Genomic DNA, 113,457 nt, shown 5'->3' on the forward strand with positions numbered 1-113,457 from the left:
GCCGGATCACTACCCGCTGACTACTGTAGATGCATTGCTGAATAAGTAAGCTCTCTGCATAAAAAAACCCGGCCTTGGCCGGGTTTTTTTGTGTCTGATATTTCTGTCTGTAGAGCGACTTAGAATATATCTTCAGCTTGAGCGCTACCGGTTGTGTTTTTCTGGTTTGGGTTGTGCGCTATTTCTTTTGGCGCAGAGTTCTCAGGGAATATCTCAAACAATGCGTCTTCCTGCCCGGGATAAGCGAGTAGGCCTGTTTTAGGGTCAATTCTGATGCTGACCATGCCGTCGGGCTGTGGATAAGATTGGTCAGGGCTCTCGCTCAGGGCTGTCTGCATAAATTCTATCCATATTGGCAGTGCGGCCGTTCCGCCAAATTCGCTGCGCCCCAGAGTCGATGGTTGATCAAACCCAACCCAGGCAGTGGCGACTACGTCACTGTTAAAGCCTGAGAACCATGCGTCTTTCTGATCGTTGGTCGTGCCTGTTTTGCCGGCGAGATCTGACCGTTTTAAAGCAAGTGCTCTACGCCCCGTGCCGCGGGTGATAACGTCCTGCATGATATTGTAGATCATGTAGGCTGTTTGCGGTTCCATCGTGCGTGTGGCGATCGGTAAATTTGTGATCCGCTGCCCTTCAAGTAACGCTGGTTTAGGCGCGGGCTCCTGATCGGCAATTGTGGAAGCTGACTCAGGTTCAGTGCCAGGTATTGATTTAGTTTGCATTAGACCGAATTCACTGGCTGGTTCTGTAATGTCCACAACATAGGTGCATTCGGGACAGACAGTGGTTGGCTTTGCCCGATAGAGAGGGTTGCCATCGGAATCTTCGATATGGCTGATAAAATACGGGCTGACTTTAAATCCCTGATTTGCTAGTCCGGCATATCCTGTTACCAGCTCCAGTGGTGTTATGTCGGCGGTTCCAAGCGATAGTGATAGATTGTTTGGCAAGTAGTCTTTGTCGAAGCCAAACCGGGTTAAGAACTCAGTCGCGGTGTCTATCCCGATAGAGCGGAGAATGCGTATGGAAACAAGGTTTCTGGATTTATAAAGCGCTTCTCTGAGTCGCGTAGGGCCGTAAAATTTCTTGCTGTAGTTTTCAGGCCTCCAGTTGGATTCCAGGTTGCTGTCATGAAAAACGACCGGTGCGTCGTTGATTATAGTTGCGGGAGTATATCCTTGCTCTAGTGCTGATGCGTAGATAAAAGGCTTGAGATTTGAGCCGGGTTGGCGTCTCGCCTGAGTGGCTCGGTTAAATTTGTTATGGGTGAAATTAAATCCGCCTACGAGTGCTTTTAAAGCGCCGTCTTTTGGCGATAGAGCAGCGAAAGCGCCTTGTGCCCGGGGGATTTGGGATAAGCGCCAGTTGTTTTCCCCGATAAGGCGAGCTCTTATTAGATCACCTGGAGCAAGAATGTCGTTCGCTTGTTTGGGTTTCTTTCCTAGTCTATTGGGGCCTTTGTGTTCCCGGGCCCACGCCATGTTTTCCCATGTCAGCGTCGCTGTGCCATAGCCCTTAATAAAAAGGGTGGCTTGTTGTTTTTCAGTTTTAGTGACGATTGCAGGGATTAGTGAGCCGTATGTACGCTGTTTATTCAGGAAGGCAGTAAGGTCTGCTTCGGTAAATGAAGTTGTGGCTGTGGGTGTTTCAGGGCCGTAATATCCGTGCCTTTCAGTATATGCAAGAAGTCCATTTTCTACAGCTCTGTTTGCAGCTGCCTGCATGTTGCTATTTAGAGTGGTATATACGCGAAGGCCGTCAGAATATAATGTCTCGCCAAAGTGTTGATATAGCTCATTGCGAATCATTTCAGCAACATAGGGGGCATATAGCTCAATTTGGGTACCATGGTACTCTGCAGTCACGGATTCACTTTTTGCAGCGGTATAGTCTTCATCGTTAATGAAGCTGAGGCTGTGCATCCGTTTAAGTATCCAGTTTCGGCGTTCGAGGGCTCGGCTTGGATTGGTAATTGGGTTGTATGCAGATGGAGCTTTAGGCAATCCTGCTATCATGGCCTGCTGGGCCAGGCTTAGCTGATCTATGTTTTTGCCGTAATAGATGTTGGCAGCAGCTTGAATTCCATAGGAGCGGTGTCCGAGGTAAATCTTGTTTATGTAAAGCTCAAAAATTTCCTCTTTGGAAAGCTCTTGTTCAATTCTAAGGGATAGTAGTATCTCATTGAATTTACGGACAAAAGAGCGTTCTCTGGTGAGGAAATAGTTTTTAGCGACCTGCATTGTTATGGTGCTGCCACCGCTTTGGATTTTTCCGGAGCTGACGAGTTGATATACCGCCCGAAACAGGCCTTTGATGTCTATGCCGATGTGTTCAAAAAAGTTACGGTCTTCGGCAGCTAATAACGCGTTTATATAGTTTTGAGGGATCTGGTCAAAATTGATAGGGGTACGGCGTTTTTCACCAAATTCGGAGATCAGTTTGTTGTCTTCTGAATAGATACGAAGTGGTGTCTGAAGTTGAATTTCTCGCAGAGTATCGACATCGGGAAGCTTGGGTGCGTAATAAAAATACGCAGAAGCAAGAGCCACGCCACCAATAAAACAGCCCAGTATGGTGAGTTTGAGGCAAAGCTTAAGTAACGATGTCAGTATTTTCATGTTAAGTTATTTAAAGTTAAGTTGTTTATGGCCGAGATATTATATCTGTAAGAAAGTGTTAGCCACTAGTGAAACAGTGGTTTAATTTTTGATAAAACCGGGTTAGAGTCATTAATGCTTGGTATATGCGGAATATTTTAAGGACAAATCATTGTGCTCAGCTTTCTTAGCAAACAGGAAAAAGGATGGGTCGGCATAGATATCGGCTCTTCTTCAATCAAAATGGTGGCGCTGTCTAAGCGAGGTGGAACGCTTCGTCTGGACTCATACGCTATCGTACCCTTGCCAGCTTCGGCTGTGATAGAGAATAGTATTCAGGATATTGGACAGGTATCAGAAGCTATCGATAAAGGTGTGAAGCTCTGCGGTGGTGGTCTTACTACCTGCGTTGCTGCTGTTCCCTCCTCTGCGGTTATTGCTAAGAATGTTCAGTTGAGTAATGCTTTTTCTGAGTTTGAACTCGAAGAGCAGGTCAAGCTTGAGGCTGATCGTTTTATTCCCTATCCACTTAATGAAATAGCATTGGATTTTGAAGTATTGGGCCCCGTAGAGGGATCCCCGGAGCTTAATGAGATTCTATTGGTGGCCTGCCGTCGTGATGATGTTGAGATGCGCGAAGATGCTATTAACAGTAGCGGCGTGAAGTGTGAAGTAGTTGACGTTGATCGCTTTGCTACTGAGCGTGTGGCGTCGCTGTTGGATAATGCAGATGAGGTAGGTGACCAGTTGATAGGCCTGGTTGATATAGGGGCTTCGACTTTAACCTTAAATGTCTTTAAGAACGGTAAGATTGTCTATGACCGCGAGCAGGCGTTCGGGGGGAATGATCTTAGTAACGTTATTCATCAGCAGTCAGGATTAGAAGCTGGCGAAGTTGAACATCTGCTCCGTAGTGGCGAGCTTTCCGAGGACCTGAAGCAGTCGGTCGTTCTTCCGTTTCGTAGTACTGTTTCTCAGCAGGTGTCCCGAGCATTACAGTTTTTCTACTCTTCGGGCCCCCATAACGAATTAAGTAAGTTATATATATTGGGTGGGACGGCAGCCATTGAAGGTTTGGCCGAACAGATGCAGGCAGAGGTTGGGGTCGTGGTTGAGACAGCCAATCCATTTGCAGGTATGGCGGTGGATCCGAAAATAAATGCAAGTCGGCTTGATCAGGATGCACCTACTCTGGTTAAGGCCTGTGGCCTTGCACTACGCAGTTTTGAAGGGTAGCGACTATGGCAAAGATAAATTTAAGGGCCTGGCGCGAAGAGCTGGCTGCGGAAAGACAGAAACAGTTTGTTGTAAATATAGTCGCAGCGATTTTCCTGGCAGCAGCGGTGGTCTTTCTAATTGGTTTCTATATTGACATGCAAGCCGATAGACAAAAAGATCGTAATGATTTCCTGAAAAGTGAAATAGCTCAGCTGGATTTTCAGCTTAAAGAGATTAAAGAATTAAAAAATCAGCGTGCTCGCTTACTGGATCGTCTGAATGCAATTCAGGATCTGCAGGGAACTCGTCCTCTTATAGTCAGAAGTTTTGATGAGATGGTTAGGGTGCTGCCGGATGGCGTTTATTACTCCTCATTGTCCAGAAACGGCAGTACTATTACTTTGCAAGGACGTGCCGAGAAGAGTGATGATGTTTCAAATCTGATGCGACAAATTTATGCCAGTATCTGGTTTGGTGAGCCAAACCTCTCAACTGTTGCTAATGATGCTGGTATGAAAAAATTCAACCTGTCTGTGCCGGTGCTGAAGCCCTCACTGGAAGAGGTGAACTGATATGGCGATGGATGCGTTAAAAAATAGTTTTAAGGGTTTTGATGCAGATAATCTGGATCTGAGTACTTCGGGCAATTGGCCGGTGGGTGTTAAAGTGATCACCTATCTGCTAGTTTTTTCTCTTGTTGTTGGCGCTGGTGTTTATTTCTACATTACCGACAAAGAGAAAGTTCTTAATCGGGTAGTCAGTCAGGAAACAGGGCTTAAGCAGCAAGTTAGTATCAAAACCATTCAGGTTGCCAGCCTTGAACAGCTTCGTAAGCAGATGAAAGATGTTGAAGGACGATTTGCAGAGCTGCTGAAGCAATTGCCGACCGAAAAAGAAGTTCCAGGTTTGCTCGAAGATATTACTGAGATAGGTCGTTCTAGTGGCTTGAATATTCAGTCAATATCATTAGGTGGTGAGAAAAAGAATGAAATATTTATTGAGCTGCCGATAAACATCAAGGTGAGTGGTACTTATCACCAGATGGGGCAGTTTGTAAGTGGGGTTGCTGCGATTCCTCGTATAGTGACTCTACATAACTACAGCATAAGCCCAGTTGGGGCTCAGCTTGATATGACAATTAGTGCGAAGACTTATCGCTATGATGATACAAAGTAAGCTCTTGCGTTTTCTCATCCTTGTTCCTTTTCTTCTGGGTGGCTGTGTCTGGATCGAAGATGTCAGTGACCTTCGCAGCTTTGTTGCTCAGGAAAAACAGAAGAAAACGATTCGAGTCGAACCGTTGCCGGAATTTGAGTCCTATCATAGCTTCGTCTATGAAGGGGCGAGTATGCGTAGCCCCTTTAAACCCTTAGTTTCTATAATAAACTTTGAGAATGATGAAGAGGCCAGTGTTACAGGTAATAGTGGATTAACACCTGATGTCGATCGCGAAAAAGCATATTTGGAAACTTTCTCACTGGACAATCTGGCGATGGTTGGCAGCATTAATATGAACGGTGATGACTCTCGCTGGGCTCTGATTAAAGATAAAAAGGGAGAGGTCCATCGGGTTTCTGTCGGTGATTATATGGGGCTGGATTATGGCAAAGTAATTGCTGTTAACAGTGATAATGTTGAGCTTTTAGAAATTGTTACAAACGGCCGGGGTGGTTGGATGAAACGCCCTCGTAGTGTGGTGATGGACTGATGACGATGATGGTGATTACTGTGAATAAAAATATTCAGTCGGGTAAGCTGGGATGCTCCGCACTCGCTAAAATGGCGGGAATGGTCATCGGCTTTTGGATGTTAGCTTTCAGTGCGTTCGCTGCTGATGCGAAGCTAATGTCATCTTCTTTCGTTGCGCTTCCCGATAATAAACTTGAAGTGCGATTTGATTTTGATGTTCCGCCTTCTGTGCCAAAGTCATATATGACTAACTCTCCTGCCCGACTAGTGTTGGATATGTGGGGTGTTGAGAATGCTCAGGATAACCGCTTACTGGATGTTGGTAGTGGTAATGTTGACAATGTTAATTTTGCTCAGGTGGCCGGCCGTCTTCGCGTCGTTGTTAATCTGTTCGAGGCCTCTGCATATGAGATCAGAGCCGATGGCAATAGCCTTTTTCTGGTCGTCGGTGATCGTGGAGAAGTAAAACGGAATAGTACTGCTGTAGCTCCTGTTGCTGCTGAATCAAAAGCTAAGCCGGTGATGTCAGATAAAACCCGGGTGAGCGGTGTTGATTTTGAGCGTACTGCTGAAGGCGGTGGTCGTGTCGTTATCTCCTTGTCAGATGATCGTGCTGGTGTAGATGTGATAGAAGAAGGCAATAACGTTGTTGTCAATCTTCTGGGTGTGGACCTGTCAGCCAGTATGCAGAATCGTATTGATGTGAAAGATTTTGCTACACCGGTAATGTTTATCGATTCCATGGCTAGTGGTGAGAACGCATCAATCTTGATTAAGCCTTCTGCTGAACCTTATGACTATATGGTCTATCAGACCAATAATCAGTTGGTTGTTGATCTGAAACCAACTACTCAAGCCGAGCTGGATCGTATCGAAGAAGAACGTTTTCCTTATCAGGGAGAGCGGATCGATCTTGATTTTCAGAATATTGAAGTACGTGCAGTACTTCAAATCCTTGCTGAAGTTGCTGAGATGAATCTGGTAGTAAGTGAGGCTGTAGGGGGGAATATAACCCTTAGATTAAAGAATGTTCCCTGGGATCAGGCACTTGATCTGGTTATGGCGACCAATCAACTGGATAAGCGCGAGATGGGTAATGTTCTTCTCATCGGTACGGCAGCAGAGATCGCTGAGCGTGAGCGTGTGGAGCTGGAAAGTAGTAAGCAGGTAGAAGAGCTAGCTCCATTGAGAACTGAGTTTATCCAGGTCGATTTCAGAAAAGCCTCAGATATGCTCTCGCGCCTTAATGAGGCTAAGTTGATCTCAGAGCGTGGCTTTATACTGGCAGATGATGAAACCAATGTGTTGATGGTGCGTGAAACTGCTAAGCGGATGGGTGATATTCGCTCTACATTACGTCGCTTTGATACAGAAGTAGCCCAGGTTCTGATCGAAGCTCGTCTGGTTACTGCCAATACCGATGTGTCTAAAGACTTAGGTATTAAGTGGGGGTTGGGTTACGGAGATACTGACTCAGCTGGCAATGCTATTTCTATTGGGAGTTCAATAGGGGGCGTTTCGTCACCAGGTAGTGTGCCTAGTGGTTTGATGATAGATTTGGGTGCTGCTGTTACTTCACCGGCTTCTATCGCTGTAGGATTAGCTTCAAGTAGCGCCTTATTGCAGCTTGAGCTGTCAGCGCTGGAAACAGATGGTCGGGTTGAAGTAATATCGCAGCCTAAAATTGTAACAACTAATGGTAAATCTGCGCTGATTCAATCAGGACAGGAGATACCGTACCAAACTGTTGAGGATGGCGAAGTTAGTGTACAGTTTAAAGATGTTGTGCTTTCTCTTGAAGTTACACCACGGATAAACCCGGGTGATCGAATCGCTATGGATCTGGTTATTAAAAAGGACTCAGTGGGAGATCTACTTCCCAATGGAGAAATCAGTATCATCAACAACGAACTGGAAACTTCAGTGGTTGTGGCTGATGGGCAAACTATAGTTCTGGGTGGCGTGTTTGAGAATGAAACCCGAAATGTAGTGAATAAAACTCCATTGCTTGGCGATTTGCCGGTATTGGGTCATTTGTTCCGCAATTCGTCAGAAAAAAATAGTAAGTCTGAGCTACTGATTTTTATTACACCTAAGTTGATCAGAGAGTCTCTGTCATCTCAGTAAGGTTGTTGTATTGAATATATTTCTTATTGGCCCTATGGGAGCTGGCAAAAGCACCATAGGGCGTCTTCTTTCCCAAGAGCTGAAACTCGATTTTGTTGATTCAGATAAAGTAATTGAAGAGCGGGCAGGGGCCGATATTCCCTGGATCTTTGATGTTGAAGGTGAAGAGGGTTTTCGTAACAGAGAGGCTAACATTATCGATATTCTCAGTGCTGAGGATAATCAGGTGTTAGCCACCGGCGGAGGCGCTGTTCTTCGGAGTGATAATCGCTCTAATCTTCAGGGACGGGGTACGGTTGTTTATTTGCAAGCGTCTGTGGCCCAGCAGCTTGAACGAACCTCTCGTGATAAGAATAGACCTTTATTGCAAACACCTGATCCAAGTGTTGTTTTACATGCGCTTATGGAGCAGCGACACCCTCTTTATATTCAGGTTGCTGATGTTGTTGTAGATACTGAGCGTCGCAACCCTAAAGCAGTGGTCAATGATATAATTGCCGAGCTTCGCGCGCAGCAGATTGTTAAATAGAGATAAGCCCCACCATGCAAACACTGAATGTTGAACTCGGTGATCGTTCATACCCTATTTTTGTCGGAGCAGACCTGTTCCGAACTGAGCACTTAAAGCCCTATATCAAAGGTAACCAGATTCTGGTCGTGAGTAATGAAACTGTTGCTCCGCTTTATCTGGATCAGTTGAAAGCGGTCTTGCCAGCGGTTCAGATCGATGAGGTTATTCTTCCCGACGGTGAACAGTTCAAAACCCTTGAGCAGCTTAATTCAGTATATGATCACCTGCTAAAAAAGCGTCATAACCGGACAACCACGCTCATTGCATTGGGTGGCGGTGTTGTCGGTGATATGACGGGTTTTGCTGCTGCTTGCTATCAGCGTGGTGTTAACTTTATTCAGATTCCCACGACATTGCTTTCACAGGTTGATTCTTCTGTTGGAGGAAAGACCGGTGTGAATCATCCGCTAGGAAAGAATATGATCGGTGCTTTCCATCAGCCCCAGGTTGTACTTGCCAGTGTTGATGTATTGCGTACGCTCCCTGATCGTGAGCTTTCGGCGGGTTTAGCGGAAGTGATTAAGTATGGCTTGGTCTATGATTCAGTCTTCCTTGATTGGCTTGAAGACAACATGTCAGGGTTAGTGGGGCGTGACTCAGTTTTGCTTAGTCGGGCTATCTATCGCTCCTGTGAGCTTAAAGCTGAAGTGGTTGCGCAGGATGAGAAAGAATCAGGTGTTCGGGCGCTGTTGAATTTAGGGCATACTTTTGGTCATGCCATAGAGTCCTGTCAGGGATACGGAAATTGGTTGCATGGCGAGGCGGTAGCCGTAGGCACTGTGATGGCTGCAGACCTTTCTCAGCGTCTTGGTTGGATAAGCAGTGAGGACTACGCGAGAGTAGTGCGTATATTTAAATTGGCGAACTTGCCGGTTGCTGCGCCTGAGGGAATGACTGCTGACGAATTTATGGGTCTAATGGCTGTAGATAAAAAAGTTATTGATGGGCAGCTTCGTCTGATTTTATTGCGCTCTCTGGGAAATGCGGTGGTTACTGACCAGTTTGATCCAAAGGCGTTGCAGCAAACCTTAAACCATTTTACATCTTAAGGGCGTGATCAGATGGCTGAGATGAAAGGAAAAGATGCGCTAGCGGATGCGTTTGCGAGTGCAGAACAGCGTAAGAACTTCTTTTTTGAGCCTGCATCACGTCTACAATTACTCGAAAAACTCGAGCATCTGAGTCGTTTCAGTGATTTTTTATTATTAGTCTCCGGTCCTTCTGGGTCAGGTAAAACTGTTTTGTTACAACAGCTTAAAGCTGTTGAGTCTGATCGTACCTTAAGGCTTTGTACTATAGATGCTGCAGAGAACAGTGGTTTAAATGCTTTGCTGGTCTCATTAAGTCAACAGCTTAGCCCTGAGATCGATACCGATGCTGATAATCAGCAGATGCTCAATGCGATCTATGAGTTTTCTCAGGTTATGGCGGTTGAACATATTCAGTGGTCAATTATCGTCGACAATGCTGATCAGTTTGAAAAGCCAGCGCTCCAATTGTTATTGCAGATGCTCAGCGATGCTCAGGGGTTACCGCTGAAACCTCATTTACTGATGGCTGCTGGTGAGGGTTTTGAGGCTAAGCTACAAGTCTTTGATGAGTACTCGGTTCTTGAGGCTCAGGTACATAATCATGAATTAGAAGCTTTTACGTTACCTGAAGCAAAAAAATACTTATTACAGCGTTATAGCGCCTCGGCATCACTGTCCGATAAACAGTTACAGGCAGTATATGATGCATCGAAAGGCTATCCAGGTGGTTTGAATCAACAGGCTGAGCTGTTATTTCGCTCTGGCTCTGTCAGTAAGGTTCGTCAACCTGCAGCGATGACGAGAACATACTTTGTAAGTATTGCAGCGGTTTTGCTGCTGGTTCTATTTGGATCCCTATGGCAGTACTGGCCTGAAAATGAAAGCGAGAGTAATCGAACTCAGGTAGCGATTGAGTTACCTGTTGAAAAAGAAGCTGTTGCTGCTGAAGTATCTGAGCCAGTTAAGGACGTTAAGTTAAATCAGCCAGCCGCTTATACTCCGACTATAATCGTTGAAAAAGAAAACTCTTCTGTACCGGTCGTTAGCGAACCTGAACCTGTTAAAGAAACTCAGATTCGTTCTGAAATAGCAGTGCTAGAGACGGTTAAGCCTGAAGTTGAGCGACAGGAAGTAGCTGTTGTTCAGCCGGTAGCGCAGGCATCTGTATTGCCTAAACAAGTGCCAAAGCAATTGCCCGAGACAGTTATCCAGTTAGCTCAGGATCCGGTTGTTAGCAAACCTGTTATAGCTGTTAAGCCTATCGAGTTGCCAAAACCTGCTCCGAAGAGAGAGGTTAAAGAAGTCGTAGTTACAGCAGATGTCTCTTTGACTGACTCAGAAGAGATGTTATTGAGTTGGCCTGCAACCGGTTATACTCTGCAGATGTTGGGCGCCGGTGTGAAAAGTAGCGCGGAGAAGTTTGTTCGTGCTCAGGCAGAGCCGCAGAAGTTTTACCTGTTTCAGACCCGTTATAAAAATAAACCCTGGTTTGTGGTAGTCTATGGTCAGTATAAGGATCGTGCTATGGCGCAGGCTGCTAGTAAATCTTTACCCGTTGCTTTGGCTAAACTAAAGCCTTGGGCAAGGACGATTCAGGGGATTCAAACGGATTTATCGACTAGAAAATAGTTTTTTTCGGTATTGTTTTTGCTAACAAAATTTTCCTCTGTTCGCTTATAATTTGTCCTTCCTGGCCTCGCTGTGTAAAATACCTGTCCCTTTTTCCCTATAAACACAACTGTGTCTGGAAAATGACGGCTTTAATATATTGATAATTAAGAACTTTTTGGTGGGATTCGTTTATGAGCAAAGGTCTGTATCGCCCTGGTGAGTTCAAAGATAACTGTGGTTTTGGTTTGATGGCCCATATGCAAGGGGAGCCAAGTCACGATTTGCTGTTGAAGGCGATTGAAGCACTTGCATGTATGACTCACCGTGGTGGAATCGCGGCAGATGGTAAGACCGGAGATGGCTGCGGATTGTTGATGCAGATGCCGGATACCTTTCTGCGCGCGGCCGCGAAGAGCGAACTGGGTGTTGAATTGGGAGAGAACTATGCCGTAGGTATGGTCTTCCTGTCTAAAGAACCTGCGCAGGCTGATGCGGCGCGTGAAACTTTAAATAAAGAGCTGGCTGCTCAGGGATTGACGGTAGCTGGTTGGCGTATTGTGCCGACAGATGAAAGCTGTCTCGGCCCGATCGCTAAGGATACTCTGCCAAAGATTGAGCAGGTATTTGTTACAACAGATAAAACTGATCGTGAACTGGCTATCAGTGTCTATACCGCTCGTCGTAAGACTGAAATCGCCCTGGCTGCGGATGAAGATTTCTATATCTGTAGTCTGTCAGACAAGGTTATCTCCTATAAAGGCCTGACGATGCCGGTCGATCTACCGGTATTTTATAAAGATCTGAGTGATGAACGTCTGGAAACAGCGATCTGTACTTATCACCAGCGTTTCTCAACTAACACTGCGCCGCGCTGGCCTTTGGCTCAGCCTTTCCGTCTGCTGGCACACAATGGTGAGATAAATACCATCGACGGTAACCGTAACTGGTCCCGTGCCCGCTCCAGCAAGTTTGCAACTGAACTGCTACCGAACGTTGATGAGCTTCAGCCTATCGTTAACACTACCGGTTCAGACTCATCCAGTATGGATAATATGCTGGAGTTTTTGCTCACCGGCGGCATGAACCTCTATCGTGCAGCGCGTATGATCGTACCGCCTGCATGGCAGAATGTTGACACCATGGACGCTGAACTGCGTGCCTTCTATGACTATAACTCCATGCATATGGAGCCATGGGACGGCCCGGCTGGAATGGTAATGACGGATGGTCGTTATGCTGTTTGTATGCTGGACCGTAACGGTCTGCGTCCGTCCCGTTGGGTGATGACCAAAGATGGCTTCATCTGTACGGCGTCAGAAATCGGTGTATTTGCCTACAAGCCAGAAGATATTGTTTCTCAGGGTCGTGTTGGTCCGGGTCAGATCCTCTCTATTGATACTCAGACCGGTGAAGTATTACATACCGCTGATGTCGATGATCGGTTGAAGAAAGCGCAGCCATATAAAAAATGGATGCGTGAGAATGCGCTGCCGCTTGAGCAGACCATGAATCTGACTGAAGAGTCTCAGTCTTTCTGTGAGATGACCCCGGAAGCGGTTAAAACTCACATGAAGATGTTCCAGGTCACCTTCGAAGAACGTGATCAGGTGCTCCGCCCACTGGGCGAGACGGCGATGGAAGCTGTTGGTTCTATGGGTGACGACAAGCCGATGGCGGTATTGTCTTCAAAAGAGCGTTCTGTCTATGATTACTTCCGTCAGCAATTTGCTCAGGTAACCAATCCACCGATCGATCCGCTACGTGAAGCGATCGTTATGTCGCTGGAAACTTGTATTGGCGCTGAACGTAACGTTTTTGAAGAGTCTCCAGAGCATGCGCGCCGCGTAATTCTGACGACTCCGGTATTGTCTGCCAGTAAATTCCTGCGCTTAAAGAATAATACGGTAGACGGCTTTGGTGTCGCTCAGATAGAGCTGAACTATGATCCTGCCGTGATGGATCTGAAGGCTGCTATCGAGTCAGTTACCGATCAGGCAGTACAGCTGGTACGCGATGGTAAGGTTATCCTTATCTTGTCTGACTTTGCGATTGAAAAGGGTAAGTTGCCGATCCATGCCTCGATGGCAACGGGTGCCGTGCATCACCGTTTGATTAATGAAGGCCTACGTGCTGATGCGAATATTGTGGTTGAGTCTGGCACCGTCCGTGACCCACATCATTTCGCTGTGTTGTTTGGTTTTGGTGCGACGGCTGTCTATCCATATCTGGCCTACAGGGTTCTAACAGATCTCTGCGCTACTAATGAACTGCAAATGAACTGGCTTGATAGCCATGAGAACTATCGTAAAGGTATTAACAAAGGACTGATGAAAATCCTGTCTAAGATGGGTATCTCTACCGTTGCTTCATATCGGGGCGCGCAGTTGTTTGAAGCGGTAGGTATTAGTTCTGAAGTTGTTGATCTTTGTTATACCGGTGTAGCCAGTCGAATCGAGGGCGCTGATTTCAGCGACTTCCAGATAGATCAACAGGCGCTGTCTGAAGAAGCCTGGGTTGCCCGTAAGAAGATTAAACAAGGTGGTCTGCTGAAGTATGTACATGGTGGTGAATACCACGCTTACAACCCAGATGTGATCCGTACTATTCACTCTGCTGTTCGCAGTGGTGATTCTGCTGACTATCAAGAATATGCCGATCTAGTGAACAAGCGCGGTGTCGCTACTATCCGTGATTTGCTGGGGCTGAAAAAAGACGCTAAGTCGATTCTGCTAAGTGACGTTGAGCCGGTTGAAAATATATTCAAACGCTTTGACTCTGCTGCGATGTCACTGGGTGCTCTATCTCCGGAAGCCCATGAGTGTCTGGCGATGGCGATGAACGAGCTGGGTGGCCGTTCTAACTCCGGTGAAGGCGGCGAAGATCCTGCTCGTCATGGCACGAACAAGCGTTCCAAGATTAAGCAGGTTGCGTCGGGTCGTTTTGGTGTGACGCCTGAATATCTGATCAATGCAGATGTTATGCAGATCAAGGTAGCTCAGGGTGCTAAGCCGGGCGAGGGTGGTCAGTTACCGGGCGGTAAGGTTAATAGCCTGATCGCACGTCTGCGTTACTCAGTACCGGGTGTGACACTGATTTCACCTCCACCGCACCACGATATTTATTCAATTGAAGATCTGGCTCAGCTGATCTTTGATCTGAAGCAAGTAAACCCTGAAGGGCTGGTTTCGGTGAAACTGGTTTCCCGTCCGGGCGTTGGTACTATCGCCTGTGGTGTTGCTAAAGCCTATGCGGATCTGATTACGATCTCAGGCTATGACGGCGGTACCGCAGCGAGTCCGTTGACCTCGGTACATTATGCCGGCTCTCCATGGGAGCTTGGTCTTGCGGATGCACACCAGTCCTTGCGGGGTAATCATCTGCGCGGGAAGATACGTTTGCAGACGGATGGTGGCCTTAAAACAGGTCTGGATGTTGTGAAAGCGGCGATCCTGGGTGCTGAAAGCTTTGGTTTCGGAACTATGCCGATGGTTGCCGTAGGTTGTAAGTACCTGCGTATCTGTCACCTGAATAACTGTGCTACGGGTGTGGCAACTCAGAACGATGAGCTGCGGGATAAGCATTACCGCGGTACCGTTGAAATGGTTAAGAACTACTTCCGCTTTGTCGCAGAGGAGACTCGTCAGTGGATGGCGACTGTGGGTGTTCGTACTCTGGAAGAGTTAGTAGGTCGTGTTGATCTGCTGGAACTGCTGGATGGCACCACGGCTAAGCATGCCAAGATTGATCTGTCTCCGCTTATCTCTGATGCAGATATCCCTGCGGAATATCCTCAGACCTGTCAGGTAGAGCAGAATGACCCTTACGACCTGGCGCAGCTGAATAGCAAGATGCTGGAGCTCGCGCAGCAGGCGATTAACGATAAATCTGGCGCTGAATTTGAGTTGGCTATTACTAACTGTGATCGTTCAGTTGGTGCCCGGACATCGGGTGCTATTGCGAAAGTTCATGGCAATTTAGGCATGAGCGATAAGCCTATTCGCTTTAACTTTACCGGACATGCCGGTCAGAGTTTTGGTGTATGGAATGCCGGTGGTCAGGAGCTGTACCTGGAAGGTGACGCGAATGATTACGTTGGTAAAGGCATGACCGGCGGTAAGATCGTTATCAATCAGCCGGATACGGTGACTTTTGCCAGTAATGAAACTGCGATTATTGGTAACACCTGCCTTTACGGTGCGACCGGTGGCAAACTCTTTGCTGCAGGATCTGCAGGCGAACGTTTCGGTGTACGTAACTCCGGTTGCTATGCCGTAATCGAAGGTGCGGGTGACCACTGCTGTGAGTATATGACAGGGGGTATGGTTACTGTACTGGGCGAAACAGGACATAACTTCGGTGCAGGTATGACCGGTGGTTTTGCCTATGTTCTGGATATGGATAACACCTTTGTTGATAAGTACAACCATGAGCTGGTGGATATCCACCGTGTGGCGCCCCAGCATATGGAAGAGTACAAGAACCACCTGCGTACCGTGATTATCGGCTTTGTTACAGAGACCGGTAGTGCATGGGGCCAGCAGATGGTTGATAACTTCGATGATTATATTGGTCGTTTCTGGCTTGTTAAGCCTAAGGCGGCTAGTTTGGGGGCGCTGCTGGCTGATATGCGCTCGCGTCCAGAATAATGGGTTCATCGAACAGATGTAATGATTTAGCTGTGTCTGCCTGCGGGCAGGCACTATTAGACGGGGTGGGAAATGTCTGAACGTCTGAAGAATGATTTTCAGTTTCTGGAAGTAGAGCGTCAGGGGCCTGGTAAGATTGAAGCCGATATCCGTAAAAAAGAGTTTGCGGAGATTTATGAGCCTTTTAAGACTGAGGAAGCCTCTGATCAGGCGCACCGCTGCCTCGAATGTGGTAATCCATATTGCGAGTGGAAATGTCCGGTACACAATTACATTCCGAACTGGCTGAAGCTGGTATCTGAGGGTAACATCATTGAAGCTGCTGAGCTTAGTCATCAGACTAACTCGCTGCCAGAGGTCTGTGGCCGTGTGTGCCCTCAAGATCGCCTGTGTGAAGGTGCTTGTACTCTGAATGATGAGTTTGGTGCTGTAACTATTGGTTCTGTTGAGAAGCATATTACTGATACCGCTTTTGCTATGGGCTGGCGTCCGGATATGAGCAAAGTGCCTGTTACCGATAAGAAAGTTGCAGTGATTGGTGCAGGGCCTGCGGGTCTTGCTGCTGCGGATATTCTGGTCCGTAACGGCGTGAAGCCTGTTGTATTTGATCGTCATCCTGAGATCGGTGGTCTGCTAACTTTCGGTATTCCAGAGTTTAAGTTGGATAAGGATGTCATGGTTAATCGCCGTGAAATCTTTACTGATATGGGCGTTGAGTTCCGCTTGAATACCGAGATAGGTAAAGATATTCAGATGCAGGAACTGATCGATCAGTATGATGCGGTCTTCCTGGGTATGGGTACTTATACCTATATGAAAGGTGGTTTCCCGGGTGAAGACCTGGACGGCGTCTATGATGCTTTGCCGTTCCTGATCTCCAACGTTAACCGCTGCCTGGGCTTTGAAAAAGACGCTGCGGACTATATCGGTGTGGAAGGTAAAAATGTTGTTGTTCTGGGGGGTGGTGACACCGCGATGGACTGTAACCGTACCTCTATTCGTCAGGGGGCTAAGAATGTTTTCTGTGCTTACCGTCGTGATGAAGCCAATATGCCTGGTTCTAAACGTGAAGTAGAGAACGCTCGTGAAGAGGGTGTGCAATTCATGTTTAATCGTCAGCCGGTAGAGGTTGTCGGTGAAGCGGGTAAGGTTACCGGAATTAAGGTCGTAACGACTCAGATGGGTGAGCCTGATGAGAATGGTCGTCGTCGTCCTGAGGTAGTTGAAGGCAGTGAGGAAGTGCTGCCAGCAGATGCTGTTTTGGTTGCCTTTGGTTTCCGTCCAAGCCCAGCGCCCTGGTTTGCTGATTTCGGTATCGAACTTGAGCAGGATGGCAGGATTAAAACCTCAGAAAGCGAGCAGTACGCGTTCCAGACCAGCAATGAAAAAGTCTTTGCTGGTGGTGATATGGTGCGTGGCTCTGATCTGGTGGTTACCGCTATCGATGAAGGCCGAAAGGCTGCAGAAGGCATTCTGGATTACCTGAAAGTGTAAAGCAGCAGATGTTACGAAAAGGTCGCTTTGTGCGGCCTTTTTTTGTGTTCGAAAGTCTGAGGTGAGTTCCTACGTTAGTTGTTCGCCCCAGCCGTCAAAAACCTGTAAAATGCCAGCAGTTTTGAATCTGAGTTGAGAAAAGTAATGGCTGAACTGAAGAATGATCGTTTCCTGCGTGCGCTGATGCGTGAGCCTGTTGATGTAACACCGGTATGGATGATGCGTCAGGCAGGCCGCTATCTGCCAGAGTATCGTGCTACCCGTGCTCAGGCCGGTGACTTCCTGAGCCTGTGTAAGAATAGGGATCTTGCTTGTGAAGTAACTATCCAGCCTTTAGAGCGTTACGATCTGGATGCGGCTATCCTTTTCTCAGATATCCTGACAATCCCTGATGCTATGGGACTTGGGCTGTATTTTGAAGTAGGTGAAGGCCCGAAGTTTAAGAAGGTTATCCGTACTGAAGCTGATGTGGATGCTCTGCCGGTACCAAAATCTGCCAGTGACCTGGATTATGTGATGAACGCGGTGAAGACTATCCGCTCGGAACTGAATGGTCGGGTACCTTTGATTGGTTTCTCTGGTAGCCCATGGACTTTGGCTACCTATATGGTTGAGGGCGGTTCCAGTAAAGATTTTCGTCATATCAAAAAGATGATGTATGCGACTCCTGAAGTGCTGCATCAGCTCTTAGCAAAGCTGGCGGAATCGGTAACCGACTATCTGAACGAACAGATTCGCAGTGGTGCTCAGGCGGTTCAAATTTTTGATACTTGGGGCGGCGCATTGAGCGGTCCGATGTATCAGGAGTTTTCGCTGAAATATATGCAACAGATCGCCAATGGCCTGATTCGCGAGAACGAAGGCCGTAAAGTGCCGCTGATTATGTTCACCAAGAATGGTGGTCAGTGGCTGGAAGCGATGGCAGAGTCTGGCGCTGATGCGATAGGACTGGACTGGACGACTAATATTGATGATGCCCGTGCCCGTATAGGTGATAAAGTTGCCTTGCAGGGGAATATGGATCCGTCAGTATTGTACGGCACGCCTGAGCGTATCCGTGCTGAAGTTGCGGATATTCTTGCACGTTATGGTAGTGGTCCTGGGCATGTGTTTAATCTGGGTCACGGTATACACCAGTTTGTTGATCCGGCTCAACCGAAAATTTTTGTTGATGCGGTGCATGAACTAAGTGCTCAGTACCACGTCTAACGTATTGAATTTTAATGGGAGGGCTTATGGCCCTCTTTTGTTATCTAACGGAATTGATGGCTCCTGAGATGAAGCGACTGACAGAACTATTGGAAAGTAACCGTCAATGGGCGGCAAAAATCAATCAGGAAGATCCGGAATTTTTTGAAACCCTGGCGCAGCAGCAGGCACCTGAATATCTCTGGATCGGTTGTTCTGATAGCCGGGTTCCGGCTAATGAGATTGTAAATATGATGCCCGGTGAGCTGTTCGTGCATCGTAATGTATCTAATCTGGTTGTGCATACTGATATGAACTGTTTATCGGTTATTCAGTACGCAGTTGAGGTGCTTAAAGTTAAGCACATCATGGTTGTTGGGCATTACGGTTGCGGCGGTGTTAAAGCTGCGATTGAGACTACCCCGCATGGATTGATCGATAACTGGCTAAGGCACATTCGTAATGTCTATAACAAGCACCGAGTATTATTGTCGGCTTGGGATAACTCCCATCAGCAACTGGATCGTTTGTGTGAATTGAATGTCATTGAGCAGGCTTACAATGTCTGTGAAACCACGGTGGTACAGGAGGCTTGGTCGAGAGGACAAGAGGTAGCTGTGCACGGATGGGTTTATGGACTCAATGATGGTCTGGTCAATGATCTGGAATTCGACGCCTGTAGTCAGGATGATGTAGAAGAAGAATATCGGCTTGCGATTAAAAAAATCGAGAAGTTGCGTGAGTTGGCTTTTGTGTCTGAAAAGGGGCAAAACGCCCGCGGTTTGTGGGATAAACTACGTAAATTGTTTAACTAATCGGTTCTTGATTAGGTGACATAAAAAAGCCTCGCAATAGCGAGGCTTTTTTGTGTGCTTTGAATATTACTTAGCGGCTTGCAGTGCCTGGTCCAGATCGGCCATCAGGTCATCGATATGCTCGATGCCGATAGACAGGCGAACCATGTCAGGGCTAACGCCAGCTGATTTCAGCTCTTCATCGTTCAGCTGACGGTGAGTCGTTTCAGCTGGAATAGAGGCCAGTGACTTACAGTCACCGATGTTAACCAGACGCACGAAGATGTTAAGTGCATCGTAGAACTTAATGGTGGCTTCGCGACCAGCTGTCAGGCCAAAGCTGAGAATGCCGGATGCTTTGCCGTTCATATATTTCTTCGCCAGGGCGTTATCCTTGTGGCTTTCCAGGCCGGCATAGTTCACCCAGGAGACCTGATCATGGTTTTCCAGATACTCTGCAATCTTCTGGGTGTTCTCGCAAATACGCTCCATCCGCAGGCTCAAAGTTTCAATACCTTGAATCAGCAGGAAAGCGTTCATTGGAGAGAGTGCTGCGCCGGTATTACGCAGAGGCACTACCCGACAGCGTCCGATGAATGCGGCGGGGCCAAATGCATCGGTATAAACAACGCCGTGATAAGACACATCAGGGGTGTTTAGTAGTGGGAAACGGTCAGCGTGATCGGCCCAGGGGAAGTTGCCGGAATCAACAATGACACCGCCGATAGAGTTGCCATGGCCGCCGATATACTTAGTTGCCGCCTGAATGACGATATCAGCGCCGTGCTCAATCGGACGCCATAGTGCTGGGCTGGCAACAGTGCTGTCAACGATCAGTGGCAGACCATGCTTGTGGGCCAGTTTGGCCAACGTTTCAATGTCAGCAATACCGCCGGAAGGGTTGCCGATGGATTCACAGAAAATTGCGCGGGTGCGGTCGTTTATCTGCGCTTCCATAGCGGCAAAGTCGTCTTTGTTAGCGAAGCGTACTTCGATACCCTGGCGTGGTAATGTGTGAGCGAACAGATTGTAAGTGCCGCCGTACAGCTCGCTGGTCGCGATGATGTTATCGCCGACTTCTGCGATAGTCTGAATCGCGTAAGTAATGGCCGCCATACCTGAGGCAACTGCCAGAGCAGCAACGCCGCCCTCCATCGCTGCTACGCGCTGTTCCAGTACGTCGGTGGTCGGGTTCATGATGCGGGTGTAGATGTTGCCTGGTACCTTCAGATCAAACAGGTCGGCGCCGTGCTGCGCGTTGTCGAATGCGTATGACGCGGTCTGATAGATAGGTACAGCGACCGCTTTGGTGGTTTCTTCCGGGCTGTAACCGCCATGTACGGCAATGGTTTCCAGTTTCATCTGAAGTTCCTCATGAGAAATATGATACGTTAGTTTTCGTTCTTATATATATTACGTAGCGCTCGATTGTAGCTCTTCAGGAGAAGAAATAAAGTTCTCTTTTGTTCAAGGAGAGATAGTTCCGCTAGAATGCGCTGATACACCCACAGGAGAGTTCGATGGCGAAGGCGAAGAGTGCGTATGTCTGTAATGACTGCGGTGCAGATTATTCCAAGTGGCAGGGGCAATGTACCGCCTGTAATGCGTGGAATACCCTGACTGAGATTCGTCTTAGCAGTGCTAAAGCAAGTAGTGCACGGGGCGCCCGATATGAGGGCTATGCCGGTGCAGGTAATGTGGCCAAGGTGCAGGACCTATCTGAGGTTAACCTTGACGAAATGCCGCGGTTTGCCTCTGGCTCCAGTGAGCTTGACCGGGTGCTGGGTGGTGGATTGGTTCCGGGTTCCGCCATTCTGATCGGTGGTCATCCCGGTGCAGGTAAAAGCACCCTGTTACTGCAGACGATGTGTAGTCTGGCTCAGCGGATGTCAGCACTTTATGTCACTGGAGAGGAGTCTTTGCAGCAAGTGGCCTTGCGTGCACAACGGCTGGGTGTGAATAGTAATAATCTAAAAATGCTATCTGAAACCAGTGTTGAGCAGATCTGCACTACTGCTGAGCAGCTTAAACCTAAAGTCTTGGTGGTTGATTCTATACAAGTTATGCATGTCGACGATGTGCAATCGGCGCCGGGTAGTGTGTCGCAGGTGCGAGAAGCGGCTGCATATCTGACCCGGTTCGCTAAGCAGACGGGGACGGTGTTGTTTTTGGTAGGACATGTAACTAAAGATGGCTCACTGGCAGGTCCGAAAGTGCTGGAGCATATGATCGATTGTTCACTGCAATTGGAGGGCGACAGTGATGGACGTTTCCGTACCTTGCGGAGTCATAAAAATCGCTTCGGTGCAGTCAATGAGTTGGGTGTCTTTGCTATGCTGGAGCAGGGGCTGAAAGAGGTAAAAAACCCTAGTTCCATATTCCTTAATCGCGGTGAGGTACCAAGTCCGGGAAGTCTGGTTATGGTTGTTTGGGAGGGAACCCGGCCGTTACTGGTGGAGGTTCAGGCGCTGGTGGATGAAAGTCATATGAATAACCCGCGACGTGTCGCGGTTGGTTTAGACCATAATCGATTGGCGATGTTGTTGGCAGTATTGCATCGCCACGGCGGCTTACAAACCGGCGATCAGGATGTGTTTGTTAACGTTGTTGGTGGTGTCAAAGTACTAGAAACCAGTGCCGATCTGGCACTTTTACTGTCGGTTGTATCAAGCTTTCGTGACCGGGCACTGCCGCAGGATCTGATTGTTTTTGGTGAGGTAGGGTTGTCAGGTGAAATCCGTCCCGTACCTAATGGTCAGGAGCGAATTAAAGAGGCGGCTAAGCATGGTTTCCGACGGGCGATCGTGCCTAAAGCGAATGTGCCGAAACAGTCTCTGGAAGGTATGACGGTGATAGGCGTGAGTCAGCTAGCCGAGGCGCTGGAGGCGCTGTAAGAATTATTTTGCGGTCAGGTGTTCCAGCTCGCGTTCCAGCAGGTCTTCGTTGCCCAGGTTCAGTTCTACCAGGCGGCGAAGGTGCGAAATACTGTCGATATCCATATTCTGAGCCTCAAAGCCCAGATACTCCCCCAGTTGGTGGCGTAAAATTACCGGCATGCGGATGATGATGTCGTCACTCAGTTTGAGAACCAGATCCGCGCTTTCGCCAACTTTCAGCATAGGGGTGATGATAACTGAGGTGAGTGCACCGCGAAAAGAGATGTCAATGAGATTCACAGGCCAGCTACAGGCTTCTGTTTGTACTTCACAGTCTGCATCAAAGGTTATTCGCTGAAAACGGCGCCGTTCTTCAGACATCTTTGTTCTCCTTATCCTAAATTGACAGTTGGCTGCGGCAACTGCCCTTCAGTTTAGAGCATATTGCTCGCTCAGAACATCTCTAGGGCTACCCAGTCTGTGGAATAAAAAAACCGGCCCTCAAGGCCGGTTTTTTATAATACAGCGGATGCTGAGTTGTTACTTGGCGATGCGCTTGTATTTGATTCGCTCAGGCTGGTGGTCTTTACCGTGACGCTTCTTATAATCTTCTGCGTATTCAGTATAGTTGCCCTCAAAGAACGCAACTTTAGATTCGCCTTCATAAGCCAGCATGTGGGTACATACCCGATCCAGAAACCAGCGGTCGTGAGAGATTACTACCGCGCAACCAGGGAATGCCAGTAGTGCTTCTTCCAGTGCGCGCAGGGTTTCTACGTCAAGGTCGTTAGTCGGCTCGTCGAGTAACAGAACGTTACCGCCCTCTTTCAGCAGTTTGGCCATATGCAGGCGGTTACGTTCACCACCAGAGAGATCCTTAACAAACTTCTGCTGGTCTGAACCTTTGAAGTTGAAACGTCCACAATAGGCGCGAGATGAGGAGGTATAGTTACCGACAACAATATTGTCCTGGCCATCAGAGATCTCTTCCCAGACAGTCTTTTCCCCGGCAAGGTTGCGGCTCTGGTCAACATAGGCCAGTTTCACTGTTTCGCCTATCTCAATGCTACCCGAATCAGGTGTTTCCTCTCCCGTGATCATCTTGAAGAGTGTCGATTTACCCGCGCCGTTACCACCGATAATGCCGACGATAGCGCCCTGAGGAATGCTCAGAGAAAGATCTTCAAACAGTACCTTATCGCCAAAAGATTTGGTGACATTGTCCAGTACTATTACCTTTTCGCCCAAGCGAGGTCCTGGTGGAATGTAGATCTCGGAGGTTTCATTGCGAGTTTGGAACTCCCGGGAGTTCATCTCTTCAAACTGACGCAGGCGGGCTTTGGATTTAGCCTGGCGTCCTTTCTGGCCCTGACGTACCCATTCCAGCTCGGCGTTAACTGCTTTGTGATGTGCCGCTTCCTGCTTGGATTCCATCTGCAGGCGGTTCTCTTTCTGTTCCAGCCAGCTGGAGTAGTTGCCCTCGTATGGAATACCGCGGCCCCTATCCAATTCCAGGATCCATCCGGCAGCGTTATCCAGGAAGTAACGGTCGTGGGTGATTGCCACAACAGTACCCGGATATTCCTGTAGGAATCGCTCAATCCAGGCGATTGATTCAGCATCAAGGTGGTTGGTTGGCTCATCCAGTAGCAGCATGTCAGGTTTGTCGAGCAACAGGCGGCAAAGGGCTACCCGGCGTCGTTCTCCGCCTGACAGGTTTTTGATGTCGGCATCCCAGGGCGGCAGGCGCATCGCATCAGCCGCGCGTTCCAGCATCGTGTCCAGATTATGGCCATCTTTTGCTGAGATCAGATCTTCAAAGCGAGCCTGTTTTTTTGCTAGCTCATCAAAGTCTGCATCGGGCTCTGCGTAGGCGGCATAAACCGCCTCAAGGCCATCCAACGCTTCTTTAACATCAGAAACGGCTTCTTCTACAATCTCACGGACGGTTTTAGTCTCGTCCAGCTGAGGCTCCTGTGGAAGATAGCCGACGTTGATTCCGGGCATCGGGCGGGCTTCGCCGATGTATTCCTTGTCTTCACCGGCCATGATTTTAAGTAGGGAGGACTTACCGGAACCGTTTAGACCCAGAACACCAATTTTGGCACCCGGGAAGAACGATAGGGAGATGTCCTTAAGAATTTCTCGCTTGGGAGGCACTACTTTGCCAACCCGATTCATGCTGTAAACGTACTGAGCCATTACACAACCTGTTAACTGTTATCTCGAAACTGCGCATATCTTAGCCCCACAGAGACATTATTGCCATTTGATATAGGGTTAAAACTTCATATGTATGAATGGTGAATGCCGCTTTATTGACGTGTTTATGCTTGTATCAGCATAGCGAACCTGATGCTGTTGCTGTTCAGATTGCTAAGGCGGATGAAAATAAACTCTTTATGAGTGAGATTCTCAATGAACTGATTCAGTTTCAAGTGCGCTTTGTATATAAATTCGACTATAATACGCGGCTTTTCCAAGGCCCGGAATATAGGCGCTGTAATGGTGTTTGTCGGGCCTGTGCAAATCTCAACCTTGGGGACCGTTAATGTTTAGCAAAGAGATGACTATCGCTGATTTTGATCCGGATCTATATGCTGCGATGCAGGCTGAGGCCACGCGTCAGGAAGAGCATATTGAACTGATCGCTTCCGAAAACTACACCAGCCCTCGGGTAATGGAAGCTCAGGGTTCTGAGCTGACCAATAAGTACGCGGAAGGCTATCCTAATAAGCGTTACTACGGTGGTTGTGAACACGTAGATATCGTTGAGCAGTTGGCGATCGACCGTGCTAAAGAGTTGTTTGGTGCGACCTACGCGAACGTTCAGCCACACTCCGGTTCTCAGGCAAACGCAGCTGTTTATATGGCGCTTTGTCAGCCAGGCGATACTGTTCTGGGTATGAGTTTGGCGCACGGTGGTCATTTGACTCACGGTTCCGCTGTTAGCTTCTCCGGTCGTATCTACAAGGCGGTTCAGTATGGATTGAATGCTGAAACTGGCGAGATCGATTACGATGAAGTTGAACGTCTGGCGCTGGAGCACCGGCCAAAAATGATCGTCGCAGGCTTCTCTGCATACTCACGTATCGTTGATTGGCAGCGTTTCCGCGATGTTGCGGATAAAGTTGGCGCGTTCCTGTTTGTTGATATGGCGCACGTTGCTGGACTGGTTGCTGCTGGTGTATACCCAAGCCCACTGTCTGTAGCCGATGTTGTAACTACAACAACGCATAAAACATTAGGTGGCCCACGTGGTGGTCTGATTCTGTCGGCAACCGCCGATGAAGAGCTGCAGAAGAAACTGAACTTCGCTGTATTTCCTGAATCCCAGGGCGGCCCTTTGATGCATGTTATCGCGGCTAAAGCGGTTTGCTTCAAAGAAGCGATGGAAGATGAGTGGAAAGAGTATCAGGCTCAGGTTGTTAAAAATGCTCGCGTAATGGCCGGCGTCTTTATGGACCGTGGGATCAAAATCGTTTCAGAAGGTACTGATGACCATCTGTTCCTGGTCGACCTGATCGGTAAAGAGTACACAGGTAAAGATGCTGATGCGGCTCTGGGTCAGGCGAATATCACAGTTAATAAGAACTCTGTACCAAACGATCCACGCTCTCCGTTTGTTACTTCAGGTCTGCGTATTGGTACTCCAGCGATTACTCGTCGAGGCTTCAAAGAGGCGGAAGCTGAACAGCTGACTAACTGGATCTGCGATGTGTTGGATAATATTGATAACCAGGATGTAATTAATACAGTGAAACAGAACGTTCTGGATATCTGTGCCCGCTTCCCGGTTTATAAGTAAACCGTTACAATAGAAACTGTTTTACAGATCAGTTTCACTATCGGGGCGCCATGTGCGCCCCGGTTGTTTATATAAATGCTTTGAAAAAAGTCTTTATATAAACACTATTTTTAAGCATTAACGTAAACGCTTTTTTATAGCTGTTATAGCAGCTACGCTCTTTGAGGATGATATATGTACTGTCCGTTCTGTAATGCCCATGAAACCAAGGTGGTGGACTCACGCCTGGTGGCAGAAGGGCAACAGATTCGCCGGCGTCGCGAATGTATCACCTGTCATGAGCGGTTTACCACCTATGAAACTGCCGAACTTCTGATGCCCCGCCTGATCAAAGCGGATGGCACTCGCCAACCTTTCGATGAAGATAAGCTACGCGCCGGAATTCAGCGCGCAGTAGAAAAACGTCCAGTCAGCGTAGAAGATATCGAAGCCTGCATCAGCCGTATCAAACAGCATCTGCGTGCAACGGGCGAGCGAGAGTTGCCTTCCCGTACAGTAGGTGAAGAAGTGATGAGTGAATTACATAAGCTGGATCAGGTTGCTTATGTTCGATTTGCTTCGGTATATCGCAGTTTTCAGGATATTAATGAGTTTAAAGAAGAGATTGATCGTCTGTCAGAGCAGAAAGAGGATGCCGTAAAGGCAGAGTAATCAGCATGTCAGACTGGAGTATTGCAGACCACAAATTTATGTCCCGGGCGGTACAAATCGCCTGGCAAGGACTCTATACCACTGAGCCTAATCCCCGGGTTGGCTGCGTGTTAGTAAAAGATGGCGAACAGATCGCAGAGGGCTATCATCGCAAAGCCGGTGAAGGCCATGCTGAAGTCAATGCCCTACGTGGCGCAGCAGCGCAGGCTAAGGGCTGTATTGCTTATGTTACGCTTGAGCCCTGTAGTCACTTTGGTAAGACGCCACCCTGTGCTGATGCGTTGATTAATGCGGGAGTTATAGAGGTTGTGGTGGGTATGGTCGATCCTAACCCGCAGGTTTCAGGTAAGGGGCTACGTAAGCTTGAGCAGGCGGGCATCAAAGTCCGTAGCGGTCTGATGGAAACTCAGTGTCGGAAGTTGAATCCGGGATTTGTTAAGCGTATGGCAACAGGAATGCCATTTGTCAGGCTTAAAATGGCTGCCAGCCTTGATGGCCGGACAGCGATGGCGTCCGGTGAAAGTAAGTGGATTACGGGCCCGTTGGCACGACAGGATGTACAGCGTTTAAGGGCACGCAGTTCTGCAATTGTTAGTGGTGTGGGTTCTATTATTAAAGATGATTCTGCATTGACGGTGCGAGAGTCTGAGCTGGGGCTGGAAAATGCAGCTGAAGTGGTTGCACGTCAGCCTTTGCGAGTTATATTAGACAGCTCTGGGCGGATGCCGGAGCAGGCTAAAATGTTGAGTTTGCCAGGAAATACGCTGATTGTTAGCTGCGTCGATGCGCCGGACTTTATTGCCGGTCTGGAACAGGCCGAGTGGTTAAAATTACCCGGACAGCACGGCGGCATTAATCTGCGTGAGCTGTTAAAAGCTCTGGCCCTCAGAGATTGTAATGAAGTGCTGATAGAAACGGGCGCCACCCTGGCCGGAGCCTTTATAGAAGAGGGACTGGTGGATGAGCTGGTGCTCTATCAGGCGATGAAATTATTGGGTAGCAGAGCCCGACCGATGTTTCTGCTACCGCTGGATAAAATGAGTGAACAGATAAACTTCACTCTGCGGGACAGCCGGGCGCTTGGAGATGATCTGCGCCTTACGCTGGTTCCCCGGCAGGAGAAACATTAATGTTTACCGGAATTATTGAAGCGGTGGGCGTAATCGCTGCTTCTGAAGAGGTGCAGGGAGATCTGCGCTTGTATATACGTACCGGTGATTTGGATCTGTCCGATGTTAAACTCGGTGACAGTATTGCGGTTAACGGCGTTTGTCTGACTGCAGTGGCGTTGCCGGGTGATGGGTTTTGGGCTGACGTTTCCAGAGAAACCCTGGTGCATTCTCGGTTTCCAGATCTGGCCCCGGGAGAGCGGGTTAATCTCGAAAAAGCGATGCAACCGACTACCCGGTTTGGTGGTCATATTGTGACGGGTCATGTCGATGGCTTGGGTGAAATTATATCTATTGAAGCGGATGCCCGTTCCATTCGGTATAAAATCAGTGCGCCTAAAGCGATTGCCCGTTATATCGCGGGGAAAGGCTCAATTACAGTAGATGGTGTGAGCCTCACCGCAAATGCGGTAGAGGGACATACATTTGATCTGAATATTGTGCCTCATACGGCACAAGAAACTATAATAGCCAGCTATCAGACTGGTCGAAAGGTTCATCTGGAAGTTGATATCATTGCCCGTTACATGGAACGGTTGATCAACTACACCGATGATGCTGATACTAATACAACGGAACCAGCCGGTGGGGTGAGTATGTCAACCCTCGCTGCAGCAGGTTTCCTGAACCGCCGTTAACCGGCAACAGAGGCATAGGCTGAATGAAACTGAATACCCCCCAGGAACTGATTGAAGATATCCGTCAGGGCAAAATGGTTATCCTTATGGATGATGAAGATCGGGAAAACGAAGGTGATCTGGTTATCGCAGCTGAGATGGTAAGAGCTGATGATATCAATTTCATGGCGACTCATGCCCGTGGTCTGATCTGCCTTACCCTGACACAAGAACGTTGTGAACAACTGAAGTTACCTTTGATGGTGAAGAGTAATGGTGCTCAGTTCGAGACCAATTTTACAATGTCGATTGAAGCGGCTGAGGGCGTCACTACCGGCATCTCTGCAGCTGATCGGGCGCATACTGTGCGAACTGCGGTGCGCCTGGATGCTAAGGCTGACGACATTGTCCAGCCCGGGCATATCTTCCCTCTGATGGCACAACCAGGTGGCGTTTTGAGCCGTGCAGGTCATACGGAAGCCGGTTGTGATTTGTCTCGCTTGGCAGGCATGATTCCATCTGCAGCCATTGTTGAAATTATGAATGCTGACGGCACCATGGCGCGTCGCCCGGATCTTGAAGAGTTTGCTCAGAAGCATGATTTGAAGATAGGTACCATCGCGGACCTGATCCATTACCGTACCACCAATGAACACACGGTGATGCGTGAAGATGAAGGTACTTTGCCGACTGAGTTTGGTGACTTTAATTTTGTCTCATACCGGGATGAAATTCAGGGCTGCGCTCACCTGGCGTTAACGCTGGGCGATATTGATGAAAATGAACCTACGGCTGTACGGGTTCATCTGCGTACCGAAGTGCTAAGGGATGTGGTTGGTGCCGAGCAGGGCGAAGAGTTGAAGTGGACTATGCGTCGGGCGTTGAAGCGAGTGGCTGAAGAGGGTAAAGGTGTTGTCTTGCTGCTGGATACCGGTGAGCGGGTTGACCTGGGAACAGCTCTGAACTCTATGCTTAAAACAGAGAAAAAGATTAGACAGCACAATATCAGTGCTTCCGGTTCCTACCTGACGGTCGGTACCGGTTCTCAGATCCTGCGGGATCTGGGTGTAGGTAAAATGCGGGTGATGAGTTCACCTATGAAGTTTAATGCGATCTCAGGTTTTGACCTGGAGATTGTCGATTACATTGCATGTGAAGAGTGAAGAATATGTCAGTTCAATATATTGAAGGTGATTTCCTGACCGGTAACGGTCAATACGCGATTGTTGTGGGCCGTTTTAACAGTTTTGTTGTTGAAAGCCTGTTGGAAGGTGCAATCGATACTTTAAAGCGTCACGGTGTGGCTGAAGAGAATATCCGTGTTATCCGGGTGCCGGGTGCATTTGAAATTCCTCTGGCGGTTCAGAAGCTGGCGTCACAGAAGAAAGATGATGCGATTATCGCGCTGGGTGCGGTTATTCGTGGCGGTACGCCGCACTTTGAATATGTTTCCGGTGAGAGCTCTAAAGGTGTTGCCCAGGTATCTCTGGATTCTGGTATTCCAGTGGCGAACGGCATACTGACGGTTAATTCTATCGAGCAGGCGATTGAGCGTTCCGGTACTAAAGCAGGTAATAAAGGCGCAGAAGCTGCCCTGTCTGCACTGGAAATGGTTAGCTTATTGCGCCAACTTGAGGTTTAAGATGAGCGACACTCCTGCGCCTAAAAAGCAGAAAAAACCATCCCATACCGAGATGCGTCGTGCTGCTCGTAGTTTTGCGCTACAAGCTTTGTACCAATGGCAGATGTCCGGTAATGCGGTGAATGATATTGAGCTGCAGTTCCGGATGGATAATGATATGTCCGGTACCGATCTGACGCTGTTTAATGAGTTGTTGCACGGTGTTCCGGCTAACGCTTCTGATCTGGATAAGGCTTATGAGCCATTTCTTGACCGGGCATTAGATGATCTGGACCCCATCGAGCGTGCTGTTTTACGTATCGGCAGCTTTGAGCTGATTCACCGTATCGTAGTGCCCTATAAAGTGGTTATCAACGAAAGTGTTGATCTGGCGAAAATCTTTGGCGCGACTGAAAGTCATAAGTATGTGAATGGCATTCTGGATAAGTTGGCAGCCCGGGTACGTATGACTGAGATTAACGCCAAGCGCGGTAAATAACAGCTCAATGGCGGTGGACGAGTTTGAATTAATCCGGCATTACTTCTCTGATCTTGGGAATGATAAGTCAGGCTCTGTCCGTTTATCAGTGGGTGATGATTGTGCCATTATCGCTCCGCCTGCAGGTTATAACCTGGTGGTGTCGATCGATACCATGGTTGAAGGGACTCACTTTCCAAAGGGGACTCCCGGCGACAAGGTCGCCTCCCGTTTGTTAGGTGCGGCGCTGAGTGATCTGGCGGCAATGGCGGCAGTACCGGCCTGCTTTACCCTGGCGCTTACTCTGCCTGAGACTGATACCGTTTGGTTAAAAGCCTTCAGTGCCCGATTATCAGAACTGGCCAGCCAGTATGGTGTTCGGCTGGTGGGGGGGGATACCACTAGAGGCCCTCTAACCCTCAGTATTCAGGTGCACGGCTGGACCAAACCCGGGAAAGCATTGCTGCGCAGCGGTGCTCAGCCCGGAGACCGGATCTTTGTGACCGGGACTTTGGGAGACTCCAGAGGCGGGCTGGAAACAGTTCTGAAGCATATTACCGGAGAGCAGGTGCCTTACCTGCAGAAGCGTTTCTTCAATCCCGAACCCCGCCTTGATACCGCTTTGCTTGTGTCTGACTTTGCTACTTCTGCAATCGATATATCCGATGGTTTACTGGCCGATCTGAATCATATACTTATGGCAAGCAAGGTGGGTGCAATGCTGCACCCGACTGAATTGCCGGTATCTCAATCGCTTTATCGCTGGGTGGGTGAAAAACAAGCCCGGGAGTGGGCACTGGGCGGTGGTGAAGATTTTGAACTCTGTTTTACTGTCCCGCTATTGGCTGAGCCTAAATTGGCATGGGCGCTGCGTGAACATGATGTGGCGGTAACTTGTATCGGTCAGATCACAGAAGCTCCGGGTATTGTGTTGGCCGAAGAGGGGAAAGTTTGGTCGGTTGAGCCCCAGGGTTATAATCATTTTTCTGAGAAAGGCGTTAACCGATGAACCGAGCTCCTGCGTCTGTATGGCGTAACCCTGTACATTTTTTGGCTTTTGGTTTGGGAAGTGGTGCTGCCCCATGGGCACCGGGAACCGTCGGTACTCTGGCGGCTATACCCTTTTTTCTGCTGATGCAGCCTTTATCTCTTTTTTGGTATGGCGTTATTCTGCTGGTTACCTCTCTGATCGGTATCTATCTGTGTGGTAAAACCTCGGATGATATGGGGGTGCATGATCACGGTGGTATCGTCTGGGATGAATTTGTTGGTTATTGGCTGACGATGTTTGCAGCGCCGACCGGCTGGTTATGGATTATCATCGGTTTTGTGTTGTTCCGAATCTTCGATATTATCAAACCCTGGCCGATCAGCTGGGCTGATAAAAAAGTAGCAGGCGGTCTGGGAATTATGCTGGATGATATTCTGGCGGGCCTTATGGCACTGGGCTGCTTGCAATTTATTGCTCTGTTTTTCTAACCCCCTCGGCTGTCAAAAGGCTTTGTTTTCAGTTTAATTTCAGACACTGTTGTTATTCTGGCACTGTAACCTGTTCATTTATTTGTTTAAGTGGGTTGTTTGAGTCAGTTATCTGATCTTCCCCTGGAGCCTTTATGAAAGTGATATTCACAACAGTTTTTCTGGCGTTTTTTAGCTTTGTGACGCCGGTACATAGTGTCGGCTCCGGGATTAAAGCGCTGGACTATGAGGCTTGTCGGTTACTGGTTAATGAGGGAGAGATTCTCTCTATGAGTGAACTGATGAAGCTGGTAAATACTCTATCTGAGGGTAAGATTATAGATACACGTTTATTGCAGGATGAACAATCGTATATCTATGAGATGGAAATTGCCGGTACGGATGGGATGGTTCAAATGCTTTATGTTGACGCCCGTAGTGGAATGGTGATCGATCCGGTGAAGGTTGAAAGCGAATAAGGAGATCGTAGCAGATGCGTATTTTGCTTGTAGAAGATGATGCCGCACTGGGGCCGGAGCTGAAAACAACCTTGGCGCGTAATGGCTATGCGGTTGATCTGGCGGTTAATGGTATTGATGGGCAGATCATGGGTAAAGAAGATATCTATGATCTGGTTATTCTGGATCTGGGCTTGCCAGATAAATCCGGCCTGGATGTGTTGCGGCACTGGCGGGCGCAGAAGAATAATATCCCGGTATTAGTGTTGACCGCACGCAGCGCCTGGCAGGAACGGGTGGATGGTTTTGATGCCGGTGCTGATGATTATCTCCCCAAGCCTTTTCATACTGAAGAACTGCTGGTCCGAATGACAGCTCTGTTGCGTCGTGCGAATCAACAGATCAGCTCTCAGTTGGAGGCCTCAGGTCTGACGTTAGATGAGAATACCCAGTCTGTGCTTAGAGAGGGAGAAGAAGTGGCTCTGACAGGTACAGAGTATCGATTGCTGCGTTATATGATGCATAACCCAGGAAGGGTTTTGTCAAAACTACAGCTGGTGGAACATATGTATGATGATTGTGCTGAAAATGACAGTAATGTTGTTGAAGCTTATATCAAAATGCTGCGGAAAAAGATTGGCCACGATATGATCACCACCAAGCGTGGTCAGGGTTATGTCTTTGGAGCCAGTCGTTGAGATCGATTCAATCCCGGCTCAATGTTAATTTTATCGTCGTAACGGTGATTTTGTTCGGCCTTTTCTGGGTGGGGCAAAGCTGGTTTCTGCGGCAGATGGCCTATGAATTTGTTGCTTCCCGACTGAATAGTGATGCGTACTCTGTGTTGCGTGCCGTTGAGATGGATATAGGCTCTGGCTGGCGCATCAATTTGGATAACACTTCCTCTGTATATCAGCAGCCGATGTCTGGGCACTATTTTCAGGTCGCCGTCGATGGTAAATGGTTCTACTCACGTTCATTGTGGGATGGGCAGATTCCTTCGGCCGGCGGTAATGATATAGGTCAGGAAAATATCAGCCTGGTCGAACAGAACAATAAGCCTACTCTGGTTTATTCGAATAAATTTATGAAGCAGGGTCGGGAAATTCAGGTGATACTGGCTGAAGATATTAGCCGTATAGATGAATCTCTCAGTCAGTTAGGCTGGCTGCTGGCCGGTTTGGGGACTGTCGGGCTGATGATTTTGCTGGCGTTGCAGATCTTTATTATCCGCCGTGGCCTGTGTTCGCTGGTGGATGTAAAGAAAGATATATTACGTTTAAAGTCGGGAGACGTGCGTCAGCTTTCGTCTACCAATACCGCTGAAATTGAACCGTTGGTGACAGAAATCAACTATCTGGTTCAAAATATGGAGCTGCGGTTACAGCGTTCACGTAATGCGGTGGGTAATCTTGCCCACGCTGCGAAAACACCTCTGACGGTGATTGATCGTCATGTGGATGTGCTTCTCGAAGAGGATATTGAGCAGGGCCAGGGAATTAAAGAACAGTCCACTCGATTGCGAGAGATGATAGAGCGCGAGTTGACCCGGGCGAGAATTGCCGGTGCAGCTTTGCCGGGTCAACGGATCTATATCGGTGAAGAGTTGGAAAAACTAACACGTACTCTGAAAGCTATCTACCGAGAGAAAGCGCTGGTGTTTAAATTGGATATCAGCGCCAAAAGTTATTTTCCTGGCGAGCGTGATGACCTAGTCGAACTGATGGGTAATCTGCTGGATAATGCCAGTAAATGGGCCGAGAGCGAGATCCGGATTAAGGCACATATGGACGACCACTGTCTCGAGCTGGTGGTGGAGGACGATGGCCCCGGTATCCCGTCAGATGCCCGTGAACGCTTGTTGAATCGGGGTGAGCGCCTTGATGAGTCCACTACCGGACACGGACTGGGTATGAGTATTATCACTGAGATAGTTCGCCAGTATCAGGGTAAACTTATGCTGGATTCTTCTCAACGATTGGGGGGGCTGGAGGTGCAGGTGGTACTGCCGCGCCAGGCCGACCTTGAGCTTCCGGACTAAAATAAACCCCTCACATCTTAAATATTCTGCTAATGTCCCCATCTCAGGGGTATGTGAAAGGCGATATCACTGCTAGAATAACCGCCTTATTTTTTGAAGGAATCCCTTAGTGTCCGTTAAGTACGTAGCATCATCTAAGCTGCCGACCCCTTGGGGTATTTTTACCATGGTGGGGTTTGAAGACCTGGAATCCGGAAAAGAGCATGTGGTTCTGACTTTTGGTGAAGTGGATTCGGGTAAGCCGATTCTGGCGCGCATCCATTCAGAGTGTCTGACTGGTGATGCGCTCTTCTCGCTGCGTTGTGATTGTGGTTTCCAGTTACAGGAAGCGCTGAAGCGGATTAGTGAAGAGGGAGCCGGAGTGCTGCTTTATCTGCGTCAGGAAGGTCGTGGTATTGGGCTGCTGAATAAAATTAAGGCTTATCATCTGCAGGATGGCGGTGCGGACACCGTAGAAGCTAATGAGAAATTGGGCTTTGCTGCGGACCTGCGTGATTACAGTATGTGTCAGGTGATGCTCGAACACCTTAATATTAAGAGTGTGAACCTGATGACCAACAATCCCCGCAAGGTGAAAGCGTTAGAAAAGTATGGTTTAAACGTAGCTGCACGGGTGCCCCTGCAAGTGGGTAAAAACCGTCACAATGAGCACTACTTAGCGACTAAAATGGGTAAGCTCGGACATCTGATGAGTGAAGAACATTTCCAGGATGAAGATTAATAGATCTCATTTCTAATAAAAAAACCGGCTGAAGCCGGTTTTTTTATGGCAGGAGTTTAGTCTAATTAAGAATACCTTTTATGGCCGCCACTATTCCCTGACTATCTAGCCCGCACTCATTCAGTTGCTCTGCACGCGTTGCATGTTCAATCCAGCGATCAGGAATGCCGAGGCTAAGTAATAGGTTGCTGTATTGCTGAGCATGTAAGTACTCGCTTACTTCAGCGCCAGCGCCACCTTTTATTGAGTGATCTTCAAGGGTGATGAGCAGAGGGTACTCTTTTACCAGTTGGTCAACCATCTCCCGATCCAGGGGTTTCACAAAACGCATATCAACCAGCGTCAGGTTGAGCTGTTCCGCAGCCGCCTTCGCTTCGTTGAGAAGTGGGCCGAAATTCAATAAAGCGCCGCGTTTCCCTTGTCGTATTAACCGGGCTTTACCGAGAGCCACGGGCTCTGTTTTTATGACACTGCGTCCCGGCCCTTTGCCTCGGGGATAGCGAACAGCAGCCGGGCCTGAGTATTCATAGCCTGTCTGTAGCAAATTGCATAGTTCCTGCTCATCCGATGGAACCATAATTACCATGCCGGGAATACAACGCAGGTAGCTGATATCAAAACAGCCTGCGTGGGTTGCGCCGTCTTCGCCGACCAGTCCTGCACGGTCGATGGCAAAGAGTATGTCGAGATTCTGGATCGCGACATCATGGATGAGCTGATCATAGGCCCGTTGCAAAAAAGTCGAATAGATCGCCACGATAGGTTTCATATTCCGGCAGGCCATACCGGCTGCCAGAGTGACGGCGTGCTGCTCTGCGATAGCCACATCAAAAAAACGTTCGCTGAAGCGTTGTGAAAACTCAATCAGATCGGAGCCTTCACTCATTGCCGGGGTTATACCGACGGTGCGCGAGTCATTTTCCGCTAGATTACAGATCCAGCGACCAAAGATATGAGCGTAGTTTGGTTGTTTGGTCTGAGGCGCTAATTGAGGCTGAGTGATGGGCTCAATCTTGGTGATCGCATGATAACCGACCGGGTCTTTCTCAGCGGGGGCGAAACCCTTGCCTTTGAGGGTCGTTATGTGAAGAAACTGTGGTCCCTTCGCCTTGAGCGAGCGTTGCAGTGCCGGTATCAACTTGTCGAAATCATGACCGTCGACGGGGCCGCTATAGTGAAAATCAACCGCCTCGAACAGTGCGGCAGTGGTGGCACCCATTTTGTCTTTCAGGTTTTTGGCCAGGTAGGTGGCCAGGCCGCCTTCATTCCTGGAGATCGACATATCATTATCATTCAGGATAACCAGCAGATCGGCATTAGTATGGGCTGCATGGTTGAGTGCTTCAAACGCCATCCCTGCCGTCATTGCTCCATCCCCTATGATAGCGACGGTTTTATGTTCAAAGCCTTGCAGGCGGTCTGCCAGAGCCATTCCCAGGGCCGCACTGATCGAAGTGCTGGAGTGTCCGGTACCGAAATCATCGTACTGACTTTCACTGATACGGGGAAAAGGCGCTAACCCCTCTTTTTGGCGGATGCTGAGCAATGCATCTTTACGACCCGTAAGAATCTTATGGGGGTAACTTTGATGGCCTACATCCCAGATCAGGTGGTCATCCGGTGTATTTAGTAGGTAGTGCAGCGCTATGGTTAGTTCTGTGACACCAAGCCCTGCTCCAAAATGTCCGCCGGTCTGACCCACGGAATAGAGCAAAAAAGCTCGTAGCTGTTCTGCGACTTCTGGCAGTTGCTCAGGGGGCAGTTGACGCAGGTCAGCGGGAGAGGCAATGCTGTCCAGTATGGGGGTAGCCGGGCGGGATTCAGGGATAGAGTAGAACATAGTGATCAATACTGTCGCTCAACGATGTAATCTGCAAGCCAATGAAGCGGCTCGGCCGCCTCATTAAAGCAGGTGATGCTGTCATGTGCTTGCTGATTCAGTAGGGCGAGTTTCTGTTTGGCGCCCGCCATACCTAATAGCGCAGGATAGGTCGACTTTTCATGTTGCAGATCGGACCCCTGAGGCTTGCCTAAGGTCTCTGTGCTGCCTTCAATATCGAGAATATCGTCTTTTACCTGAAAGGCTAGGCCGATAGCGCTGGCGTAGCTGTTGAGTGCTTTCAGGTCTGCTTTGCCGGCATTGTTACTGGAAAGCGCTCCCATCTCTATACTGGCGCAAATCAGCGCTCCGGTTTTATGCCGGTGCATCAGTTCCAATTGCATCGTGCTGATCTGTTTTCCTTCATTGCAGAGGTCGATGGATTGACCTCCCACCATGCCCAGATAGCCGCTGTCACGGGCCAGTACACTGACCATCTGTAGTCGAACATCAGCGGGTAGGCTATTGTCTGTGGTGAGCAATTCGAAGGCTAGCGCTTGCAGCCCGTCGCCGGCCAGGATTGCCGTCGCTTCATCAAAAGCGATATGACAAGTTGGTTTCCCCCGCCGCAGCTCATCATCGTCCATCGCCGGGAGGTCATCATGAACCAGTGAATAGCTATGGATGCATTCGATCGCGCAGGCGGCAGAGTCTGCTTGAGATATCTGGCCATCAAGAAGCTGATTTGCCATATATACCAGCACTGGCCGAACCCGCTTACCGCCGTTAAACAGTGAGTAGTTCATTGCCAGACGAACCTGTTCGGCATCCGACGTATTTTGCAGTACGGTTGTCAGCTGTTGCTCAACTCTTTTCTGATACTGCTGTAGCAGCTTCCCTTCCATCAGTTCACTCCTCTGGAAGATCAAAGGGAACCTCTTTTAACTCCCCATTCTGCTGAATCAGCATCTGCACCTTTTGTTCTGCCTGGGCGAGAATGGACTGGCAGTCGCGCGTCAGGCTGACGCCTTGCTCAAACGTCTGCAGAGACTGTTCCAGAGACAGTTCTCCCTGCTCTAGTTGGGTGACCATGGTCTCCAACTGTGCCAAAGAGGTTTCAAAATCAGGTGTTTTCTTTTTTGCAGACATAGGATGTACCGTCGGGTTGGAACCGTTTAAATGGCGACAAACTACCGGACAGGCCGGTTTTGGTCAATCAGACCAATAAATTGTACTCGAAACAGTGGGAAATAGGTGAACCCGGTAAATTTTTTGATACTATCTAGCTACAGGTAAATAGGTATGCAGCCGATAACAGATTCTACATAGGTACTGTTGGTGGTTTGGGTATCCTAACTAATTCATTAAATTGGGGAATGAAGAGTGGATATAGCGACGCTCGTCGGTATTTTAGGCGCCTTTGGTATCGTTATTGCCGCGATGGTAACGGGAGGCGATATAGGCGTTTTTGTTAACGTCCCGTCATTGCTGATCGTGATTGGCGGAAGTCTTTTTGTTGTACTGATGAAGTTCCCTTTAGGGCATTTTCTGGCGGTCGGCAAAGTTGTTGGTAAAGCGTTCAAATTTAAAACGGTAAAGCCCGAAGATATTATCGCTGAAACCGTCGATCTGGCTGATGCTGCTCGTAAAGGTGGTCTGCTGTCCCTTGAAGATAAAGAGGTCAGTAGTGACTTCATGCAACGGGGTATCCAGTTACTGGTTGATGGACATGACCCTGAGATTGTTAAAGCGCTGCTGAATAAAGAAAAAGGTCTGACCACAGAACGTCATGAATATGGTTCAGATATTTTTAAAGCGATAGGTGATGTTGGCCCTGGAATGGGCATGATCGGTACCCTGGTAGGTTTGGTACAGATGCTCTCCAATATGTCCGACCCTAAATCGATCGGTCCGGCGATGGCGGTTGCGCTTTTGACAACGCTTTATGGGGCGATGCTGGCAACAATGTTCGCTCTGCCTGTCTCAGATAAGCTGGATGTGCGTAAAGCGGAAGAAGAGCTTAATCAGTCACTGATTATTGATGGTTTGCTGGCGATTCAGGCAGGACAAAACCCCCGCGTTATTGAACAGATGCTTCGTAACTATCTTCCTGAGAAAAAGCGCGCAGTCGCTGAAGAGTAGGGGATAGCAGGATGAGTGAAGAAGAACATAAATGTCCCCCCTGTCCGGCAGGTTTGCCGGGGTGGTTAGCGACCTTTGGTGACTTGATGTCACTGCTGATGTGTTTCTTCGTACTTCTATTGTCATTTTCTGAAATGGATGTGCTGAAGTTTAAACAGTTGGCAGGTTCGATGCGCGAAGCATTCGGCGTTCAGAATCAGGTTAAAGTTCAGGATATTCCGAAGGGTACCAGTATTATTGCGCAGGAATTCAGCCCAGGCCGACCGGAGCCTACGCCACTGAATGAAGTCAGGCAGATGACGCTCAATAATACTATGCAGAGCCTTGATATCAGGACTGAAGAGGGTGAGTCTGAGATCAGTGATAAGCAAGCGGGTGAAACGGCCGAACAGCTTCGCCAGATGCTAGAAGAGCTGGAGGCTAAAGCTGAAGCAGAGGCTAAAGAGGAAGCCGTAGAGTTTGCTGCTGCGCTCCGCCAGGAGATTGGACAAGGCAGCGTTGAAGTTGATACGGATGGCAAAAAGATTGTTATCAGGGTTAAGGAAAAAGGCTCATTTGATTCAGGTTCTGCTGAACTGAAATTTGCCTATATTCCGATAATTGCGAAGATTCGGGACGTGCTGCTTAATGTCAGCGGTAAAGTCGCAATCGAGGGGCATTCCGATAATATCCCTGTTTCCGGGGGGCGTTATGAGTCTAACTGGGGTCTGTCGACTTCCCGGGCGCTGGCAGTAGGTCACGAATTATTTGCTGATCCGCGTATTGATCAAGCTCGCTTTACGGTGATCGGCTTTGCCGATACGAAACCTTTGGCACCGAATAATACGGCTGAAAATCGCAGTACTAACCGCCGGGTAGAAATTATCATTCAGAAAGGTAATGATCCTGAAGCGCTGGAAAAACTCAAAACTCAGGGTGAGGGTGATCAGGATTTTGGTCCGCTAGAGCCGCAAGAAGTCTTCTAAGGAAAGTTAAGATCTTGCTTAGATACAAAAAACCCAGCTATTGCTGGGTTTTTTTATCTGAGAACTCTATTACTTAGAGTTATCTAGCATGTGCTGGATAGCCGCTTTCATTTCGCCATCAGTACAGTCCATGCAAGTGCCTTTAGGTGGCATAGCATTGACGCCCTTAGTAGCCGAAGCTACCAGTGCATCGATACCCATAGCGGCACGTGGGCCCCACTGATCAGCTTTACCAACGATAGGAGCGCCGGCAGCACCCGTCATGTGGCATGCCATGCATTTAGTGTTATAAACGGTAGCGCCATCGCGTTCAGCCATTGCTGCAATTGGAGTCATAAGCATGGCAGTTACTGCCAGAATCATAGTCTTTTTCATCTTGCCTTCACCTTTATTAGTATCCGTAGAGAGTCGCCGTAATATCGGCCCCGGAATTTGGTCATCGAAGTGTATTCGTTAAGGGTACGTACTGTAAATACCACATAAGGCCTGAATTGAATCTGAACTGGTAAATAATGATGTAGAACAAAGTGACTATGTCAGGCGTGCAGACTCATAGCGTAGATAGCTTGGTGGTGCTGATTTGATGCTTTGGCTTTCTGTACTGCTCGCTGCTTGATGTGCTCATTATAGATAGCGATGATCTGCGCAACGGGTAGGTCTAGGGTAGCCGCAATCTGGTCGGTTGTATGGCCGTCACGCATAAACTGCTCTATTTGATATTCAATGTAATTCGTCTTCATTGTTTTAAACCGATTCTCTATTTTACCGGGTTGATAATCCCAGAAATATGTTACAAAAGTATTGCGGACACTTAATTACCTAAGAATTTCAGGGTTTTTGTTGTCGTAAGGGGGGGGGATGGTATATGTTGTATTTATTACTCAAACTGAGACATTTGTTTGAATAGGGCTCTGCGTAGTTGGCAAGGATTGGCACGCAGTAAATGAAACCAGGGGTGAAAATGGATAAAAATAATAACGCACTAAAGGCTGGTTCATATCAGAGCAAAACTTCAATATTAGGAGGGGGTATGCCGACTAGCTTGCGCGCCAGTTACGATGCCGATGAACTGGCAGAAAAGCTGGGATTCGTGTCTTTTTCAACTGATTTTCTGATTCGTTGTTATCGTGTATTTGATGGTGATATTAAATCAGCGATTATCTTTAACGTAATCTCTTTATGGGCTTTACGTCAGCGAGAGGGATCAGAAGAACAGCAGGAAGTTGCTGGTTTTTCCTGTAATAACCACTCCATCAGTATCGCAACAGGTATCCCTTACGAGACTGTTCGCCGTAAAGTTAAGGCGATGGTTGAAAACGGATGGCTGGAATTTAGTGATTCATCTCACGTTGTGCTTAATTCAGATAAATGGCGTGATGTCTTGAGTGAAGTGATAGACCCGGAACGATGTGTTGTTGGTTATGTACGAAGTACTGATGTTGCTCCCAGTTTTTCTGGTCGTGAGCGACGAGGTACACCTTCAGATCGCCGCAGCTGAACAATTTATGTTTTACGGAGGGTCGCAATCGCGGCCCTTTTTATTGCTCGGACTCTTTCTCGTCATTCAGATCAGTTTCTAAGCAGAAAAAGATTGCCCCTCTGCCCGGTTTTCTGTCAAATTCGAGCTTCTTTATACAGTGCCTCAAGGAGCAGTGTAGATGTCAGACAGTGAACTATTCGAGCAAGTAGCCGAAGAAATTTATCGGCAGGGTTATTCTGTGCTGAGTAATGCTCTGCCTGCGGAGCTTTGTAACTCCCTGGCTGAAGAAGTTAGGCGTTTGCCTTCAGAGCGTTTTAGTCGGGCGGGAATAGGCCGCCAGGAAACCCATCTGAAAGCTGAGGTAATACGCCGGGATGAGATCTGCTGGATAGATAATTCCACAACAGCAGGCCATGACTGGCTTGAGTGGGCCGGAGGGCTTAAGCAAGCGATAAATCGGCGTTTGTTCCTGGGTTTGTTCTCGTTCGAGAGCCATTATGCCCATTACCAGACCGGTGATTTTTATAAAGTGCATCTGGACGCTTTCAGAGGCCAGCAAAACCGCGTACTGACAGTCGTGACCTATCTCAATCCTGACTGGAACCCTGAAGACGGTGGTGAGCTGGTCATCTATCCTGAAAAGGGCAGCACCCCTTTGATGAAAGTGATGCCTGAATTTGGCACTCTGGTGGTGTTTCTCAGTGAAGAGTTTCCCCATGAGGTATTGCCGGCTAAAACTGATCGTTATAGTATTGCTGGCTGGTATCGTATCAACAGCTCTGACAGCAGCAGGATTGATCCTGAAGCCTGATGCTGCCAGAGATCACGCAGTTATTTAAGTGTCGTTGCAAGATAGTGACTGAAACGCTGCCAGGATTTAGTGTCAGCATCTTCCCGATAACGCTCTGAGCCAAAAACAGTGAATGCATGGGGTGCGCCGCTATAGGTGATCATTTCATGGGACACTTCACTACCTTCAAGTTCGCTGGCCAGTGCTGCAAATTGATCCATGGTAATAGCTGTGTCGGCGCTACCATGCATAATAAGCATTGATCCTTGGGTTTTTGAGTAGTCCTGCCCTTCAGGAGTATTTAGACCACCGTGAAAAGTTGCAAAGCCCTTAAGTGAAGCGCCAGAACGAGCCATCTCTAAAACAGCCGCGCCACCAAAACAGTAGCCCATCGCTACACTGTTTTCTGTGTTACCACCCAGCTCTTTGGCTTTACTCATAGCGCCTTCAAGCAGGCTTCTCATTTTCTCTCGGTCTTGGTAAAGCTCACCGGTGTGCTGCTTTTTATCGATGACTTTGGTGGGTCTGACACCTGCGCCAAAAAGATCTGCTGCAAAGACTGAATATCCCATATCTGCCAGCATCTCGGCGCGTTTTATTTCGTAGTCGGTTAAGCCATCCCAATCGTGTACCAAAAGCACCATAGGTGCGCCTTGGGCTGGACTGGTGTAGTAACCCTCATAATCAAGACCATTTACCTGATATTTTACGATGCTTCCAGCCTGAACGGCCGTTGAAAGAAAAAGGGAAAGCCCCAGCATAGAAAGGTAATTCATATCGTTCACCTGGCATTATTGTATTGAGTTGTCATTAAGTGTGGAAAAATATCGACATTTGTCCAGCTCGTTGAGGAGTGTTACGGCATAACGGGTCAATAAGATCTGCAAAACGGACTAAATAGATAAATGAGTAGAGAGCTGTGAACAGTTTTCGATTTTATCTCTGTCGGTGATAACATACAGACCATAAATGAGAACGTAGAAAGGACTGGCAGTGTCCCATATAGACAGATCAACTTCAGCATTCCGAAACTTCCTTTGGTTACTGACGGGCTATATAGTGCTGCACCTGTTTATCCGTCTGGGGATGGGGGGGACTCTGGAGTTGGATGAGGCAGAACAGATCATTCTGGGTCAGCAGCTTGAGTTGGGTTATAACACTCAGCCGCCTCTGTATACATGGATTCAATGGCTGTTTTTCCAGCTACTAGGTACCGGTGTTTTTGCCCTGGCACTATTAAAGTCACTCCTGCTCTTTTCAATCTATCTGTTTACCTGGCTGATCGCCCGGCAGGTTATCCCCAATCAGCGGATGGCTCTGTTAGCTAGCTTTTCCTTATGTCTGATACCTAGTGTCGCCTGGGAGTCGGTCCGGGATCTGACCCATACGGTACTAGTTACAGCGATCGCTTCTGCCACCTTTTACACGGTATTTCGAATCTATCAGAAACGCTCACTTAGCGGATATGTTGCTCTGGGAGTTCTGTTGGCGTGTGGCATGTTGGCGAAATACAGTTTCGGTCTGTTTGCCGTTAGCCTGCTGTTGTCTGCTCTATCTGTTAGAGAATACCGTAGTCTGATTCTTAACCGACGAATGCTGCTTTCCATCAGTATCGCAATTCTGCTTTTCCTACCGCACCTGCTGTGGTCCATTGGACATCTCGAAGAGATTAAAACTTTTATTGGCGGGCAGGTAGGTGAAGGTCGTGAAGCCAGTTACTTGAGTGGTGTACTCATTGGGTTTTCGAGCCTGGCAAAGAATTCCGCTGAATTTCTGATCCTGGTCTGGCTGGTACTGACACTTATTTTCCCATCAGCTTATAAGCCGCTTTCTGCTGAGAATGAATGCATACACAGAGCGCTGCTGGCCCGCTTTTTAATCGCTGGGGGGCTGGCTTGTGTTGTCCTGATTCTACTGTTTGGTACGACTCAGTTTCAAAGCCGCTGGTTTCAGCCGCTGCTGATCTTCTTTCCTCTCTATATGCTCAGCAGAGTAGAAACTGTCGGATGTTCGGTACGGCGAGAGACCATACTGCGCTCCGTGATTGTCTTTTTTATAGTGATAGTGGTGGTTCTGCGTTTTGCTCAGTTTTGGCTGGCGCCCTATATCAAGCGCAACGCTAACCGCATGCAATACCCCTCTGCGGAGCTTGCGGAACAGCTGAAACAGGAAGGTTTTACAAGCGGTACTATTATTGGCGATAGCAATCTGACCGCCGCTAATATCGGGCTCTATTTTGAAAATTCCAGAATCCTGAGTCCGAATACTGAGTTCTTTATAGCCGCCCCCCGTGAAAGCAGTGGGCAGTGCCTGGTGGTCTGGAAGGCAACCCGGCATGATAATATGCCCGGTCCTCAGGTAGAGTATCTCAAGGGGTTGGGTATTGATGCTCAGAGTAAACCCTATCGATACATGACTGCGCCTTATCGTTATTCTGATAGTGGGGAGCATCGCATAGGCTATGTCCTGCTGGCATCTGAGAGTCTGTGCAATAAGCCTTTGTAAATCATTCCCCCCTGGTCTGGGTCTGCTGCTTCAGCCTTAGCTATTCGCTATGCTTCCTCATAAATAGAGCATAACGGTTGAATGGCCTATTGTTAAAGAAGCAGTTCTTTGTATTAAGCCGGTAGCCTGTTGCAGATCGCTGCATTTTTCTTGAAAGAAAGAGGCGGGGTTATGGTTACAAAGAAGCAGCAAAACAGTCGTGAATCTAAGCAAACGACAGCAAAGCACTTTGCACCGATTATCGTTGATAAAGGCGCCCTCTGGGGTGAGCAGACGCAGCGTTCGCTGAAGAATTTCAATATTGGTCAGCAGTGTTTTGACGTGGGATTTATTGACGCCTTGGTGAGTATCAAACGAGTGAGTGCCGAGGTAAATCATGAAGCGGGATTGTTAGCTTCAGACTGCTGCCGCGCTATTGTCACTGCCTGTGATGAGATTTTGAGTGGCCGCCACCGCGATCAGTTTCCGTTGAGGGTGTGGCAAACCGGCTCCGGTACTCAGACGAATATGAATGTTAATGAAGTGATCTGTACCCTGGCGAATGCTTTGCTGGATGCTGATGTTCAAAAGCAGAACAAAGACAACACTGCTATCCATCCCAATGATCATGTCAATAAGTCGCAGTCATCCAACGATGTGTTTCCCTCAGCAATGCATCTGGTGGTGGCACAGCAAAGCCATGAAACACTGCTCCCCGCTCTCGATCATCTGAACAGAACATTGAGCGACAAACAGACGGAGTTTGACGATATCTACACCGTGGGTCGAACTCATCTGATGGATGCACTGCCGTTACGGACCGGTGCTGCGATATCCGCGCATATAACCCAATTGAAAGAGGTCAGAGAGTCGATAAACCAAAGCCTGAACGGTATTTATAAACTGGCAATGGGTGGAACGGCGGTCGGCTCCGGCAGTAATGCCCCGCAAGGTTTTGGCGCGCAGGTTGCGGCAGGTCTCGCACAGCAGTATGGATTGCCGTTTACGTCCCATGAAAATCTCTATGCGGCGGTGTCCGGAGAGAATGATTCTCTGCGTTACAGTGCTGCCCTTAAGCAGTTAGCCGCGGTACTGCTGAAACTGGCCAACGATTTTCGGCTGTTGGGAAGTGGCCCTCGCAGTGGTCTGAATGAGTGGCAACTGCCAGCCAATGAGCCGGGTAGTTCGATTATGCCGGGTAAAGTTAATCCTACTCAATGTGAGGCGCTAAGCATGGTCTGCTTGCAAGTGTTTGGCAATGATCTGACCGTATCGCTGGCGGCCTCACAGGGGCAGCTGCAACTCAATACCTATCGCCCGGTTATTATCCATAATCTGATGGAAAGCATCGATCTGTTGACGGATGCGATGAACTCGTTTGCGAATCATTGTGTGGCTGGCCTGACGCTAAATATCAGACAGATTGAATCCAATATGGCGCATAACCTCTCTACTATCACCCTGCTGATGCCGCAGCTGGGTTACGATATAGCCACAGGGATTGTTCATCATGCCCATCTGAATCACTGTTCTCTGGCTGTTGCTGCCGAGGCGCTGGATTATTTCAGTAAGTCAGAATTTGAAACCTTGATGCGCGAGGTAATGGATAAGCAGTTACAAGAAAGCACCGGCAGCGAATAGAGTGAACATATCGATGTTCCAGCCATTATCGTAACCAGAAAATTGAAATTACAGTATTGACGCTGGTTCAAATTAGCCCGATACTCAGCTCATTATGAAATCACTTAACAACACTCCGCTTTCAGCGACAGATCAGCTCAATACATTGCGACGCCGTGTATCGATTGCCTGTGCCTGTTTGGGTGTTGTATCTCGACGACGATGACTGTCTAAGCGAATCAAATACTCAGAAAGCCGCAGGTAACCCCTGCGGCTTTTTTTATGCCTGAAATAAATTACCTTTAAAGGAATACCCGGATGAAACCTCTGTCTCAGAACAGCGTTTTAGCGAAACAAAACTATCTTATCCCCATCACCAAACGGCCTGAAATCTGCTTTGTCCGGGGGGAAGGACATTATCTCTATGATCAGAACGACAAAGGTTATCTCGATTGGGTACAGGGGTGGGCGGTGAATACCCTGGGTCATAGCCCGCAGGTAATACAGCAAGCGCTGATTAAGCAATCCGCGCAACTGATTAACCCTGGCCCAGCCTTTTATAACCAGCCGATGCTGGAGCTGGCAGAGCTGCTATGTGAAAACTCAAAATTTGATGAGGTTTTTTTAACCAACAGCGGTGCTGAAGCCAATGAAGGCGCTATTAAGCTGGCCCGTAAATGGGGACAAAAGAACAAGCGGGGAGCTTTTAAGGTGATTACTTTCGATCACAGCTTTCACGGCAGAACTCTGGCCACGATGTCAGCGACGGGTAAAGAGGCGTTTGCGCCGCTGTTTGAGCCAAAGGTGGGTGGCTTTACTAAGGTGCCTTATAATAATTTAGCGGCGACTGAAGCGGCGATTGATGATCAGACAGTGGCTATTATGCTGGAGCTGATTCAGGGCGAAGCCGGGGTTATTCCGGCTGATCCGGCATTTGTTGCGGGGCTGAATACGCTATGTAAACAGCATAATATTCTGCTGATTGTGGATGAGGTGCAAACGGGTATTGGCCGGACCGGGAGTCTTTTTGCCTATCAGTACTTTCAGGCTGAACCGCACATTATGACCCTGGGTAAAGGCTTAGGCGGTGGCGTACCTATTGCGGCGATGGTGATCAATAAGGCGGTTAGCTGCTTTGATTATGGTGATCAGGGCGGCACTTATAACGGTAACCCACTGATGTGTGCGGTATCCACAGCGGTGGTTCAGGAAGTTTTGGCGAAAGGATTTCTGGAGCAGGTTAATCGGGTCAGCGACTATTTTTGTCAGCAGCTATCAGTTTTGGCTAAAGAGTTTGGCCTGGGGGCGACCAGAGGCAGGGGGGCTGCTGTTAGCCATGAATACCGGGCAGTTGTCTGCACCTGGTATTGTAGAGCTGGCAAGAGTGAAAGGTTTGTTGTTGAATGCGCCCCGGGAAGATTCTTTGAGGTTTATGCCTGCCTTGACACTGACAGAAAAAGAGGTAGATGAAGGGGTGCATATTTTGAGAGATGTTTTGAAAGAGATTTTGAGGCAGGTACAGGATGAAAATTGATATTCCTCCAGCAGGAATCTTTATGCTTAGTCTTATCTGACGCCTGTCTTCGGTGGCCGCTAAGATGACAATCAAACATGCAAAAAAAAGCTTACCGACTCTGTATTGAGTGCGGTAAGCCTTTTACTGGATAGCGCAGCGCTTTTTGGCTTAAGCCAGGTTGTAGATAAATACCACCGTCACTGCAGCGGGGGTGATAAAGCGCAGGACAAACATAAACGCCTTGTACGCTAGCCCGTTCCCGATCGACAGTTCGTTCTCGCCAGCCTGTTTTGACATAAACCAGCCGACAAACAGCGCGATAAACAGGCCGCCCAATGGCATTATCAGGTTGGCAGTGAAGTAGTCGAACAGGTCAAAGAATGTTTTACCTGCGAAGCGCTCAAACATGCCCAGCGGGTGTACATCAGACCAGACATTGAGTGACAGAACCGTCAGAATACCCAGTCCCCAGACGCTGATGCCCGCGATCAGGGTGCCGGTCAGGCGGCTGATCCCTTTCTGTTCCTCAAACCATTCGACCACCGGCTCCAGCAAGGAAATAGCAGAGGTCACCGCTGCGACAACCAACAGCACGAAGAACAAGGTGCCGAATAGCACGCCGCCAGGCATCTGCCCGAAAGCCAGTGGCAGTGTTTGGAAGATAAGCCCCGGGCCGGCGCCCGCTTCAAGTCCGTTTGCAAACACTAGTGGGAAGATCGCCAGACCTGCCAGCAGCGCAACCGCAGTATCGACCACTGAGACGGTAATAGCGGTTTTAACGATGGAAACGTTCTTCGGCAGGTAGGAGCCATAGGCCATCATGACACCCATACCTAGGCTCAGGGTGAAGAACGCGTGGCCCAGAGCGGTGAGTACACCTTCAGTGGTCAATTTAGAGAAGTCCGGCTGAAACAGGAACTTGAAACCTTCGGCAAAGTTGTCGGTACTCATGGCGTAGCCGACCATCACCAGCAGCAGGGCAAACAGAACGGGCATCAGAATATTGATCGCCTTTTCCATGCCGGAGCTGAGGCCCCGGGCGACAATCATAATCACCAGCACCATAAACACAGAATGCCAGAGTAGCAGGCTGTATGGATCGGCGAGCAGGTTGCCAAACATCGCACCGATCGTTTCGGTATCGCTGCCGACGAACAGTCCGCCTGCGGAGTTACCGACATAGGACAGTGCCCAGCCACCGATGACGGAGTAGAAAGACAGAATCAGGAAGGAAGCGAGCATCCCCATGCCACCGATCCAGATCCAGCGCTTAGATAATCCATCACGCTGTACCAACTGACGCATGCTGTTGATCGGGCTTGAGCCACCACGACGGCCGATCATTACTTCGGCAATCATGATCGGAATACCGATCAGCGCGATACACAGCAGGTACACCAGTACAAACGCACCGCCACCGTTTTCACCGGTGATATAGGGAAACTTCCAGATATTACCCAGGCCGACGGCAGAGCCACTGGCCGCCAGGATAAAGGCCATGCGGGAAGACCACAGTGGACGGTCTTTCTTAGTGTTAGCGCCAGCAGCAGATCCAACGGTTGGATTCTGTGTTAGTTCAGTCATTTTTGAGTCTCCAGATTTTATTTTTATGCTTAGAGAGTGTGAAAATAAAAGGCCCGCCTTCATCAGACTGACGGGCAATCAGCAGGGAGTATTTCGCTGCTTAAAAAGAGTTACTTCATGAAGCGTTCTTCCGCCAGTTCGTTGGCAATCTCGCCGGTAGGGCGGTCCTGCTCATCAGCGCGACTGAATATTTCGGTCAGGGTGTCGGCAATCGTCTCGACATGGGCGCGCACTTTGGTGTGCTCATGGCCGACTCGCTCGTAGAAAACATCGATGATGCCGCCAGCATTCAGCACATAGTCCGGTGCATAGAGGATGCCACGCTCGCGCAGCATCAGGTCATGGCGCTGGGAGGCAAGCTGGTTATTCGATGCACCCGCCACGACCTTGGCCTTGATCAGGGGAATGCTGTCATCGTTCAATACCGCGCCTAGGGCGCAGGGGGCAATAACATCCACATCCAGAGACAGGATTTCGTTCTGCGACACGGCTGTTGCGCCCAATTCGGTGACTGCCCGTTGTACCTGTTCCTCGTGGATATCGGTAACAAAGAGTTCAGCCCCGGCTGCATGCAGATGCTCGGCCAGGCGGTAACCAACATTGCCGACGCCCTGGATGGCGATTTTCAGTCCGTTCAGGTCTTTGCGGTCCAGCTTATACTGGACTGCAGTCTTCAGGCCGATAAAGGTACCGTAGGCGGTAGCCGGTGACGGATCGCCGTTACAGGGCAGGCCATCGATGCCGGTGCGCTCGGTGACACCGGCAACATTGTGGGTGAAGCGATTCATCACCTGCAGATCAGGCACGCTGGTTCCGGAATCTTCAGCAGCGATATACTGATTCCCGGTGCGCTCCAGGAAACGTCCCATGGCGGCCAACAGATCTTCATTTTTATGCTTGCGTGGGTCACCGATAATCACCGACTTGCCACCGCCCAGATCAAGATTGGCCAGGGCTGACTTGTAGGTCATGCCTTTCGACAGACGCAGTACATCGCGCAGCGCTTCCTCATCGCTGGTGTAGTTCCACATCCGACAGCCGCCCAATGCCGGGCCGCGGTTGGTGTTGTGAATGGCGATAATTGCCTTCAGGCCGGTTTCTTCATCACAGAAGAAGGACAGTTGCTCGTGGTTATCAAATTCCGGATGGCTAAATACGGACATAATTTGGTCTTCCTTAAATCGTTATTCTTGTTATTAAGCTCAGTCTCAAACTTCGCGCTACCGCTTATAGAACCGGGGCTGGTTGTTGGCTGTCGTTGGTCTGACTAACCCTGGCGAGAAGTTCCTGGCGTTGCTGCTGTGCTCTGTCGTAGGCGGCCTCTTTCACTGGTCCATAGCCGCGAATCACAGCTGGCAGGCGTGCCAACTCACAGGCATCCTGATGGCTATAGCTGCTAAGGGAGGTCAGCAGTTGTTGGATATCCCCCTCATATTCACTGATCAGGCGGCGTTCCAGACGGCGGTCGGTGCCGTAGCCGAACAGGTCGAGTGGTGTGCCGCGCAGGCTGCGCATTTTGGCCAGCAGGCGGAACAGCGGCAGTACCTTTTCGCTGAACAAGCGCTTGCGGGGTCGGCCAGTTGCCGGATTGATGCGGCTGACCAGCGGTGGTGCGAGGTTGAATTCAAGCTTCAGGTCGCCCTCAAACTGCGCTTCCAACTGCTTGCGGAACTGCGTGGAAGTGAGCTGGCGGGCCACTTCATATTCATCCTTATACGCCAGCACCTTGCTGTAGTTTTCCGCGACGGCGAGGGTCAGGCTGGTGCTGTTAGTCTGGGCTTTCTCAGCCTGTTGAACCTTGTCTACCAGTGCTTTATAGCGGCGGGCCAGCGTGTCGTTCTGGTAATCACGCAGATGAGTCATTTCACGTTCGATGACTTCATTCAGGCTGGGCATCAGCTTGACTGCCTGTACTTGCGGATCGGGGTTGGCAATCGCCTGTACTTGCGCCAGACCGAATGCCGCGCGACGGCCCCACAGGAATGCCTGCTTATTGGCCTTGATGGCGACGCCGTTGAGTTCAATCGCCTGTTCAATGGCTTCACTGCCTAGAGGAATCAGGCCTTTCTGCCAGGCGAAACCGATGCAGAACAGGTTGACCGCCATGCCGTCGCCCAGCAAAGCAGTAGCCAGTTGAGTCGCATCCAGACTGTGGCTGCCATTGTTGATGGCGGTATCGCGGATCACTTGCTGCATCGCCTCAGTGGGTACCTGGATATCCGGGTCACGGGTGAACGCCGCGGGCATAGTCTCGTGATTGTTCACCACCACATGGCTACGCTGGCGATCGAGCTTGCCGAGCGCTTCCTCGCTGGCGCTAACCATCAGATCGAAACCGATCATCAGGTCGGTTTCGCCGGCAGGAATACGCACCGTGTGGATCTGATCCTGTGTATCGGCGATGCGGATGTGGCTCATCACGGCGCCAAACTTCTGTGCCAGACCGATCTGATCCAACACGCCGGCACCTTTGCCTTCGATATGTGCGGCCATGCCCAGCAGGGCGCTGACCGTCACGACACCGGTGCCGCCGACGCCGGTCAGCATAATGTTATAGGGTGTGCTGCAGCTGGGCAGTATCGGCTCTGGCAACTCGGTAAACGCCAGGTTGCTACCCACCGCTTCGGGCTTGCGTAGCGTGCCGCCCTTAACGGTGACAAAGCTGGGGCAAAAACCGCGTACGCAGCTGAAATCCTTGTTGCAGGAGGACTGATCAATACTACGCTTACGGCCGCGATCGGTCTCCTTGGGTAGCAGAGACAGGCAGTTAGATTGAATGCCGCAATCACCGCAACCCTCGCAGATTTCCGGATTGATGACGACACGCTTATCCGGGTCGGTCATCTCGTTGCGCTTACGTCGACGGCGTTTCTCAGCGGCGCAGGTCTGGTCGTAGATTATTACCGTGCAACCGGATAGCTCTCGCAACTCGATTTGCACTGTATGCAGGTCATCGCGATGGTGGAAGGTAACGCCGTCGGCAAACTCAGCCCGGCTCGGATACTTGTTCGGCTCATCGCTGACCAGGGCAATACGGCGGATACCTTCACCGTACAGCTGGTGAGATATCTGCTGCACTGTCAGGGTGCCATCGATCGGCTGGCCACCGGTCATCGCTACAGCGTCGTTGTATAGCACCTTATAGGTGATGTTGACGCCGGCTGCGACGGTCGCGCGGATTGCCAGTAGACCCGAATGGAAGTAGGTACCGTCGCCCAGGTTCTGAAACACATGCTTGTTGTTAGTGAACGGTGCCTGGCCGATCCAGGTAGTGCCTTCACCGCCCATCTGGGTGAAGGTGTCGGTGCCCCGGTCCATCCAGGTGGCCATGTAGTGACAGCCAATACCGCCCAGGGCGCGGCTGCCTTCTGGCAGTGTGGTGGAGGTGTTGTGCGGGCAGCCGGAACAGAAGTGCGGGGTGCGCTCCAGCAAAGACCGTGGTTGGGCAAGTTCGGCTTCTTTTCCGGTCAGAAAATCCAGACGATTGCTGATTTTTTCGCTGTTGTAAAACGGTGCAATGCGCGCGGCAATGGCTCGGGCGATCATCGCTGGCGTAAGCTCGCCTAATGAGGTGAGCAGTTCGTTGTTCTGGTCATCGCGCTTGCCGACGATTATCGGGCGGGTAGATTGGTCCTGCCAGCTGTAGAGCTGTTCTTTCAGCTGATCTTCGATCAGGCCACGTTTCTCTTCGATCACCAGGACTTCATTCAGACCCTGGGCAAACTCATGAATGCCTTCGGGCTCCAATGGCCATGGCATCGCCACTTTATAGAGGCGGATGCCCAGCGAGGCTGCTTGCTGGTGGCTAATGCCCAGGTCTTCCAGCGCCTGCAAAACATCCAGATAGGACTTGCCGGTGGTGACAATCCCGAAGCGCGGTGTGGTGGTTTCAATGATGGTGCGGTCAAGACGATTGGTGCGGCAGAAGGCCTGCGCAGCATGTATTTTATAGCGGTGCAGGCGCTCTTCCTGCTGCAGTGGCTTATCCGGCCAGCGGGCATTCAGCCCGTCCGAGGGTAGCTCAAAATTTGTGGGTGTGTTGATCTCAAGACGTGCTTGATCCAGATTAGCCGAGATCGCAGAATCCATCACTTCGGCCAGCGCTTTCATGCCGACCCAGCAGCCGCTGTAGCGGGACATCGCCCAGCCATACAGACCGTAGTCGAGCATTTCCTGAATACCGGATGGATACAGCACCGGTATCATCGCGTCCATGAACGCGTAGTCGCTCTGATGCGGCAGAGTAGAAGATTTGCTGGCGTGGTCATCACCGGCAACGGCCAGTACGCCGCCCAGTGGAGAGGTACCAAAGGCATTGGCGTGTTTCAGCACATCACCGGTGCGATCGACACCCGGCCCCTTGCCATACCAGAGGCCAAACACACCATCGTAGCGTGCGCCTTCAAACACGTTGACCTGTTGCGAACCCCATACAGCGGTGGCTCCTAAGTCTTCGTTGACGCCGGGCTGAAAGGTAATGTTGTATTCATCTAAGTAGTCACGGATCTGCCACAGGGTCTTGTCAAAATGCCCCAGTGGTGAACCGCGGTAACCGGAGATGAAACCGGCAGTATTGAGTCCGGCGGCACGGTCACGCTGGGCTTGTAACATGGGCAGACGTGCCAGTGCCTGGCTACCGGTCAGATAGACGCGACCGGACTGCTTTTCCCACTTATCCTGCAGGGTAATAGTTTGCTGCATGCTGAGATCTCCTGGTGCTGAACAGGTACAGTCGAGCTGTCTGTATCAGAACGAATCAGAAAGAAAAAAGAGAAAGAAGATGTAACGCCGGCGGGCTATGCGCGCGCAGGCAGGCTTAAGTCAATTAGGGGAGGCGGTGAATCACTCGCCAGGAGCGAAACGGGTACAGCGGATGCATTTAGGCTGTGCACAGGGGCACTGAGATGAGAGAGACGCATTGTCATTACAAAATACCTTTAACCTTGCTGGATCGCAGCAATGGCCGAATATTGTTTTTATTGTACCGGCGGGTAGCCGGGGAATTACTACAGCACACCCTTTGGGTTTTAGGGGGTACTGGCGAGAAATACTAGCGGTGGGCTTTTTTTAAGTCAAGTAGGGTTTTAAGGGCGGAAATCTATTCGAATCTTAGTATTATCCTGCAATTTTGTTAATTTACGATAAAATACTCTGTCTATGTATTGTAGGTATAAACCCGTATCTCCATGAAACGCAACGAAAATACCAAGATTGTCGTTACGCGAAAATAAACTGTTTGGAATATGAAAATTAGTAAGAAAGATTTTTATTAAAAAAGTGGTTTTTGGAGAGGTAAATTATGTACATTCTTTAGGTTAACAAGTAGTAGAACTTCTACGAAAAACTAGTCGATTCAAGCATAGCTAAGAGGTCTTCTTGCTCATACTAAAGGTGTTCTGATTGTGTAGCATGGCGGAAGGGGGACGCTAAGGTGCCTACTATTTTCGACAATAGGATTGGAGGGCTCTTCTCATTATTTCGTGTTTTTTTTTGTGATTTTTATAGAAGAGCTGCTTATATTGTTGAAGTTTAATGCTAATTAAAATGAATGGTACAGAAAGAAGCAGAGTAAAAATAAAAAGGTACTAATCTTCATCTGTCTATTTATACAGTATTTTATTGTTTGTTAGGGAATGATGTGTGAGAATATATCACTCATTTGACCCAGAGGAAGTGCTAGTGTCCGAGCAGCAATTAGATGAATTTTCGTTACTGAAGCGTGTGCTTGAAGTGTACGATCAGAAACAGGTCGCGGAAAAGCTCAATGGCAGTAGCGGCGATAACTGGAACCGTGAAGCAATCAATCGTTGGGTCAATGGGAAAGCATCTCCGAAGCTGTCTCATTATGAATATATTATCTTAGAGAGTATGCTTCCACAGCCTCCAGAAAGTGACTCCCATGACTTTACGTTTATAGATTTGTTTGCCGGGATAGGAGGTATACGTAAAGGTTTCGAAGACGCAGGCGGAAAGTGTTTGTTTACCAGCGAGTGGAATAAGTATTCTGTACGTACGTATAAGGCAAACCATTACAACGATCCTGATAAGCACACATTTAACGAAGATATCCGGGAAGTAACTCTCTCAGATGATGAGAATGTAAGTGAAGAGCAAGCTTACAGGCATATCGATTCAGTAGTGCCGCATCATGATGTATTGTTGGCGGGCTTTCCCTGTCAGCCCTTCTCCATTGCGGGTGTTTCTAAGAAGAATGCATTAGGACGTGCTCATGGCTTTGAGTGCCAGACTCAGGGAACTTTGTTCTTTGATGTTGCGAGAATAATTAAAGCTAAGCAGCCAGCTGCTTTTGTCTTGGAAAATGTTAAAAATCTTCGTAGCCACGATAAAGGTAAGACTTTTAAGATCATCATGGAAACGTTAGATGAGCTGGGTTACGAAGTTGCAGACATGGAAGCGGCAGGAGCTGATGATCCGAAGATCATTGATGGGAAGCACTTCCTTCCTCAGCATCGAGAGCGGGTTGTTTTGGTTGGTTTCCGAAGAGATCTCGATGTTCATCAGGGCTTCACGCTGAGAGATATATCAAAATATCATCCTGAAACAGCAGTTACACTTTCAGATATTTTAACTCCAGAAGAAGATGTGGATAGTCGCTATATCCTTACACCTAAGTTATGGGCTTATCTGTATAACTATGCGAAGAAGCATAAAGCTAAAGGAAATGGCTTTGGTTATGGTTTGGTTAGTGACAAGGACATAACTCGAACACTTTCAGCCAGATATTACAAAGATGGTTCTGAGATACTGATCGATAGAGGTTGGGATTTTGTGAAGGGTTTCGAAGATGGAGAAAACCTTGAGAGACGGCCACGGCGGCTTACTCCACGTGAATGTGCACGGCTAATGGGTTTTGATAAGAAGGGTGAGGCTGAATTTAAAATCCCTGTTTCGGATACTCAGTCTTATAAGCAGTTTGGTAATAGTGTCGTTGTTCCTGTATTTGCAGCTGTTGCGGGTCTAATGAAAGACAGAATCATGGAGTCTAAAACAAAAAGTATTCAGCAAAGCCTTTTTGATGTTGCCTGATTAAGTTATGGCTGATGTACACTCTCCTAGTGTCCGTAGTAAGAATATGGCAGCTATAAAAGGGAAGGATACGAAACCAGAAATAGCTGTAAGAAAATTCTTATATGCTAATGGCTTACGTTATCGGCTTCACCGTAAAGACTTAGCGGGGAAGCCTGATATTACGTCGTTTAAATATAAAACAGTTGTCTTTGTGAATGGTTGTTACTGGCACAGGCATAAAGGCTGCAAATTCTCCACAATGCCTAAATCTAATACCGAGTTTTGGGTTACTAAGTTTCAGGGAACCGTTGCCCGAGATATGCGTAACTACGCTGTACTAAAAGATAATGGCTGGAATGTCATTGTCATTTGGGAATGTGAAGTGAATAATCGCTCTTATGAAGAATGGGTTGCTACAAGGATAAGGGCGAATGTCTGATTTTGGTGCGTTAAAGGATTATATTAAAGGGGCATCGGTAAAACGTTTAAGTGCTGTTGAATGTGACCCAAATAGTTCAAATCAACATGAGTTGAACGGTACAAAGAGAATGAGAGGTTTGCTTGGCGAAAAGGCTGAGTTTTCCGCTAATTTCATTCGACTTGAGGATGATGAAGAAAAAATTGAAATATCTTCGGCTGCTGTTACATGGTATGACGCGCGTGAATCCCATCCGAAGCGTTCTGAATACCGTTTTTATTATCAGAATAATCCTGCAATAGAGCTGGCTGTTGCAGGTGATCCATTGGCCGTTATTTTGAAGAATAATGGTCAGATTCTATTTGTTTCAGCACCTCAGGGGTCGCAATCAGAATTGGAACTGTTTGAGCTTTTTGGTGATCAGATCAGCCAAAGCTTTAAAGTGGTTGATTTTGCGGATAATAGTGAAAGCCTCAGTACGACAAAAAGGTTTATTCTTGAAGAATTAGGGATAGAAGTTAAAGCAGACTATGGGGAAAGTTACCTAGAACTAATTACAGAGCGTTTTGGAGGTTTTGTCTTTCCAAAAACAAAGATATTCTCTGAACTTGCACGTGAAGTAGCTGGACACTTTAGTGATTACAGCACAGTAGATGAAGCCATAATCAGCTGGTGGGATACTGAAGAAGCAATGTTCAGACAACTTGAGGGGGCTTTGATTGACCAAAAGTTAGATGAAGGTTTTACTGATGCAGATGATTTCTTAACCTTCTCACAAACTATCAGGCAGCGCAGGAATTCCAGAGCAGGAAATGCGCTCGAAAACCACTTGGCTCATCTGTTTTGTGAAAAGGGTATTCGTTGTGCATGGGAGCCCAAAACTGAAAACAATAAAAAGCCGGACTTTATATTTCCCTCAATAGAAGAGTATAGGGAATTAGATTTTCCAATAGACAGGTTAACAATGCTTGGTGTAAAGACTACTTGCAAGGACCGCTGGCGGCAGGTGTTGACCGAAGCGAATAGAATTGAACATAAGCATTTATTTACTCTTCAGCCGAAGATATCATCGAATCAAACAAATGAGATGAAAGATTCAAAGTTACAGCTAGTTATCCCTCAATCAATCCATGTGACTTATACAGAAGACCAACGCTCATGGTTATGGAATTTCGAAACATTTGTTAGCCATGTGAGCAGGCTTCAATAAATTCTGTTGCGGATATGATTGATAACCGCCTAATTATATGGGCGGTTTCCATATCCTGTTACTTCTTAAGTTTTTCAATATGCAGTATTTTCATCAGAAATTTTTCGAAGATCGGTTCGCTGACGCCAGAGCGAATTCGCCGGATCTAAGCTGATGAACTAGGAGTTGAAGAGTCAGTACTTGGTCTACATGGCGTCTATGACGAGCATCAACTTGAAGAGTTTGGCTACACTGCGATTTATTTACCGAGCAATAAAGCAAGCAGCAACACCGGAATCTTTAGCAAAGAGAGCAGAGGCTCTATGTGGAGCTTTACTACATAGCCCTAATTAGCAGGGCATGATAAAGATCTAGCCATAACAGGCCACTACGGCACAAATAAACTCGAAAAAATAAAGAGCGCCATAGATCAAATAAATCGTGAAAATCACGGATCTCTCGATCACATCGACTTCAATGTCTACGAAAATAGAAAACCAAAACGCGAAATCAAGAAAACAAAGCCTCGTATAAGAAGAACTCAACGTATATAACATCTGACAGTCAAAGCAAACCAGCATTGTCCATTTGTATCCTCACAAGATCAATTCTTTCGAAAGTTTTGAGTTTATAATAACGGATGATATTGCAGGGCATAATTCTCTACCTTCAAAATCACATACACCTTAAAAAGGAATAAATTAAAATGGACAAAAAACATATTTTTGAACTACTCGGTAATTTCATAAAATCTATTTGTGATAACTGGTTTGTCATTGTGTTTTTTTTTGGTGTATTAGCACTTTTTTTAGGTCATATACTGCCATTATTTAGTTATAAAGAAGAATCTGTCACATTAGGAAATGTCATTATTTTTTCAAGTGTTTTTGCCTCTTTCACTCGATGGATTTCTGTAAGAGGAATAATCAAAAAAACCCTAAATGAAATTTTATCCTCAAAAGAGCATCTCGCTAACAATAAAAACTTTGACAACGTATGGAAAACTTTAGTGGAGGTAGCAATTGAGAAACACAATCCACATTTGACTAATTTTTTGGAAAACTCATCTGTAAGATCATACATTCCTCAAGAAGGTGAGTTATTTTATAGTAGCTATACTCAACATCTAGATATTGAGTGGTCGAATGAAGAAGAAAGGTTAGTCAAAATTATCGAGACTACTAAGGTCACTGTCAAAACTAAAGACAACTCTTTACACAAAATGCCTTATAACTTTGTAGCTAGCATGCCTATAGGAAAAAGATGGACATACTCCATAGAATCTTTAAAAGTCGGCAAAAACTGCTGTTTAAGTCAGGTAAAGGTTGAAGGCTACTCAACCAACAATGAAGCTCGAGAAGACCAATTCAAAACTAACTATGAATTAGAGCTAGAAGGGAATACCGAATATCACATTCATAGAATCATGCATCGAGAAATCTGCTTGGACTACGAACCATACATAATCGTAGTATCAGGTAAACACACGTGGATGCCCGAAATATCATGCTCTACAAATAAAACAGGAGTTAAAGGCGCATTCAACTCTACAGGTACTTTAGAAGAGTTTGATACGATTGCCGGTCGTAACAACTCAAATGAATTCTGCGAAAGGCATCCAGGTCTTATGCTTAAGGGACAAGGCTATATCCTTTGCCTAAGCAAATAGTGCTATGCTAGTATCTACTATAGACATTATAACTTCCGCAACCCTACAGGTAATATATATGGCGTATTCAACTAAGGAACTTAGTTAAACTGGCGTAAAGTATCGAAAAATTAAGGGGTTAGCTCATCTCGAGACCACAGTAATAACACTGTGGTCTTTTTGTTTGTGGTTTTTACAAATTTGTTTCACCCAGCGACTAACCTGAGCAGGTTGGTACTCAGCACCGCGCGTTGTCCGGTACCCACTGGCGTTCAGTGCTACAGCAATCTACCTTGTTTTATTTCGCAGACCACCCAGTTTAACCCCACGCTCTTTAGCAGCTGCCAACAGCTACCCTTCGGGCTAGCTAAAGCTGTTCAGACTTTGCCTTTTGCAGTGTCGTTTTTAAGTGAAACGCAGAGGGCAGGCGACGAAGCCAACTAAACATCGGGGTGGGTTTGAATTGTTAAGGCCTTGATATTAGAAGGTAATATAAAGCTGCACACTCAATAATAAATGGGGTCAGAATAGAATTAGTTTTATCTGCAGCCGCTAGTTGTATAGAGCCGAAGAGGGTGTCCGCTTGCTATGGTGGCCAGTGATATGGGCGAATTAGGTCGGAGTTCTGTGAAGTGCTTCAGAGGTTGTTTCTGTATCCTGCTGTAAAGGCGTCGTATATTATTGAGTGCTAGGACAGCTGCGAATAAGTCCCTATTTCATGTAGAAGCATCAGGTAGCATGGGGCTTTTGCGTCGCCGGATAACACTTGTCCGCACCTTACTTGGCTCAGGTTTAGCTTCTAACGCTCTTGTTCCCTTGAAGCAGCTGCAAGGCGGTGGCTTTTGCTTTAATTGCAGCAAGCCGGTCTCCTTGTACATGGGCCAGAGAAACAGCGCCTTCTTTGAGCAGGCATAATGCATTGGTGAAAGCGTTTACTTCAACTGGCTCGAGATCCAGCGTTTCTACCTGAGTTCTGATGAGTTGAGCAACACGCTCTTTATGGCGGCAGCAGAGTTGGTGAAGAAGATTGTTGGGTTCACTGAATTCGGCACTAACATTGATAAAGAAACAGCCATGAAAGGGCAGTAGCTCATCAACCCGGTCATTAAACCAGTCATCAAGTGCATCAAATAAACCCCCGACTTTGTCTGGGCCGGGCGTCGCTTGATCCAACCGACTTTTTAGCCAGTTATGAAAGCGCTGGTCACGGAACTCAAGAACGGCTGAGACTAGCTCTTCTTTGCCAGAGAAGTGATGATATAAGGTTTTTTTAGCAACGCCTGATTCGGACAATATCTCATTGATCCCAACCGCATGTACTCCCTTCGAGTAAAAGAGTTTAAAGGCTGTTATAACCAGCTGAAGTCGTTTGTCGGACATGCTTTTCACCTGACTTTAAAGTAACAATATTGACAGGAGTAGACCGATCTGTCTACTATGCGATGAATGGTAGACAGATCGGTCTATTTTGATGCGTTGTCCGGTAAATTTTTGGAGAATTATATGGCTGATCTGTTGGTGAAAATGAGAGGAGATGCCGCTTCTTTACCTGCAAAACATCCAGTCAGGAACATACTGCTTGCCGGGTTGGGTGGTTTTATTGCAATAGCGCTGCTGGCCTATTTGGCAGATAGCCTGGAAACTGTACTGATAATGGGCTCTTTTGGTGCTTCCTGTGTACTCGTATTCGGGTTTCCTGATGCGCCTTTTTCGCAACCCAGAAATGTGATTGCCGGGCATTTTATCAGTACGTTAACAGGGTTAACTTTTTTAATATTATTTGGTCCTGTTTGGTGGTCAGTCGCTTTGGCAGTTGGTGTTGCGATCATGTTGATGATGGCTAGCCGAACAGTACATCCACCGGCCGGTTCAAACCCGGTCATAGTGTTCCTACTTCAGCCGGGTTGGGATTATCTGTTGTTTCCTACCCTGAGTGGTGCGGTTCTCTTGGTGCTGGTAGCACTGCTATATAACAACCTGAGCCGGTCAGCTAACTATCCTAAATACTGGTAACCGCCGTTGTGAGGCATTTATCAGTCCGTAGTGATCTGATTGCCTTTCTTGGTTTGATGCATTTCAGAATCACCCTCGCCCTTGGCGTTCTTAGTCAGACCTGATCCCGATGTTTACCAAGTTTTTCAAAAATATTATCTTGTACACAAAATACTTTCCTTCTAATATTCGATTATGACAATTGAAATAACACCCCAGAACTGTATTTTCCATCTACTGGCCAAAGCGAGTCGAGCGGGAGCTCGTCACTGGAAATCTGAAGTATCCGACTTAGGGATCACAGCGGTCCAAGGCAAAGTACTTATCTTTCTGCACACTCATGGCGAAGTAACAGCAAGCGAATTGAGCGAGTTGATAGCGTTGGATAGCGCAACGCTTACAGGCCTTATAGACCGGTTAGTAGCGATGGATTTGGTTGCACGCCATACAAAAGTCGACGATCGACGAGCCGTTCTAATCCGCCTTACAGATAACGGGCAGGAACTTTCAGAAACTGTTTACAAAAGAATGCTTCCGGCTAATGAAAAGTTTCTCCATGACTTTTCTGATGCAGAGGCAGCAATGCTTAAAGATATGTTAAAGCGATTATAAACAAAAATTTAGCATTTTATTACGTATACAAAGTATTTGTGCACGTAATACTTATGCAAAGCAGATATAACTGGTAGTAGTTGATAGAGAGGTAATATTCCATGCACATTGACGAAATACTCAACGCCATTCATGCCGGAGAGAACAAGCTAATTCCTGAATCTTGGGCACAGGGTAGGACGATATTCGGTGGGCTTACCGGAGCGATTCTCTGCCAGGCCACCAAAATAGACACCGATCCTGCTCGTCGCCTCCGCAATTTCGAAGTGGGTTTCGCTCGACCATTTGAAGCGATGAAGCCCTACGAAATTGAGATAGAAACCCTGGCGAATGGCAAAACAGTCACCATAAAATCAGCACGTATAGTGCAGGAAGGTAAGGTAAGAGCGACTGCACGCGCAGATTATGTCCTCCCAATAGAGTCCAATGTGCATATAGATACCTTTGTGGTACCAAAATTAAAAATGCAGGATGACTCTATTGCGCTAGAAGGGATGCAGCTACCCAATTTTTTCAACTATTTTGATAACTATGTCGCTACTGAGGCTATACCATTCTCAGGTAAGGGGATTCCTGAACTGGGCGGTTGGGTTCGATTTAAAGATGCCTCTCAACAGATCACAGATGCCCATTTAGTTTGTATGATTGATTCTTGGCCGCCTACGGCATCCCCATACTACAAAGGATTTAAGCCACTCTCCACCATCAGTTGGAGCATACATTTCGCCCATTCCGCAGATCGACTTTCACCAGAAGAGCATATTGGCTATCACGCGAAAGTAAACTTCGGTGAAAGCGGGATCAGCTCCTCAAATGCCGAGATCTGGGGGGCAGATGGCAAGCTATTGGCGAAAAGCGTACAAACCAACATTATCTATGGATAATAAGTTTTTCTAAGGCCGGTCTGGGGCTTTCAGCCTGGGAGTAAGTGGGGGCAGAGTAGAATTAATTTAATCTGCAGCTGCTAACTGTATAGAACCGAAGACGATAAGAGGGGAGAGCTCCCCTTAGACAGGTTTTCACCTGGACAGGTATGTCGTTAAGAAATAGGAAAGAGCCGGTTCTTTGTAAATGGGTGTCGTAAATTACGGCACCCATTGAAGGGCTCTTTCTGTTCTTCTGGTCCATCAGGGGGTAGATATTAAGCTTGGTTAATATCTACTAGCTCACTCAATTCAGAACTTTCCATAGTAGGGTAAGCTTTACACCACTCAGACAGTTCTTGTCTCTGGGCCTCTGTAGGAGACTCGTAGCGCTGCTGAGAGAGTACGTGGCCCTGAATACCATCTGGATCAGAGTAGCCAAAGTAGGTCAGGCCTTGCTTTTCTAATTGATCAACAAAGCTAGCAATGAATGCGTCCAGATCACTCTCTTTGTTGGTAGATAGCTTTACGTGAATCTCAAAGAGATTAACGGCAAATTCACCTAAGTATAGTTTTTTGCGTAGGCGGCGGTTGTGCTTCTGTCGTGCTTCCATGATGGATAATCCTTATGAGATTGTATTTGTGTAATAGCGGGTGAAATTTGTGGTAAAAAAGCAATTAGACTAGGCGCTCATATATCTAGTTTAACGCTAGTTGTGCTCAATATGAGTCTTGAAAAGGATTCTACACTCTCCCTCCTGATAAAGGGGTCTAAATTGGGTCAGAGTAGAATTTTTTTAATTGCATTGGCGGAGTTATATTTGAATAGAGTTGGTGGTGGGCTTTCTACAACCGTTCCGGCCTTGCTAATTGGGCCATCATGAAAGGTCGCTCAGATGTGTCTCGAAAAAGTAGTGCTCGGTTCGAATACTTTTCAATCTAAATCATCGCCCTAAAAACATAGCCTTTATTGGGTAGCCGTGTCGGTTATTACTTTCAATCTGATGTTACACAGCTTTGTGTAGTAGTTCTGAAGCTGTCTTTGGGTCTGCCTGAAATATAGTAAGGAGCGCTCTGGAAGGCCCTGTTGGTTGCCGCTTGCCTTGCTCCCAACTGCGGACGGTTGAGAGTGGTGTACCGATCATTTGTGCGAAGGCTTCCTGAGTTTTACCGGTGGACTCACGGATAGCCTTCACATTTATAGCTGTATAAATGTGTTCGCGGCTTGGTTCAGCTTCACCTCGTTGAATGGCTCCGGCCTGGCCAACGCTTTCAATGAGCTCATTGAACATATCATTATTCATTCTGAACCTCCTTGCAGTTCTTTTTGTACAACTTGCTTCAGGACTTTTTTCTGCTCTGCTGTTAAGTTTTCCTGTTCGTTTTTAGGAAAAGCATAAAGCATATAAATCTGCGCATTGGCCGTTATCCAATAGTAAATAATACGGATACCGCCACTTTTTCCTGAACGATCCTTGGCCCATCGTATTTTTCTGCAACCGCCAGTCCCTTTTAGTATCGGGCCAGCGCAGGGATTTTCTATTAAGTGGACTTGCAGCTCTTTGTATTCATCGTCTGTTAGTAGCGCCGTTACTAGCCTGGTGAATACAGGTGTCTCTTTGAAAACGATATCCATTTCATATTCCAGCTAACACTCTGTGTTATATAGGGTAGCACAGAGTGTTAGCTGTTTGAAGTTTAGGGCTTGATGTATTGGCAGAATAGGAATGAATGGCGCTAAGTTAAGCGTGCTGCGTGGCTACTTAGGTCTACCGATAGATGCTTCATATATGGGCTTACCCACTAATCAGCAATGAAAAACAGATAACACAATCCCTCTGTGACAACTGTGGTGGAGGGCTCATTTTTTGTAAGTACTCACCACAGAGAGCACTGAGATAAATCTATAAACAAAAAAGGGCAGGTACAACCTAATTCACAGAGCGGCTAAAGGGGCTTAACTTAGCGCTATTTGGGTCAGAATATATAGGTAATGAAAAGAACGTAGCACTTGCTCTGGGTAACATGCTTTCAATCTATGCTCGTCATAAGTTCACAGCCAAAAAAGCTCTTGAATGTATCAAAGAGTCGGGTATCTATCTGGATCTGGTGGGGTATTTCCGATCAAGAGGTCTAGATAAGGCTGATATCTATGAATTCATTGATAAGGGCTTGAATGACCGATGGCTAGCATCAAAGGTTGCTGCTTAAAAATTCATTGACATAATAAGCGACTCAGATTAAAAATAGGGTTCAACATCTTCACGGCCTTTTCAGGCCTGACAGTGACATTAACGTTTGATCTCTTTTTAGAGTAAAACGAGGTTTGGCCGCCTTTGTGACTCGATACAAGTTGTGCTTGTGTAGTGATATTAAATTGGGGACTTGGCTTTTCAGCTGGTTCGGCTCGTAAACGAGAAAGCCTTCCACTCGGCATACGACATCAATTTATTGGTATCGCTATGCCCATCAAAAACGCAAACCGTACAACTCCTGCTCAATTACATTACAAGCATGTCTCTTATGAAACCTTGGCTGCAAGTTGGTTAACCAATGATGGCTGGGAAGTTCTTATGCCTCTTATTGACCACGATAAGAAGACTGACATTGTTATTGCAGATGATTCAAATTTTTACCGTATCCAAGTTAAATCTATAAACTCCAATGATGAAAACTTCGTAGTGGAGAATAAGTGGGGTGATAAAAAAATAGATTATGTGATTTACTTCTCAATACCTGGAAGTTGGGGCTATATCCTTCGCCCATTTAGTCAATATAGAAAGCGATTAAGCTCACCTGGACATGTCCGGTTTCATCAGCATCCAGTAAATTTTACTAAGGCATTCGATAAAATTTAGTTGTAGGGCTAGTTGTTAAGTAAATTAACGTCTTACTTATTAAGGAAAGTAGCATGGAAAGTCTACCATCAACTGTATATGTTGCTATTGGGGCCTTTTTGGCAGCTGCAATTACTGCTGCCGCATCTCTGGTTAGCTTAATTGCTTCTAAAGAAATGAAAATATCTGAATTGCGGCAATGTTGGATTGAGAGTCTCAGAAATGAAATATCTGAGTACATCGGTATAGCTAATAGAATGAGTCTAACTTGGATGTTTTTGTTTCCCAATGCAGAAAATCATGACGAGGGGATAGCACGATTTCTATCAGATAACCTTTCTGAGATTGAGCGATTGGATACATTGATGCATAAGGTGTTGTTAAAATTAAACCCTAAAGAGCATCAAGAGCTAATTGATGCCATAAAAACTGTAGAAAAAAACATTGCAAACCCTAACTTCTTACGGTCTAACGGAGGAATTGCTGCACAATTAGATCATGTCCACGATCTATCTCAGGCTGTTCTTAAAAAAGAGTGGGATAGAGTTAAAGATGGAGAAGGTGCGTTTGTAAAAATGAAAGAGATTGTATCTAACATTGCTCTTATATCTATGATGCTTCTTATTGTTATTGTTTTGGGAATGGTGTTTTTCTAATTATCAGTCTCGGTCATTTATTTTGTTACGTGGTGGTCATGGCTTTAGACAAAAAAAACCACCTATTGCGTGGGCAATAAGTGGTCTTTTTTAGGCTTTAGGTGCGTAAATAATTGATTTACAAGCCTTAATTGGTGGAGATGGCGGGGGTCGAACCCGCGTCCGCCAATCCTCTGCCTCTAGATCTACATGTTTAGACACTTCTACTAAGTTAACCCAGCACGGCCCGAAGGTCAGGGCGTTTAGGGCGAGCCTCTTTAGTTTTAACCCTTCGTCTTGAGACAAAGCTTCCGGGCGATTCTATCTCGAATGACACTGCAAAATCCTCTAGTTATAGACACCTGAAGGAGCAGCGCAAGCAGACTAAGCTGCTAGAGCGTAGTTATCGTCGTTTGCAACTATAACTGTGTAGTAATTGATTTACGTGATTCACTACACTCACGACATGCACCAAAGGGTTCGTAATCAGCGTCGAAGCCAAGTCATCCCCATAAAGAATATGCGATTAGTAATGTTGGTTCGAGAGCCAGCAGGACTTAATCGTAAGTTCTTAGTTTCTGACAACAGTGAAACAGGTTCGTTCTCTGAAGCAGGCGGCCATTATAGCCGTTATGGCAAAACTTACATCAACAATTACGCCGATATAAAAAGAAAGTGTAAAAAGAGGCTTACTTCGCTGCCATCAGGCGCTGCTTTTGGCGGTTCCAGTCGCGATCTTTTTCTGCATCCCGTTTGTCGTGCTGCTTTTTACCTTTGGCCAGTGCAATTTCACACTTAACCTTGTCGTTTTTCCAATACAGAGACAAAGCAACACAAGTGAAGCCCTGAGCCTGGACGGCACCGATCAGACGATCAATTTCACGACGGTTTAACAGCAATTTGCGTTGTCGCGTAGGATCGGCAACAACATGGGTGCAGGCGGTTTTTAGCGGTGTGAAGTGGGCACCAACCAGCCAAGCTTCGCCTTGATGCAGAACCACATAGGATTCTACAAGCTGGGCGCGACCATCGCGGAGACTTTTCACTTCCCATCCTGCCAGTGCCAATCCAGCCTCAAACTTGGTATCGATGTGATACTCATGCCGGGCCTTTTTGTTCTGACAGATGGTGTTGCTACTAACTTTTGGTTTCTTCTTTGCCATGGGCCGGGATTATATAGAGCACTGCTATGCAATGAAAGAGAATTGAAGCGTTAGAAGAATATGGAAGTGATCTGTGGTTTTTTTAAGTGATTTGTCGTTTTATTGTTACTGGTCTGGCCGGTATCATTGAACTGGATGGCTAAAATATGGACAATGCGCGCCTGTTTTTACTATTTGAAATATCTGTCTACTTGAAGAGAGCTACATGAAAGATCGTCAAAATATACATGGTTCATGGGCCAATCGCTGGGTCTTTATCATGGCTGCAACCGGGTCTGCGGTTGGTTTAGGTAATATCTGGAAGTTTCCTTATATTGCCGGTGAGAATGGCGGCGGTGCGTTTGTGCTGGTCTACCTGCTGTGTATTCTTGGTGTCGGCGTGCCGATTATGATGGCTGAGGTGCTGGTGGGCCGTCGGGGTCGTCAAAGCCCGATCAACTCTATGCGTGAGGTGGCGATTGAGTCGGACCACTCGCCTAAGTGGGCGCTGGTGGGTTGGATTGGTGCGCTGGCCGGTTTCCTGATCTTCTCGTTCTATTCGGTGGTTGCCGGTTGGGTGCTGGCCTATGTAGCCGCGATGGCCAATGGCGACTTCCTGGATGTCGGTAGTGAACAGGCGGGTAAAGCCTTTAGTGATCTGCTGGCAGACCCCCAGACGCTGCTGATCTGGCACTCGGTGTTTGTTGTGCTGGTGATGGTTGTACTGATGGGCGGGGTGAATAAAGGCCTCGAGCGGGCGACTAAGGTTATGATGCCAGCCCTGTTTGTCTTGCTGTTGGTGCTGTTGGGCTATTCGATGAGCTCTGGCTCCTTTGGCGAAGGTCTGGATTTTCTATTCCATTTTGACCCTTCTGAGCTGTCCTGGAATGCGGTGCTGGTTGCGTTGGGTCACTCCTTCTTTACCTTGTCGCTGGGTATGGGCTCGATCATGGCCTATGGCTCATATATGCCAAAGAATGCCTCAATTGGTGGAACAGTACTGACCATTGCCGCACTGGATACGGTGGTTGCTATGGTTGCCGGTATGGCGATCTTCCCGATTGTGTTCGCTAACTCGCTTGACCCTGGTGCGGGCCCTGGTTTGATGTTTATTACTCTGCCGGTGGCCTTTGGTCAGATGCCGGGTGGCCAGTTCTTTGGCTTCCTGTTCTTTGTGCTGGTGGCACTGGCCGCTTGGACCTCGGCTATTTCGCTGATGGAGCCCGGTGTTGCCTGGATGGTCGAACGATTTGGACTGAAGCGTGGCCCGGTCTGTATTATGCTGGGTCTGGTGGTATGGTTGTTGGGTATTGCGGCGCTGAGTTCGTTTAACTTCGGCAGCGGTATCTCTCTGTTCGGTATGAATATTTTCGACTTCCTCGACTTCATTACCGCGAATGTCTTCTTGCCGTTGGGCGGCTTGTTTGTAGCCTGCTTTGCGGGTTGGGCATTGAAGCAGAGCATTACCCGTGATGAATTGGCGATGTCTAATCCGGCCTATTATCTGGCCTGGTCGGTTGTGATCCGCTATATTGCTCCGGTCGCGGTTGCCGCGATCTTTATTTTGAACCTGATCGAAAAACTGGGCTGATCTAATGACACAGGTAGACCGGAGCGCATTGGTGCTTCACACCGCAGAGCAGATGTTTGATCTGGTAAATGATGTGGAGAGCTATCCGCAGTTTTTGCCCTGGTGTTCCGGTACTACTCTGATTGAGTCCACAGACACGACGATGCAGGCGAGTCTGATGGTGGCTAAGGCGGGTCTTAAGTACAGCTTTACCACCCGTAATGAGCACGAACGTCCGGGAAAGATCCGGATAGAACTGGTCGAAGGGCCGTTTTCTAGTCTTTCCGGTGTTTGGCTATTTCAACCGCTGAGTGATGAGGCTTGTAAGGTGAGTCTCAGCCTGCAGTTTGATTTTTCAGGTAAGCTGACTAGCCTGGCGATGGGCAAGGTCTTCAATCAGATGGCGGTGACCATGGTTGATGCCTTCGTGAGTCGTGCTGATCAAATTTATGATTAAATGCGTCGGGAAGTTTTTTTTGATGCCTTCCTTAAGGCTAATTAATTAGGGCCAGAGATAACAGAAATGATTAAAGTTGAAGTGGCGTTTGCGCTACCCCATGAGCAGAAAATTATCTCGCTGCAAGTGGCTGAAGATTGTTCTGCCTATGAGGCGGTGATTCAGTCGCGTATCGCTGAGATCTTTCCGCAGATTGACCCTGAGAATGATCCGATGGGAATTTTTGGTAAAGGCATTGCTGATCCGAAAAGCCATATTCTCAAGCCAGATCAACGGGTGGAGGTATACCGGCCGTTGATTGCTGATCCGAAAGAGGTGCGTGCTCGTCGGGCGGCGAAGGCGAAAACTGAGCGAGAAGCCTAAGGTTAATCAGAGTCACTATCTCAGAATCAAAAAAAACCGGACGATGTCCGGTTTTTTTTAATGTTGCAGCGCTGTCGTTGAACGCTTTATTACTGGCTGCCACCGGGGCGGAAATCACCGGCCATACCCGACAGTTTACCAAGGTCATCAAACAGGACAGTTAGACGCTGTTGAGTAACGGTACCGTTTTCACCGGACTGGTTGCGGTATATGTAATCCCAGCGGTTACTATTGAAAGTATCGGTAACCAGAGGCGTACCCAGTACATAACGTACCTGGTTTTGCGTCATACCCGGTCGTAATGTGTCGACCATCTCTTGAGTAACCACGTTACCCTGAGGGATATCAATTTTGTAAACTCCGGGGAATTCGGCACACCCGGCCAGCAATATAGCAGCAATAATGCTAATAAGAATTTTTTGCATTAGTAAATGACTTCCACTTTCGCGTATAAAATCAGATAATTGGAATCGCAAGTCTAACATTCGTTGCGATAAACATCATAGAGAAAGATTATGGCACTTGAAAATCAAGAATTAAGAAACGCTGGCCTGAAGGTTACCCTGCCTCGGGTGAAAATTTATCAGATTCTTGAAAAAGCCGGTGAAGGCGATCATTTCAGTGCTGAAGATATTTATAAGCTTTTGCTGGAACACAATGAAGACGTGGGTCTGGCAACGGTATACCGGGTATTAACCCAATTTGAAACGGCAGGTCTGGTATCCCGTCATCACTTTGAGGGCGGTCATTCTGTCTTTGAACTGACCCAGGATGAGCAGCATGATCATATCGTGTGTGTTAAGTGTGGCAAGGTACGGGAGTTCAGTGACCCTGCTTTGAAAGATCGGCAAGATGTCATTGCTCAGGAGCTGGGGTTTAAAATTACTGACCGGACGCTCTATCTTTATGGTGAATGTGCCGATGGCTGTAGCCCTAAGGCATAAGCTTTAAACATCGCGACGAACATAAAAAAGCCGGCGGATGCCGGTTTTTTTATATCTGAGTATTAGGCTTGAGTGCCAGCCAGCACTCGTGACTGATCAACTTTTCGCGTCTGCCAGCCCGAGCATCTCGCGGGCATGATCGAGTGAGGTTTCAGTAACATCGATGCCCCCCAGCATGCGTGCCACTTCGCCTACCCGTTGATCAATTTTAAGTCGATCAATGCGCGTGATAGTTTTGTTTTTCACCGTTTGTTTACTGACGAACAGGTGTTGGTGACCCTGAGAGGCCACTTGCGGCTGGTGGGTGACCACTAGAATCTGATTGTTCTCACCTAATTGTCGCAGTAACTTGCCGACGACTTCAGCGATAGCGCCACCAATACCTACATCGACCTCATCAAAGATCAACGTCGGGGTACTGGACGTTTGTGCGGTGATAACCTGAATAGCCAAAGATACTCGAGACAGCTCACCCCCTGAAGCAACTTTGTTTAGCGGTCTTGGCGGTTGCCCTGCGTTGGTTGAAATGAGGAATTCAACTTCTTCAAGGCCGTGGGCACTGAGATGGTCTGTTGCATAGGGCGTGAGGCTAACGGTTAGTTTAGCGGCTTCCATTCCCAGGCTATGTAGCTGCTTATCAACATCGACGCTGAGCGCCTTCGCTGCTTTGTTTCTTACTTTACTCAGTTTTGCCGCACCGGCTAGGAAGGATTTGCGAGCTTCTTCGGTTTCTTGATGGAGTTGTTCCAGGGCTTGATCTGAAAGATTAAGGCTTTCCAGCTCGGTGTGAATATCCTGATGGAACTTTGACAGCTGCTCAGCGGGAATGCGGTGTTTGCGCGCCAGATCAAAAATAGCACTCAGACGGGCCTCTACAGTGGCTTGCCGTCCTGGGTTCAGCTCAACCCGGTCCATATAGTGACTGATCTCCTGCGCGGCTTCTTCAATCTGAATATGGGCGCTGTTGAGCATCTCGACTGTCTGGGTAATAGAAGGAGAGGTACCTTTTATATTCTCGAGCAGATGCTGACACTGATTTAGCAGGCTAAGACAGTTGGCTGTTTCATCTTCGCTGGTCAGTTGTATTATCTGTTGGCCGGACTGGAGTATCTCACCGGCGTTGGCCAGAGTGCTTTGCTCTATGACCATCGCCTCAAATTCGCCCTCTTCCAAAGCGAGTTGTTCCAGCTCTTCAGCCTGATAACTCAACAGTTGCAGGCGCGCGGTTTGCTCTTCACTTTGGGCGGAGAGTTGTTGAAGTCGCTTATTAAGGGTGTTCCAGTTACGAAACAGTTGGCGAGTCTGGTTGGCCAGGTCGGCTTTACCGGAATAAGCATCTAACAGATAGCGATGATGATCTTTCTTCAGCAAGCGCTGATGCTCATGCTGCCCGTGGATCTCGATCAGGTATTCACCTAGCTCTTTGACTTTATTGATCGGGCAGGGGCTGCCATTGATATAGCTACGGGAACGGCCTTCGCTGGTAATGACACGGCGGAGGATGCATTCATCATCATCCATATCCTGAAGTTGCAGCCATTTTCTCGCGCTGGGAATATTGGCGATATCAAAGCTGGCGATTATTTCTGCGCGCTCTGCGCCTTTGCGCACCGAGCCCATATCTGCCCGATCACCCAGAGTTAGCCCCAGAGCGTCGAGCATAATTGATTTACCGGCACCGGTTTCGCCACTGACAACGGTCATGCCGGCGTCCAGTTCCAGGTCAAGTTCTTCGACAATAGCGTAATTGCGAATATTGAGTTGAGTCAGCATGTTGTTATATCTGTGTTTTTATACAGTATTTTATTTATAAGCCAATAATTATAGATGCGCAATGTATAACTACTCAGTCTGGTTAAAAAAAACTCATAAAAACCACTTGAATCCAGTTGTCTTAGCCCCATATACAAGCTCAATAGAAAATTTAAATATCAGATGGTTGGAGAGAGTGATGGCAGGCGAAGATAAGTCTCAGGTTGAAGAGATGCAGCCGGAAACAGTAACTGATGCGGTAGAAGAAACCGTGGCCGCTGACGAAACCGTTGAAGCGGCTGCTGAGCAAGCCTCTGAAGTTGATGTAGATGCTTTGCAACTGGCGTTGGCACAAGCGCAGGATCAGGCCGCTGCACTGATGGATCAGGAACTGCGTACCCGTGCTGAGATGCAAAACATCCGTCGTCGGGCTGAGCAGGATGTAGAAAAGGCGCATAAGTTTGCGCTGGAAAAGTTTACCAATGAGCTGTTGCCGGTAGTGGATAGCCTGGAACGGGCGATTGAGGCCAGCGTCAGCGATGATGAAGCGGTAAAAGTATTGCGTGAAGGGGTAGAGATGACATTGAACATGTTCGTCTCTGGCCTGGGTAAGTTTAATGTTGATCAGCATCACCCGGTTGGTGAAGCTTTCAATCCGGAGCTGCATCAGGCGATGTCTATGGTGCCAAATCCAGACGTGCCTGCTAACCATGTAATGGCGGTAATGCAGAAAGGATATAGCCTGAACAGTCGTTTGATTCGCCCCGCGATGGTGATTGTTTCCAAGGGCGCAGAGTAAATAGTCGTTGACTAAGTTGGTTGCAGGGTCTTGAAACTTCAAAAACCGCACCAATATAGCTAGCAAGTTAGAAAAGAATTTAGCCCGTCATAACGGGCGCAGAAATACGGGAGTGATTGAAATGGGTAGAATTATTGGTATTGACCTGGGTACGACTAACTCATGTGTTGCAGTACTGGATGGCGATAAGCCACGCGTTATTGAGAATGCAGAGGGTGATCGCACCACCCCTTCTATCATCGCATATGCTGCTGATGGTGAGATTCTGGTTGGTCAGCCGGCTAAACGTCAGGCGGTCACTAACCCGACCAATACCCTGTTTGCGATCAAGCGTCTGATCGGTCGTCGTTTTAAAGACGACGTGGTTCAGAAAGATATCAAAATGGTACCTTATAAAATCGTTGAAGCTGACAATGGCGATGCCTGGGTTCAGGTAAACGATAATAAGATGGCAGCTCCACAGATCTCTGCAGAGATTCTGAAGAAGATGAAGAAAACTGCAGAAGATTATCTGGGCGAAGAAGTAACTGAGGCAGTAATCACTGTTCCTGCTTACTTTAACGATTCTCAGCGTCAGGCAACTAAAGATGCCGGTCAGATTGCTGGCCTTACTGTTAAGCGTATTATCAACGAGCCAACCGCTGCGGCACTGGCTTACGGTATGGACAAGTCCAAAGGTGATAAAACTATCGCTGTATACGACCTGGGTGGCGGTACTTTCGATATCTCTATCATTGAAATCGCTGAAGTTGATGGCGAGCACCAGTTTGAAGTGCTGGCAACCAATGGTGACACTTTCCTGGGTGGTGAAGACTTTGATTTACGTCTGATCGAGTATCTGGCAGCTGAGTTTAAGAAAGAAACCGGTATTGATCTGCACAATGACCCACTGGCGCTACAGCGTCTGAAAGAGGGTGCTGAGAAAGCGAAAGTTGAGCTTTCTTCTACGCAGTCTACCGACGTGAACCTGCCATACATCACTGCTGATGCAAGCGGCCCTAAGCACCTGAACGTTAAGATCAGTCGTGCCAAGCTTGAATCTCTGGTTGAAGATCTGGTTAAGCGTTCTATGGACCCTTGCCGTATCGCGCTGAAAGATGCTGAACTGTCTGTTTCTGAAATTGATGAAGTGATTTTGGTAGGCGGTCAGACCCGTATGCCACTGGTACAGGCTAGCGTTACTGAATTCTTCGGTAAAGAAGCTCGTAAAGATGTTAACCCAGATGAAGCGGTTGCAGTGGGTGCATCAATTCAGGGTGCGGTACTGGCTGGCGACGTTAAAGACGTATTGCTGCTGGACGTAACACCTCTGAGCCTGGGTATCGAAACTATGGGTGGCGTTGCGACTCCGGTTATCGATAAGAACACGACTATCCCAACTAAGAAGTCTCAGGTGTTCTCAACTGCAGACGACAATCAGACTGCGGTAACTATTCACGTTGTTCAGGGTGAGCGTAAGCAAGCTTCGGGTAACAAGTCTCTGGGTCGTTTCGATCTGGCTGATATCCCACCTTCACCTCGTGGCATGCCTCAGATCGAAGTAACTTTCGATATTGATGCGAACGGTATCCTGCATGTTGGTGCTAAAGATAAAGCGACAGGTAAAGAGCAGTCTATTATCATCAAAGCCTCTTCCGGCTTGAGCGATGAAGAAGTCGAGCAGATGATTCAGGATGCTGAAGCTAACGCTGAAGCGGATAAGAAGTTTGAAGAGATCAGCCAGGCCCGTAACCAGGGTGATGCGATGATCCATTCTGCGAAGAAGACTTTGGAAGATGCCGGTGATAAGGCGACTGAAGAAGAGAAAACTGCGATCAACGCTGCGGTTGAAGAGCTGGAAGAAGTGCTGAAGGGCGACGACAAAGAAGTGATCGATACTAAGACCGCTGCTTTGACTGAAGCGATCTCTGGTCTGGCTCAGAAGATGTACGCTGAAGCTGAAGCTGCACAGGCTGGAGGTGCCGAAGGCGCTGAACAAGCTCAAGCAGAACCTGCTGATGACGCTGTTGATGCAGAGTTTGAAGAAGTTAAAGACGACGAAAAGAAGTAAGTCGATCTTAGCTTTTTAACGTTATAAACGATAGCGCGGGCCGGTCCCGCGTTGTCGCGTTTTTATTGTCAGCTAATTATTAGCAACAAAACCAGCTAACCGGATTGCGAAACAGATTATGTCGAAGAGAGATTTTTACGATGTGTTAGACGTTGCAAGAGACGCGTCTGATCGGGATATTAAAAAAGCTTATCGCCGTATGGCGATGAAGCATCACCCGGACCGTAATCCTGACGATAAAGAGGCTGATGAGGCGTTCAAGGAAGTAAGCGAAGCCTACGAAATTCTTTCTGATAATCAGAAAAAAGCCGCTTATGACCAGTATGGCCATGCCGGTGTTGATCAACAAGGTATGGGCGGCGGTCATGGTGCTGGCGCAGGTGGCTTCGGCGATATCTTCGGCGACGTGTTCGGTGATATTTTCGGCCAGCAGGGCCATGGCGGCGGTCGTCGCAGTCATGTACAACGTGGCGCTGATCTGCGTTATACGATGGATCTGAGTCTCGAAGAAGCGGTACGTGGTTGTGAAAAAACTATCACTGTACCGACTCTGGTAGGCTGTGATGTCTGTGATGGTAGCGGTGCTAAACCCGGTACGAGTGCCAAAACTTGTGGTACTTGTGGCGGCGTGGGTCAGGTACGGATGCAGCAGGGTTTCTTCTCTGTGCAACAAACCTGTCCAGCCTGTCATGGCGAAGGCCAGGTAGTTTCTGATCCTTGTGGCAGCTGTCACGGTCAGGGCCGTAAGCAGCAAACCAAGAAATTGTCGGTTAAGATCCCAGCGGGTGTTGATACCGGTGATCGTATTCGTCTCTCCGGTGAAGGAGAAGCGGGCGGCCATGGTGGCCCATCCGGAGACCTTTTTGTTCAGGTTAACGTGCGTGATCACGCAATTTTCGAACGGGATGGCAAACATCTTTATTGTGAGGTGCCGATTAGCTTTATCGATGCGGCTTTAGGTGGCGAGCTTGAAGTTCCGACCCTTGAGTCTCGAGTTAAGCTGAAAATTCCGGCAGAAACGCAGACGGGTAAACTTTTCCGCTTACGTGGCAAGGGTATTAAGCCTGTTCGTGGTGGTGCGGTTGGTGATCTGTTGGTACGGGTTACTATTGAAACGCCTGTGAATCTGAGTGGCAAACAGAAAGAGCTGCTGAGAGAGTTTCAGACGGCGATGGATGAACGTCAAAAACATCATGCGCCTAAGAAACATGGTTTCTTCGATAGCGTTAAGAAATTTTTTGAGGATATGACCTAATATCCCTAAAGGGCTGCTCAGCAGCCCTTTTGACTTTTAGGAGTCTTGCATGAGTGAATTTCCCACTCACCCGGAAGAGTTATGGCAACTGATTCAACAGGAAGCTCAGGAAGAGATATCCAGAGAACCTTTTCTGGCGAGTTTTCTCCACAGTACGATTATCCAGCATAAGAGTCTCTGTGAGGCAGTCAGCTACCTTTTGGCTAACAAGCTGTCTGATGAAGTAATGGCAGCTATTACCCTGCGTGAGCTGATTGAAACAGCATTGGGCGGCGATCCGGATATTCTTAAATGTATCTGTAAAGATATCAGTGCGGTACGCACCCGTGACCCTGCTGTAGCTACTTTTACAACTGTACTGCTTTATCTGAAAGGCTTTCATGCCCTGCAGGCGTATCGTATCGCTCACTGGATGTGGAAACAGGGACGTCAATCGATGGCGCTCTATCTGCAAAGTCGTGTCAGTGAAGTGTTTCAGGTGGACATTCATCCGGCGGCTCAGATCGGTTGTGGGGTGATGTTTGATCACGCGACAGGCATTGTTGTGGGTGAAACCTGTGTTATAGAGAATGATGTCTCTATTCTTCAGTCGGTCACTTTAGGTGGTACGGGTAAGGAGAGCGGAGATCGTCACCCGAAAATTCGTGAAGGTGTGATGATCGCTGCGGGTGCGAAAATCTTCGGTAATATTGAAGTCGGCGCAGGCGCTAAAATCGGTGGTGGTTCGGTTGTTTTAGAAGATGTTCCGCCGCATACCACCGTCGTCGGTGTGCCCGCGAAAATTGTTGGCCGTCCGGGCTGTGAAATGCCTGCATTCGATATGGATCAGAGTGTCAGTCGAAAGAAATAATAAGATCTAGATTCAGAGCTGGATACACGGCCCTGAAGCAAACAGGAATAAAGAATGATCAGAATAGCAGTAACCGGCGCCGCCGGGCGTATGGGTAAAACTAATATTGAAGCCATTCAGGCAGCTGATGGCGTTAAGCTGGGGGCTGCGATTGTGGAGTCTGCCAGTAGTCTGATCGGTGCCGATGCCGGTGAGGTAGCGGGCGTTGGCAAGCTGGGTGTGGCAATTGTTGGGTCCCTGAGTGAAGTGATGGATGACTTCGATGTTCTGATCGATTTTACTGCACCAAAAGCGACGTTGAGTAATCTGGCTTTGTGTGCCGAGCATGGTAAAGCTATGGTGATCGGTACTACGGGTCTGAGTGAAGCTGAACGAGCGGAACTCACTAGTTTTGGTGGGAAGATGCCAGTCGTCTTTGCTTCTAATATGAGTGTTGGCGTAAATCTATGTTTCAAGCTTCTGGCTCAAGCTGCACAAGCGCTGGGCGATGATTACGATGTTGAGATTATTGAGACACACCATCATCATAAAGTAGATTCACCTTCTGGTACTGCGCTGAGTATGGGTGAGGCTGTTGCTGGTGCGTTGGGTCGCGATCTGCGCCAGTGTGCTGTGTATGGCCGTGAGGGTCAGATTGGTGCCCGTACTAAAGAGGAAATCGGTTTTGTAACGGTGCGTGCTGGTGATGTTGTGGGTGACCATACGGTGCTGTTCGCCACTGAAGGTGAACGAATTGAGATTACCCATAAGGCCAGTTCCCGGATGACGTTTGCCAAGGGTGCAGTACGTGCTGCTGGATGGTTAGCTGGAAAAGATAAAGGGTTGTACGATATGCAGGATGTATTAAGTTTACGTGACTAACCCAAGCCCTGGCAGGATCTGATTAAAACCGCCCTCAGGCGGTTTTTTTATCCCTGTTTAGTGAGCTATTTTAAAAATATCCCATTATGGGACTATGTTTGACTCCCATTTTATAGTTTTTCATCTATATTCAATGGGATTACAGTGAATGGCCTACGGAGAATATGGAATGTCAGCTAAGAAATTTCAAACCCTGACAGAGATGGGGTTCGACGACCCACATGATATTGTAAAATTTACGACTCGCACAGAAAACGATGTCGATGTGCTGAAGGTATACCTGCATCGTCATCATGGCGAGTGGATGGCCAAGAGTAAGAAATTTAAGTTTAAGCGAAAGCATACCAATGTATCTGTGGAGGGGGGGTTGGTTCCTTATCGTGCCAGTACCGAACCTTCACCGTATTTTCTCCGCGCTATTGGCGAGTTGGAGAAACTTGTTTTAGAAGAGAAGACTGTAAAAGATAAGAAAGAGCATCTGCTGGATGAGCTTGAGCATCTGGAAGCGGTAGTCACGCGTAAGGTGGCAGATCTTCGTCGACAGATTGAAGAGCTGTAAGCTGAATCTGGGTTTGAACTAAGCGGCCGATGAGAAATCATCGGCCGTTTTTTATTGGGTTTAGATAGGGGGCTGAAATGTATAAGTTAGCGTTCTTTGTTCCGGAAGCTGATCTGGAGCCTGTAAAGCAAGCGCTGTTTAATGTTGGTGCAGGCAAGATAGGCGATTATGACTGTTGCTGCTGGCAGATTAAAGGTCTGGGTCAGTTCCGGCCTTTAGCTGGCAGTAACCCTCATATAGGCAGTCAGGGTAGCCTTGAGAGGATTGAGGAGTGGAAGGTTGAATTGGTGTGTGAGGACGACCTTATTCGTGCAGCGGTAAGGGCGTTGAAGCAGGCTCATCCCTATGAAGAGGTCGCTTATGATATCTGGCAGCTGGCTGATTTTTAACCGTGTTCATAACTACTTATGGTTATGAACAATTTCTGTGCATAACTCTGTTGATTAAGTATGCGTAACCACTTTGCTAATCAATTAAGTCTTTGAAATATAAGTATTATAATGCGCTGTGTTAAATCTAGCCAGGTTATTAAATAGCCAGTTATTTTTGCTGGAAACTAGTCACAATATCTGTGGATATGCCTGTGGATTAAGTCTGGGTATCACTGGGGTAAGATGCGTGGAGCCCCTGATAGCGGGGCTCTGGGTGGACTGTAGAAAGATGCTGCAATAACGCTCAGTGCGTAATGCCCGCCATAAAACCGGTGATGCCGGTCAGGACAATCTGTGAGGCCATCGCTGCCAGAATCAGGCCGGTGATCTTACTCAGAATGTTCAGGCCGGTATTGCCCAGCAAGCGTTCCAGTCGTGTTGCGGCATGGAGTAGGATTAACAGGCAGATCAACGCGAGGAACATGCCGCTGAGTCCTAAAATCATCTCAACCCCATGAAGTTCGGAACCGTATACCAGAATCGCACCGATGGTTGCAGGGCCTATTATGGTAGGGATGGCCAAAGGAACAACCGAGATATCCTCCCTTGTATCTCCAGGCACCTGAGCATTGGTACGCACCCCTTCCTTAACCAGACTGATAGCTGAGAGAAATAGCAGTATTCCCGCACCGATACGAAAAGAATCGATAGTAATTCCCAGTAATTCAAACAGAGGTGAACCAAAGAAAAACAGAATAAGAGACGCGCATGCTGCAGCGAGGACTGCTTTATTGGCAGTGCTTTTCCGTTCTGCCGGGGTGTCGCCACGAGTTAGTGAAAGAAACATCGACACTACAAAAAAGGGTGCAAAGAGGATAAAAAACTTAATCCAGGTGGTAATTAACAGGGTCATAGTGGTTCTCTTATGGACACCGGGTAGGTGTATTTAACAAAAAAAGCGGCCTTGTGGGCCGCTTTTTAGTTTTATATAAGGCTTCAAGTAACGCCTTATACAGGAGTGGTTATTTTAACGCCAGCCAGAGCGCGTGAATAATGCCAGGAATGTAGAAAAACAGGCAGAGCACAATATTGATCACTAGTTGAAGGCCGGCACCGGCTTTCATAAATACGGCGATCGGCGGCAGTAAAATAGCCAAGATGATCAAAACGAGCTTGTTATCCATTAGTTAGATTCCTTGTTAATTATTCAGATCAGATTTGTCCACATATTGCCTAGGTGGCGTTTCAAGGTCAATGTGGCGCATCGGGAAAACGCCTTTTTTGCGATCTTCAAAATAAAATCTTAGCGCATTTCTGATGGTCTGAAAGGCTAAGTCGTCCCAGGGAATATCCTCTTCTGCAAAAAGTTGAACATCTTCTGTTTCATCGCCTGCGGAAAAATCCAGATCATCAAGTTGTGCCAGGTAGATCAGTTGAACCTGACTGACCGGAACAAGTGAAGTGAGGGTATAGAGTTCAAGTTGGCTCACCCGCGCATTGGCTTCTTCCCGTGTTTCTCTGGTTGCTGCATTTTGGGTAGATTCACCGTTTTCCATGTAGCCGGCCGGGAGTGTCCAGAAGCCTATGCGAGGCTCAATGGCCCGTTTGCACAGCAAGACTTTGCCTTCATAAACGGGCAGGCAGCCGGCAATGACTTTCGGATTAACATAGTGAATAAAACTACAGTTATTACAGATGTGACGTGGCCGGTTATCGCCTTCCGGTACTTCCAGTCGAACCGCTGATCCGCACTGATTACAGAAATTCATCTTATGTCCTTCAAATATCTGCTCTGGCTTATAATCACTGCCTAAACAAAGATCTCCCAGTTGAAGGGGGCGATCAAAAGAATAACGGACAGTGTACTGTCTTAACTGTAAAGCAAAAGCCCCTGTAAGCTCAAATAATCGCTCTGTTTATCAGGCTGAAATGCTCTTTCATTTATAGGTGAATAAGGCAGTACTAAACTTTAGGCTAGCTGAAAGGTATGATGGATTAATATTAGCGACTGAAAAAAACCATATGTTTGATAGGCTTAAACAACGTCTAGATCTATATGCTCCCCGGACACTTAGCCGGAGTGGGCCGGAAGCAGGCGTATTGATTGCGTTGACAGATAATCCTGCTGGTCCGGAAGTTATACTGACGCGTCGAGCAGGGCATCTGAATACCCATAGCGGTGAGATAGCCTTTCCTGGTGGTAAGCGGGATGATACCGATCCTGATCTGCTTTATACCGCCTTGCGTGAGGCGGAGGAAGAGGTTGATCTCAAACCTACAGATGTAAACGTCATCGGCCCACTGGGGGCAGTGTTGTCGAAACATAAGCTTCAGGTGACTCCCTATGTGGGAATCATTCCCTACGATGTTGTCCTGACGCCGAATTTAGATGAACTGGACCGGATTCATCGGGTACCTCTGAGTTTTTTTCTGGAGAAACCGCCTCATCATACCGATGCGATTCCTTTTAGAGGTAAGACTCACTATGTACCGGCTTATATGTATGAGGGCGATATCATCTGGGGGCTGACCGCCTACATGTTGGTAGAGTTACTGAATGTGGGGTTTGATGCTGAGATTCCGATAAAAAATCGACCAGAGTACAGTTAACACGTACTGCCAACGAGTTCGGTTAAAGAGCACCGCTAAAAAGTATCGTTAAGGAGTGCAGGTAATTATGTTGTTTTCTATTAGTGGTCGTCAGATCAGCTTGTTGGGCGAAGAGCATTACATCGCTCATAATGCCACCCTGATAGGCTCCGTTGAGGTGCATAATCAGGCCAGTATTTGGTTTAACGCAGTTATCCGCGGAGATAATGACCTGATTACCATCGGCGAACGTTCCAATATTCAGGATGGCTCGGTGTTGCATACGGACCCGGGCTATAAACTGACGGTGGGGCGTGATGTAACCGTTGGGCATCTGGCGATGTTACACGGCTGTGAGATCGGTGATGGCTCCCTTGTTGGGATTGGTGCGGTGGTGCTCAATGGAGCAAAAATCGGTAAAGGTTGTCTGATTGGCGCGAACGCTCTGGTGCCTGAGGGAATGGTGATTCCCGACGGTTCGCTAGTGGTTGGCTCTCCTGCGAAAGTAAAGCGCTCACTGAGTGAAGAGCAGCAACAGGGCTTGTTAGAAAATGCCGCACATTACGTCGAGAACATGCGCCGCTATCGGTCAGAATTACAGCAGCAGGATTAAGATCTGAATTATGAATAACGAAACTACTGAGCCCCGTCCAGTTCGTTCGCCCTGTATAGGAGTCTGTGCGCTGGATGAAAAAGATCTTTGCGTTGCCTGCCGTCGTTCTGGCATGGAGATAGCGGAGTGGGGTGTCTTGTCTGAAGATGAGAAGAAGGTCGTCTGGGCGTTGATTCGACAGCGTGAAGAGGATGATCTTAGTGCCAGAAGCGGAGGTTGATATGAGAGTAATGATCGATCTCTGTGTGATCCCTATTGGTGTGGGGACCTCAGTGTCTGAGCATGTAACTGCCTGTCAGCGAGTGCTGCAGGAATCTGGTCTGGAGCATCAGATGCATGCGTATGGCACTAATGTAGAGGGTGACTGGGATACGGTTTTTGCCGCTGTGAAACGCTGCCATGAAGTAGTCCATAGCATGGGGGCTGTGCGGATCAGTAGCAGCATGCGCATCGGTACCCGGACTGATCGGGATCAGTCCATGGACGATAAAATTAATAGTGTGAAAGCTAAATTGAAGTAGCGGAACAGCTTTGAAGCATGAGGGAGGGATTAATCCTCATCTTCCTCATCGCTGTCGCGTCTCAGCCGGGTAGCCCGGATTGTCTTTATCAAATTGTCGCTTACCTGCAGTGTTTCTATCCGGTAATTATCGATCAGTAAACACACATTGGCGTCTGGAATGGCTTCTATGATTTCCATCACCAGCCCGTTGATAGTTTTAGGTCCGTCGGTGGGCAGGTCCCAGTCCAGGGATTTATTTACATCACGGATATTGGCCGTGCCGTCGATAAAGTAGCTGCCATCCCCCTGTGGATAGATATCTTGGTTATCTTCTTTACCGCTGATGGACATCTCGCCGACGATCTCTTCGAGAATATCTTCCAGGGTCACTACACCCTGAATATCACCATACTCATCAACCACTAAAGCGATTCTACGACTCTCTTTCTGAAAGTTCAGCAGTTGAGTTTGTAGCGGAGTACTTTCAGGTACAAAGTAAGGTTCGTGAATAACCTGAAGAATAGCGGCTTTGGTCACGGCATCTTGCCTGAATACCTGAGCCAGGTTGCGCATATGGAGTATGCCCACCACTTTATTCAGTTCTCCCCGATAAACAGGCATACGGGTATGGGAGGTGGTGCTTAATTGTTCGATGATTAGGTCAAGATCGTGATCCAGATCGATTCCCAATACCTCGTTACGAGGAATCATGATGTCGTTGACGGTGACATCATCCAGTTCTAATACACCCAGCAACATGGATTGGTTGCGTTGTTGAAGCACAGCGCCAGACTCATTTACCAGTGTGCGAAGTTCTTCTGTACTCAGGTGGTGATGTTCCCCCGGTGTCATTTTAATGCCGATCAGCTTAAGCAAACTATTGGTGATGAGATTGACGGTCCATACCAGTGGATAGAGTAGTTTTAACAGCGGTTGAAGAATATAGGCCGCCGGGAAGGCGATCTTTTCCGGGTATAGAGCTGCAATCGTCTTAGGCGAGACTTCGGCAAAAATCAGAATGACCAGGGTGAGTCCTGCGGTGGCGATGAATATGCCGTCTTCGCCCCATAAATCAACGGCGATGATGGTGGCTATCGCTGAAGCAAGAATGTTGACGAAGTTATTGCCGATGAGGATCACGCCGATGAGTCGGTCAGGGCGTTTTAGAAGCTTGTTGGCTTTAATGGCTCCCCGGTGTCTGTTTTTGACCATATGCCTTAACCGATAACGGTTAAGAGACATCATGCCGGTCTCAGAACTGGAGAAAAATGCGGAACAGAAAATAAGAAATACAAGCAGTCCCAATAGGGACTCGATCGATGCGCCTTCCAAGACGTTTAACCTTCAATAGCTGGTTGGAACGCCATTGTCGGGCTAAGCCCAGAAACTGTCAAGCATACTTAGTTAACACTGCGTTCTGGATATGCTGAGAGCTTACATTAATAGTTCGACAACAAACTTACTGCCGAAGAATGAAAGCATTAACACGATAAACCCACCAACCGTCCAGCGGATCGCTTTGTGGCTGCGCCAGCCCAGGAAGTGGCGACCTATTAACAGGGTAGCGTAGAGCAACCAGGCTAGAATTGAGAGAACGGTTTTATGTACCAGATGCTGAGCAAACAGATCCTCGAATACCAGCGCGCCACTCACTAGCGAGAGTGTCAGTAGGATAAGTCCGGTCCAGATCATCTCAAATAGTAGTGCTTCCATCGTCTGTAATGGAGGGAGTGAACGCAACAGGCCTTTGGTCATGTGATGCTTTAAATGATAGTCCTGCTTGGCCAGCAGTACTGCCTGAAAAGTCGCCAGAGTGAAGATGCTGTAAGCCAGAATGGAGAGCAGTATATGGATAACAAGGCCGCTGTCGTACTGCTTGGCTATATTAGTGTCTATTCCGAACAGGGTGAATAGCAGGGCTAATGCAGCCAGGGGGAGAATGCCGATAAACAGGTTGTCGATTCTCTGTCGCAGCGAGCTCAGTAGTACCAGTGTGGCGACCAGCCAGCCTATTAGTGAGCCAATACTGAAAAAGCCTAGATGGATACCGCCGGGGTGGTGTAGATCGAGATAGACTGCATAGCTGTGAGCAATAATGGCAACCAATGCTATCAGTCTGATGACCTGTCTGTTAATGCTGCGGCCGCTAATCGTCTGCCACTGCAGGGAGGCAGCGGTTAGATAACAGAGAATAGCGATTAGTGTGGGCAGAGTTTGCATCAGCGGTTAGCTCATCAGATCCATAGAAATAAGGGAAGGGACTTGTTCGCTCCTTCTTTAGCTGGCGCTAAGTGTGTCATAAATATGCCGTTGATGAAATGTTGATACGGGGCTATTTGACAGAGGTCAGCTATGCGATTGGGTAATAGATAACCAGTTCCTGTTTAATCAGGTTCCTATAGGGCGCTGCTGCTGTATAATGGCTCTCTTTATTTTGCTGCCCAAGAGCTGATTCAATAGCGGCTTCTGACTTAAGCAGTATCGGAATAACCCCTCAAGGCGTAACTATGTTTGAGAATCTGACGGATCGTCTGGCGAAAACGCTTAAATCGGTCACGGGTCAGGCGAAGCTGACCGAAGACAATATTCAAGGCACCTTGCGTGAAGTACGCATGGCGCTGCTTGAAGCTGACGTGGCGCTGCCAGTCGTTAAAATATTTATTAGCAGTGTTAAAGAACGCGCTGTAGGAACTGAGGTTAGCAAGAGCCTGAGTCCTGGACAGGTGTTCGTTAAGATCGTCCAGCAGGAACTGGAAAAGGTCATGGGTGAGGCCAATGAGGCGCTCAACCTGGCCGCTCAGCCACCTGCCGTTGTGATGATGGCGGGTCTTCAGGGTGCGGGTAAAACGACCTCTGTTGCTAAGCTGTCCCTTTTTCTGCGCCAGCGGGAAAAGAAGAAAGTGCTGGTGGTTTCTGCCGACGTCTATCGTCCTGCGGCGATTAAGCAGCTGGAAACTCTGGCGGCAGAAGTTGAGGTGGATTTCTTTCCCTCTTCTATTGAGCAAAAGCCGATCGATATCGTTAATGCGGCGATTAATCACGCCAAAGTTAAGCATTTCGATGTTCTGATTGTCGATACCGCCGGTCGTCTGCATGTCGATACCGATATGATGGATGAGATCAAAGCGTTGCACGCAGCGATCAACCCGGTCGAAACACTGTTTGTGGTTGATGCCATGACCGGTCAGGATGCTGCCAATACGGCCAAAGCATTCAATGATGTGCTGCCTCTAACGGGTGTGGTACTGACTAAGACCGATGGTGATGCCCGTGGTGGTGCCGCGCTATCTGTTCGTCATATTACCGGTAAGCCGATCAAGTTCCTGGGTGTAGGCGAGAAAGTCGATGCTCTTGAACCTTTCCACCCTGACCGGGTTGCTTCCCGGATTTTGGGTATGGGTGATGTTCTCTCCCTGATCGAGGAAGTCGAACAAAAAGTCGACAAAGATAAAGCTGAGCGACTGGCGAAGAAGTTCCAGAAAGGCAAAGGCTTTGATCTGGAAGATTTCCGCGACCAGTTGCAGCAGATGAGCAACATGGGCGGTATGTCTTCGTTGATGGATAAGATGCCAGGCATGGGCCAGATGGGCCAGGCGATGCAGGGGGCTAACTTATCAAATGCGGAAAAGGGCTTTAAACAGTTCGAATCGATTATAAACTCGATGACTCCCCATGAGCGTAAGCGTCCGGATGTTATTTCTGGTTCGCGCAAAAAGCGTATTGCGATGGGGTCGGGTACACAGATTCAGGATGTAAACCGCTTACTGAAGCAGCATAAGCAGATGGCTAAAATGATGAAGAAGTTTTCATCGAAGGGCGGTATGGCCAAAATGATGCGCGGCATGAAGGGTATGATGCCCGGCGGTATGGGTGGTCCAGGCGGCCCCGGTGGTTTCCCGCGGATGTAGTGTCGGCGTTTAATAAATAACCAAAAGACTTTCCAAGGGGGGCAGATTCACGTAGAATTTGCGCCCTGTTTTTATGATTAGGTGCAGTCTGCGTCGATCTCTTTAATAAAGTGGTCGGAACGGGACTGGAATCTGTGAACTGTGGGTGATATCAAAACTCACTTAATAAAGGGACCAAACGTATGGTAACTATTCGTCTTTCTCGTGGCGGCGCTAAAAAGCGTCCTTTCTATCATTTGACTGTAGCTGATTCTCGTAATCCGCGTGATGGTCGTTTTATTGAGCGTGTTGGCCTGTTCAACCCTCTGGCTAAAGGTCAGGAAGAGCGTCTGCGTGTTAATCAGGAACGTGTTGATTACTGGGTAGCTAAAGGCGCTCAGATGTCTGATCGCGTTGCTAAGCTGATTAAAGACGCTAAGTAAACGTTATTAAGCGATCAGTCGGGTATTAAGATGAGTGGATTAACGTCAGACGAGATTACAACTGTAGGGCGGATCACGACGATCTACGGCGTTAAAGGTTGGGTGAAGATTTACTCCCATACCGAGCCGATGGACCGTATTCTGGATTACTCACCATGGCTACTGAAATTAAATGGTCAGTGGCAGCCGGTTAAGATTAGCGAAGGCAAAAAACATGGTAAGGGACTGGTAGCTAAGCTTGCAGGTGTTGATGATCGTGATGTAGCACGCCAGTATTGTGGCATGGATATCGCGATAGAAAGTAGCCTGTTACCAGCTCTGGGCGAAGGTGATTTTTACTGGAGTCAGCTGGAGAAGCTTGAAGTATTAACCGAGTCCGGCGTGAAGCTGGGTAAGGTGAGTCATCTGATTGCGACCGGTGCAAATGATGTGCTGGTGGTGAAAGGTCAGGAAGGCAGTGTTGATCGCAAAGAGCGGTTGATCCCCTATCTACCGGATCAGGTGATTAAAGAGATAAACCTTGAAGAAGGTACGATACGGGTCGATTGGGATCCGGAGTTTTAACCGGTGTGGATCGGTGTTGTTACCCTTTTTCCGGAGATGTTTGAAGCGATAACTCGCAACGGCGTAACCGGGAGGGCAGTGCGCAACGGCTTGCTAGATGTGCAGTGCTGGAACCCTAGGGAGTTCACAAAGGATAAACACCGAACGGTGGATGATCGCCCTTATGGCGGTGGTCCTGGAATGTTGATGAAGGTGCAGCCGCTGCGGGACGCGATCCATGCAGCAAAACAAACTGCAGGCGATAAGACTAGAGTGATCTATCTTTCACCGCAGGGGCGCCGGCTTGATCATTCTGGTGTGAAGGAACTGGCCGCTTGTGAGCGGTTAATTCTGGTCGCAGGACGCTATGAAGGTATTGATGAGCGTCTGGTGGAGACTGAAATCGATGAAGAGTGGTCGTTGGGTGATTTTGTCCTCAGCGGCGGCGAGTTACCAGCAATGGTGATGATCGATGCGGTATCCAGACTGGTTCCCGGTGTTTTAGGGCATCAGGATTCAGCGACGGAAGATTCCTTTTGTGATGGGCTGCTAGATTGTCCTCACTTCACCCGACCGGAAGAACTTGACGAAATGTCCGTACCTGATGTGTTGCTTAGCGGTAATCATGAGGCTATCAGACGCTGGCGTCTGAAACAGCAACTGGGACGAACCTGGAAACGGCGCCCGGACCTGCTGGATGACCTTAGGTTAGATAAAGAGCAGCAAACATTGTTAAACGAATTTATCCGTGAGGCCGAAGCGTCTCAGGGTTAGTATTTAGGAGCGAGCGATGAGCAGCAAAAACTCTATCATTCAGCAGATCGAAGCTGAACAGATGAATAAAGAAGTACCAGAATTTGCACCGGGTGACACCGTTATTGTTCAGGTAAAAGTAGTCGAAGGCGAGCGTAAGCGTTTGCAGGCTTTCGAAGGCGTTGTGATTGGTAAGCGTAACCGTGGCGTTAACTCTGCGTTCACTGTACGTAAAATCTCTCACGGTGTTGGTGTTGAGCGTACTTTCCAAACTTTCGCGTCTACTGTAGACAGCATTGAAGTTAAGCGTCGCGGTGACGTGCGCCAGGCTAAGCTGTACTACTTGCGTGAGCGTAGTGGTAAGTCTGCACGTATTAAAGAGAAGTTGGCTAAGTAATTATTTAGCTCACTTTGAGTATAAAAGGCGACTTCGGTCGCCTTTTTTATTGTCTGAAATTCGCATGAAAATTAATCCCGCACTAAAATAAAAGGAATATTGTTGAGCCTGTTTAGTTTTGGTTGCTGTCAGGGTACTGTAGTAAATAGGTGATGGGTTGTGGATGGGGGGCTATGAAGAGATTTTTGGTCGGTATATGCTCTCTGTTTTTTCTGCTGGGCGCCGGTACAAAAGCCGTAAGCGCGGACGACGACAAAAAAATTGTCGACAAACGAGATGCTCAGGGCCGTACTGCGGATGAAGAAGCGCGCCGTCAGGCTACCCGGGAAGCGATTCGACGGGCGGTGAGGGGTGGGCAGGTAGCTCCGAAAACTGTGCATGAAAAAACCTATCAGTCGATCCGTCATGAGCAGATCGGGCAATATGTTGGCAGCTGGGTAAAGCTAGAAACCTATTTTGGGCGCAAAGTGGAGGGCACGCTTAAGCGAGTAAAGGGTGATATTATCTATGTTGATGAGCATGTAGCTCAGGGTAGTGCTAGCTATCCTATCAATAAAACAAAGATTTCCGGGCTGAAAGTATTAAAGTAATACGGCTCCTTTGATGGATACCCTCTGAGTGAACAGCGAAATTCAAACCGATGCCCGGGTAACTGCAGAGCATCCTTCTCCTCGTGATTCTGAACTCATTGAACAATTTTTGGATGCGCTCTGGCTTGAAAAGGGGTTAAGTAAAAATACCCTGGGCTCATATCGCCGGGATCTCTCTATCTACGCTTGCTGGCTAAACAGTCAAAAGCAATTCTTGCTTGAATCCAGTCGAACCAATCTGCTCAGCTACCTTAATTGGCGCGTACGTCAGCGAATGAAAGCCAGTTCCACAGCCAGATTGCTCTCTTGTCTGCGCGGTTTTTTTCGCTACCTGTTAAGGGAGGGGATGTTGAGTGAAGACCCTACCTTGCAGGTTGAAAGTCCGAAGCGTGGACGACCGTTGCCCAAGAGTCTCAGTGAGGCTGATGTTGAGGCCCTGCTTAATGCGCCTGACGTGGATGATGTTCTTGGTTTTCGGGATAGAGCGATGCTGGAAATGCTTTACTCGTCCGGTTTGCGGGTGAGTGAGTTGGTGGGGCTGCAGTTATCGCAAGTTAACCTTCGTCAAGGTGTTCTCAGGGTTGTGGGTAAGGGGGATAAAGAGCGGTTGGTTCCTTTGGGTGATGAGGCTGCAAATTGGTTGTTGCGTTATCTGAAAGAAGCGCGCCCCGGACTGATTGATAACTCAGAGAATGAGGTTGTCTTTCCTAGTCGTCGTGGTCAGCAAATGACCCGCCAGACCTTTTGGTATCGGATTAAGCGTCATGGTCTAACTGCTGGCATTGATCAGTTGCCGTCACCTCATGTGCTGCGACACGCGTTTGCTACTCATCTTTTGAATCATGGGGCTGATTTAAGAGTGGTGCAGTTGTTGCTGGGTCATAGTGACCTGTCGACCACTCAGATCTATACGCATGTGGCTAAACATCGTTTACAATCGCTGCATCAGAAGCATCACCCACGGGGCTGATTTTCAGGTTATTTTCAGTTTTCGTCGTTAGGCTGGAAACTATGCTGCTGTTTTAGCGTCTTACAGGCAGAGCTTTGAAAGGCGATTCGAATATTTGAGGGAATTATGCAAAAAATAATGATGTCGATAGTGGCTATGGTGCTGCTGAGTTTTAATGTTTCAGCGGATGAGTCTAAAGAGTCGGCTATACGCTCTTCTTTGAGTGCGCTAAGTAGTCAGGTGCCTATCGTTGCTATCGCCGATGCACAGTTTCCAGGTCTTTATGAAGTAACATTGGCTAGTGGTGAGTTACTGTATACGAATGAAACAGGCAGTCATTTTATTGTCGGTGAGGTGTACAAGGTTCAGTCGGACGGAAAGTTAATGAACCTTACCGAAGAAGGTAAAAAGTCTGGCCGGATTGAGCAGTTGGCTTCAGTCGATGCTAAAGATATGGTTATCTTCCCCGCGAAAGGTGAGACTAAGGCTCATATGACAGTGTTTACTGATACCGACTGTTTTTACTGTCGCAAGCTGCATAAAGAGGTCGCGCAGATCAATGAGCTCGGAATCGAAGTTCGATATCTGGCTTTTCCGCGTGCAGGAGCGGGTTCTAAAACTGAGCGGGTGATGAATTCTATCTGGTGTGCTGATGAGTCTGAGCGGGCGGCGTTAATGACTCGGTCTAAAGCTGGCCAGTCTGTTCCCTCGCTTAGCTGTGAGAACAGCCCGGTTATGAGTCAGTACAAATTGGGGCAGCAGATGGGTGTTACTGGTACTCCCGCGCTGGTGCTTCAGGACGGTAGTCTGGTGCCGGGCTATATGCCTGCTGCTCAGCTGGCGAAAATGTTGGGTGTTGTTAACTGAGATTTTGTAATTTAGAAGGGGGGCTATAAGCTCCCCTTTTTTTATGCATAAACTTTTTTGCGGTAAGGTAGGGTGCTGCGTAGAGCTTATGTCTTATATTCGCTATAATGCGTGCCTATTTTTTAACCGCAGTAATGTCTGCCGCTCGAATAGCAAAGTAATAGCGCGAGGTAATGGTTTGAAACCTGTAAAAGTTGGTATCTGTGGTCTTGGCACCGTTGGTGGTGGTACGTTTAATGTACTGAAACGCAACGCTGAAGAGATCTCCCGTCGTGCGGGTCGTAGTATCGTTGTTGAAGCGATTGGCGCCCGTCGTGAAAATCCTGATTGCGACACCCGGGGTACCCATATTACAGCGGATATTTTCGAGATTGCTCGCAATCCTGAGATCGATGTCGTTGTTGAGCTGATTGGCGGCTACGATATAGCGCTAGAGCTAGTGATGACCGCTATTGAACATGGCAAGCATGTCGTCACCGCTAATAAAGCGTTAATCGCCGTGCACGGAAACGAAATTTTTGAAGCGGCCCAGAAAAAGAACGTTATGGTTGCGTTTGAAGCGTCGGTTGCCGGTGGTATTCCGATCATCAAAGCGATGCGTGAAGGTTTGTCAGCTAACAGGATTAACTGGCTGGCGGGTATCATCAATGGTACCGGTAACTTCATTCTGACGGAGATGCGCGATAAAGGTCGTGACTTCGCTGATGTTCTGGCTGAAGCGCAGGCGCTGGGTTATGCCGAAGCGGATCCTACCTTTGATGTCGAGGGTATCGATGCGGCGCATAAACTGACGATTCTGGCATCGATTGCCTTTGGTGTTCCCCTGCAATTTGATAAGGCTTATACCGAAGGTATCAGCAATATTACGGCTGACGATGTGCAGTTTGCAGAAGAGCTGGGTTACCGGATTAAGCATCTGGGTATTAGTCGCCGTACCGAAAAGGGTATCGAGTTGCGCGTACACCCAACCATGATTCCAGAAAAGGCACTGCTGGCGAATGTTCATGGTGTGATGAATGCAGTACTGGTTGACGGCGATGCTGTGGGTCAGACTATGTATTACGGAGCGGGTGCTGGTGCTGAACCGACAGCGTCTGCTGTGGTAGCGGATATTGTTGATGTAGTGCGTACACTGACGGCTGACCGGGATAACCGGGTTCCACATTTGGCGTTCCAGCCGGGCAGTCTGTCGGCTTTGCCGATTTTACCGGTTGATGAAGTTACCAGCGCGTACTACCTGCGTCTGACAGTGAATGAACGCCCGGGCGTGCTGGCGATGGTGACCTCTATCCTGAGTGAGTCTGAGATCAGCATCGATGCGATCATTCAGAAAGAGACCCATGAAGAGCAAGTGCCTGTAATCATCCTGACTCAGGATGTTCAGGAGAAGCAGATGAATGAAGCGATCGCTAAGATCGAAGCGCTGGCTGATGTTAATGAGGCGGTTACCCGTATCCGCGTTGAACATCTGTAAGGAACCGGAATAGCAGGAATTTAGACAGTGAAATATATCTCTACCCGGGGCGATGCCCCTGTCCTGAATTTTGAAGAAGTACTGCTGGCGGGTCTGGCCAGTGATGGTGGTCTCTACGTGCCGGAAGTCCTGCCGACTTTCAGTAAAGAAGAGATTGCTTCCTGGATCGGACTGCCATATAACGAATTGGCGTATAAGATTATTAAGCCGTTTGTTGATGACTGTGTGGAAGATGCCGATCTTAAACAGATGATTGATGAGACCTATGCTGGGTTTAATCATAGCGCCGTTGCTCCACTGAAAGAATTAGGCACTAATGAATGGGTGTTGGAATTATTCCACGGGCCTACTCTGGCGTTTAAAGATTTTGCATTGCAGCTGCTGGGTCGTTTGATGGATTATGCTCTGACCAAGCGTCAGGAGCGTCTGGTTATTATGGGGGCTACTTCCGGCGATACCGGTTCAGCTGCCATTGAAGGTTGTCGTCACAGCGATCACCTGGATATCTTTATCCTGCATCCATACAACCGTGTATCTGAAGTGCAGCGTAAGCAGATGACCACCATTATCGAAGATAATGTGTTCAATGTAGCGCTGGAAGGTAACTTCGACGATTGTCAGGAGATGGTAAAGGACAGCTTTGCTAATCAGGATTTCCTGGGTGGCCGTAAGCTGGGTGCCGTAAACTCGATCAACTGGGCGCGTATTATGTCCCAGATCGTTTACTACTTCTCAGCTTCTCTAGCGGTGGGTGGTCCTCATCGTGAAGTGGCGTTCTCAGTTCCGACAGGAAACTTCGGTGACATATTTGCGGGTTATCTGGCGAAGCAGATGGGCCTGCCTATCAGTCAGCTGGTGGTTGCGACTAACAAAAACGATATCCTGCACCGGGTAATCTCCGGCAACGATATGAGCAAGGGTGAGCTGGTTCACACGCTGTCTCCATCGATGGATATTATGGTGTCCTCAAACTTTGAGCGACTGCTGTTTGATGTCTACGGGCGTGATGGGGCTGCAATTAGCGACCTGATGGCTAAGTTTAAAACTCAGTCAGTTCAGTTAGATCAGCCGCGTTGGGAAAAAGTGCGTGAGCTCTTCGATAGCTATGCTTGCGACGATGAAGCAACCTGTAAAGTGATCGAAACAGTAGCGAAGGAAACCGGCTATCTGCTGGATCCACATACCGCTATTGGTGTGGCTGCAGGGCGTGAATGTAATCGTGATGCCAGTGTGCCGATGATCGTACTTTCAACGGCTCATCCGGTGAAGTTTCCAGAGGCTGTATTGAAAGCCGGGTTGGAATCTCCGCAGTTGCCAGATCATATGGCCGATCTGTTTGAGCGTGAAGAGCAGTTCACTGTGTTACCTAATGAACTGTCTACCGTACAGCAATTCGTGGCTAAAAACGTTCATAGCGACTAAGTGCTTGCTGCTTTGATAATAGCCCGTTAGAGTCTCTGATTCTAACGGGCTTTTTATTGGGGGATAATAAGCATGGATCTGTTTTTTATACTGTCGAAGTTGTTCTGGGTGATTGTTAACCCGGGTAACTTGCTGATTTTATTATTGGTTTTAGCTTTGTTGAAAGGCTGGAAAACGCTCTCTTCATCTATCGCACTTTGTTTACTGTTCATTACATTCTATCCGGCAGGTAACTTGTTGTTACAGCCCCTGGAAAAGCGTTTCTCTTTGCCGGTTACGCTGCCAGAAAATATCGCGGGTGTGATTGTTTTGGGTGGCGCAGAAGAGGCGGAATTAAGCTCAATCTGGCAGCAGCCTCAGTTTAATATGGCGGCGGAGCGGGATATGGCTATTTTGCCGTTGATGCAACGCTATGCCGATGTCCCGATTATTTTGACCGGTGGCTCCGGTTCGGTTCGTAAACCAGAGTTTCGTGGGGCGGATGTGCTGCAAAGCTGGTTGCAGGGACAGCAGTTAGATCATCGGGTTATATTTGAGCGGGATTCACGGAATACCTTTGAAAACGCAATTTATAGTCAGGGCGTATTGCCCGCCGGTATCGAGTTTAATGACTCCCGGGGATGGTTGCTGGTGACATCGGCCTACCATATGCCAAGATCTGTGGGTATTTTTCGTGCACAGGGCTGGAATGTTATTCCTTACCCGGTTGACTACTATTCTATGCCGGCAGGCTTTAATAGTGTGCGGGCGGACCTGGGGAAAAATCTACACGAACTCTCAATCGGCGTTCGCGAATGGGTGGGTCTGGGGGCGTATTTTCTGACCGATAAAACCGATCAGCTTTTTCCGTCAGAGACTCTGGAGATCAGTTTGAATGAGTGAACTACTGATTCGTCGCCGTGAGGTGGATAAAAACAGTAATGTTTTCAACCAGGTACATCCGTTGTTGGCCAGGATCTACGCTAGTCGTGGGTTACATAATTCTGAAGAGCTGGGCAGAAGCCTGCAGACCTTGCAAACCGGTCGGGACATGCTGGGGCTGGATGCGGCGGTTAGCCGGCTAATCACTGCGCTGGAGCAAGACCAGCATATCCTGATAGTGGGTGATTTCGATTGTGACGGCGCGACCAGTACCGCCGTTGGGATACTGGGGCTGGGAATGATGGGCGCGAACCGGGTGAGTTATCTGGTGCCCAACCGTTTTGAATATGGCTACGGGCTTAGTCCTGAAATTGTTAAGGTTGCAGCAGAACAGAAGCCTGATCTGATCATTACCGTGGACAATGGTATCTCCAGTGTCGATGGTGTTGCTCAGGCAAATAGTCTTGGCATCGATGTCGTTGTTACCGACCATCACCTGCCCGGCGATAAGCTGCCAGAAGCCTGTGCCATCGTTAATCCCAATCAGCCTGGCTGTAGTTTTAGTGAAAAATCCACCTGTGGCGTTGGCGTAATCTTCTACGTAATGACGGCGCTTCGCAGAGCTTTAGACCAGCAAAATTGGTTCGAGAACCGGGGGCTGGCCAAGCCAAATCTGGGGTCCTTACTTGATCTGGTAGCGCTGGGCACTGTGGCTGATGTTGTGCCGTTGGAGCAAAATAATCGCACCTTGGTTTATCAGGGGGTGCAGCGTATCCGTTCGGGTAAGGCGCGACCGGGTATTATCTCGCTGATAGATATTAGTGGGCGACAGCGAAGCCGTCTGACAGCAACCGATCTTGGTTTTGCGTTAGCGCCGCGTTTGAATGCGGCGGGACGTTTGGATGATATGTCTATCGGTATTGAATGCCTGCTAACTAATGATGAAGAGCGTGCTCGGCAGTTAGCGGTACAGCTGGATACTCTGAATCAGGAGCGTCGGGGTATCGAGCAGGAGATGCAGCAGCAGGCAAATGCGCTGTTGGATGAGCTGCAACTTGATGCCGAGGGTGAGCTGCCCTTTGGTCTCTGCCTCTATGATGCGGACTGGCATCAGGGTGTGATCGGTATTCTGGCCTCGCGGATCAAAGAGAAAGTTAACCGTCCGGTGGTTGCTTTTGCCGTGGGTGATGAGGGTGAGCTAAAAGGCTCAGCCCGTTCGGTCAGTGGTTTTCATATCCGTGATGGACTGGATGCCGTGGCGGCGAAACATCCACAGCTCCTGAAAAAATTCGGTGGTCATGCGATGGCGGCTGGAATGACTATCGCGGCCGAGAATCTGGGGCTGTTTCAGCAGGCATTTGATGAGGCGGTACGACGTCAGTTGAGTGCTGAGCAGCTGCAGCATGCAGTGCTTACCGACGGCCAATTGAGTGGTTCTGAAATGAATATGGAGATGGCCGAGCTCTTACGAGAATCCGGGCCCTGGGGGCATCAATTCCCTGAACCGCTATTTGATGGTGAATTTTCTTTGCTACAGCAGAGAATAGTGGGCCAACGGCACTTGAAATTGGTGCTGATGGAGCCAGATAGTGGAGTAGCGATTGATGCGATCCATTTTAACGCCGATACTGATACCTGGCCGAACGATTCAGTTCAGCGGGTCAGAGCGGTATTCCGTTTGGATGTAAACGAATTTCGCGGGCAGCGTAGCCTGCAACTGATGATAGACCACCTGCTGCCGCTCTGATTCGGCAGCAAGCAACATGAGAGATGAACGATGAACGATTTTACCCTGGATGAATTGAATACACTGGTCGCGGTTTTTGAAAAGGCCGGTATAGCTGAAGATGGCAGCGTTGAAGCTGAGATGTTTGGTCGTATCAAAGCTGCTCAGTCAGAGCGTGCTGAATTAGAAAGTATGGATTTTGATGATTGTTTGGGCGGTGCCTGCAAATTGTGAGTGGTCTACCACTTTATTATGTCGGCGCCCACGTTAGTGCCAGCGGCGGGGTTGAAAACGCCCCGCTGAATGCGGCAAAGCTGGGGGCGAATGCCTTTGCGCTGTTTACCAAAAACCAGCGCCGCTGGGAGGCTAAGCCCCTCACCTCAGGCAATATCAAAAAATTTCGCGACAGTTGTGAGCGTCTGGGATTCAAGGCCGAACAGATTCTGCCCCACGATAGCTATCTGATTAATTTGGGGCATCCGGAGGCGGAACCTTTAGAGAAGTCCCGTGCCGCCTTTATCGACGAGCTGCAGCGTTGTGAGCAGCTGGGGCTCTGTTATCTGAATTTTCATCCTGGTAGCCACCTGCGTAAAGTGGATGAGGAAACCTGCCTCAATACTATCGCTGAGTCGATTAATATTGCCCTGGATCAAACCTCTGGTGTGACGGCGGTCATCGAGAATACGGCGGGTCAGGGTAGTAATCTTGGATGCCGTTTCGAGCATCTGGCGCATATTATTGACCGGGTTGAAGATAAGAGTCGGGTGGGCGTTTGCCTGGATACCTGTCATACCTTTGCTTCCGGTTATGATCTGCGTGACCGGGATGATTGCGAGAAAACCTTTACCGACTTTGAACGTATTGTTGGATTTGAATATCTTAAGGGCATGCACCTGAACGACTCAAAAGCGGCGTTCGATAGTCGTAAAGATCGCCATCATAGCTTAGGCATGGGTGAGATTGGTTTAGAAGTGTTTCGTTTCATTATGTCCGATGACCGCTTCCGTGGGATACCGATGGTGTTGGAAACCATCGATGATACGATCTGGGCGGAAGAGATTCAGATGTTGCGCTCGTTCCAGGGTTAAGCTTTGTTCGCTGTCATCTATTGTTAGAAGCTGTCAGGGCCTGCAAACATCGCTTATTAAACTGTGTGTAACAGAACAGCTATTTTCTCACTTCAATCGATTATCACTCCTCGCTTTTCTTCCAGTGCACACATTGCATCATCAGCGGTAAAGAAGACCTGCCCCGGGCTTAGCTGTTGCAGAAAGTGTGTGCCTTTAAGTTTGTCCATGACTGGGCCTTTAACTTCTGCAAGGTGCAGGGTTATACCTTCTGAGGCTAATTGTGCTGTCAGATTTTCCAGGCTTTCAAGGGCGCTGGCATCGATAAAATTCACTGCATTACAGAGCAAAACGACATGGGCGACCTCTCGGTGGCTGGTGCACTGGGCACGAATAAAATCCTCAACAAAGCGGGTGTTGGCAAAGTAGAGGCTCTCGTCCACCCGGATAGCCAGTACATGTTTGTCCGTCGTGACTTCGTGGCGTTCAACGTTGCGAAAGTGCTGACTGTTACCCACACGTCCCACGACCGCTATATGGGGCTGGCTGCTGCGGTATAGCAATAGCAGGAAAGAGATTGCGATGCCGCTGAGAATGCCTAACTCTACCCCCAGGGCCAGAACGAAAACAAAGGTGCTTAATAGTGTTAAGGCATCGGCTTTGTTGAACTTCCAGCTGTCAGTAAATGCACGGATATTGATCAGTGGCAGTACGGCCATAATAATCACAGCGCCTAGAATTGCCTTCGGCAGATAGAAGAATAGGGGGGTGAAAAAACTGACTGTGAGGGCGACCATCAGCGCTGAAATGGCAGATGCAATAGTGGTTCGGGCGCCTGACGCGTGATTCACCATTGATCGGCCAAAGCCGCCGGCTACCGGGTAAGTGCCGCTAAAGGCGGCCCCTAGATTAGCAGCTCCCAGGGCGACCAGTTCCTTGTTCGGCTCGATACGTTCTCTATTGCGACTGGCGAGGGTTGTGCCAACGGATACGCTTTCGAGATAGCCAATCAGGGCGATTAGCAACGCCGGAGTTATTAATGTTTGCCAGAGCGCAAGGTCGATGTGAAAGCCGCTTATCGAGGGCAGTCCCTCTGGAATAACGCCAACGATAGCGACCTGCTGGCTCTGATCTAGTCCCAGCGACGCAACCGTAGTGATACCGATGATCATCGCGAACATGGGGCCAGCCCGGCATATAGGTTGAACCAGCCAGCCGGGTAGTTGTGAATTTTTGAGTAAAACAATCAGTTTTTCTTTTACCAGCCAGAGTGTCACCAGACCGAGTATTCCCAGCATTAGAGCCGTGCTGTTGAGTTCATTCAGATTGCTGAGAAGATAGCCAAAGGAGTCGGTGATAAAGCCGCCATTCGGGATGTCCAAGCCGGTTAAGTGACGAATCTGGCTAACGGCTATTAGCAGGGCGGCGGCACTGGTAAAGCCGGAGATCACCGAATGGCTCATAAAGTTGACGATAGAGCCGAGTTGTAAGCAGCGGAGCATTAACAAAATTAAGCCGACCAGGAGGGAGAGGTTAATAGCAACGGTGGCAGGATCAGCTAAACCGCTGGCACTGGTATCTGCAATGGTAGAGCCTACCATTAATGAGGTGATAGCGACCGGGCCTACAGCAAGGCTACGGCTGGAGCCCAGCAGAGCGTATATAAGTAGAGGAATGATTGCGCCATATAAGCCAAACTGAGGCGGGAGCCCTGCTAGAAAAGCATATGCCATTCCCTGAGGGATCAGTAGTACGCCGACAACGATGCCTGCGACCAGATCACTGGCAAAATCATCCCGGTGATAGTGTTTAATCCACTGGGTAAGGGGTAGGTAGTCGACTAATCCGGGCATAAGGCTAGCCTATATTTCTATTTGGAATAACTATATCTCCCATAATTATAACTCCTGTTCAGAGGCGCTGACCAGCCATGTTATATTTGCTCTCTGTTTTTTAATTCACCCTGTGTATCTGGAACTCTGTTATGGCGAATTGGCAACCCAGGTTTACCTCAGCTGATGTGGAAATAACTGAACAGGAAAGGCTCTGTGATGGTTTCTTCAAAATCAGTCGATTGAATATTCGGCATGCGCTGTTTGAAGGTGGTGAAGTCGAGGTGGTACGCGAACAGTTTCAACGTGATGATGCGGTCTGTGTACTGCTGTTTGATCCTGTCAGAGATACTATTGTATTGATTGAGCAGTTCCGGGTAGGGGCGTTAAACAGGCCCAATGGCCCTTGGTTGCTGGAGCTGGTGGCGGGAATTGTAGAGCAGGGTGAAACCCCTGAGGATGTTGCTCTGCGTGAGGCGGTGGAAGAAGCGGGAGCCCATATCTACGATATAGTGCCGATAACCCGCTATCTGCCCAGTGCAGGCGGCAGTGATGAATATATCGAGCTGCTCTGTGCCAGGGTTGATAGTGACAGCGTGGGTGGCGTGCATGGGCTGGCCCATGAAGGCGAAGATATTCTGGTGCATGTGCTACCCTTTGCTGAGGTGTGTGAGATGGTGGCAAATACCACTATCGATAATGCGGCGACTATTATTGCGGTACAATGGTTGCAATTGAATAAGCAAAAACTCCTGCAACGCTGGGGATGTTTGTAAGTTTCGTATTCAGTAAGCTGTTTCAATGAATCGTGACTGAATGATGAAGAGCTGAATGTCTGGAAAATATGAAAAAACGTTATATCCCTGACCTGGTAAAGCAGATGGCTGATTGTGAAGCCAACTATCAGCGCTTGATGCGGCTGATGCCGGATCTTGAGCTGTGCGATGAGCGCGAGTTCGAGGTGCACTGGCATGCTCAGCAGAGCACAGTGCGCTTGCAGGTTGAAGAACGTTTTACTTATACCACTACAGTATTAGTATCCCAGAGTTTTGATCACAGCTGGCTCGAAGCCCCAAGTCTTGTCGTACGGATCTATCATGATGCCCGGGTCGCAGAGGTGATCTGCCTGAAGAGTCGGCGTCAGTTCAGGGGGGTGTATAGCTACCCGAATGATCGGATGCATCAGAAAGATGAAAAAGCTCAGCTGAACCAGTATTTGGGCGAATGGCTCAGTCACTGTCTGACACATGGTCAGGCGACAGAACCTGCTTTTAGTTATTCATGAATCCTCTGGTTATTGCTCAGATTACCGATTGCCATCTTCAGAATGATCCTCAACAGGGGTATCGTGGGTTGGATGTTGAGCAGCACCTGGACTTAGTTGTCGGTGACCTGTTACAGCAATCTGAAACTGTCGATATGATTCTCTGGACTGGTGACTTGGTTCATCACGGCGCGGTAAGGGGCTATCAGCGTCTGAGTGAGCGTATCTCAAAGCTCTCTATTCCCAGTTTCTGGATACCCGGTAACCACGATGATGCTGAACTGATGCAGCGGATTGGAGATCAGGCTGAAGGTCGTCTGAATCAGCGTGTCGTTCAGGCAAATGATTGGGCGATAATTCTTCTGGACAGTACTTCTGAACCGGATGGCCAGGGTGGCGGTAGTCTGGCTCAGAGTGAGCTGGACTTCCTCCAACAGCAGTTGCGGGCGTTGAGTGATCTGTCTTGTCTGATCGTCTTGCATCATAATCCAGTGCCGGTTGAAAGTGACTGGCAGGACCAGATTATGCTGGGTAATGCGGAGGCGTTTTGGCAGCTGTTGGCCGCTCATGAAAATGTCCGAGGGGTGATCAATGGTCATGTTCACCAGCCTAAGGATAGTGACATTAACGGGGTGCGGGTGATGATGACGCCAGCCACTTCGGTTCAGTTTAAAGTGGGGTGCAGTCAGTTTGCGCTGGAAGACCACTCCGCTCTGCAAGCACCGGCTTATCGTCTTCTGAAGCTCTTTAGCGATGGTCAGATAACGACCTCGGTCAAAAGAGTGGCTGGTTGAGGTTGCAACCTATCCTGCTCTCCGGTACTTTACAAAAAGCATGTATATATATACAGATAAAGCTAGTAGCAGATAGAAAGGTTATTAATGGCCCAGCCCCTGTTTATCTATATTCACGGTTTTAATAGTTCCCCGGACTCCTATAAGGCCCGTTTTTTTGTCGACTGGATGACTGAGAATGGTCGGGCTGATCAGGTATTAGTGCCGCGTTTACCCCATTGGCCGGCTCAGGCGATTGCTTTATTAGAACAGCTGATAGACACTCATCAAGATCGTAATATAACCCTGATCGGGAGTTCCCTGGGTGGGTATTATAGTACCTGGCTGACTGAGCAATATGCTGTGCGCACGGTGCTGATTAATCCGGCCGTACGGCCATATGAGTTGCTGGAGAATATGCTCGGTGAGCAGGGTAATTACTATAGTGATGAGAAGTATGAGTTGACCCCCGGGCATCTGGATCAGCTACTGGCGGTAAATTGTACTCAGTTTAAGGACGCCTCTCGCTATCTGCTGCTGACCCAGACCGCTGATGAGACGCTGGACTACAGAGAGGGTGTCGAAAAATTCAGGGATTCGCCGATGCTGGTTCAGCAGGGTGGTTCCCACGGTTTTGATAAATTTGAATCTGTCATTCCGGCGATATTGGCTTTTGCCGATGGCCGGGTAGAGTTGCCTGATGTCACTGATCTGACATCACAGGCTGATAAGGACTGAAACATCCGATGAGTAATAATTATAACGCCGATGCAATTGAGGTACTGAGCGGACTGGACCCGGTTCGCCGTCGCCCCGGCATGTATACTGAGACCGACCGGCCAAACCACCTGGCTCAGGAAGTCATCGATAACAGCGTTGACGAAGCGCTGGCAGGCCATGCTTCACAGTTGGATGTGGTGCTGCATAAAGATGGTGCCGTCAGTGTAAAAGATAACGGTCGGGGGATGCCGGTAGATATTCATCCAGAGGAAGGGGTTAGTGGTGTTGAGCTGATTCTGACTCGGTTGCACGCCGGAGGAAAATTCTCCAATGAAAACTATAACTACTCTGGTGGTCTACACGGGGTAGGTGTGTCGGTGGTTAACGCACTATCGAAGCTGCTTGAGGTAACTATCCGGCGTGGTGGTAATGTCTACCGGATGACCTATGCGGACGGTGAGAAAGTTTCAGAACTGGAGATTGTCGACAGCTGCGGTCAGCGTAATACCGGTACTGAAGTACGTTACCTGGCCGATCCAAAATATTTTGATACCCCGAAATACAGCGTTACCAAACTCAAGCATATGCTTCGGGCAAAAGCGGTACTTTGCTCGGGTCTGCGAGTTACCTTTACCGATGCCTCCGGTGTTAATAAAGAGAAAGAGGAGTGGTACTACGAAGATGGTCTGGTGGACTACCTGAAAGGGACCACTCAGGTCTATGACACCCTGCCAGAAGCGCCCTTTACTGTTTCGTTTCAGGGCGATATTGATGGAATGGATGCCGCGATGCAGTGGTTGCCGGAAGGGGGAGAGTTGACCTGTGAAAGCTACGTTAACCTGATTCCTACCTTACAGGGGGGAACCCATGTAAACGGTTTACGTACTGGCTTGCTGGAAGCGATGCGAGAGTTCTGTGAATTCCGTAATTTGTTGCCCAGGGGGGTAAAAATCTCCGCAGAAGATATCTGGGAACGCTGCTGTTATGTCTTGTCGGCCAAAATGCAGGACCCTCAGTTCTCAGGCCAGACGAAAGAGCGACTATCATCTCGTCATATAGCGGGCTTTATCGCCGGCGCCGCAAAAGATGCTTTCAGTCTTTGGCTCAATCGTCATGTTGAAGATGGCGAGAAGCTGGCAGAACTGGTGATCAGTAATGCTCAGCGGCGCTTGCGCTCCAATAAGAAAGTTATTCGGAAAAAGGTGACTTCAGGGCCGGCGTTGCCGGGTAAGCTTGCAGACTGTACCGGAAACGATGCCATGCAGGGTGAGCTGTTTCTGGTGGAGGGTGATTCTGCTGGAGGTTCTGCAAAGCAGGCTCGGGAACGTGAATATCAAGCGGTTATGCCGCTACGGGGTAAGATTCTTAATACCTGGGAGGTGGACCATAACGATGTGTTGGCATCCCAGGAGGTTAATCATATCTCTATCGCAATGGGGGTCGAGCCAGGGTCGGATAATTTCGATGGTCTGCGTTACGGTAAAGTCTGCATCCTTGCCGATGCGGACTCCGACGGTCTGCATATCGCAACGCTGCTCTGCGCTCTGTTTGTGCGTCATTTCAGGCCGTTGGTCACCGCAGGGCATATCTACGTGGCGATGCCTCCGCTGTATCGGATCGATGTTGCAAAAGATGTTTTCTATGCCCTCGATGATGATGAGAAAAACAGCATCGTCGAGCGGATAAAATCAGAACGCAAAAATGCCAAGGTTGGTGTGCAGCGATTTAAGGGGCTGGGTGAGATGAACCCACTTCAGTTGCGTGAGACTACTATGTCTCGAGATACTCGCCGGTTAGTGCAGCTGACCATCGAAGCGGGTGATGATACCAATGAGATGATGGATATGTTGCTGGCTAAGAAACGCTCTCCTGACCGGAAAGAATGGTTGGAAAGTAAAGGTAACCTGGCGGAAATATAAGTCAGTATCGGTTAGCAGATGCGCGCGATATTACAGAATATGAGTTTGAACAGCTCCTGGGATAAGAAATGAGCGGAACAGTACATATCGACGAAGGCGTAGAACGCCTGTCAATGAAAGACTATACCGAGAAGGCGTACCTGGATTACTCCATGTACGTGATTCTGGATCGGGCCCTGCCGAATATCGGTGACGGTTTGAAGCCGGTACAGCGACGCATTGTGTATGCGATGTCGGAGCTGGGGTTGAAATCCACGGCGAAATATAAGAAATCGGCCCGTACCGTAGGCGACGTGCTGGGTAAGTTCCACCCCCACGGTGACAGTGCATGCTACGAAGCAATGGTGTTGATGGCGCAGCCATTCTCCTACCGCTATCCACTGGTGGATGGTCAGGGTAACTGGGGTTCTCCCGATGACCCGAAATCTTTTGCCGCGATGCGTTATACCGAGTCGAAGCTGGCGAAGTATGCCGAAGTGCTGCTTAAAGAGGTGGCACAGGGTACCGTTGAATGGGGTGCTAACTTTGATGGTACTTTACAGGAACCGATGACGCTGCCGGCGCGTCTGCCGAATATTTTGCTCAATGGTACTACCGGTATTGCCGTAGGTATGGCGACTGATATTCCGCCCCATAATCTGCGTGAAGTGACACAGGCCTGTATTCAACTGCTGTCCAAGCCGAGCACTAGTCTTGAGGATCTGTGCGAGATCATACCGGGGCCAGATATGCCTACGGAAGCGGAGCTGATAACGCCGCGTCATGAACTGCGTAAAATGTACGAGACTGGCAAAGGCAGTCTGAGAATGCGGGCGGTGTACAGTAAAGAGCAGGGTGATATTGTTATCACCGCGCTGCCGTATCAGGTGTCAGGGGCTAAGATTCTGGAGCAGATCGCCCATCAGATGCAGCAGAAGAAGCTGCCGATGGTGTCTGACCTTCGCGATGAATCAAACCATGAAAATCCTACCCGGCTGGTGATCGTTCCCCGTTCTAACCGCATTGATGTTGAGCAGCTAATGGCGCACTTGTTCGCCAGTACTGATCTGGAGCGTACTTACCGGGTCAATATGAATATGATCGGTATCGATGGCCGGCCGCAGGTGAAAAATCTTAAGCAGATTCTCACGGAGTGGCTGCTGTACCGTACCGAAACCGTGCGTCGCCGCTTACAGTACCGCCTGGATAAGGTATTGGCGCGACTGCATATTCTTGAAGGTTTGATGGTTGCTTATCTGCATATTGATGAAGTGATTGAAATCATCCGCACCGAGGAGAAGCCGAAGCTGGTGATGATCGAGCGTTTCGGGATCTCTGAAATACAGGCTGAGGCGATTCTTGAAATACGTCTCAGACAGCTGGCCAAGCTGGAAGAGATCAAGATCCGTGGTGAGATGGATGAGCTTATTGAAGAGCGTAAGTATCTGGAAGAGATCCTGGGTTCTGAAAAGCTGATGCGTAAACTGATCCGGGATGAGCTGAAAGCCGACGCGAAAGAGTACGGTGACGACCGTCGTTCTCCGATAGTGGCACGTGAAGAGGCGAAAGCGCTGGATGAGAAGTCGCTGCTAACAGCCGATCCGATTACGGCTGTCATCTCTAAGCAGGGATGGATTCGTTCTGCTAAAGGCCATGATATTGATCCTGAAGGTCTGAGCTATAAATCAGGCGATGGTTTCAAGCTGGCTTGTCCAGGGCGGATGAATCAGCCTGTTATTTTGATGGATAGTACCGGCAGGGCCTATTCACTCGAAGCGCACACTCTTCCGTCGGCGCGAGGACAGGGAGAGCCCATAACGGGGAAGCTGACCTTGCCAAAGGGCGCGACTATCGATGGCGCTATTGCCGGCAAAGATGATGACGCTGTACTGCTGGTGTCTGATGCAGGTTATGGTTTTGTTACAAAAATTGCTGATATGACCAGTAAAACCCGTACCGGTAAAGCTACTCTGACGCTGCCTAAAGGGTCTAAAGGTATGGCGCCGATGGCGCTTAAGCGTAAAGAGAGTGATCTGCTGGTGGCCGTCACTAACGAAGGTCGGATGTTGGTATTCCCGGTAAAAGATCTGCCAGAGCTCGGTCGGGGTAAAGGTAATAAAATTATCAATATTCCTTCCGCAAAAGCCGCTGCCAGAGAGGAGTTGCTGGTCGCAATAGTCACTTTGGCTCCAGATGACACTCTGTTGGTTAATTCCGGTCGTCAGCATTTGAAGATGAAGCCTTCTGATCTTGAGCATTATCGGGGAGAGCGTGGTCGTCGGGGGAATAAGCTGCCACGGGGTTATCAGCGTGTGGATTCGCTGGATGTTATTGGTAAATCTTCCTTGGCTCCTGAGCCGGAAGACACATAAAAAAAGGGGCGAAAGCCCTTTTTTTATGTCATTTCAAAGCGCAGTGGTGTTGTTGGTTAGAGATGTTGGTCGTCGGTTTTACTTAAATATTATAAATTGATTCCTCTATTTGCTTTCTTCTGGGCGCAGTTATCTGTAAAATACTGCCCCTAACTCTCTTCTGTGTGGTCGTTTTTTAGTCAGGATTTTGCGACCAATCAGAATATTAAAACTGCCCTGTATGATCTGACAATATAGGTAATAGACTCTGTGAGCACTGTTCGAAAGTGTTTTCAGAATAGGAAAAAGCATGACCGAAAGCTTTGCTGACTTATTTGAAGAATCCCTTAAACTCGTTGATATGGTGCCAGGCACTGTAGTAATGGGTGAAGTTATCGAAATCGATAGCGACTGGGTTACCGTGAATGCTGGCCTGAAATCTGAGGCTGTTATTGATCGTAGCCAGTTCCTGAATGATGCCCAAGAGCTTGAAGTTCAAGTGGGTGACATGGTTAAGGTAACTCTGGAAAGCGTTGAAGATGGCTCCGGTGAGACACGTCTGTCCCGTGAGAAAGCTAAGCGCGCTGAGTCTTGGGGTGTTCTGGAAACTGCCTTCGAAGCTGAAGAAACTGTTAAAGGTTTTATCAGCGGCAGCGTAAAAGGTGGTTTCACCGTTACTGTTAACAAGATTAATGGTTTCCTTCCTGGTTCTTTGGTAGATGTTCGTCCAGTTAAAAACGTTGACCACCTTATGGGTCAAGAGCTGGAATTCAAACTGATTAAGTTGGACCAAAAGCGTGACAACATCGTTGTTTCTCGTCGCGCAGTACTTCAGGAAGCTAACAGCGCTCAACGTGATGAGCTGCTTGCTACTCTGGAAGAAGGTCAGCAAGTTAAGGGTTACGTTAAGAACCTGACCAACTACGGTGCATTCGTAGATCTGGGTGGCGTTGACGGCCTGCTGCACATCACTGACATGGCGTGGAAGCGTATTTCACACCCAAGCGATATGCTGACTCCAGGTGATGAAATCACTGTTCAGATTATCAAGTTTGATAAAGAGACTAACCGTTTGTCTCTGGGTCTGAAGCAGCTGAATGAAGATCCTTGGTCTTCTATTCTGGCTCGTTTCCCAGCTGGAACTAAGGTTCCTGCTCGTGTTACCAACCTGACTGACTACGGTTGCTTCGCGTCTATCGAAGACGGCGTTGAAGGTCTGATCCACGTGTCTGAAATGTCTTGGACTAATAAGAACATCCACCCATCTAAAGTTGTTCAAGTGAACGACGAAGTTGAGGTTATGGTTCTTGATGTTGATGAGAAGCGTCGTCGCATCTCTCTAGGCATGAAGCAGTGCATCGCTAACCCATGGTCTACTTTTGCTGAGCAGTTTGCTGCGGGCGATAAAGTTACCGGTACTATCAAGACTATTACCGATTTCGGTGTCTTTGTTGGTCTGGAAAATGATCTGGATGGTCTGGTTCACATGTCTGACATCTCTTGGGATGCTGATAACGAAACAGCTCTGCGTGAGTACAAGAAGGGCGAAGAAGTTGAAGCCGTTATCTTGTCTATCGATGCTGAGAAAGAGCGTATCTCTCTGGGTATCAAGCAGCTGGAAAGCGATCCGTTCTCTGAGTACGCTGCCGCTAACGAGAAAAACACCATCGTTAAGGGTATCGTTAAGACTGTAGACGCTAAAGGCGCGAACATCGAACTGGCTGAAGGCATTGAAGGTTACCTGAAAGTGTCTGACATCAGCATCGATCGCATCGATGATGCTTCTACTGTCCTGACTGTAGGCGAAGAAGTTGAAGCGAAGATCGTTAACCTTGATCGTCGTAACCGTTCAATCACTCTGTCTATCAAGGCTAAAGACCAGGCAGATGAGAAAGCGGCTATCAAGGCTGTTGCTGATAAGCCAGTAGAGGCTGCTGGTCCTACTACTATCGGTGATCTGATCAAAGCACAGATGGCAACTAAGAAGTAATACTTCTTACCGCTAATAAAAAGGAGCGCTCATGCGCTCCTTTTTTTGTGTCATATGGAATTTAAAATAAACGCGAAAGCGTTTTTTTGGGTTTTATACTCCGAAACTGTAGTTACCTCCGGGCGAGTAGTAAGCCTGCGCCAGCTGTGGCTAGCAAAGCAGCGCAGCTGCGGTTAAAAAGCTGTCGCGTATGAGGTTGTGAAAACCACTGTCGCAGATAGAGGCCGAACAGGGCATAGACTGCAATGGCTATCCCCTCTAGTAAGATGAAGGCTAATCCCAGCTCAAAAAATTGGAGATTGGTCTGCCCATCAAGATTAACAAACTGCGGCAGAAAGGCTGTAAATATCAATATGGCCTTGGGGTTCCCCGCAGCCAGGAAAAACTCCTGTTGTGCCAGGCTTAACAGACTTTTGTCATCAGATCTGACAGTTTCATCTTCACTTGGATCAGATGTCCATAGCTTATAGGCCAGCCAGAATAGATAACCAGCGCCGCCAATTTTGATAACCATAAAAACGGCTTCGGATGTGTGCAGAATGACGGCGAGCCCGGTTGCTGTGAGTATTATCATGCCGGTGAAGGCGGTCAGCCTGCCGAGTCCGGCAAAAAAAGCGCTACGAAAGCCGTAACGTTTAGCATTGCTCATCGCGAGTAGATTGTTCGGGCCTGGTGACATGTTTAGGGCAAAGCATGCCGGAATGAACAGTAATAGGGTTATTAGATCCATGATGGCCTGTCTGAATGTAGTGTTTTCTGAAGGTTACTTATAAACATCATAGAAGAAATACAGTGTGATTCCGATACTGGCAATGATAACGAAGTTACGGACTAATTGTTGTGGCAGTTTGCGTGATAGATGGGCGGCAGCATAGCCGCCGGTCAGGGTGCCTGTCAGGACAATTGAGCCTTCATACCATGCGATGACATCGTTATAGATAAATAGAGTGATCGCAATCAGTGACACAAAGGTTGAAATAAGTAATTTCAGGCCGTTCATCCGGTTGATGTCTGTATGTCCTGCCAGTGCCAGATAGCTAAGCGAGATAATTCCTAGTCCAGCGTTGAAAAAACCGCCATAGAGGCAGACGCCCATGAGTAATAGGCTGAGTAGTATGGCGCCGGCTGCTGAGGCGTGGCGGTGTTTGGTGCTCAATTGCTTTAACGAGCGGTTGAGTTGGCCGCCAAAGATAAATAACAGTGTGGCAAAGAGAAGCAGCCAGGGGACAGCGGTTTCAAACGCTGATTCCGGTGTTTGTAGTAGCAGCCATGCGCCGCCTATGCCGCCTAACAGGCTGATAAAAATATAACGGGGCAGTTCGCTTTTAACTTCGAGTAGTTCTTTTCTAAATGCCCAGGTGCCGCTCATATACCCAGAACAGGAAGCAAAGGTATTGGTGGCGTTAGCGCTAATTGGAGGAACGCCCGCAAATAGGAGTGCGGGAAAGGTGATAAAGCTTCCTCCGCCGGCGATGGAGTTAAGAATGCCGCCGAGAAACCCGGCTATGAAGAGAATAATCAGGTCGCTTAGCATATTGTTGCCATGTCGAGTCTGTCTGCGATTAGGTATGAAGGAAGAGCATAGGTGATAGTGCTCTAGCAGTACAGATACAGGAATTGCTGTGGCGGGATCGGATCTGTACTTGTTTCAGGCGTAGTGTCTTAAGGGAATAGCTTCTTGAGCAGGTGTCTGGCCTGCTTGTCTAAAAGCTTCTGATAGTTTTCGTTGACTGTTTTGATCAGTACTTTGTCTTCTTCGGCCCGCTCTATCTCGGCCCCGGCCAGCAAACTGACTTTTAGATCAGGTGCTTCGCTAAGTGCGGTATGAGTAATTAGCTCGTTGCTCTCGGTGCTATGGGTAAGATAGCGAGCCTCTTCCAGCATTCTCGGAAGCTTTTTATGATGGCCTCGTACCAGTGCCATATGTAGATTTAATACTGGTTTGAGGCTGCGGATGCGCTGTTGATTGAATAGCTTGTATAGTCTGTTGAATAACTGGCTGGCGCAGATTGCGTTGATGCCGTGGGAGTCATCTTTATGGGGTTTGAGGAAAGATAGCTGGAGGTCCCCATTGTCAATCCTGGCAGATTCACCCTGATAGATGGCGGTCACCATATCCAGCATGCGGTAGTAGTATTCCTGAAGTTCATGAAGTTCGTCGTTGCGGAGGTTATCTGAATGGCCTGAGGCTAAGTCGAGGTAAAGCAGATAGCCGGCTGCTTCGGCTGCAACGATGAGTTCAAGCTCCTGCTCAAACGCATAGAGATCCAGTTGTATCTCATGTTTACTGTTTTCAAACAGGGGGTTGGGGGCTTTTTTCCGCGAAGCAGGCTGTTTGAGGTTGGTCTCTTCAACAATAGTGTCTGCTGAGTTGTCCATTTGAGAATCGTGGTGCTCGGTTGAGTTTTTGTGTTCAGAGAAAGGGGCGAAGTCGGGCATGTTTGGGCTGTCATCAGCGGGTCGAAGTAGCTCGACTAACATTCCGGGATCGTCTTGATTGTCGGTGTTTTCGGTCGTTGATGTTTCTGTGGTTGGTAGGGGGTGAGGTTTCTTTGTGTCCAACCGGGATGGCTTAGCTAGAGATGTGCTCACAACTAAATCGCTGTCATCGGCTATTGCGACTGTAGCCGGAACTGGAGTGAGTGTTTCTGGATAGCGGTTAAGCCAGATCCAGCAGCCGAGCAGAGCTAGAATAATAATGATTAACGCTAGGATTGCCGTCTGGACCAGCAGGCCGTTGATATGTTCCTGATTAGGTTCGGGGTTCAGGTGTAATTCCAGAATTGCCAGAGTCTGTTCTTGTTGGCGGATTAAGATTTCCTGCTGAATCAGGTTGTCCTGCTTAATGTCTCCGGCTCTGCCAATAAGGCGGTCCTTAGGGTCTTTGAGGATAATCGCTTCAATGTATGGTTGGCGCACCAGCTGGTTGAGAACAAAGTTAAGGCTGACGGCGTCGTCGGAAAGCAGGGCTGGTTTAATCAGTGTTACGGTTTGCTGGCCCAGTAGTTCGCCTTGTTGTTGGGTCTGGTGTTGGGCTGTTTTTCCTGCAACGACTGAAAGATATATTCCGGCCAGCAGTAGACCTCCCAGCAAGATGCAGGCGAGGGTAAGTATCAGCCGCGTACGCTGATTAGTGAATGCTGCAAAAGGCTGCGGTTTATCCATATTCCGACGGTTCAGATTCCTGGGCAGAAGAACCTGCAGATAATAGCAGTTAAGTTGCTTTGCAAAAACGGCTTTTTTTCGCTTTTACTCTCTCTGTCGATGACCCTTGCTGTTGAGCGGGGTATAATGCCCGGTCTCGACGGAGAAGGAAGGTTATGAACGTTAAAGAGTATATGGCAGAGCTGGGCCAGCAGGCACGCATCGCGTCCCGCGCAATTGCGAAAGCTGATACCAGTGTAAAAAACCGCGCGCTGTTAGCGATGGCGGATGCAATTGATGCGTCCCGTACTGAATTGGTTGCAGCGAACACAAAAGACTTGGAGCAGGGCCGGGCTAGTGGCCTGGATGATGCGATGCTTGATCGTCTGGAACTGAAACAGTCTCAAATCGATACGATGATCGAAGGCTTGCGTCAGGTTGCTGCTCTTCCCGATCCGATCGGTGCAATCACCGATATGAACTATCTGCCCAGCGGTATTCAGGTAGGTAAAATGCGTGTTCCTTTGGGCGTGATTGGCATTATTTATGAGTCTCGTCCCAATGTTACCGTTGAAGCAGCCAGTCTTTGTCTAAAGTCGGGTAATGCGACTATTCTTCGGGGCGGCTCTGAAGCTATTCATAGTAATGCTGCTGTTGCTGAGTGCATTCAAACTGGGCTACAGGCAGTTGGGTTGCCCGCAGATACTGTTCAGGTTGTTAAAACTACCGACCGTGAAGCGGTAGGTGAACTGATTACTATGCCAGAATATGTCGACGTTATTGTTCCCCGGGGCGGTAAAGGGCTGATTGAACGTGTCAGTCGTGATGCCAAGGTTGCTGTCATTAAACACCTGGATGGTATTTGTCATGTTTACATAGATGACGACGCTGATAAAACCAAAGCGATCAATATTGCAATTAATTCTAAAACCCACCGTTATGGCACTTGTAATACGATGGAGACCTTACTGGTGAATGAGGCTTGTGCGGCTAATATTCTACCGGAACTGGCAGAGCGTTATCAGGAGATCGGTGTAGAGCTGCGTGGTTGTGAAAAGATCTGCGAATTGCTGCCTAACTTAACAGCGGCAACCGCTGAAGATTGGGAAACTGAGTACCTTGCGCCTATTTTGGCGATAAAGTTGGTTCGTGATATGGATGAGGCTATAGCGCATATTAATCGCTTTGGTTCTCACCATACCGATTCTATTATCACTGAAAACTACACTAAGTCCCGCAGCTTTCTGCGAGAAGTGGATTCAAGTTCGGTGATGGTCAATGCTTCTACCCGCTTTGCTGATGGCTTTGAGTATGGGTTAGGTGCTGAGATCGGAATTTC

The 113,457-nt window shown here is 48.3% G+C and carries 110 protein-coding genes and 1 other RNA gene (2 of these 111 only partly in view); 81 read left to right on the top strand and 30 right to left on the bottom strand.

The window, feature by feature from the left end:
- Positions 1–49, top strand: partial view of a malic enzyme-like NAD(P)-binding protein gene (locus tag QZZ54_RS01890; protein WP_290697767.1) — the 3' portion only. 1,223 nt of this gene lie to the left of the window's left edge; 49 of the gene's 1,272 nt are visible here — the last part of the coding sequence; its start codon lies beyond the left edge, outside the window; the stop codon is at positions 47–49.
- A 70-nt stretch (positions 50–119) separates the two neighbouring features.
- On the opposite strand, the gene QZZ54_RS01895 is transcribed toward QZZ54_RS01890, so the two are convergent.
- Complete coding sequence (locus QZZ54_RS01895; RefSeq protein ID WP_290697769.1) at positions 120–2,621, bottom strand: penicillin-binding protein 1A; 2,502 nt, start codon at positions 2,619–2,621, stop codon at positions 120–122.
- Between the two features lie 153 nt (positions 2,622–2,774).
- Between QZZ54_RS01895 and pilM the strand changes: the two genes are divergently transcribed.
- From pilM to can, 12 genes are all read left to right on the top strand, one after another.
- Positions 2,775–3,836 (top strand): type IV pilus assembly protein PilM, encoded by a 1,062-nt coding sequence (pilM, locus tag QZZ54_RS01900; protein WP_290697772.1) that lies wholly within the window; start codon positions 2,775–2,777, stop codon positions 3,834–3,836.
- 5 nt (positions 3,837–3,841) lie between these two features.
- Complete coding sequence (locus QZZ54_RS01905; RefSeq protein ID WP_290697775.1) at positions 3,842–4,390, top strand: PilN domain-containing protein; 549 nt, start codon at positions 3,842–3,844, stop codon at positions 4,388–4,390.
- 1 nt (position 4,391) lies between these two features.
- Positions 4,392–4,994: a type 4a pilus biogenesis protein PilO gene (gene pilO, locus QZZ54_RS01910; protein WP_290697778.1), complete on the top strand. Its 603-nt coding sequence runs from the start codon at positions 4,392–4,394 to the stop codon at positions 4,992–4,994.
- Entirely contained in the window at positions 4,978–5,526 is a 549-nt protein-coding gene (locus tag QZZ54_RS01915) for a pilus assembly protein PilP (protein WP_290697780.1), read from the top strand. The genes pilO and QZZ54_RS01915 overlap by 17 nt, the downstream gene beginning before the upstream one ends.
- A 20-nt stretch (positions 5,527–5,546) precedes the next feature.
- On the top strand, positions 5,547–7,634 hold the full coding sequence (pilQ, locus tag QZZ54_RS01920) for a type IV pilus secretin PilQ (protein WP_290697783.1): 2,088 nt from the start codon (positions 5,547–5,549) through the stop codon (positions 7,632–7,634).
- 10 nt (positions 7,635–7,644) lie between these two features.
- The gene (gene aroK, locus QZZ54_RS01925) at positions 7,645–8,163 is read left to right on the top strand and encodes a shikimate kinase AroK (protein WP_290697786.1); all 519 of its coding nucleotides are present in this window, start codon (positions 7,645–7,647) and stop codon (positions 8,161–8,163) included.
- Between the two features lie 14 nt (positions 8,164–8,177).
- Complete coding sequence (gene aroB / locus QZZ54_RS01930; protein WP_290697788.1) at positions 8,178–9,254, top strand: 3-dehydroquinate synthase; 1,077 nt, start codon at positions 8,178–8,180, stop codon at positions 9,252–9,254.
- A gap of 12 nt (positions 9,255–9,266) precedes the next feature.
- Positions 9,267–10,865, top strand: coding sequence for an AAA family ATPase (locus tag QZZ54_RS01935; protein ID WP_290697790.1), 1,599 nt, complete (start codon positions 9,267–9,269; stop codon positions 10,863–10,865).
- 173 nt (positions 10,866–11,038) lie between these two features.
- Positions 11,039–15,493, top strand: coding sequence for a glutamate synthase large subunit (gene gltB, locus QZZ54_RS01940; protein ID WP_290697791.1), 4,455 nt, complete (start codon positions 11,039–11,041; stop codon positions 15,491–15,493).
- 72 nt (positions 15,494–15,565) lie between these two features.
- Positions 15,566–16,987, top strand: a complete 1,422-nt coding sequence (locus QZZ54_RS01945; RefSeq protein ID WP_290697793.1) for an FAD-dependent oxidoreductase — start codon at positions 15,566–15,568, stop codon at positions 16,985–16,987.
- A gap of 144 nt (positions 16,988–17,131) precedes the next feature.
- Positions 17,132–18,196 carry a uroporphyrinogen decarboxylase gene (hemE, locus tag QZZ54_RS01950; protein ID WP_290697795.1) on the top strand — a complete coding sequence of 355 codons (1,065 nt, stop codon included), beginning with the start codon at positions 17,132–17,134 and terminating at the stop codon, positions 18,194–18,196.
- Positions 18,197–18,264: 68 nt separating this feature from the next.
- Positions 18,265–18,990, top strand: coding sequence for a carbonate dehydratase (gene can, locus QZZ54_RS01955; RefSeq protein ID WP_290698188.1), 726 nt, complete (start codon positions 18,265–18,267; stop codon positions 18,988–18,990).
- A gap of 66 nt (positions 18,991–19,056) precedes the next feature.
- Here the strand turns inward: can and QZZ54_RS01960 are convergent, their stop codons facing one another.
- Complete coding sequence (locus tag QZZ54_RS01960) at positions 19,057–20,331, bottom strand: aminotransferase class I/II-fold pyridoxal phosphate-dependent enzyme (protein ID WP_290697797.1); 1,275 nt, start codon at positions 20,329–20,331, stop codon at positions 19,057–19,059.
- A gap of 158 nt (positions 20,332–20,489) precedes the next feature.
- On the opposite strand from QZZ54_RS01960, the gene radA reads away from it, so the two are divergent.
- The gene (gene radA, locus QZZ54_RS01965) at positions 20,490–21,863 is read left to right on the top strand and encodes a DNA repair protein RadA (protein WP_290697800.1); all 1,374 of its coding nucleotides are present in this window, start codon (positions 20,490–20,492) and stop codon (positions 21,861–21,863) included.
- Between the two features lie 3 nt (positions 21,864–21,866).
- On the opposite strand, the gene QZZ54_RS01970 is transcribed toward radA, so the two are convergent.
- A complete protein-coding gene (locus tag QZZ54_RS01970) occupies positions 21,867–22,226 on the bottom strand; it encodes a PilZ domain-containing protein (RefSeq protein WP_290697802.1) in 360 nt (119 codons plus the stop codon).
- A 159-nt stretch (positions 22,227–22,385) separates the two neighbouring features.
- Complete coding sequence (gene ettA, locus QZZ54_RS01975) at positions 22,386–24,047, bottom strand: energy-dependent translational throttle protein EttA (protein WP_290697805.1); 1,662 nt, start codon at positions 24,045–24,047, stop codon at positions 22,386–22,388.
- 349 nt (positions 24,048–24,396) lie between these two features.
- On the opposite strand from ettA, the gene glyA reads away from it, so the two are divergent.
- From glyA to ribA, 13 genes are all read left to right on the top strand, one after another.
- On the top strand, positions 24,397–25,653 hold the full coding sequence (gene glyA / locus QZZ54_RS01980) for a serine hydroxymethyltransferase (protein ID WP_290697808.1): 1,257 nt from the start codon (positions 24,397–24,399) through the stop codon (positions 25,651–25,653).
- Positions 25,654–25,827: 174 nt separating this feature from the next.
- Positions 25,828–26,304, top strand: coding sequence for a transcriptional regulator NrdR (gene nrdR, locus QZZ54_RS01985; RefSeq protein WP_290697811.1), 477 nt, complete (start codon positions 25,828–25,830; stop codon positions 26,302–26,304).
- 5 nt (positions 26,305–26,309) lie between these two features.
- Complete coding sequence (gene ribD, locus QZZ54_RS01990) at positions 26,310–27,434, top strand: bifunctional diaminohydroxyphosphoribosylaminopyrimidine deaminase/5-amino-6-(5-phosphoribosylamino)uracil reductase RibD (protein ID WP_290697814.1); 1,125 nt, start codon at positions 26,310–26,312, stop codon at positions 27,432–27,434.
- Positions 27,434–28,111, top strand: a complete 678-nt coding sequence (locus tag QZZ54_RS01995) for a riboflavin synthase (RefSeq protein WP_290697817.1) — start codon at positions 27,434–27,436, stop codon at positions 28,109–28,111. The genes ribD and QZZ54_RS01995 overlap by 1 nt, the downstream gene beginning before the upstream one ends.
- A 23-nt stretch (positions 28,112–28,134) precedes the next feature.
- Positions 28,135–29,253, top strand: coding sequence for a bifunctional 3,4-dihydroxy-2-butanone-4-phosphate synthase/GTP cyclohydrolase II (gene ribBA, locus QZZ54_RS02000; RefSeq protein WP_290697820.1), 1,119 nt, complete (start codon positions 28,135–28,137; stop codon positions 29,251–29,253).
- 5 nt (positions 29,254–29,258) lie between these two features.
- Positions 29,259–29,732 (top strand): 6,7-dimethyl-8-ribityllumazine synthase, encoded by a 474-nt coding sequence (gene ribE, locus QZZ54_RS02005; RefSeq protein ID WP_290697822.1) that lies wholly within the window; start codon positions 29,259–29,261, stop codon positions 29,730–29,732.
- A gap of 1 nt (position 29,733) precedes the next feature.
- Positions 29,734–30,210, top strand: coding sequence for a transcription antitermination factor NusB (gene nusB / locus QZZ54_RS02010; protein WP_290697825.1), 477 nt, complete (start codon positions 29,734–29,736; stop codon positions 30,208–30,210).
- 7 nt (positions 30,211–30,217) lie between these two features.
- A complete protein-coding gene (thiL, locus tag QZZ54_RS02015; protein WP_290697828.1) occupies positions 30,218–31,198 on the top strand; it encodes a thiamine-phosphate kinase in 981 nt (326 codons plus the stop codon).
- Positions 31,195–31,668 carry a phosphatidylglycerophosphatase A gene (locus QZZ54_RS02020; protein ID WP_290697831.1) on the top strand — a complete coding sequence of 158 codons (474 nt, stop codon included), beginning with the start codon at positions 31,195–31,197 and terminating at the stop codon, positions 31,666–31,668. The genes thiL and QZZ54_RS02020 overlap by 4 nt, the downstream gene beginning before the upstream one ends.
- 134 nt (positions 31,669–31,802) lie before the next feature.
- The gene (locus tag QZZ54_RS02025) at positions 31,803–32,126 is read left to right on the top strand and encodes a hypothetical protein (protein WP_290697834.1); all 324 of its coding nucleotides are present in this window, start codon (positions 31,803–31,805) and stop codon (positions 32,124–32,126) included.
- Between the two features lie 14 nt (positions 32,127–32,140).
- Positions 32,141–32,803, top strand: a complete 663-nt coding sequence (locus QZZ54_RS02030) for a response regulator transcription factor (protein WP_290697837.1) — start codon at positions 32,141–32,143, stop codon at positions 32,801–32,803.
- Positions 32,800–34,146, top strand: a complete 1,347-nt coding sequence (locus QZZ54_RS02035) for a sensor histidine kinase (protein ID WP_290697840.1) — start codon at positions 32,800–32,802, stop codon at positions 34,144–34,146. Before QZZ54_RS02030 ends, QZZ54_RS02035 begins: the two co-directional genes overlap by 4 nt.
- A 109-nt stretch (positions 34,147–34,255) precedes the next feature.
- Positions 34,256–34,867: a GTP cyclohydrolase II gene (gene ribA / locus QZZ54_RS02040; RefSeq protein WP_290697843.1), complete on the top strand. Its 612-nt coding sequence runs from the start codon at positions 34,256–34,258 to the stop codon at positions 34,865–34,867.
- 61 nt (positions 34,868–34,928) lie between these two features.
- On the opposite strand, the gene dxs is transcribed toward ribA, so the two are convergent.
- From dxs to QZZ54_RS02055, 3 genes are read right to left on the bottom strand one after another with little or no spacing between them, the layout of a single operon-like run.
- Positions 34,929–36,707: a 1-deoxy-D-xylulose-5-phosphate synthase gene (gene dxs, locus QZZ54_RS02045; RefSeq protein ID WP_290697846.1), complete on the bottom strand. Its 1,779-nt coding sequence runs from the start codon at positions 36,705–36,707 to the stop codon at positions 34,929–34,931.
- A gap of 5 nt (positions 36,708–36,712) precedes the next feature.
- On the bottom strand, positions 36,713–37,591 hold the full coding sequence (locus QZZ54_RS02050) for a farnesyl diphosphate synthase (RefSeq protein ID WP_290697849.1): 879 nt from the start codon (positions 37,589–37,591) through the stop codon (positions 36,713–36,715).
- 4 nt (positions 37,592–37,595) lie between these two features.
- Positions 37,596–37,835: an exodeoxyribonuclease VII small subunit gene (locus QZZ54_RS02055; RefSeq protein ID WP_290697852.1), complete on the bottom strand. Its 240-nt coding sequence runs from the start codon at positions 37,833–37,835 to the stop codon at positions 37,596–37,598.
- A 234-nt stretch (positions 37,836–38,069) separates the two neighbouring features.
- On the opposite strand from QZZ54_RS02055, the gene pomA reads away from it, so the two are divergent.
- Both pomA and QZZ54_RS02065 read left to right on the top strand, forming a co-directional pair.
- Positions 38,070–38,828 carry a flagellar motor protein PomA gene (gene pomA / locus QZZ54_RS02060; RefSeq protein ID WP_290697855.1) on the top strand — a complete coding sequence of 253 codons (759 nt, stop codon included), beginning with the start codon at positions 38,070–38,072 and terminating at the stop codon, positions 38,826–38,828.
- A gap of 11 nt (positions 38,829–38,839) precedes the next feature.
- Complete coding sequence (locus QZZ54_RS02065) at positions 38,840–39,793, top strand: flagellar motor protein MotB (protein WP_290697858.1); 954 nt, start codon at positions 38,840–38,842, stop codon at positions 39,791–39,793.
- A 69-nt stretch (positions 39,794–39,862) separates the two neighbouring features.
- On the opposite strand, the gene QZZ54_RS02070 is transcribed toward QZZ54_RS02065, so the two are convergent.
- Both QZZ54_RS02070 and QZZ54_RS02075 read right to left on the bottom strand, forming a co-directional pair.
- Complete coding sequence (locus QZZ54_RS02070; protein WP_290697861.1) at positions 39,863–40,168, bottom strand: c-type cytochrome; 306 nt, start codon at positions 40,166–40,168, stop codon at positions 39,863–39,865.
- A gap of 161 nt (positions 40,169–40,329) precedes the next feature.
- On the bottom strand, positions 40,330–40,533 hold the full coding sequence (locus QZZ54_RS02075) for a hypothetical protein (protein WP_290697864.1): 204 nt from the start codon (positions 40,531–40,533) through the stop codon (positions 40,330–40,332).
- Between the two features lie 221 nt (positions 40,534–40,754).
- On the opposite strand from QZZ54_RS02075, the gene QZZ54_RS02080 reads away from it, so the two are divergent.
- Positions 40,755–41,291 (top strand): hypothetical protein, encoded by a 537-nt coding sequence (locus QZZ54_RS02080; RefSeq protein ID WP_290697867.1) that lies wholly within the window; start codon positions 40,755–40,757, stop codon positions 41,289–41,291.
- Between the two features lie 160 nt (positions 41,292–41,451).
- A complete protein-coding gene (locus QZZ54_RS02085) occupies positions 41,452–42,084 on the top strand; it encodes a 2OG-Fe(II) oxygenase (protein WP_290697870.1) in 633 nt (210 codons plus the stop codon).
- A 20-nt stretch (positions 42,085–42,104) separates the two neighbouring features.
- Here the strand turns inward: QZZ54_RS02085 and QZZ54_RS02090 are convergent, their stop codons facing one another.
- On the bottom strand, positions 42,105–42,839 hold the full coding sequence (locus tag QZZ54_RS02090; protein ID WP_290697874.1) for a dienelactone hydrolase family protein: 735 nt from the start codon (positions 42,837–42,839) through the stop codon (positions 42,105–42,107).
- A gap of 217 nt (positions 42,840–43,056) precedes the next feature.
- On the opposite strand from QZZ54_RS02090, the gene QZZ54_RS02095 reads away from it, so the two are divergent.
- From QZZ54_RS02095 to QZZ54_RS02105, 3 genes are all read left to right on the top strand, one after another.
- Complete coding sequence (locus tag QZZ54_RS02095) at positions 43,057–44,568, top strand: glycosyltransferase family 39 protein (RefSeq protein ID WP_290697876.1); 1,512 nt, start codon at positions 43,057–43,059, stop codon at positions 44,566–44,568.
- A gap of 171 nt (positions 44,569–44,739) precedes the next feature.
- Positions 44,740–46,188: a class II fumarate hydratase gene (locus tag QZZ54_RS02100; protein WP_290697879.1), complete on the top strand. Its 1,449-nt coding sequence runs from the start codon at positions 44,740–44,742 to the stop codon at positions 46,186–46,188.
- A gap of 297 nt (positions 46,189–46,485) precedes the next feature.
- A complete protein-coding gene (locus QZZ54_RS02105) occupies positions 46,486–47,637 on the top strand; it encodes an aminotransferase class III-fold pyridoxal phosphate-dependent enzyme (protein ID WP_290697882.1) in 1,152 nt (383 codons plus the stop codon).
- Positions 47,638–47,851: 214 nt separating this feature from the next.
- On the opposite strand, the gene QZZ54_RS02110 is transcribed toward QZZ54_RS02105, so the two are convergent.
- From QZZ54_RS02110 to QZZ54_RS02120, 3 genes are all read right to left on the bottom strand, one after another.
- Positions 47,852–49,267, bottom strand: coding sequence for a sodium-dependent transporter (locus tag QZZ54_RS02110; protein WP_290697885.1), 1,416 nt, complete (start codon positions 49,265–49,267; stop codon positions 47,852–47,854).
- A 110-nt stretch (positions 49,268–49,377) separates the two neighbouring features.
- Complete coding sequence (locus QZZ54_RS02115) at positions 49,378–50,430, bottom strand: Glu/Leu/Phe/Val dehydrogenase (RefSeq protein WP_290697888.1); 1,053 nt, start codon at positions 50,428–50,430, stop codon at positions 49,378–49,380.
- A gap of 64 nt (positions 50,431–50,494) precedes the next feature.
- A complete protein-coding gene (locus QZZ54_RS02120) occupies positions 50,495–53,968 on the bottom strand; it encodes an indolepyruvate ferredoxin oxidoreductase family protein (protein ID WP_290697892.1) in 3,474 nt (1,157 codons plus the stop codon).
- Between the two features lie 978 nt (positions 53,969–54,946).
- Between QZZ54_RS02120 and dcm the strand changes: the two genes are divergently transcribed.
- From dcm to QZZ54_RS02140, 4 genes are all read left to right on the top strand, one after another.
- Complete coding sequence (gene dcm / locus QZZ54_RS02125; RefSeq protein ID WP_290697895.1) at positions 54,947–56,314, top strand: DNA (cytosine-5-)-methyltransferase; 1,368 nt, start codon at positions 54,947–54,949, stop codon at positions 56,312–56,314.
- 7 nt (positions 56,315–56,321) lie between these two features.
- Positions 56,322–56,735 (top strand): very short patch repair endonuclease, encoded by a 414-nt coding sequence (locus tag QZZ54_RS02130; protein WP_290697898.1) that lies wholly within the window; start codon positions 56,322–56,324, stop codon positions 56,733–56,735.
- Positions 56,728–57,924, top strand: a complete 1,197-nt coding sequence (locus QZZ54_RS02135; RefSeq protein WP_290697901.1) for a type II restriction endonuclease — start codon at positions 56,728–56,730, stop codon at positions 57,922–57,924. Before QZZ54_RS02130 ends, QZZ54_RS02135 begins: the two co-directional genes overlap by 8 nt.
- 685 nt (positions 57,925–58,609) lie before the next feature.
- Positions 58,610–59,572, top strand: a complete 963-nt coding sequence (locus QZZ54_RS02140) for a hypothetical protein (protein ID WP_290697904.1) — start codon at positions 58,610–58,612, stop codon at positions 59,570–59,572.
- Positions 59,573–60,343: 771 nt separating this feature from the next.
- Here QZZ54_RS02140 and QZZ54_RS02145 read toward each other — a convergent pair.
- Positions 60,344–60,931, bottom strand: a complete 588-nt coding sequence (locus QZZ54_RS02145) for a TetR/AcrR family transcriptional regulator (RefSeq protein WP_290697907.1) — start codon at positions 60,929–60,931, stop codon at positions 60,344–60,346.
- Positions 60,932–61,054: 123 nt separating this feature from the next.
- On the opposite strand from QZZ54_RS02145, the gene QZZ54_RS02150 reads away from it, so the two are divergent.
- From QZZ54_RS02150 to QZZ54_RS02160, 3 genes are all read left to right on the top strand, one after another.
- Positions 61,055–61,564: an HPP family protein gene (locus QZZ54_RS02150; protein WP_290697910.1), complete on the top strand. Its 510-nt coding sequence runs from the start codon at positions 61,055–61,057 to the stop codon at positions 61,562–61,564.
- Between the two features lie 174 nt (positions 61,565–61,738).
- The gene (locus tag QZZ54_RS02155) at positions 61,739–62,155 is read left to right on the top strand and encodes a MarR family transcriptional regulator (protein ID WP_290697912.1); all 417 of its coding nucleotides are present in this window, start codon (positions 61,739–61,741) and stop codon (positions 62,153–62,155) included.
- 101 nt (positions 62,156–62,256) lie between these two features.
- Entirely contained in the window at positions 62,257–63,039 is a 783-nt protein-coding gene (locus QZZ54_RS02160; RefSeq protein WP_290697914.1) for a thioesterase family protein, read from the top strand.
- A gap of 257 nt (positions 63,040–63,296) precedes the next feature.
- On the opposite strand, the gene QZZ54_RS02165 is transcribed toward QZZ54_RS02160, so the two are convergent.
- From QZZ54_RS02165 to QZZ54_RS02175, 3 genes are all read right to left on the bottom strand, one after another.
- Positions 63,297–63,632 carry a 50S ribosome-binding protein YggL gene (locus tag QZZ54_RS02165; RefSeq protein ID WP_290697916.1) on the bottom strand — a complete coding sequence of 112 codons (336 nt, stop codon included), beginning with the start codon at positions 63,630–63,632 and terminating at the stop codon, positions 63,297–63,299.
- 393 nt (positions 63,633–64,025) lie between these two features.
- Positions 64,026–64,322, bottom strand: coding sequence for a NadS family protein (gene nadS, locus QZZ54_RS02170; protein ID WP_290697918.1), 297 nt, complete (start codon positions 64,320–64,322; stop codon positions 64,026–64,028).
- Positions 64,319–64,654, bottom strand: coding sequence for a type II toxin-antitoxin system RelE/ParE family toxin (locus QZZ54_RS02175; RefSeq protein ID WP_290697921.1), 336 nt, complete (start codon positions 64,652–64,654; stop codon positions 64,319–64,321). Before QZZ54_RS02175 ends, nadS begins: the two co-directional genes overlap by 4 nt.
- A 389-nt stretch (positions 64,655–65,043) precedes the next feature.
- Between QZZ54_RS02175 and QZZ54_RS02180 the strand changes: the two genes are divergently transcribed.
- The 3 genes from QZZ54_RS02180 (at position 65,044) to QZZ54_RS02190 (ending at position 66,511) form a co-directional block, all read left to right on the top strand.
- The gene (locus QZZ54_RS02180; protein WP_290697924.1) at positions 65,044–65,229 is read left to right on the top strand and encodes a hypothetical protein; all 186 of its coding nucleotides are present in this window, start codon (positions 65,044–65,046) and stop codon (positions 65,227–65,229) included.
- 155 nt (positions 65,230–65,384) lie between these two features.
- Positions 65,385–65,876, top strand: a complete 492-nt coding sequence (locus tag QZZ54_RS02185) for a group I intron-associated PD-(D/E)XK endonuclease (protein WP_290697927.1) — start codon at positions 65,385–65,387, stop codon at positions 65,874–65,876.
- Between the two features lie 53 nt (positions 65,877–65,929).
- A complete protein-coding gene (locus QZZ54_RS02190; RefSeq protein ID WP_290697929.1) occupies positions 65,930–66,511 on the top strand; it encodes a hypothetical protein in 582 nt (193 codons plus the stop codon).
- Positions 66,512–66,643: 132 nt separating this feature from the next.
- Here QZZ54_RS02190 and ssrA read toward each other — a convergent pair.
- Together ssrA and smpB are read right to left on the bottom strand one after the other, a co-directional pair.
- Positions 66,644–67,001: a transfer-messenger RNA gene (gene ssrA / locus QZZ54_RS02195) on the bottom strand.
- 178 nt (positions 67,002–67,179) lie between these two features.
- Positions 67,180–67,653: an SsrA-binding protein SmpB gene (smpB, locus tag QZZ54_RS02200; protein ID WP_290697931.1), complete on the bottom strand. Its 474-nt coding sequence runs from the start codon at positions 67,651–67,653 to the stop codon at positions 67,180–67,182.
- 205 nt (positions 67,654–67,858) lie between these two features.
- Between smpB and QZZ54_RS02205 the strand changes: the two genes are divergently transcribed.
- The 3 genes from QZZ54_RS02205 to QZZ54_RS02215 all read left to right on the top strand — a co-directional run bounded on the left by QZZ54_RS02205 (position 67,859) and on the right by QZZ54_RS02215 (position 70,022).
- Positions 67,859–69,223: a sodium-dependent transporter gene (locus tag QZZ54_RS02205; RefSeq protein WP_290697933.1), complete on the top strand. Its 1,365-nt coding sequence runs from the start codon at positions 67,859–67,861 to the stop codon at positions 69,221–69,223.
- 4 nt (positions 69,224–69,227) lie between these two features.
- Complete coding sequence (locus QZZ54_RS02210; RefSeq protein WP_290697936.1) at positions 69,228–69,659, top strand: type II toxin-antitoxin system RatA family toxin; 432 nt, start codon at positions 69,228–69,230, stop codon at positions 69,657–69,659.
- Positions 69,660–69,725: 66 nt separating this feature from the next.
- Entirely contained in the window at positions 69,726–70,022 is a 297-nt protein-coding gene (locus QZZ54_RS02215; protein ID WP_290697939.1) for an RnfH family protein, read from the top strand.
- A gap of 89 nt (positions 70,023–70,111) precedes the next feature.
- Here the strand turns inward: QZZ54_RS02215 and bamE are convergent, their stop codons facing one another.
- Positions 70,112–70,447, bottom strand: coding sequence for an outer membrane protein assembly factor BamE (gene bamE / locus QZZ54_RS02220; protein ID WP_290697942.1), 336 nt, complete (start codon positions 70,445–70,447; stop codon positions 70,112–70,114).
- A 90-nt stretch (positions 70,448–70,537) separates the two neighbouring features.
- On the opposite strand from bamE, the gene fur reads away from it, so the two are divergent.
- Positions 70,538–70,966 (top strand): ferric iron uptake transcriptional regulator, encoded by a 429-nt coding sequence (fur, locus tag QZZ54_RS02225; RefSeq protein ID WP_290697945.1) that lies wholly within the window; start codon positions 70,538–70,540, stop codon positions 70,964–70,966.
- Between the two features lie 96 nt (positions 70,967–71,062).
- Here the strand turns inward: fur and recN are convergent, their stop codons facing one another.
- A complete protein-coding gene (recN, locus tag QZZ54_RS02230; protein WP_290697948.1) occupies positions 71,063–72,739 on the bottom strand; it encodes a DNA repair protein RecN in 1,677 nt (558 codons plus the stop codon).
- 178 nt (positions 72,740–72,917) lie between these two features.
- Here recN and grpE point away from each other — a divergent pair, with 178 nt between their 5' ends.
- From grpE to QZZ54_RS02265, 7 genes are all read left to right on the top strand, one after another.
- Entirely contained in the window at positions 72,918–73,517 is a 600-nt protein-coding gene (gene grpE, locus QZZ54_RS02235; protein WP_290697951.1) for a nucleotide exchange factor GrpE, read from the top strand.
- A gap of 121 nt (positions 73,518–73,638) precedes the next feature.
- The gene (gene dnaK, locus QZZ54_RS02240) at positions 73,639–75,567 is read left to right on the top strand and encodes a molecular chaperone DnaK (protein ID WP_290697954.1); all 1,929 of its coding nucleotides are present in this window, start codon (positions 73,639–73,641) and stop codon (positions 75,565–75,567) included.
- A gap of 118 nt (positions 75,568–75,685) precedes the next feature.
- Positions 75,686–76,822, top strand: a complete 1,137-nt coding sequence (gene dnaJ, locus QZZ54_RS02245) for a molecular chaperone DnaJ (protein WP_290697957.1) — start codon at positions 75,686–75,688, stop codon at positions 76,820–76,822.
- 49 nt (positions 76,823–76,871) lie between these two features.
- Entirely contained in the window at positions 76,872–77,672 is an 801-nt protein-coding gene (gene cysE / locus QZZ54_RS02250) for a serine O-acetyltransferase (RefSeq protein WP_290697960.1), read from the top strand.
- Between the two features lie 54 nt (positions 77,673–77,726).
- Positions 77,727–78,533 (top strand): 4-hydroxy-tetrahydrodipicolinate reductase, encoded by an 807-nt coding sequence (gene dapB / locus QZZ54_RS02255; RefSeq protein ID WP_290697962.1) that lies wholly within the window; start codon positions 77,727–77,729, stop codon positions 78,531–78,533.
- 169 nt (positions 78,534–78,702) lie between these two features.
- The gene (locus QZZ54_RS02260) at positions 78,703–79,092 is read left to right on the top strand and encodes a DUF3461 family protein (RefSeq protein WP_290697964.1); all 390 of its coding nucleotides are present in this window, start codon (positions 78,703–78,705) and stop codon (positions 79,090–79,092) included.
- Between the two features lie 77 nt (positions 79,093–79,169).
- On the top strand, positions 79,170–79,481 hold the full coding sequence (locus QZZ54_RS02265) for a YqfO family protein (protein ID WP_290697966.1): 312 nt from the start codon (positions 79,170–79,172) through the stop codon (positions 79,479–79,481).
- A 286-nt stretch (positions 79,482–79,767) separates the two neighbouring features.
- Here the strand turns inward: QZZ54_RS02265 and QZZ54_RS02270 are convergent, their stop codons facing one another.
- The 3 genes from QZZ54_RS02270 to QZZ54_RS02280 all read right to left on the bottom strand — a co-directional run bounded on the left by QZZ54_RS02270 (position 79,768) and on the right by QZZ54_RS02280 (position 81,232).
- Positions 79,768–80,376 carry a MarC family protein gene (locus QZZ54_RS02270; RefSeq protein WP_290697968.1) on the bottom strand — a complete coding sequence of 203 codons (609 nt, stop codon included), beginning with the start codon at positions 80,374–80,376 and terminating at the stop codon, positions 79,768–79,770.
- Positions 80,377–80,485: 109 nt separating this feature from the next.
- Positions 80,486–80,647: a YqaE/Pmp3 family membrane protein gene (locus tag QZZ54_RS02275; protein ID WP_290697970.1), complete on the bottom strand. Its 162-nt coding sequence runs from the start codon at positions 80,645–80,647 to the stop codon at positions 80,486–80,488.
- A 15-nt stretch (positions 80,648–80,662) separates the two neighbouring features.
- Positions 80,663–81,232 (bottom strand): NUDIX hydrolase, encoded by a 570-nt coding sequence (locus tag QZZ54_RS02280; protein ID WP_290697972.1) that lies wholly within the window; start codon positions 81,230–81,232, stop codon positions 80,663–80,665.
- A 253-nt stretch (positions 81,233–81,485) separates the two neighbouring features.
- On the opposite strand from QZZ54_RS02280, the gene QZZ54_RS02285 reads away from it, so the two are divergent.
- The 4 genes from QZZ54_RS02285 to QZZ54_RS02300 all read left to right on the top strand — a co-directional run bounded on the left by QZZ54_RS02285 (position 81,486) and on the right by QZZ54_RS02300 (position 83,186).
- On the top strand, positions 81,486–82,073 hold the full coding sequence (locus QZZ54_RS02285; RefSeq protein WP_290697974.1) for a CoA pyrophosphatase: 588 nt from the start codon (positions 81,486–81,488) through the stop codon (positions 82,071–82,073).
- Between the two features lie 67 nt (positions 82,074–82,140).
- Positions 82,141–82,665, top strand: coding sequence for a gamma carbonic anhydrase family protein (locus tag QZZ54_RS02290; protein ID WP_290697976.1), 525 nt, complete (start codon positions 82,141–82,143; stop codon positions 82,663–82,665).
- A gap of 10 nt (positions 82,666–82,675) precedes the next feature.
- The gene (locus tag QZZ54_RS02295; RefSeq protein WP_290697978.1) at positions 82,676–82,885 is read left to right on the top strand and encodes a DUF1289 domain-containing protein; all 210 of its coding nucleotides are present in this window, start codon (positions 82,676–82,678) and stop codon (positions 82,883–82,885) included.
- 1 nt (position 82,886) lies between these two features.
- Entirely contained in the window at positions 82,887–83,186 is a 300-nt protein-coding gene (locus QZZ54_RS02300) for an MTH1187 family thiamine-binding protein (protein WP_290697981.1), read from the top strand.
- 29 nt (positions 83,187–83,215) lie between these two features.
- On the opposite strand, the gene QZZ54_RS02305 is transcribed toward QZZ54_RS02300, so the two are convergent.
- Together QZZ54_RS02305 and ccsA are read right to left on the bottom strand one after the other, a co-directional pair.
- The gene (locus tag QZZ54_RS02305) at positions 83,216–84,499 is read right to left on the bottom strand and encodes an HlyC/CorC family transporter (protein ID WP_290697983.1); all 1,284 of its coding nucleotides are present in this window, start codon (positions 84,497–84,499) and stop codon (positions 83,216–83,218) included.
- A gap of 102 nt (positions 84,500–84,601) precedes the next feature.
- Positions 84,602–85,387, bottom strand: coding sequence for a cytochrome c biogenesis protein CcsA (gene ccsA / locus QZZ54_RS02310; RefSeq protein WP_290697985.1), 786 nt, complete (start codon positions 85,385–85,387; stop codon positions 84,602–84,604).
- Between the two features lie 287 nt (positions 85,388–85,674).
- Between ccsA and ffh the strand changes: the two genes are divergently transcribed.
- From ffh to nfo, 14 genes are all read left to right on the top strand, one after another.
- Positions 85,675–87,075 (top strand): signal recognition particle protein, encoded by a 1,401-nt coding sequence (ffh, locus tag QZZ54_RS02315; RefSeq protein ID WP_290697987.1) that lies wholly within the window; start codon positions 85,675–85,677, stop codon positions 87,073–87,075.
- A gap of 182 nt (positions 87,076–87,257) precedes the next feature.
- Entirely contained in the window at positions 87,258–87,497 is a 240-nt protein-coding gene (gene rpsP / locus QZZ54_RS02320; RefSeq protein ID WP_290697989.1) for a 30S ribosomal protein S16, read from the top strand.
- Between the two features lie 30 nt (positions 87,498–87,527).
- Entirely contained in the window at positions 87,528–88,061 is a 534-nt protein-coding gene (rimM, locus tag QZZ54_RS02325) for a ribosome maturation factor RimM (RefSeq protein WP_290697991.1), read from the top strand.
- A gap of 3 nt (positions 88,062–88,064) precedes the next feature.
- A complete protein-coding gene (gene trmD / locus QZZ54_RS02330) occupies positions 88,065–88,814 on the top strand; it encodes a tRNA (guanosine(37)-N1)-methyltransferase TrmD (protein WP_290697993.1) in 750 nt (249 codons plus the stop codon).
- A 16-nt stretch (positions 88,815–88,830) separates the two neighbouring features.
- Complete coding sequence (gene rplS, locus QZZ54_RS02335) at positions 88,831–89,190, top strand: 50S ribosomal protein L19 (protein ID WP_019620840.1); 360 nt, start codon at positions 88,831–88,833, stop codon at positions 89,188–89,190.
- Positions 89,191–89,363: 173 nt separating this feature from the next.
- Positions 89,364–89,780 carry a hypothetical protein gene (locus QZZ54_RS02340; RefSeq protein WP_290697997.1) on the top strand — a complete coding sequence of 139 codons (417 nt, stop codon included), beginning with the start codon at positions 89,364–89,366 and terminating at the stop codon, positions 89,778–89,780.
- 40 nt (positions 89,781–89,820) lie between these two features.
- Positions 89,821–90,750 (top strand): site-specific tyrosine recombinase XerD, encoded by a 930-nt coding sequence (xerD, locus tag QZZ54_RS02345; protein ID WP_366644935.1) that lies wholly within the window; start codon positions 89,821–89,823, stop codon positions 90,748–90,750.
- Between the two features lie 105 nt (positions 90,751–90,855).
- On the top strand, positions 90,856–91,596 hold the full coding sequence (locus QZZ54_RS02350; RefSeq protein ID WP_290698001.1) for a DsbC family protein: 741 nt from the start codon (positions 90,856–90,858) through the stop codon (positions 91,594–91,596).
- Between the two features lie 178 nt (positions 91,597–91,774).
- Complete coding sequence (locus tag QZZ54_RS02355) at positions 91,775–93,070, top strand: homoserine dehydrogenase (RefSeq protein WP_290698003.1); 1,296 nt, start codon at positions 91,775–91,777, stop codon at positions 93,068–93,070.
- Between the two features lie 27 nt (positions 93,071–93,097).
- Positions 93,098–94,492 (top strand): threonine synthase, encoded by a 1,395-nt coding sequence (gene thrC, locus QZZ54_RS02360; protein ID WP_290698015.1) that lies wholly within the window; start codon positions 93,098–93,100, stop codon positions 94,490–94,492.
- A 72-nt stretch (positions 94,493–94,564) separates the two neighbouring features.
- Positions 94,565–95,374, top strand: coding sequence for a YdcF family protein (locus QZZ54_RS02365; RefSeq protein WP_290698017.1), 810 nt, complete (start codon positions 94,565–94,567; stop codon positions 95,372–95,374).
- On the top strand, positions 95,367–97,100 hold the full coding sequence (gene recJ / locus QZZ54_RS02370; RefSeq protein ID WP_290698019.1) for a single-stranded-DNA-specific exonuclease RecJ: 1,734 nt from the start codon (positions 95,367–95,369) through the stop codon (positions 97,098–97,100). The genes QZZ54_RS02365 and recJ overlap by 8 nt, the downstream gene beginning before the upstream one ends.
- A 30-nt stretch (positions 97,101–97,130) precedes the next feature.
- Positions 97,131–97,313: a hypothetical protein gene (locus QZZ54_RS02375; RefSeq protein WP_290698022.1), complete on the top strand. Its 183-nt coding sequence runs from the start codon at positions 97,131–97,133 to the stop codon at positions 97,311–97,313.
- Entirely contained in the window at positions 97,310–98,167 is an 858-nt protein-coding gene (nfo, locus tag QZZ54_RS02380) for a deoxyribonuclease IV (protein ID WP_290698024.1), read from the top strand. The genes QZZ54_RS02375 and nfo overlap by 4 nt, the downstream gene beginning before the upstream one ends.
- Before the next feature lie 92 nt (positions 98,168–98,259).
- Here nfo and sulP read toward each other — a convergent pair whose 3' ends face one another.
- Positions 98,260–99,999, bottom strand: a complete 1,740-nt coding sequence (gene sulP, locus QZZ54_RS02385) for a SulP family inorganic anion transporter (RefSeq protein WP_290698026.1) — start codon at positions 99,997–99,999, stop codon at positions 98,260–98,262.
- Positions 100,000–100,130: 131 nt separating this feature from the next.
- On the opposite strand from sulP, the gene QZZ54_RS02390 reads away from it, so the two are divergent.
- From QZZ54_RS02390 to rpsA, 7 genes are all read left to right on the top strand, one after another.
- On the top strand, positions 100,131–100,754 hold the full coding sequence (locus tag QZZ54_RS02390) for an NUDIX domain-containing protein (RefSeq protein ID WP_290698028.1): 624 nt from the start codon (positions 100,131–100,133) through the stop codon (positions 100,752–100,754).
- Between the two features lie 68 nt (positions 100,755–100,822).
- The gene (locus tag QZZ54_RS02395; RefSeq protein WP_290698030.1) at positions 100,823–101,263 is read left to right on the top strand and encodes a DUF1249 domain-containing protein; all 441 of its coding nucleotides are present in this window, start codon (positions 100,823–100,825) and stop codon (positions 101,261–101,263) included.
- Positions 101,260–102,036, top strand: coding sequence for a phosphodiesterase (locus QZZ54_RS02400; RefSeq protein WP_290698033.1), 777 nt, complete (start codon positions 101,260–101,262; stop codon positions 102,034–102,036). Before QZZ54_RS02395 ends, QZZ54_RS02400 begins: the two co-directional genes overlap by 4 nt.
- 87 nt (positions 102,037–102,123) lie before the next feature.
- Positions 102,124–102,753 (top strand): YqiA/YcfP family alpha/beta fold hydrolase, encoded by a 630-nt coding sequence (locus QZZ54_RS02405; RefSeq protein WP_290698035.1) that lies wholly within the window; start codon positions 102,124–102,126, stop codon positions 102,751–102,753.
- Between the two features lie 8 nt (positions 102,754–102,761).
- On the top strand, positions 102,762–104,654 hold the full coding sequence (parE, locus tag QZZ54_RS02410) for a DNA topoisomerase IV subunit B (protein ID WP_290698037.1): 1,893 nt from the start codon (positions 102,762–102,764) through the stop codon (positions 104,652–104,654).
- A gap of 68 nt (positions 104,655–104,722) precedes the next feature.
- Positions 104,723–107,005, top strand: coding sequence for a DNA topoisomerase IV subunit A (parC, locus tag QZZ54_RS02415; protein ID WP_290698039.1), 2,283 nt, complete (start codon positions 104,723–104,725; stop codon positions 107,003–107,005).
- A gap of 289 nt (positions 107,006–107,294) precedes the next feature.
- A complete protein-coding gene (gene rpsA / locus QZZ54_RS02420; protein ID WP_290698041.1) occupies positions 107,295–108,974 on the top strand; it encodes a 30S ribosomal protein S1 in 1,680 nt (559 codons plus the stop codon).
- A gap of 112 nt (positions 108,975–109,086) precedes the next feature.
- Here rpsA and QZZ54_RS02425 read toward each other — a convergent pair whose 3' ends face one another.
- The 3 genes from QZZ54_RS02425 to QZZ54_RS02435 form a co-directional block, all read right to left on the bottom strand.
- Positions 109,087–109,704, bottom strand: coding sequence for a LysE family translocator (locus tag QZZ54_RS02425; protein ID WP_290698043.1), 618 nt, complete (start codon positions 109,702–109,704; stop codon positions 109,087–109,089).
- A 33-nt stretch (positions 109,705–109,737) separates the two neighbouring features.
- The gene (locus QZZ54_RS02430) at positions 109,738–110,508 is read right to left on the bottom strand and encodes a sulfite exporter TauE/SafE family protein (RefSeq protein ID WP_290698045.1); all 771 of its coding nucleotides are present in this window, start codon (positions 110,506–110,508) and stop codon (positions 109,738–109,740) included.
- Positions 110,509–110,636: 128 nt separating this feature from the next.
- Complete coding sequence (locus QZZ54_RS02435) at positions 110,637–112,139, bottom strand: hypothetical protein (protein ID WP_290698047.1); 1,503 nt, start codon at positions 112,137–112,139, stop codon at positions 110,637–110,639.
- Positions 112,140–112,294: 155 nt separating this feature from the next.
- Here QZZ54_RS02435 and QZZ54_RS02440 point away from each other — a divergent pair, with 155 nt between their 5' ends.
- On the top strand, positions 112,295–113,457 hold the 5' portion of the coding sequence (locus QZZ54_RS02440; protein WP_290698049.1) for a glutamate-5-semialdehyde dehydrogenase. It continues 94 nt past the right edge of the window; 1,163 of the gene's 1,257 nt are visible here — the first part of the coding sequence; the start codon lies at positions 112,295–112,297; its stop codon lies beyond the right edge, outside the window.

It is taken from the genome of Amphritea sp. (assembly GCF_016744155.1).
GTDB lineage: Bacteria > Pseudomonadota > Gammaproteobacteria > Pseudomonadales > Balneatricaceae > Amphritea.

Bases quoted from the DNA above. Each gene is read 5' to 3' on its own strand.
- QZZ54_RS01895 (WP_290697769.1), bottom strand. From the start codon at position 2,621: ATGAAAATACTGACATCGTTACTTAAGCTTTGCCTCAAACTCACCATA.
- QZZ54_RS01905 (WP_290697775.1), top strand. From the start codon at position 3,842: ATGGCAAAGATAAATTTAAGGGCCTGGCGCGAAGAGCTGGCTGCGGAA.
- pilO (WP_290697778.1), top strand. From the start codon at position 4,392: ATGGCGATGGATGCGTTAAAAAATAGTTTTAAGGGTTTTGATGCAGAT.
- QZZ54_RS01915 (WP_290697780.1), top strand. From the start codon at position 4,978: ATGATGATACAAAGTAAGCTCTTGCGTTTTCTCATCCTTGTTCCTTTT.
- aroB (WP_290697788.1), top strand. From the start codon at position 8,178: ATGCAAACACTGAATGTTGAACTCGGTGATCGTTCATACCCTATTTTT.
- QZZ54_RS01935 (WP_290697790.1), top strand. From the start codon at position 9,267: ATGGCTGAGATGAAAGGAAAAGATGCGCTAGCGGATGCGTTTGCGAGT.
- gltB (WP_290697791.1), top strand. From the start codon at position 11,039: ATGAGCAAAGGTCTGTATCGCCCTGGTGAGTTCAAAGATAACTGTGGT.
- QZZ54_RS01945 (WP_290697793.1), top strand. From the start codon at position 15,566: ATGTCTGAACGTCTGAAGAATGATTTTCAGTTTCTGGAAGTAGAGCGT.
- hemE (WP_290697795.1), top strand. From the start codon at position 17,132: ATGGCTGAACTGAAGAATGATCGTTTCCTGCGTGCGCTGATGCGTGAG.
- can (WP_290698188.1), top strand. From the start codon at position 18,265: ATGAAGCGACTGACAGAACTATTGGAAAGTAACCGTCAATGGGCGGCA.
- QZZ54_RS01960 (WP_290697797.1), bottom strand. From the start codon at position 20,331: ATGAAACTGGAAACCATTGCCGTACATGGCGGTTACAGCCCGGAAGAA.
- radA (WP_290697800.1), top strand. From the start codon at position 20,490: ATGGCGAAGGCGAAGAGTGCGTATGTCTGTAATGACTGCGGTGCAGAT.
- QZZ54_RS01970 (WP_290697802.1), bottom strand. From the start codon at position 22,226: ATGTCTGAAGAACGGCGCCGTTTTCAGCGAATAACCTTTGATGCAGAC.
- ettA (WP_290697805.1), bottom strand. From the start codon at position 24,047: ATGGCTCAGTACGTTTACAGCATGAATCGGGTTGGCAAAGTAGTGCCT.
- glyA (WP_290697808.1), top strand. From the start codon at position 24,397: ATGTTTAGCAAAGAGATGACTATCGCTGATTTTGATCCGGATCTATAT.
- nrdR (WP_290697811.1), top strand. From the start codon at position 25,828: ATGTACTGTCCGTTCTGTAATGCCCATGAAACCAAGGTGGTGGACTCA.
- ribD (WP_290697814.1), top strand. From the start codon at position 26,310: ATGTCAGACTGGAGTATTGCAGACCACAAATTTATGTCCCGGGCGGTA.
- QZZ54_RS01995 (WP_290697817.1), top strand. From the start codon at position 27,434: ATGTTTACCGGAATTATTGAAGCGGTGGGCGTAATCGCTGCTTCTGAA.
- ribBA (WP_290697820.1), top strand. From the start codon at position 28,135: ATGAAACTGAATACCCCCCAGGAACTGATTGAAGATATCCGTCAGGGC.
- ribE (WP_290697822.1), top strand. From the start codon at position 29,259: ATGTCAGTTCAATATATTGAAGGTGATTTCCTGACCGGTAACGGTCAA.
- nusB (WP_290697825.1), top strand. From the start codon at position 29,734: ATGAGCGACACTCCTGCGCCTAAAAAGCAGAAAAAACCATCCCATACC.
- thiL (WP_290697828.1), top strand. From the start codon at position 30,218: ATGGCGGTGGACGAGTTTGAATTAATCCGGCATTACTTCTCTGATCTT.
- QZZ54_RS02020 (WP_290697831.1), top strand. From the start codon at position 31,195: ATGAACCGAGCTCCTGCGTCTGTATGGCGTAACCCTGTACATTTTTTG.
- QZZ54_RS02025 (WP_290697834.1), top strand. From the start codon at position 31,803: ATGAAAGTGATATTCACAACAGTTTTTCTGGCGTTTTTTAGCTTTGTG.
- QZZ54_RS02030 (WP_290697837.1), top strand. From the start codon at position 32,141: ATGCGTATTTTGCTTGTAGAAGATGATGCCGCACTGGGGCCGGAGCTG.
- dxs (WP_290697846.1), bottom strand. From the start codon at position 36,707: ATGTTCTACTCTATCCCTGAATCCCGCCCGGCTACCCCCATACTGGAC.
- QZZ54_RS02050 (WP_290697849.1), bottom strand. From the start codon at position 37,591: ATGGAAGGGAAGCTGCTACAGCAGTATCAGAAAAGAGTTGAGCAACAG.
- QZZ54_RS02055 (WP_290697852.1), bottom strand. From the start codon at position 37,835: ATGTCTGCAAAAAAGAAAACACCTGATTTTGAAACCTCTTTGGCACAG.
- QZZ54_RS02065 (WP_290697858.1), top strand. From the start codon at position 38,840: ATGAGTGAAGAAGAACATAAATGTCCCCCCTGTCCGGCAGGTTTGCCG.
- QZZ54_RS02070 (WP_290697861.1), bottom strand. From the start codon at position 40,168: ATGAAAAAGACTATGATTCTGGCAGTAACTGCCATGCTTATGACTCCA.
- QZZ54_RS02075 (WP_290697864.1), bottom strand. From the start codon at position 40,533: ATGAAGACGAATTACATTGAATATCAAATAGAGCAGTTTATGCGTGAC.
- QZZ54_RS02080 (WP_290697867.1), top strand. From the start codon at position 40,755: ATGGATAAAAATAATAACGCACTAAAGGCTGGTTCATATCAGAGCAAA.
- QZZ54_RS02085 (WP_290697870.1), top strand. From the start codon at position 41,452: ATGTCAGACAGTGAACTATTCGAGCAAGTAGCCGAAGAAATTTATCGG.
- QZZ54_RS02090 (WP_290697874.1), bottom strand. From the start codon at position 42,839: ATGAATTACCTTTCTATGCTGGGGCTTTCCCTTTTTCTTTCAACGGCC.
- QZZ54_RS02100 (WP_290697879.1), top strand. From the start codon at position 44,740: ATGGTTACAAAGAAGCAGCAAAACAGTCGTGAATCTAAGCAAACGACA.
- QZZ54_RS02105 (WP_290697882.1), top strand. From the start codon at position 46,486: ATGAAACCTCTGTCTCAGAACAGCGTTTTAGCGAAACAAAACTATCTT.
- QZZ54_RS02110 (WP_290697885.1), bottom strand. From the start codon at position 49,267: ATGACTGAACTAACACAGAATCCAACCGTTGGATCTGCTGCTGGCGCT.
- QZZ54_RS02115 (WP_290697888.1), bottom strand. From the start codon at position 50,430: ATGTCCGTATTTAGCCATCCGGAATTTGATAACCACGAGCAACTGTCC.
- QZZ54_RS02120 (WP_290697892.1), bottom strand. From the start codon at position 53,968: ATGCAGCAAACTATTACCCTGCAGGATAAGTGGGAAAAGCAGTCCGGT.
- QZZ54_RS02130 (WP_290697898.1), top strand. From the start codon at position 56,322: ATGGCTGATGTACACTCTCCTAGTGTCCGTAGTAAGAATATGGCAGCT.
- QZZ54_RS02135 (WP_290697901.1), top strand. From the start codon at position 56,728: ATGTCTGATTTTGGTGCGTTAAAGGATTATATTAAAGGGGCATCGGTA.
- QZZ54_RS02140 (WP_290697904.1), top strand. From the start codon at position 58,610: ATGGACAAAAAACATATTTTTGAACTACTCGGTAATTTCATAAAATCT.
- QZZ54_RS02145 (WP_290697907.1), bottom strand. From the start codon at position 60,931: ATGTCCGACAAACGACTTCAGCTGGTTATAACAGCCTTTAAACTCTTT.
- QZZ54_RS02150 (WP_290697910.1), top strand. From the start codon at position 61,055: ATGGCTGATCTGTTGGTGAAAATGAGAGGAGATGCCGCTTCTTTACCT.
- QZZ54_RS02155 (WP_290697912.1), top strand. From the start codon at position 61,739: ATGACAATTGAAATAACACCCCAGAACTGTATTTTCCATCTACTGGCC.
- QZZ54_RS02160 (WP_290697914.1), top strand. From the start codon at position 62,257: ATGCACATTGACGAAATACTCAACGCCATTCATGCCGGAGAGAACAAG.
- QZZ54_RS02165 (WP_290697916.1), bottom strand. From the start codon at position 63,632: ATGGAAGCACGACAGAAGCACAACCGCCGCCTACGCAAAAAACTATAC.
- nadS (WP_290697918.1), bottom strand. From the start codon at position 64,322: ATGAATAATGATATGTTCAATGAGCTCATTGAAAGCGTTGGCCAGGCC.
- QZZ54_RS02175 (WP_290697921.1), bottom strand. From the start codon at position 64,654: ATGGATATCGTTTTCAAAGAGACACCTGTATTCACCAGGCTAGTAACG.
- QZZ54_RS02180 (WP_290697924.1), top strand. From the start codon at position 65,044: ATGCTTTCAATCTATGCTCGTCATAAGTTCACAGCCAAAAAAGCTCTT.
- QZZ54_RS02190 (WP_290697929.1), top strand. From the start codon at position 65,930: ATGGAAAGTCTACCATCAACTGTATATGTTGCTATTGGGGCCTTTTTG.
- smpB (WP_290697931.1), bottom strand. From the start codon at position 67,653: ATGGCAAAGAAGAAACCAAAAGTTAGTAGCAACACCATCTGTCAGAAC.
- QZZ54_RS02205 (WP_290697933.1), top strand. From the start codon at position 67,859: ATGAAAGATCGTCAAAATATACATGGTTCATGGGCCAATCGCTGGGTC.
- QZZ54_RS02210 (WP_290697936.1), top strand. From the start codon at position 69,228: ATGACACAGGTAGACCGGAGCGCATTGGTGCTTCACACCGCAGAGCAG.
- QZZ54_RS02215 (WP_290697939.1), top strand. From the start codon at position 69,726: ATGATTAAAGTTGAAGTGGCGTTTGCGCTACCCCATGAGCAGAAAATT.
- bamE (WP_290697942.1), bottom strand. From the start codon at position 70,447: ATGCAAAAAATTCTTATTAGCATTATTGCTGCTATATTGCTGGCCGGG.
- fur (WP_290697945.1), top strand. From the start codon at position 70,538: ATGGCACTTGAAAATCAAGAATTAAGAAACGCTGGCCTGAAGGTTACC.
- recN (WP_290697948.1), bottom strand. From the start codon at position 72,739: ATGCTGACTCAACTCAATATTCGCAATTACGCTATTGTCGAAGAACTT.
- grpE (WP_290697951.1), top strand. From the start codon at position 72,918: ATGGCAGGCGAAGATAAGTCTCAGGTTGAAGAGATGCAGCCGGAAACA.
- dnaK (WP_290697954.1), top strand. From the start codon at position 73,639: ATGGGTAGAATTATTGGTATTGACCTGGGTACGACTAACTCATGTGTT.
- dnaJ (WP_290697957.1), top strand. From the start codon at position 75,686: ATGTCGAAGAGAGATTTTTACGATGTGTTAGACGTTGCAAGAGACGCG.
- cysE (WP_290697960.1), top strand. From the start codon at position 76,872: ATGAGTGAATTTCCCACTCACCCGGAAGAGTTATGGCAACTGATTCAA.
- dapB (WP_290697962.1), top strand. From the start codon at position 77,727: ATGATCAGAATAGCAGTAACCGGCGCCGCCGGGCGTATGGGTAAAACT.
- QZZ54_RS02260 (WP_290697964.1), top strand. From the start codon at position 78,703: ATGTCAGCTAAGAAATTTCAAACCCTGACAGAGATGGGGTTCGACGAC.
- QZZ54_RS02265 (WP_290697966.1), top strand. From the start codon at position 79,170: ATGTATAAGTTAGCGTTCTTTGTTCCGGAAGCTGATCTGGAGCCTGTA.
- QZZ54_RS02270 (WP_290697968.1), bottom strand. From the start codon at position 80,376: ATGACCCTGTTAATTACCACCTGGATTAAGTTTTTTATCCTCTTTGCA.
- QZZ54_RS02275 (WP_290697970.1), bottom strand. From the start codon at position 80,647: ATGGATAACAAGCTCGTTTTGATCATCTTGGCTATTTTACTGCCGCCG.
- QZZ54_RS02280 (WP_290697972.1), bottom strand. From the start codon at position 81,232: ATGAATTTCTGTAATCAGTGCGGATCAGCGGTTCGACTGGAAGTACCG.
- QZZ54_RS02285 (WP_290697974.1), top strand. From the start codon at position 81,486: ATGTTTGATAGGCTTAAACAACGTCTAGATCTATATGCTCCCCGGACA.
- QZZ54_RS02290 (WP_290697976.1), top strand. From the start codon at position 82,141: ATGTTGTTTTCTATTAGTGGTCGTCAGATCAGCTTGTTGGGCGAAGAG.
- QZZ54_RS02295 (WP_290697978.1), top strand. From the start codon at position 82,676: ATGAATAACGAAACTACTGAGCCCCGTCCAGTTCGTTCGCCCTGTATA.
- QZZ54_RS02300 (WP_290697981.1), top strand. From the start codon at position 82,887: ATGAGAGTAATGATCGATCTCTGTGTGATCCCTATTGGTGTGGGGACC.
- ccsA (WP_290697985.1), bottom strand. From the start codon at position 85,387: ATGCAAACTCTGCCCACACTAATCGCTATTCTCTGTTATCTAACCGCT.
- ffh (WP_290697987.1), top strand. From the start codon at position 85,675: ATGTTTGAGAATCTGACGGATCGTCTGGCGAAAACGCTTAAATCGGTC.
- rpsP (WP_290697989.1), top strand. From the start codon at position 87,258: ATGGTAACTATTCGTCTTTCTCGTGGCGGCGCTAAAAAGCGTCCTTTC.
- rimM (WP_290697991.1), top strand. From the start codon at position 87,528: ATGAGTGGATTAACGTCAGACGAGATTACAACTGTAGGGCGGATCACG.
- rplS (WP_019620840.1), top strand. From the start codon at position 88,831: ATGAGCAGCAAAAACTCTATCATTCAGCAGATCGAAGCTGAACAGATG.
- QZZ54_RS02340 (WP_290697997.1), top strand. From the start codon at position 89,364: ATGAAGAGATTTTTGGTCGGTATATGCTCTCTGTTTTTTCTGCTGGGC.
- QZZ54_RS02350 (WP_290698001.1), top strand. From the start codon at position 90,856: ATGCAAAAAATAATGATGTCGATAGTGGCTATGGTGCTGCTGAGTTTT.
- QZZ54_RS02365 (WP_290698017.1), top strand. From the start codon at position 94,565: ATGGATCTGTTTTTTATACTGTCGAAGTTGTTCTGGGTGATTGTTAAC.
- recJ (WP_290698019.1), top strand. From the start codon at position 95,367: ATGAGTGAACTACTGATTCGTCGCCGTGAGGTGGATAAAAACAGTAAT.
- QZZ54_RS02375 (WP_290698022.1), top strand. From the start codon at position 97,131: ATGAACGATTTTACCCTGGATGAATTGAATACACTGGTCGCGGTTTTT.
- sulP (WP_290698026.1), bottom strand. From the start codon at position 99,999: ATGCCCGGATTAGTCGACTACCTACCCCTTACCCAGTGGATTAAACAC.
- QZZ54_RS02390 (WP_290698028.1), top strand. From the start codon at position 100,131: ATGGCGAATTGGCAACCCAGGTTTACCTCAGCTGATGTGGAAATAACT.
- QZZ54_RS02395 (WP_290698030.1), top strand. From the start codon at position 100,823: ATGAAAAAACGTTATATCCCTGACCTGGTAAAGCAGATGGCTGATTGT.
- QZZ54_RS02400 (WP_290698033.1), top strand. From the start codon at position 101,260: ATGAATCCTCTGGTTATTGCTCAGATTACCGATTGCCATCTTCAGAAT.
- QZZ54_RS02405 (WP_290698035.1), top strand. From the start codon at position 102,124: ATGGCCCAGCCCCTGTTTATCTATATTCACGGTTTTAATAGTTCCCCG.
- parE (WP_290698037.1), top strand. From the start codon at position 102,762: ATGAGTAATAATTATAACGCCGATGCAATTGAGGTACTGAGCGGACTG.
- parC (WP_290698039.1), top strand. From the start codon at position 104,723: ATGAGCGGAACAGTACATATCGACGAAGGCGTAGAACGCCTGTCAATG.
- rpsA (WP_290698041.1), top strand. From the start codon at position 107,295: ATGACCGAAAGCTTTGCTGACTTATTTGAAGAATCCCTTAAACTCGTT.
- QZZ54_RS02425 (WP_290698043.1), bottom strand. From the start codon at position 109,704: ATGGATCTAATAACCCTATTACTGTTCATTCCGGCATGCTTTGCCCTA.
- QZZ54_RS02430 (WP_290698045.1), bottom strand. From the start codon at position 110,508: ATGCTAAGCGACCTGATTATTCTCTTCATAGCCGGGTTTCTCGGCGGC.
- QZZ54_RS02435 (WP_290698047.1), bottom strand. From the start codon at position 112,139: ATGGATAAACCGCAGCCTTTTGCAGCATTCACTAATCAGCGTACGCGG.